Here is a 115343-nt window from a genome sequence, read left to right on the forward strand (position 1 = left end):
GGCTAACTCTCATCGCGTCAGCAAAAACTATTCTACCACAGCACTTATATTTTGTCAACACTTTTTTAAAAATTATTTAATATTAGATATCAATTAATTCTTTTTTGTTTTAACAAAACTGATACAGAAAATAGTATTAATAAAAATATGACGGAGAAAGAGGGATTTGAACCCTCGCGCCGCGCAAACGACCTACACCCTTAGCAGGGGCGCCTCTTCAGCCTCTTGAGTATTTCTCCATGATCTGAACTTCCATTCATCATATTTAATTATTAACATCTAACTTTTCTCGTCAGGTGCATTAGATAGTATAGCAAACGCTTTTTCATTTGTCAACAATTTTCTAAAACAATTTTTATATTTTTTTGATAATAGATTAAAATGCTGCTTTTTTGTTATATAGATATTGATTAGTCTACTTCTTACCATGAAAAATATTCGTTTTAGATTAATTAATCTATAAAATTTTCTTCTCTAAATTCTTTTTGAGCAGTTTCATATAGATTATTACCTAAACAATCTATCACAACTATTACCGGAAAATCCTCAACATACAATTCTCTTATGGCTTCCGTTCCTAAATCATCATATGCAATTACTGCAGACTTTTTTATCTTCTTTGATAACAAAGCACCGGCTCCCCCGACAGCAGCAAAATAAACTCCTTTATTTTTTATAATAGAATTAATTACCTCTATACTTCTTTTACCTTTTCCAATCATACCTTTTAATCCATGTTCAAGTAAAAGAGGAGTGTATTTATCCATACGGCTACTGGTTGTAGGTCCGGCTGATCCGATAACCTGATCCTCTCTTTCCGGTGTTGGACCTAAGTAGTAAATAATAGTGTCGTTAAAATCAAATGGTGCTTTCTCACCATTTAACATTCTTTCATATAATCTTTTATGTGCTGCATCTCTGGCTGTATATATGGTTCCTGTAATATATACATAATCCCCTGCTGTTAACTCTTTCGTTATTTCTTCAGTTAACGGAGTTTTTATATGTTTTTCCACGTACTGCCTCCTAATTTAGCAATTTATCCACAAATCAATGAGAGATATCTATTAATCCGTGGATAAAAAAATTTTTTTCAGCTTAATTTGTTACTATATCTTATTAATATCCTTCTTTTACATATTAACTGCCTTATCTTTTGAAAAAACCCTTCTTTTATCCTTTTTACCCTTTTCCATGATTATTTACCTTAGTATTCTGGTTATATGCCGGTTTACATGACAACAAATATTAATTGCTACCGGCAGTCCTGCTATATGTGTCGGATAGGTTTCAATATTAATACCTAATGCAGTAACCCTACCGCCGAGTCCTCCGGGTCCTATACCTAATTTGTTAATTTCACTTAATAATTCCATTTCTAGGTTTTTAATGTGATCTAATTTGGAATGTTCATTAATATTCCTGGTTAAAGCCTTTTTCGCTAATAATGTGCATTTTTCAAAACTGCCGCCAATACCCACGCCGACTACTATGGGCGGACAAGCGTTGGGTCCTGCTAAATTTACAGTCTCAATAACTGCCTTTTTAACTCCTTCTATCCCATCAGATGGTTTCAGCATATAAACCCGGCTCATATTCTCACTTCCAAAACCTTTTGGAGCTATTGTTATTTCCATAGTCTCTCCGGGTATAATCTCATAATGTATAATTCCTGGTGTATTATCTTTGGTATTAATTCTAAGGAGAGGATCCCCTACAATAGATTTTCTTAAAAATCCTTCCTCATATCCCTGCCTGATTCCTTCATTAATTGCATCTTCTAAATTAATTCCCTTAATGTGTACGTCCTGTCCTATTTTTATAAATACAATTGCCATTCCGGTATCCTGGCAAATTGGTATACTATCGTTTTTTGCTATCACTAAATTTTCATCTAATTGCTCTAATATCTGTTTGCCAATGGTGGAACATTCTTTAGAAATTGATTTTTTTACAGCCTCCCGTATATCCGGTGATAGATTATAATTAGCCTCTATGCACATTTCTTTTATATTTTTTATTATAATGTCGGTGTGTATCGTATTCATTTGGTCTCCTTTTTATTATTTTTATTTTTAGAATTGGAGTGTCAAAAGCCAAATTTCATTATGGTTCGCCAATTAGCATATTTTATATCCTGATTGTGTGATACGAAACATAATACTTCCGGGTACGCTCTTGCTTGGGTAAGTAGTAGTGGTACATTTTAAAAAATAAGCCTTATCCCTGTTATAATAAATTGTTCTATTTCCGATTATCTCAGAAATAATAGAAACTATTTGATACATAACAGGTTCAGGCTTATTTTTTATATTTTTTATCTGTTTAAAAATAACTTCTTTATCCGATTGATATTTTTGAAATCCTATTCCACATCCATACCATCATTGGATTGGATTTCAATTTCTGATTCAGCATCTTCATCATAACTTTCTTCATCATCTATAGAATTATCAACAGCCTGATTATCAGAATTTTCTTCTTTTAATTCCTTTTCCAGCTGTTTGATAACCTCTTCATCTGAAGTCTGAGTATTATTATCTCTTACTTTAGCAATACTTGCAACCGTAATATCTTTTTCTGTATCCATATCAATTAACTTAACACCGGATGTAATTCTTCCCAAGTTTGATATATCCTTTACTGCTAAACGGATAATTATACCCTCCGTCGTTATAATCATGATTTCATTTTCTTCATTTACTGCTTTAACACCTACAACATATCCCGTTTTTTCGGTAATTTTATAGCATTTGACACCTTTACCGCCCCTTCTCTGAACAGAGAACTCTTCCATACTGGTTCGTTTACCCATACCTTTTTCAGATACAAATAAAAGTGATTCTCCCTGGGTACTTAGCTGCATTCCGATAATCTCATCATTATCTTCCAGGTTCATACCTATTACACCCATAGAAGTACGGCCGGTTTTTCTGACATCTTTTTCATTAAACCGGATACATTGGCCATTTTGGGTAACTAAGATAATATCTTTTTTATTGTTGGTCGCTTTTACCTCTATTAAGTCATCATCTTCCCTGAGATTTATTGCCTGTAAACCGGATTTACGAATATTTTCATATTCTTTAATCGGTGTTTTCTTAACAATACCTTTTTTCGTCGCCATAAATAAATATTTATTATTCTGATATTCCTTAAGCGGAATAATGGCTGTAATTCTTTCCTCTGGCAATAACTGAAGAAGATTGATGATGGCGGTTCCTCTGGCCGTTCTGCCGGATTCCGGTATTTCGTAAGCTTTTAACCGGTAAACACGTCCTTTATTGGTAAAGAACATAATATAGTGATGGGTTGTAGTCATTAACAGATCTTCGATAAAATCCTCATCAATGGTCTGCATTCCTTTAATACCCTTACCGCCTCGGTGCTGACTCTTAAAGTTATCTACTGTCATTCTCTTTATGTATCCTAATCTGGTCATAGCGAGAACCGTATTTTCATTGGGGATTAAATCTTCCGTAGACAGATCATCTTCGTCAAAACCTATGGAAGTTCTCCTGTCATCCCCGTATTTATCACGAATAACCGTAATTTCATCTTTTATAACTGTAAGCAATTTTTTAGTATCACTAAGAATTGCTTTATATTCTGCAATTTTTTCCATTAATTCAGCATGTTCATTCTCAAGTCTTTCTCTTTCCAGACCTGTTAATGCACGAAGTCTCATGTCCACAATTGCCTGAGCTTGTACATCGGTTAAAGAGAATCTTTCAATTAATCGTTCTTTTGCTATATTAATATTTTTAGAAGAACGGATAATATTGATAACTTCATCAATATTATCCAAAGCAATTAATAATCCCTGTAAAATATGGGCTCGCTCTTCTGCTTTGTTTAAATCGTATTTTGTTCTTCTCGTAACAACTTCTTCCTGATGTATTAAATAATACTTCAGCATCTCGTGAAGATTTAATACACGGGGTTGATTATCTACTAAAGCTATCATGATAACCCCAAATGTATCTTGCATTTGGGTGTGCTTATACAGCTGGTTTAATAACACATTGGCATTGACATCACGTCTTAATTCAATACAAATTCTCATACCGGAACGGTCTGACTCATCTCTTAATTCCGTGATACCGTCAATTTTCTTATCTTTTACAAGTTCAGCTATTTTTTCTATCAATCTGGCTTTATTAACCATATAGGGAAGTTCGGTAACTACTATACGGTTTTTGCCATTTGCCATGGTTTCTATAGTAGATACCGCACGTACTCTAATCTTTCCGCGGCCGGTACGATAAGCTTCTTCAATTCCTCTGACACCTAATATACTTGCACCGGTAGGAAAATCGGGGCCTTTCACGATTTCCAATAATTCTTCCATGGAAGTATCTCTGTCTTCCAAAATGTTATTATCGATCATTTTAACTACGGCATTAATAACTTCTCTTAAGTTATGAGGCGGAATATTGGTTGCCATACCAACTGCTATTCCGGATGTTCCATTTACTAACAGATTAGGATATCTGGAAGGAAGAACCGTTGGTTCCTTTTCTGTTTCATCAAAGTTCGGGGAAAAATCAACCGTATCTTTGTTAATATCCGATATCATTTCCATGGAAATTTTACTTAAACGGGCCTCCGTATAACGCATTGCGGCTGCTCCGTCTCCATCCACAGAACCAAAATTACCATGGCCGTCTATTAATGGATATCTAGTTGAAAAATCCTGAGCCAGTTTTACCAATGCTTCATAGATAGAGCTGTCTCCGTGAGGATGATATTTACCCATGGTATCACCGACAATACGTGCACATTTACGGTGCGGTTTGTCAGGACCATTATTTAACTCTATCATAGCATATAATATTCTTCTTTGTACCGGCTTCAGACCATCTCTTACATCCGGAAGTGCACGGGCTGCTATTACAGACATGGCATAATCGATATATGATGTTTCCATTGTCTTTTTCAGATCAACCTCATGAACCTTATCAAAGATATTTTCGTCCATTTGTTCTCCTCCATCAATTCTATGTCAACGTAGTTTTCGAAAAATTCATAGAATAAAATCTCAAAAATTACATTTCAGTACAGATATTAAATATCTAAGTTTTTAACATATTTTGCATTGGTTTCGATAAATTCTCTTCTTGGTTCCACTTTATCTCCCATTAGGGTTGTAAAAGTTAAATCAATTTCAGAGGATTCTTCTTCATCAATGGTTACCCTTAACAGAACCCTTCTCTCCGGATCCATGGTTGTTTCCCAAAGCTGTTCCGCATCCATTTCCCCTAATCCTTTATACCGCTGGATTTTATTATTGGAATCACGTCCGATTTCCGTTAATATCTGGTTTAGTTCTTCATCGCTGTAAGCATATTTTACCAGCTTATTTTTTTCAACTTTATATAACGGCGGCTGAGCCATATAAACATGCCCGTCTTTGATTAGGTCAGGCATAAAACGGTAAAAAAATGTCAATAGTAAAGTACTGATATGGGCTCCGTCCACATCGGCATCCGTCATTATAATGATTTTATGATAACGTAATTTAGAAATATCAAAATCATCTGATATTCCTGTTCCAAAAGCCGTAATCATGGCTTTAATTTCGTTGTTAACTAATATTTTATCCAATCTCGACTTTTCAACATTTAATATTTTACCTCTTAAAGGCAGGATTGCCTGGGTCGCTCTGGACCTGGCAGTCTTAGCGGAACCACCCGCAGAATCACCCTCAACAATATAAATTTCGCAGTTTTTGGGATCCTTATCGGAACAATCTGCTAATTTACCCGGTAAACTCATGCCTTCTAAAGCGGTTTTTCTCCTTGTTAAATCCCTGGCTTTTCTTGCTGCATCTCTGGCCCTTTGGGCTAAAATTGCTTTTTCCAGAATTATTTTTGCAACACTGGGATTCTGCTCCAGAAAATAAGTCAGCTGCTCGCTGACAATACTGTCAACAGCACCTCTGGCCTCACTGTTACCTAATTTTTGCTTCGTCTGTCCTTCAAACTGAGGCTCCGGTATTTTTATGCTGATAATCGCCGTCAGGCCTTCTCGGATATCTTCACCGCTGAGACTAGGCTCATTATCTTTTAAATATTTTAGATTTCTGGCAAATTCATTAAAAGTTTTCGTTAATGCATTTTTAAATCCTGCCAGATGGGTTCCACCCTCAGGAGTAGTAATATTATTAACAAAGCTATAACAGCCTTCCGTATAGGAACTGTTATGCTGCATAGCTACCTCAACATATACATTATCCCTGTTGCCTTCACAGTAAACAATCTCAGGATATATCGGATCCTTATGCCTGTTAAGATATTCCACATATTCTTTAATACCGCCCGCATAATGGAATTCTCTTTCTACCTGAGGTTCTACCCTGTCATCTTTTAATATTATTTTTAAATTCTTGGTTAAAAATGCCATCTCACGAAGACGTTGTTTTAGAACTTCATAATCAAAGACCGTCTCTTCAAATATTTCCTTATCCGGTAAAAAAGTAACCGTTGTTCCTGTTCTGTCAGTTTCACCAATTACTTCTAAGGGTCTGGCAACCTTGCCTCTTTCATATCTTTGTTTATGGATTTTGCCATCCAAATATATCGTAACTTCAAGCCATTCCGATAAAGCATTAACAACGGAAGCACCAACACCATGCAAACCGCCTGATACCTTATATCCTCCGCCGCCGAATTTTCCTCCCGCATGGAGAATGGTAAATACCACTTCAACAGCAGGTATTCCCTTCTTATGATTGATTCCCACCGGTATTCCACGTCCATTATCAATTACGGTTACGGAATTATCTTTATTAATGATTACTTCTATCCTGTCACAAATTCCTGCCAAAGCTTCATCAACTGCATTATCAACAATCTCATAAACTAAATGATGTAGGCCCTTTGCTGAGGTACTGCCAATATACATACCAGGCCTTTTCCTGACTGCCTCTAAACCTTCCAGTATTTGGATTTGATCTGCACCGTATTCTGTACTCATAAATTGCCTCCTGTTTTTCTATGGATGATTTCCAATGTAGATGTATTCTCGTTAGTAACTGTGCCTTCGACAACCCTGTAAATATTATCACATTCCATCCTGTTTGTGATAAATTCCTCCAGGCCTGTACAAGTAATGATAGTCTGTATACCGTGAATACTATTCAGTAAATAATTCTGCCTTTTTCTATCTAACTCAGATAACACATCATCCAATAAAAGAATTGGTTTATCTTGGGTTATCTTTTTCACTAATTCAATTTCTGCAAGTTTTAATGATAAAGCCGAAGTTCGCTGCTGTCCCTGGGATCCAAATCTTCGGATATCGATATCACCGTTTAAAAAACTGATGTCATCCCTATGAGGACCCACATTTGTCATTTTTAAAGCAATATCTCTTTCCTGGGAATCGGCAAGTTTATTGCTAAAACTTTCAATACTTACGTTTGGTTCATATTTTATAACCAATTGCTCTTTGTCACCGGATAATTTTCTATGTATATCGTATACAATTTCATTAAGCTGCTCTATAAATAGATTTCTTCTTTGAATTATCTGAGTTCCATATTCTACCAATTGCATATCCCATATACTAAGTGTATCCAGTAATTTTTTATTAAAACTGATCTGTTTCAATAAATTATTTCTTTGGCTAATAATTTTATTATAATTGGTTAAATTATATAAGTAAACTTTATCCAGCTGGCATAATTCAAGATCGATAAACCTGCGTCTTTCGGAAGGACCATTTTTTATGATGCTTAAATCTTCCGGAGAAAAAAATACAATATTAACGATTCCAAATAATTCACTGGATTTTTTGATAGGCAACCCGTCAATCGCTACCCCTTTGGGTTTATTTTTCTTTAAATGCATATCCACTTTATGAGTTGCTTTATCACGGTCTAATAAAATCCTTATATGGGATTCGTCTTTATCCAGCTTGATAATTTCTTTATCTTTACTACCTTTATGAGATTTCGTAGTGCCGCAAATATAAATTGCTTCTAAAATATTGGTTTTTCCCTGGGCATTATCACCGTATAGAATATTAATACCATTATGAAATTCCATAAAAAGATTATCATAATTTCTGAAATCTTTTAGTTCAAGGGTTTTGATATACATTCCAGCACCACGATTCTAATTATTTTTCAATTTTTATAGTCTCATGATTAAATTCGACTATATCACCATCATATAATTTCTTACCTCTTTGTATTTCTGTGTTTCCATTTACTTTTACCAAGCCATCCTGTATTACAAGCTTAGCATCAACTCCGGATTCTACTAAACCGCCGGCTTTTAGGGCTTGGCCTAATTTAATGAAATCTTCTCTTAATTTAATTATTTGCATTTTAATACCCTAACCTTTCCAGACTGTTAGTTACCGTATAATTATAATATTAATCATACCAATAATCTATAATACGAACGACTTAGAGATTATTGATAAAATACTATTTATTGAACTGCGGAATTAAAATTTACAGGTAGTATTAAATAAATATATGATTCATCTTTATCTCTGATAAAACAAGGAGCTTTCGGATTAATCAGATAAATATCGATATCTTCATCATCAATTACTCTTAAGGCTTCAATAAAGAATTTAGGATTAAATCCTATGGTTATATCTTTGCCTTCTTTCGTAATGTCTATTTCTTCATCCATGGAACCTATGGTTGAATTTATTTTAAGCTCCATATTTCTATCATCAATTTTTACAATAATAGGTTTCTTTTCTGTTTCTTTGATTAACAGGGTAGCTCTGTCAATACAGTTTAATAATTCTTTTTTATTAATCGTAACTTTCGTTTCATAATCGCTGGATAACATTTGGTTAATTTTGTAATATTCACCTTCGATTAACCTGGATAAGACAATGGTATCATCAAATTCAAATAGAATATGTTTATCAGTAAAAAATAAACTAATTTCATCTGTAAATTCACCTGACAAAATTTTACTTACTTCAATTAAAGTTTTACCAGGAACAATTACTTTTATATCATTATATTCTTCTTTTAATGTTATTTTTCTGATTGAAATTCGGTGACCATCCAATGAAACTACTTTTAATTCACTTCCGTTAATCTCAAATAATTCACCGGTCATTATTTTATTGCTTTCATTATCGGATATGGAGAATACCGTCTGTCTGATTACTTCTTTTAGTGTAAATTGGGATAAAACAACTGCACTTTTCTTTTCTATATTAGGCAGGTACGGAAATTCTTCTCCGCTTTTTCCGGATATGGTAAATTTCGCTTTTTCACAGATTATAGTTAATAAGTAATTACTGTCTGTATCTATGGTTACATCATTATCAGGCAGCTTACGGATAATTTCAGAAAATACTTTTGCATTTACAGCTACCGTTCCGGGTTCAATAATTTCACCCTTCACTAAGGTTTCTATTCCTAATTCCATATCATTAGAAATTAATTTAATTCTATCATTTTTTACTTCAATTATTAAACATTCCAATATAGGCATCGTAGATTTAGCTGGAACCGCTTTTAAAACTATATTAACACGATTTAGTAATTCTGTTTTAGAACAAACGATCTTCATAATTGTGTATAACTCCCTTCGAGGTTTTCATGTAAATATATATAATTAAATTTTCTAGCAGTAGTAATAGAGGCTGTTAATTTGTGTATAAGTACTTTAAAGCTATAAAATTCATGGTTTTAAGAAAAGGATAACCATGTGAAAGAATCTAAAGCGAATTTGTATGAAAAAATCAGCTTAAAATTAATCCTTAAGTTATCCAAAGCAAATTCACATGAGAATAACAATCTACCAACAGCAGCGTGTGGAAAAAAATAAACCTTTTATTAAGGATTAATTTTTTTGGTTAATACTTCAATTGTATTTTGCATACTGGGATCTTTCTTTATATTGGATTCAACTTTATCAATACCATGCAGAACGGTGGTATGATCTCTGTTACCCATAATCTTTCCAATATCAGAAAGGGAAAAATCCGTTAATTTACGGCATAAATACATGGCAACTTGTCTTGGGTATGCTATGTTCCTACTCTTATTGACAGAATAGATATCAGTAGATGTAATATTAAAGTGTTCTGCAATAACATCAATGATTAAAGCCGGTGTTATCTGTTTTTTATCATCCGGAGAAATAAGGTCTTTTAATGCTTCTTCCGCAAGGGTTACATTAACTTCCTGTTTCTTTAAACGGGAAAGGGCTACTATTTTAGTTAGAGCTCCCTCTAATTCTCTGATATTTGATTTAACATTCGTTGCGATGTATTTCATAACTTCATTATCAATCTGCAGACCGTCCAGTTCTTCTTTTTTCTTAAGAATTGCCATTCTGGTTTCATAATCCGGCGGCTGAATATCAACGGTTAAGCCCCATTCAAAACGGGAACGAAGCCTTTCTTCCAAGGTTAATATATCTTTCGGCGGCTTATCGGAGGATATAATAATCTGTTTTTTCGATTCATGCAGAGTATTGAAAGTATGGAAGAATTCTTCCTGAGTACTTTCCTTACCAATAATAAACTGAATATCATCGATTAGCAAAACATCAATATTACGGTATTTTTCCCTGAACTCGGTCGGTGTAGTGTTTACATTACGTATGGATTCAATCAATTCATTGGTAAACTTTTCACTGGTTACATACATAACCTTACTGTTAGCATTTTGTTCTAATATATAATGAGCTATGGAATGCATTAAATGGGTTTTACCAAGTCCTACACCTCCATAGATAAATAGCGGATTATAAATTTCTGCCGGGGATTCGGCAACTGCTAAAGACGCAGCGTGTGCCAGATTATTATTGGCACCAACCACAAATGTATCAAAGGTATATCTTGGATTCAAAAAAGACAAACCGTTTTTCTGATTTTTATTAACTTCTGCGGAAGCTGTTGTACTTTTGGCTTTTGCAGGTTCTATTTGGCTTTCCAATATAAATTCCAAATCGAAATTTTGGTTCATGATTTCTGTAATAGCAACCTTTAATGGAATACCATACTTTCTGCTTATGAAATTTTTGCTGTCAGGGCCGATCATTTTATCATCTATAGATATAGTAATTAAATTATCTTTTACTGAATATACTTTTAAAGGAAGCAACCAGGTTTTAAAAGAAACATCAGTTACACAATGTTCGATTTTAAGATATTCCAGTATTTCGTCCCATTTATCTTGAATTTCATTCATTACATTAATCTCCCTAATATAAAATTTCGTACATACCTAACTTATATGATATAACAAAATTGTGGATATTTCAATGAAAATATGTAATTTAATCTCTTAAGAAGGCGGATATCCCCATAAAAATCAAGTTTAACAACAATTGTGTGAATAAATTATAAAAAGTATAAACATCAAAAAATTCCAGATTTCTTGGGAATTTAATTTACAATTGTTTTAAATATTCACACCAATTCACATAGTTATCCACAAATTATCAACAATTTGTGGATAACTATGTGTGAAATAATTGTTTTTAATTTTTTATTGTGATTTTCCGGTACTTCAGAAAAAAAAGAATGTAATTTAAGATGAGAAAAATGAAAAATAAAAAGCCCCGTATTCGAGGCTTTCTGAGAATGAAAAAGGAGCTATTTTTAAATATATATCAAAAAGGTAAAAGGATTAATACTTAATATAAAAGGATAAAAAGTATAATAAAGTATAAATCCAGTAGTCTATTATAATTTAGTATATCCATATCCATTCACAATGGCTTCTATTTTCTAGTTCGACTGACAAAAAGGACATTCAGTTATTTTGTAATTTTTATATTCGGGTAAATCTTTACTTCTAAATATGGAGTATACCGGAATACCTTCAATTTTATTTACCGCACTAAATATTGCATTAATACCTTGTATGATTCCACCGTAGTATTTTATACACTCGATGCATTTTCTAACCGTATTGCCGGTAGTAACCGATGCAACGAATAATAATATATGTTTGCCGTTTACGGACGGCAGATTATTATCTCTGAAAATCAATTGTCCGCTATTATATTCGGGAGATATGATATAAATTGTTTTGTGGGCATTCATGGATAATATACCGGCTTTGGACAGTTCTAATGCTAGAAAACCACCCATAACTTCGCACCCGTCCATGCAGACTATGGTATCCACAATAATATCATTACTATTAAATTTAGCTAACGTTTTAGATGCTTCCATAGCTTCGTTTAAGCGGGTCTTCAGAGAAGTCATATCAAGATATAAATTAATATGGGAGTACCCCGTTGCAAAATGACCAGGTATGATTTTTAGAGAAACTTTGTTATTCATAGGTGCTTGAATCTTCAATGCTCTGTTTTCCATATTCCATATCTCCTTTAAATTAGTTGAATACTGTAAATATTATACTATAATTACCAAATAATTTCAATTTATTATCATTACTTCATAATAATATAAATTCCATATGTAATTTAATTAAATTATTAATTTATTCGATTATACTTAAAAACTTATACTGAGAATTAATAAATAAAATGTATTATGTTAATTTTATAATTGAATAATTTAGTATTTATGAAAGATAATAGAAATAAACTGTCCGATATATGCTGATATTAATAAAATAACTACTTGACGTACAAGCAGTTAACGAATATAATAAAACATGATATTTTAAATTTAATTAAAATAGAACAAATACGCTTACCATATATATTTTGGTATATTTAGAAGGAGGTGCACAATAATGAAAATGACATTCCAACCGAAGAAAAGATCCAGAGCTAAAGTTCATGGATTCAGAGCAAGAATGAGTACTTCAAACGGAAGAAAAGTTTTAGCCAGCAGAAGAGCAAAAGGTAGACACAAATTATCAGCATAGGTCGCATTATTGTGGCCTTTTCTTCTCTTATAAAACTAATATTAACATAAGGGGTCTGCAATAGGCAGGCTAAAGTTGTTAATTTGAGGCGTTCGCTTAGGGCGGTCGTTTATTGTAAACATAAGATGTTCGTCAAAGCGGGCGTCTAAAGTTTAATCTGTTTTTGAGAAAGGGCCGTGGGATTTTGAAATCGTCAGAATCAATGAAAAGCAACACCAACTTTAAAAACGTATACCATAATGGCAAATCCTATGCAAATACGTATTTAATAATGTATGTTTTAAAGAATGAGACAGAAAAGAATAAGATTGGAATTTCTGTAAGTAAAAAAGTTGGTAACAGTGTGATAAGGCACAGATTAACAAGATTAATTCGTGAAAGTTACAGAATGAATGAAAATATGTTTAATAGTGGTTTAGACATAGTAGTGATTGCAAGAGCAGGTGCAAGAGGAAAGAGTTATAATGAAATTAATAGTGCATTAATTCATTTGGCAAAGATGCATAAAATTCTAAAAGAGATGATAAAGTCGTGATAAAGCGAGTTTTAATATTTTTAGTTAAATTATACAGAAGGTTTATTTCTCCTCTTAAAGGAAGGTCCAGTTGTATCTATACGCCTACCTGCTCTTTGTATGCACTACAGGCACTGGAAAAATATGGTGCAATTAAAGGAACGTATTTAGCTATTAGGAGAGTTTTAAGATGCCATCCTTTTGCAACAGGTGGTTATGATCCGGTTCCGTAAAGAGTTTGGTCAGGGAATATGGCACTTAAAGTGGTGTGTCCAAGGAGGAAATTAATTTGTTTAGTATATTTTTAACGCAGAGAGGCGGTATATTAGGTCCGATTGAATCATTATTAGGATGGATATTAAATGCTATTTATGAATTCTTAAGTTTATTCGGAATACAAAATGTAGCTATCGTTATTATTTTATTTACGTTTATCGTTAGGGGTTTTATGATTCCTTTAACCATAAAACAGCAAAAATTTTCCAAATTGTCATCTAAAATGAATCCGGAAATATCCAAGATTCAAGCTAAATACAAAGGAAAAAAAGATGAAGTGTCATTAAGAAAACAACAGGCTGAAACCCAGGCCGTTTATCAGAAATACGGAGCAAGTCCTACTGCAGGGTGTTTGCCATTATTAATAACTTTACCAATCATGTTTGCATTATACCGGGTAATATATAATATTCCTGCATATGTACACGATATAAATCAAATGTACAGCAATATTGCGGAAGCCATCAGAGGTACAAATGGTTATGTAGACATCATGACCAGTCTGGCAGAGAAGGTTAATGTTAAAGCGTCTTCCTTTAATGAAGTAACGGCTGATGGAATTATCTCCGTTAATCATGTAATTGACATTTTATCAAAATTTAAGTCAGATCAATGGGCGGAATTAAAGAATAATTTTCCATCCCTTTTAACAGTGATAGATCAGAATTATGCGAATATTTCCAGTGTTAACAGGTTTATTGGAGGTTTGAATATTATAGATGCTCCTGGATTTTCATTTCCGGGAATACTTATTCCAATATTAGCAGCCGGTTTACAGTTTATTCAGGGTAAACAGACTCAGGCATTAAATCCGACAGATAAAGATAATCCTATGAGTTCAACTATGAATACCATGAATACGGTTATGCCTATTATGTCAGGATTTTTCTGCTTTATGTTACCTATCGGTGTAGGTATCTACTGGGTAGCCGGCAGTTTATTTGCTATTATCCAACAGTTTATTATAAATAAACACATGGAAAAAGTAGATGTTGATGCCTTAATTGAAAAAAATGTAATGAAAGCTAATAAACGTAAAGCAAAATTAGGAATTGACCCCAATGCTTCCATGGAAGAATTAGCAAAGAAACAAACCAGATCAATTGAAGTACCGGTAGAAAATGTAAATACTTCAACATCAAATTATGCAAATGCTGTAAAAAAGAACTATGAACCATCCGATTATAAGAAGGGCGATGAATCTTATAAAGCCGGTAGTATATCTGCGTATGCGAACCTTCTTAATAATAGGAATAATAATAAGGGGGATAAGTAATTATGGAATGGTTAGAAATTACTGCTAAAACTGTAGATGAAGCGTTAACAGAAGCCTTAATTAAATTGCAAACAACCAGTGACCGGGTTGAATATGAGATTATTGAAAAAGAAAGCAGTGGTTTTTTAGGTTTATTTAATAAACCTGCCAAGATACGTGTAAAATTAAAAGACAGCGTGGATAATATTGCAAAAGACTTTTTAAGTAAAGTGTTTAAAGCCATGAATATTGATGCTAAATTAGAAGTTGTGTATGACGAAGAAGCATCCTCTATCGATATAAATATTGTTGGTGATGATATGGGTGTACTGATTGGTAAAAGAGGACAAACCTTAGATTCTCTTCAATATTTAGTGAGTCTTGTATTAAATAAAGAAAGTGATAATTATTTAAAAGTAAAACTGGATACTGAAAATTATCGTCAAAGAAGGAAAGAGACCCTTGAGAACCTGGGTAAAAACATAGCATTCAAAGTGAAGAGAACGAAAAAGCCCGTTTCTTTAGAACCTATGAATCCTTATGAGAGAAGAATTATCCATTCTGTTTTACAAAATGATAAATATGTGGAAACCCATAGTGAAGGGGAAGAACCTTATAGAAGGGTAGTTGTCACTCTGAAAAAAGGTGCGGTTAACAAAGATTATAAATATAATAATCATGGTAAATACGCACACAATAACAGCTCTAATAAAGAATATAACGGGAATATAAATAAGAACAGAGAGTTTAGTCAAAAGCATAGTGAAGTGGAATAGAAGTGAGGGTGTATTAAAGATAAATTTGCTTTGATACACTCTTTTCTAACATTATTCCAGGATTCATTCTTAAAGTTTGTGATGCCGTCAAAGGGCATCCTGTCTGAAGGCTGAGAGAAAATATTATCAATGAAAGGATGCCACAAGAAGATTCTTTCAACCTGTGAAATATGTTTCACAATTTATTATTGTGGCAGTATCGCAATCAGCCTTGCGATATGCAATGTGTGTAAAGATGAATAAAGATACGATTGCTGCTATTGCAACTGCAATGAATAATGCCGGAATCAGTATCATTCGTATAAGCGGCGATGATGCATTGTCAATTATGGATAAGATATATAAAAGTAAGAGCGGGGATAAAAAGATTTCTAAAATGCCCAGTCATACGATTCATTATGGATTTATTGTGGATGATGAAGTCATAATCGATGAAGTAATGATCCTGATAATGAAGGGTCCAAAGAGTTATACGAAAGAGGACGTTATAGAAATTGACTGCCATGGAGGAATCGTTGTTACGAAACGAATCTTAGAGGCGGTTATTAAAAATGGTGCAAGAATTGCAGAGCCAGGAGAATTTACGAAGCGTGCTTTTTTAAATGGAAGAATCGATTTATCCCAGGCTGAGGCAGTTAGTGACATTATTAATGCCAAAAACGAATTTGCGCTTAAAAATTCAATCAATCAATTACGTGGTAATGTATTAAATAAAATCAAAGTCATACGGGACGGTTTAATACATGATTTGGCATTTATTGAAGCTGCTTTAGATGATCCGGAGCATATTAGTTTGGAAGGTTTTGGCGATGAATTAAATTCTCATATAGATGATAATTTAAAAGAGCTGAAAATACTATTAAAATCATCTGAAAATGGACGTTTTTTAAAAGAAGGAATTAAAACAGTTATAATAGGTAAACCCAATGCCGGTAAATCTTCCTTATTAAATATATTAGTTGGAACTGACAGAGCAATTGTAACGGAAATAGCAGGAACAACCAGAGATACATTAGAAGAAACAATTCAATTAGGTAATATTACATTAAATATAATTGATACGGCAGGAATACGAACTACTGAAGATATTATTGAAAAAATCGGTGTGGATAAGGCTAAAAAATCTGCTTTGGACGCAGATTTAGTTATTTATGTTATTGATGCTTCAAGAAATTTGGATGAAAATGATAAAGAAATTATTAACCTTATAACGGATAAAAAGGCAGTAATATTATTTAACAAATCGGATCTTGATGTTATAATTAATCCCAAAGAGATTGAAACATTAACCGGTAAAGATGTTATTTCAATTTCAGCTAAGGAGAATCAGGGAATCGATTTACTTGAAAAATGGATTATCGATCAATTCTTCAGGGGCCAGTTGAATTTTAATGATGAAATATATATTACAAATATGAGACAAAAAGAAGCGATAGCCGGAAGTATTGAGAGTCTTGAGATGGTGAAAAAGAGTATCGAAGATCAAATGCCGGAGGACTTTTACTCCATTGATATAATGCATGCTTATGAACTGTTAGGAAGTATTATCGGTGAGGCGGTAGATGAAGACCTGGTAAATACAATCTTTAGAGAATTCTGCATGGGTAAATAAGGTTTTATATACTATGTATTTTCTTACTATGTTTTTTCTTATTAATCAATTACAGCTGTAAATTAAATCTTATTAAATTGTTTTTATTATAAAAGTAGTTAAGCAATAAAGTTTATAGTAAATTAAATTTAAATTGAAATATTATATTTTATGATGTATTTATAGAAATTTATAAATGGGACTTTATTATTTGGTGGGAATATAATCTAATGTCCTTGATTTGCTTAATATCACCTATCTGGCATTAAAAAGTAATATTAAGCTTAGATAACAGAGGAGGATATAATGTCATATACGTATGAAGCTTATGATGTTGTAGTAGTTGGTGCGGGCCATGCAGGATGTGAAGCAGCACTAGCATGTGCAAGATTATCTCTAAATACATTAATAGTTACAATCAGTATGGATAGTATTGCTTTAATGCCCTGCAACCCTAATATAGGAGGAACATCAAAAGGGCATTTAGTAAGAGAAATTGATGCATTAGGCGGTGAAATGGGTAAAAACATTGATAAGACCTTTATTCAGTCTAAAATGTTAAATATATCAAAAGGACCGGCAGTCCATTCCTTACGTGCACAGGCAGACAAGCAGGATTATAGCAGATCCATGAGAAAAATACTTGAAAATACTCCAAATTTAACATTAAAACAAGCAGAGGTAGCTGAAATACTTGTTGAAGAAGGAAAAATTGCGGGTATTAAGACTTTTTCAGGTGGAATTTATCCTTGTAAGGCCGTAGTTTTATGTACCGGTACTTATCTGAATGCAAGATGTGTTTATGGTGACGTAAGTAATTACACAGGACCAAATGGATTACAGGCCGCAAATCATTTAACAGATTCGTTAAAATCCCTTGGAATCGAAATGTATCGGTTTAAAACCGGAACACCGGCAAGAATTGATAAAAGATCCATAGATTTCAGTAAAATGGAAGAACAGTTTGGAGATGAAGAAATTGTACCTTTTTCTTTTACCAACACAGCAGAACAAATAAATAAAGAACAGGTATCCTGTTGGTTAACCTATACCAATGAAACGACTCATAATATAATCAGAGCCAATATTGATCGCTCTCCATTATATTCAGGAAATATAAAAGGTACCGGCCCCAGGTACTGTCCGTCTATTGAAGATAAAGTAGTTAAGTTTGCAGATAAAGACAGACATCAGGTATTTATTGAACCGGAGGGTAATTACACCAATGAGATGTATGTTGGCGGTATGTCCAGTTCTCTTCCGGAAGACGTTCAATATCAAATGTACCGAAGTGTGGCAGGTCTGGAAAATGCAAAAATTGTGCGTAACGCATATGCAATTGAATATGACTGTATTAATCCAATGCAGTTAAAACCTACATTGGAGTTTAAAAACATAGAAGGATTATTCAGCGGCGGACAATTTAACGGAAGTTCCGGTTATGAGGAGGCTGCAGCTCAAGGTTTAATGGCAGGTGTTAATGCAGCTATGAAACTTCTTGGCAAGAATCAAATCGTACTGGATCGCTCCGAGGCTTATATCGGTGTATTGATTGATGATCTGGTAACAAAAGAAACCCATGAACCATACCGTATGATGACATCCAGAGCTGAATACCGTTTATTATTAAGGCAGGATAATGCCGATTTAAGATTAACCAAGATAGGTTATCAGATTGGATTAATACCAGAAGAAAGATATCAAAAAGTTTTAACAAAAGAGAAACAGATAAAAGAGGAAATGATACGGTTAAATAATACTTTAATTGGGGCAAACCAGGAAGTACAGATTTTATTAGAGGAAAGTAACAGCAATACGTTAAAAACAGGAACTACCTTAGGTGAATTAATTCGCCGTCCTGAATTGTCTTATGAAATAATTGAATCTATTGATAAAAACAGAAAACCCTTACCGAAAGATATAATAGAACAGATAAATATAAATATTAAATATGAAGGATATATTCAAAGACAATTAAGACAGGTGGAACAGTTTAAAAAATTAGAAGGCAAACTCATACCGAAAGATTTGGATTATACCAATGTTCCAAGTTTAAGAATTGAAGCAAAACAGAAATTAATGCAGATCAAACCTGTATCAGTGGGACAAGCTTCCAGAATATCAGGTGTTTCTCCGGCTGATATTTCAGTACTTCTAATATATTTAGAACAATATAAAAGAAAAGCAAGTAATGAATAAAAGGAACATTTAAGTAAGAGAATAATTTATAAAATTTAAATATTACTATTGAGAAATTTACTCATAGATTAGAAGGATTAGAGCGATGGATAGGAAAGCAGCATTTTCCCTTTTGTTAAATGAATTAAATATAACATTATCGGATAAACAGGTGGATCAATTTTTAAAATATTATGAAATGTTAATAGAAAAAAATGAAGTTATGAATCTCACTGCAATAACTGAATATGAGGAAGTTTTAAAAAAGCATTTTATAGACAGCCTTTCTATAATTAAGGTATATAATATTAACCAGGCAATCAAGGTTCTGGATATGGGTACCGGAGCTGGTTTCCCTGGAATCCCTTTAAAAATTGCTTTTCCTTCTTTAGAAATAGTGTTATTAGATTCATTAAATAAAAGAGTTAATTTCTTAAATGATGTAATAAGGGAGCTGGGATTAAAAAATATTACAGCTGTGCACGGAAGAGCCGAAGATTTCGGGAAAGACAGGAATTATCGGGAAAAATTTGATCTTTGCGTATCCAGAGCAGTAGCAAAATTATCAACACTTTCGGAATATTGTATACCATATTTAAAAGTCCAAGGGTATTTCATCTCATATAAAGCAGGAAATATTCAAGCGGAATTAGAAGAATCAAAAAAGGCAATTGATATTTTAGGGGTTGCGTTGATAAGGTTGATAATTTTCAATTACCTGGTACGGATATGGAACGGACATTAATACTAATTAAAAAATTAAAAGCTACACCTAAATCATATCCAAGAAATGCCGGAAAACCTTCGAAAGAACCTATTATATAAGTATCTGCATAGATATTTTTAACTATTTTAATTATTACTTTTTCAATTTTTTTTCATTTATTTTTAGAAATTCATATATTTATTACTTTTTTTAATAAATATAACGAGGAATAATGTAATATGTTGACGAATAATGTAGAATATGGTATTTTATTAATAATGAGTTAATTATGCATATTAACAATACCTTAAAATTATAAGAATATTGGAGTGTCAGTTGTCTTTAGTGTATAAAATTATTTATTTAATATCTTTATGCATTCCATCATGAAAAGGCGATTGGCACTTTATTTAATATTTATAAAAAATTTACCATAATAGATAAATAAGTATTATAATATAAAAAGACAATTTAATTGTTACGGTAAAAAATAATCAGAGGTGAACATTTTGGTACAAGGAAAATATCTATATTATGGTGACGACTTATCAGAAGTTTTCAATATTAGAAGAAAAGTTTTTGTAGAAGAGCAAGGGGTATCAGAGGATGAGGAGTTTGATGAATATGATGATTTATCAATTCATGCTCTTGTATATGATAATAGTGAAAGTAAGAAACCTGTAGCAACCGGAAGAGTATACAATGATGGTATCAATTACAGAGTGGGAAGAATTGCTGTTTTAAAGGAAGAAAGAGGCAAGTACTACGGTGATTTTATAGTAAGGCTCTTGGTAAATAAAGCATTTTTGTCCGGAGCGAATGAAGTAATCATTAATGCACAGGTAAATGCAATTCCATTTTACGAAAAAATAGGTTTTAAAACTTATGGGGATGTTTTTCAAGAAGCTGGAATTGATCATATAGCTATGAAAGTTTTACTAAATTCCATCTGCAAGAAATGTGACAAAAAATAACTAATTTGGGACTTTTTAAGAAAAATTATTTTTTATTTTTCAATTTAGACTTTAAAAAAAGCTAATTATGTTATATTATATAGTTAAAAAATAGGGAGAGTTATATTATTATGATTCATCAAGATGATAATATGGGGTTTATGGAACAATTATGCGATGCGCTAAATTTTTTAACACAAAATGAAGAGCAGACCCAGAAAGAACTTGATCAAATTAATACTACAATTAAATGTTTAGAAGAAGAATTAAAAGAAATTAATAATAGTTTAGATGTTATTAATAAAAATAATTCTAATGCTGATTTATTTTCTCCGTCTATAAAAAATGATAAAGATAATAGGGTAAGCTTTTTAACTGCAGAGAAACAAAATATTGAATCAAAAATAAAAGATTCGGAAGAAAGTTTTCTCTTTTTAATTAAGCGTAAAAATAGCCTGGATAATTTGATAAATTGTTTTTATACAATGAAAAGCAATTGTATTGAAGAACCGGGAGCGGTTAACGAATCTGCAAATTACAGTACTGAAAATAAAATCAGCCTGGAAATGGGAATTAATGTATTAGAAACGCAAGAAAATGAACGAAAGTGTATAGCAAGAGACTTACATGATTCCACTGTACAAAACCTGACAAATATGATGCATAAAACTGAATTGTGTACAAGATTAATTGATGTTGATCCGATTCGTGCCAAGTTGGAATTGCAAACAATGATTAATACAATTAAAACTACCATTAATGATATGAGAAATATTATTTTTGGATTAAGGCCTATGTCTTTAGACGATTTAGGTCTAATAGCAACAATTGAGAGATATATCAGGGATTTCAAAAAGAATCATGAAATTGATATTAATTTAAAAGTTTTAAACGAAGAAAAAAGTATCTTACCGGTAATTAATTTAACCTTATTCCGAATAGTCCAAGAAGCATCCAATAACGCTATTAAACATGGTAAAGCGAATGAAATTATAATAGATTTAGATTACGAAGATGATTTTATATTATTATCAATATACGATAATGGTATTGGATTTAAAAAGGATTTTAATATCGAGACAAAAGAAAATATGGTTTCAGGGTATGGATTATCTATGATGAAAGAGAGAGTATTGCTTTTATCTGGAGATTTTAATATAGAATCAAAAGAAAACAAAGGAACAAAGATTTTAGTTAAGGTACCGCTAAACCATGCAAGGAGGACGTATAAATAATGGAACCGATTAAAATTGTTATCGCAGATGATCACCGTATGGTAAGGGAAGGATTAAAACAGCTTCTGGAATTAGATGGTGATATAGTAGTTATTGGAGAGGCAGGAGACGGGGTATCATGTCTTGAAATAATTAAAAATTTAAATCCAGATGTGGTTTTGCTGGATATTAATATGCCGCAGATGAATGGTCTTCAAGTTCTTCAAAAATTGAAGGAAAATAAGTGTAAGAGTAAAATTTTAATTTTAACTATCCATAATGAAATTGAGTACCTTATGAAAGCAGTTGATATAGGAGTGGATGGGTATGTATTAAAAGATTCAGAATGTGATGTATTAAGAAAAGCAATATTTTCTGTTTTCAACGGTGAGAATTATATTCAAAGTGAATTAGTATCTCTAATGAAAGAAAAATTAGAAAACTCTGAACAAGATGAATTAACAGAGGATAATTTACTTACCAAGAGGGAGATGGAAGTACTAAAACTATTAACAGAAGGTTTATTTAATAAAGAAATTGCTTATCAGTTATCCATTAGTGAAAAAACAGTTAAGAATCATGTATCTAATATATTTAAAAAGATAAGTGTTTCTGATCGTACACAAGCAGCTGTTTATGCAATAAAAAATAATATTGTAGAAATTCTATAATGAAGTAAATTATAATATATAATACTTTTAGCGTACAAATCAAAATGAGATTGTACGCTTTTTGTTTCACGTGAAACATTTTTGTAAACTATGTCGGAAAGTATAGATATATGTATGAATAAGTGTTATAATTAAGTGGTTAAAATTTAGAATTGTAAAGGGGGAATAAAATGGGACGTATTATAGCTGTGGCTAACCAAAAAGGTGGAGTCGGTAAGACAACGACCGCCATAAATCTATCCGCTTGCTTAGCTGAAAAAGGAAAGAAAGTTTTAACTATAGATATAGACCCACAAGGTAATACTTCCAGTGGATTAGGTATAGATAAAAACAATCTAGAGAATACAATATATGAATTAATGATAGGGGATTGTACCATTGAAGATTGCCTTTTGAATAATATCATTGATAACCTTTCTCTATTGCCCTCTAACGTAAATTTGGCTGGAGCTGAAATAGAGTTGATCGGAATCGAGGAAAAAGAATATATTTTAAAAAAAGAGATAAGTAAAATCAGAGATAATTATGATTATTTAATTATAGATTGTCCCCCTTCTCTAAATACATTAACTGTAAACGCAATGACAACAGCGGATACCGTGTTAGTTCCGATTCAATGTGAGTATTATGCTTTGGAAGGTTTATCTCAATTAATACATACAATCAATTTGGTAAAACAAAGACTAAATCCTAACTTGGAAATTGAAGGGGTGGTCTTTACTATGTATGATGCCAGAACAAACTTATCTTTACAGGTTGTTGAAAACGTAAAGATGAATTTAAAGCAGACGATTTATAAATCAATCATACCTCGAAATGTAAGATTAGCCGAAGCACCAAGCCATGGACTTCCAATTAATATATATGATCCAAAATCCGCTGGTGCAGAGGGATATAGAGATTTAGCAGATGAAGTTATAGAGAGAGATACTATTAATAATAATTGAAAATAACGAATAAATTATTAACTTATTGCTGGTATGTTTATATTTATTAAATGATGTAGATAGTTTTTGATATAAATAATGATAATTTTTAGAGAATAGGTTTTATAATGACTTAATACAAAAGTAAATATATATTTAATTCATTCTTAATTGTGAAAATATACATAAAAATTAATAAAAGTAATTGTAATGTGTAGATTTAAGACATTTTTAACTTAGGTTTTAATAGTTAAACTTTTTAGAAAGGAATATGAAAATGGCAACAGCAAAAAGAGGTCTAGGTAAGGGATTGGATTCTATGATACCAGAAAAGGTGGACAAGAGTGGCATTCAATCAGTAAAACAACCGGATGATAATGTTTCACGTGAAACATTAATAAACATAAATGAAATTGAACCGAATAAAGGACAACCTCGTAAAAATTTTGACGAAGATGCTATTCAGGAATTAGCAGATTCGATTAAACAATATGGAATAATACAACCTTTGATTCTGCAAAAGAAAGATAAATATTATGTTATTGTTGCAGGTGAAAGAAGATGGCGGGCTGCTAAGGTAGCCGGTTTAAAGAAAATTCCTGCGATTATAAAAGATTATTCTCCTCAAGAAATAATGGAAATTGCATTAATCGAAAATTTACAAAGAGAAGATTTAAATCCAATAGAAGAAGCAATGGCATTTCAGAATCTTATCAAGGAATTCAATTTGAAGCAGGATGAAGTGGCCGAAAGAGTATCAAAAAGCAGGGTTGCAGTCACTAATTCCATGAGATTGTTAAAACTGAATCCAAAAGTACAGCAAATGTTAATAGATGGAATGATATCGAGTGGGCATGCAAGAACTTTATTGGCTGTTGAAGATCTGGAGCTACAATATCAGGTAGCATTGAAAGTGTTTGATGAAAAATTAAGTGTAAGAGACACAGAAAAATTAGTTAAAAACTTAATGAATGCGAAGGATGAAGTTAAAAAAGAGACAGCTGTAACAAGAGAAGACTTATATATCTATCGGGATCTAGAAGAAAAAATGAAAAGAATAATTGGTACTAAGGTTTCTATAAAGAAAAAATCCAATAATAATGGAAAAATAGAAATTGATTACTATTCAACAGAAGAATTAGAACGTATTATTGAATTATTTGAATCTATTAATTAAAGGAGAATAAGTACAAATGCAGATTTTTGATACACTTGGAATTGATATGGGTTATGTTTTAATCGGTGTTTCCGGTTTTACCATCGTACTATTTATACTTGTTATTATATTAATGGCTAAACTAGGCAATGTTAATAAAAGGTATAAAAAATTTATGGTTGGAGCAGATGGTAAAAGTTTAGAAAATCAATTTATTACCAGATTTGCAGAAGTTGATGAATTAAAATTAGAAAGTAAAAAAATAAAAAACAAAATAAATAAAATCAGTGAAAATTTAATTCTTACTTATCAAAAAGTCGGTATTGTAAAATATGATGCTTTTAAAGAAATGGGCGGAAAGTTAAGTTTTGCATTAGCCATGTTAAATGATAACAATGATGGGTTTATTCTTAATTCAATGCATTCTAGCAGAGAAGGATGTTATACTTATGTTAAAGAAGTAATTAAAGGAGAAGCTTTTGTTGTCTTAGCAGAAGAAGAGCGATTGGCATTAGAAGAAGCTAAAAGGACTAGAGATTTTATGAGTTAAATTTTTAGATCTCTTAAGTAAAAGAATGAAAATAAAAGAATATAAAATATGAAATAGTAATATAAAATACGAAATAGTAATAAAAACTACGAGAAGTAATATAAAATACGAAATAGTAATATAAAATACGAAATAGTAATAAAAACTACGAGAAGTAATAAAAAAATATGAAAAGTAATAAAAAATAAGAAATAATAAAAAAAAATACGAAAAGTAATAAAAACAGGAATAGAAAAAATAGAAAATAAAAAAAACAGAACTTTAAAAATAAGAAATAGAAATAGAAAAATAAGAAATTGAAGATATAAGTAAAAGAAGAAGTCTCCCTGATCAAAATAATTGCATAGAGAAGACTTCTTTTCTATATGAACTTATTTGGGACCGTTTCAAATTTTGTGTTACAGATATTTTGGAGCTATAAAATTTTATTAAATCCATGAAACACCGTATAGGCTGGAATCTTTACCTTGACTGCTTTTCAAGGATTTTATGTAGTACTATTAAGACAATATGAGAAACTCTGTAAAATAAGTTTAGACGAAACGATAAACAGCCCGATCCCGGGGAATATCTAAGTCCATATCACCATAACTGGTATGCATGATTATCGTGTTGTAACCGTTTCTGCTGTTATCGATTTCTTTATTCCGATAATCATACTTAGAATAACCAAGTTCCTCATCCATTTCACCATCCAAGCTGCCTTTCAGGATAACAGACATCATTTCTCGCATAAGTGCATTAACATCCGTTCCATTCTTAACTGGATTTTCTTTCAGGTATCCGCTCATCATTTTACGTTGAGCTTGTCTTGCGGGAGACTCATCCCTTCTTTTTTTAGCCGTAAAAAAAACCTCCAAACTGAGTAATTTTATTTTACATCAATTTGAAGGTTTACACAAACTTTGGGATGCTCCCTTTATTTTTCTAAATATACAGTATTTCTTTTAACAGTTTAATGCGGTTTTACATTATAAATTTTAAAGTTAATAGTGAAACTAAGAATTAATAGTTTTGCGGTTAAGCAAAATACTTAATCTCTTTTATATACCAATTATTAAATACTTAACTAATACATCAATTATTTCTTAACAGGTACATTATCTTTTCCATAGTATGCAATCATATATAATTCTTCAAGTTCTGAAACAAGAGGAAGTCTGGGATTAGCAGTTGTACACTGATCACCGAATGCTAAATCTGCAAGTGAACCAACTTTGGATAAGAAATCTTTTTCGTTAATACCATATTCTTTTAAAGTTGCAGGTATTTCTAAGAAAGCATTTAACTTCTCAATTTCAGTTGCAAGAATTTCAACCGCATCATCATTATTTTTTGGTTTAAAACCAAGTTTATTCATCAAGGAAAAGATCTTATCACCAACAATGTAATTTTCATATTTTGGCCATGAAGTAAACTTAGTTGGGCAGGAGGTCCCATTATAACGAACTACATGTGGTAATAAAATTGCATTTGCACATCCATGAGGAACATGATATTCTCCGCCAAGTTTATGAGCTAAAGAGTGGTTGATACCAAGGAAAGCGTTAGTAAATGCCATACCGGCTATAGTGGATGCATTATGCATTTTTTCACGAGCTACCGGGTCATTAGCTCCAAATTCATAAGATTTCTTCAGATAATTAAATACCATTTCAATTGCATGAATAGCAAGTGCATCCGTATAGTCTGATGCTAGAATTGATATATAAGCTTCAATTGCATGAGTTAAAACATCCATTCCTGTCCAAGCAGTTGATTTTTTAGGAACGGACATTACGAAATCAGGATCGATGATTGCAACATCCGGTGTTAACTCGTAGTCTGCTAAAGGATATTTTTTGTTCTCAGTTTTATCTGATATAACAGCGAAAGAGGTAACTTCGGATCCTGTACCGGAAGTAGTAGGAATTGCTACTAATTTAGCCTTCTTTCCAAGCTGAGGGAATTTATAAGTTCTCTTTCTGATATCCAGGAATTTTAGTGACATATTCTTGAAATCAGCTTCCGGATTCTCATAAAATAACCACATACCTTTTGCAGCGTCAATAGCAGAACCGCCACCCAAAGCAATTATTACGTCCGGTTTGAACTTATTCATGGAATCTACACCTTTCATGATTGTTTCTAAAGATGGATCCGGTTCAACCTGATCGAAGATTTCGCAGTGTACATATTCTTCTCTTTTTCTTAATTGATATAATACTTTATTTACATATCCTAACTGAGTCATGGCAGGGTCTGTTACGATAAAAGCTTTGTTGATGTTGGGCATTTTTGATAAGTAAGCAGTTGATCCGGACTCAAAGTAAATTTTACTTGGAACTTTAAACCATTGCATATTATTTCTCCTCTTAGCTACTCGCTTAACGTTTACAAGATCTACAGCAGATACATTATGAGTAGTTGAATTACCGCCGTAAGAACCGCATCCAAGTGTCAGAGAAGGCATATTTGTATTATATAAGTCACCGATAGCACCATGAGTAGACGGAGAATTAATTATGATACGTCCGGTTTTCATTCGGTTAGAGAATTCTTCAATAACCTTTGAATCAGTGGAATGTAATACGGAAGAGTGTCCCATACCACCATTTGCAAGCATCTTTTCACATAATACTAATCCGTCTTCCACATCATTAGCTTTGGCAACAGCTAAGACCGGTGATAATTTTTCAATAGAAAGAGGGTAATCTTTGCCGACTCCATCTAATTCGGTACATAAAATTTTAGTATCTTTCGGGATTGTAAATCCAGCTAATGCTGCTATTTTTACCGGTGATTGACCAACTATATCAGGGTTAACGGATCTTTTCTCCAAATTAATAACAACAGGTTCCAGTTTCTTGATTTCTTCTTTTGTTGCAAAATAACAGCCGGCTTTTTTCATTAAGTCTATTACTTCTTTATATACAGGGGCTTCAATAATAGCAGCCTGTTCGGAAGCACATATCATACCATTATCAAAAGATTTGGATAATACTAAATCGTTAACGGCTCTTTTTAATACAGCTGTTTTTTCAATAAAGCAAGGAACATTACCAGGTCCTACACCAAGAGCAGGTTTTCCTGATGAATATGCCGCCTTAACCATTCCAGGGCCACCGGTAGCTAAGATGCAAGCAACACCAGGATGATTCATAAGAACAGAAGTAGCCTCTACAGATGGGTATTCAATCCATTGAATACAATTTTTAGGAGCACCGGCATTTATTGCCGCATCTAATAATGTTTGAGCAGCTGCTTTGGAACACTGCTGTGCACTTGGATGAAAGCCAAAAATAATGGGATTACGTGTCTTAATACAAGAGATGATTTTAAACATAGTGGTAGAAGTAGGATTAGTAACAGGTGTAACACCGGCAACGATACCGATTGGTTCAGCAACCATCATATAATCTTCTTCTTCGTTATCTTCAATAATACCAACAGTTTTTTGGTATTTAATAGAATGCCAGATATATTCAGTAGCAAATATATTTTTGGTTATCTTATCTTCATAAATACCTCTTCCTGTTTCTTCAACTGCCATCTTAGCTAAGACCTGTTGTTTAGCGAGTCCGGCTAAAGCCATTTCATGTACAATGTTATCAATAGTTGCCTGATCATAATTCATGAATTCTTTTAAAGCTACTTGCGCATTTTTAACCAGTAAATCAACATGTTCCTGAGGTGTTGGTTGTTGTTTTTTTTCACTCATAATTTAAAATCCTCCTATAATGAATAATCAAATATATGTTAATTTATTAACAATGTGCTGTAAATATTTATTACACTTTGAATATATCAAAGAATACGAATTTTGTCAAATAAAATCTTATAAATAATCAACAAAACAATGTAAAAAAAATAAAATAGAAACCGATATAAATATACATATTCACCAAAACATAGATAACATATATATATAATATACAAACAGATATTAAGAAATAAAGCAATATGTTAAAATTATAACAATTTTAATAAATTTTTAATTAATCATAATATTGACATTAATTGTTTTATTGGATATTGTATTATATAGGTGGATAAATAAAGCCTCGGGAAATTATATTACAATTACGCTAAATGCTCATTATCCGCAAATGTTCATATTACGAGGTGTTTCATATGAGAAGAATGTTACTTGATTCTATCAAGGGACATGAATTGCTTGCCAGAGATATCATAAGTAACAGTGGAATTGTAATCATGTCGGCAGGGTCGGTTATTAAAAAGGAATATGCTAGAAGGCTAACAGAATTGGATATATTTTATGTCTATGTTGAAGATGAATTATCCAAGGGGATTGCTGACGAGGATAATACAGAAGAAAAGATAAAAGAACAGTGCCAGGACATAGTAAAAAATATAATCGATAAGTATTCTTACCAAGGATATGGAGAATTGGAAAATATTCAAGAAGTCGCCGAGCAAATTATCGGAGATATGATTCAACAGCCTGAAGTTCTTTTTAATATATCTGGAGTAAGAAGGAAAAGTGAAAGCACCTATTCACATTCCATAAACGTTTGTGCCTTATCAGTATTACTGGCCTTAAGAATGAAACTACCAAAAGTGAAGGTCCGAGAGATAGCTGTTGGAAGTCTTTTACATGATATAGGGTACAATTCCATGCAGTTTGATTTTATGAATAATAATTATAATGATTTTAATAAATTAGAGCAGAAAGAATTAATGAAGCATGTTATTTATGGATATTCCTCCGTAATTAAAGAAGACTGGTTAACGTTATCTGCCAAAGATATTATATTATGTCATCATGAAAAATTAGATGGGTCCGGTTATCCGTTTCATAAAAAAGCTGATAAAATAAAAATAGGAAGTAAAATAGTTGCCGTATGTGATGTTTTTGATAGTATTGTGTATGGGTTTCTTTGCCCTAAAATGAAAGTACATCATGCAATTGACTATATAGTAAGTCAGGCTGGAGTAAAGTTTGACTTTGATATTGTAAATTGTTTTATTGAATCGGTTGCAGCATATCCTAACGGCACAGTAGTAATTACAAACACCGGTGAAAAAGGAATAGTAATAAGGCAAAACGTAAAAAGTCCGACACGACCAGTTCTACATATGATCTCAGATGTAAATGGCAATAAATATACAACCTGGGTAGAAAAAGACCTAAATAAGGAATTAACTATAATAATTGAGGATACAATTGAACTATGATAGTTAAGCTGAAATTCTTTCATCTCATAGCATCTTTTTGGATGGAAGAATTTTTTGTTTTTATGAAATGAGAGTAAAATAGATGCATTGTTTCATTTGATTCTTACAAATAGGAATAAATCTTGCAGATAACGTAAAAATATGATATAAGTAATAGATAAATATTATTTGTTTAAATTTTAAAATAATGGTTATGATAAATAAGCTGGACTCCATATAATGAGGTAATACCCATTAAATAAAAAGTTAGGTGGTGGATGATTGTGCATAGTTATTTAAGAGCAATAGGATTTAGTGAAGTGACAGATAGGATAGAATTAGAAAAATTGTTGGGCATAATCATAGATCAGCCAACAGAGAAAAAAGTATATAATATGCCAAATAATAAAGTATTTACAGAAATAACCAAACTGTTTTCTAAACAAATGGGAATAACCTTACGAGGCGAAATTGATTCAAACGGTAAGTTTTATATGGAACATTATTTTCCGTTTTATAAAAGCCAGTATATGAGTACAAAAGAAGAGACATCTATTATAAAAAGAGTTGACGCGGAAGCTTATACCGGTATGTGTGATGATGTGAGACTTGGAGTGTCATTAATATTTTATTTGCAAAATGTTGTAGATTATTTTATGGAAGGAAAAAATAAAACAGACAGACCATTCCCGATTTATTTATCAGCTTTGTCTATTTCCGGTAAAATTATTCTTCCTATGGAGTTAGATGAGAAATTGGCTAAAAATAATAGTGCGGATGTACAGTATCGAAGGCAGTTAATAGCTGAAGCAAAGAAGGGTAATCAGGAAGCAATTGACAGTTTAACCATTGATGATATCGATATGTATGCTATGATATCACGAAGAGCCAAAGTTGAAGATATATATACAATTGTGGAGACAACTTTTACCCCATATGGTTCAGAATCAGATAACTATACTGTTTTAGGAACCATAACAGATATGGATACCCTTATTAATGAAATAACCGGAGAAGAAGTTTATAGTCTTATGATATCTTGTAATGATGTTATATTTCAAGTGGTTATCAATAAGAAAGACCTTCTCGGAGAACCTGTTGTGGGCAGAAGATTTAAGGGAAATATATGGTTACAGGGAAATATTGATTTTAATTCAGAGAAATGTTTGAATTAAGGTTGACTAAATTCAAATAAAATAGTAGAATGGTTTTGCTGCCACATGGTAGTGAATGCATCTATAGCTCAGTAGGATAGAGCGACCGCCTCCTAAGCGGTAGGCCGCTGGTTCGAATCCAGTTAGGTGCATGATAAAGGAAAGGGCTGTCGCACTAAATGGGCGCCCTTTTTCATTAGAGATGTTTATCACATTTTAGGGTATCGAAATAGCGTGTGATTATTATCCAACAGAGACACGTTCTCACTCGGTTGCCGCACATAGCGGTACATAAGGTCGTGGCAGATAAGTGATTCTGCCACAACCTAAGTACCGATGGCGGCAAACGGTCTCTTAATGGATTAATAATCACACGCTATTCTTTTTACAAATCTATGTGATAAACATTCAAGATTGCTGAGGCGCCGTCCTACTTTTTTCGACAACAAAATAAATCCTAAACTTCGAAAAGTAAGGGATTTATGGTAAAATATTTATTTTTAGACAAAGGGGAAAGAGGTCTCGCGACCTCTGACCTGCTCTACAAGTTCTTCCTATATGACTTAAGTGACACAGGTATCTTGGTCAGATTAGAACTATATTACTGATGAAACCTGCCCCAGGTGGAACTCACAAGGGGACCCTCTGTTGTATTGTTATTATTGTATCTGTCTATACTGCAAAAACCTCTTAATAATACATGGTTGTGTTTACTAACAAGTATTATTAGGAGGTTTTATTAATCAGAAATCTACATAATCTTTTTTATTGTAATGTTTTTTCCGGCCTTTTTTTTCAAGGTAAGAATTTCTTCTTTTACGGAAAGGTATTTCAACAAATACTATATATAAAGTGAAACCTATTAAAATACATCCAACGATAATAGCAATGATAATTGGCTTTAAATTACTGGAATCATCAAACCGGTTAATTGCCTGGCTGTTACCGGAATCAGGCGATGCCGTTGGGGTTGGAATATAGGAACCTTTCAAAATGTTTTGGGAAGGCACATTATTATAAATTATATCGGCTGATCCAACAAAAGTATCTCCATATGTGTATTGAATGGAGCCAATTACATTTTCGCCATCTGCAATTTTGTCTGTGGGTTTTAGCACAATTTCTTTTTTGGCATCTTTATAGTCTGCGTTATTAGGCAGCACAATATTTCCTTTTGAGCTGATTTGGAGACGGGAAGTATTTCTGCTAAATAACGGGCTGTATTTTGTAAATAAAGGAGTTGTTTCTTCCGTATCCGGATTCTCCTTATCGGTAATATTATATATTTTGAAATTATCAAAACCGTAATTTAACAAATTAGCGGTATCTGAATATTCATGTTCTATACTGTCACAGTGCATAATTACGCTGATTAAAGTCATTCCATCCCGTTCTGCAAATGTTACTAAGGTATATAAAGCTTTGGAAGTGTATCCGGTTTTACCGCCGATAACTCCATCATAATCCAGATCACCTTTTATAAATTTATGGTGGTTAGCCAGATACCTTGTCTCATTTTGAACGTTAGTCGGAGGAATGGCATAGGTTCTTGTGCCGGTTATTTTCCTGAACACATCATTGTTAATAGCTGCTTTTGAGATTAAAGCCATATCATAAGCAGAGGTATAATGATTTGGATCGGGTAAACCATGGGGATTTACAAAATGGGTATCGGTACAACCAAGCTCGGCAGCTTTTTTATTCATAAGTTCAGCAAAAGAAGCTATGTTACCGGAAATATGTTCAGCAATGGCATAAGATACTTCATTGGCAGATTCCAACATAATTCCGTAAAGACACTGCTCTATGGTAAGTTTTTCGCCAACATCAATACCAATACGGCTGCTGTCTAAATCAACATCATAGATTGCATCTTTCGAAAAAGTTACGGTTTCTCCAAGCGATGAATTTTCAATGGCTAATAAAGCCGTCATTATTTTAGTGATACTTGCCGGGTAATAGGATTTATGGATATTTTTAGAATATAAAACAGCTCCGGTGGATGCTTCCATAACAATTGCCGCTTCCGAATTAACATGGGGTTTGTTATCCGGCCATTTTAACTTAGTACTCTTTGATTCGTTAATTTTACCGGTTGAAACAGCATTAGAAACAGGTTGGGCATAACAGGTAGATATATTAACAAATAATAAGCATAGAATGCCTATTATGGCTATTGACTTTTTCATAGTAACTCCTTTATAGAAAACCGAATGGTATTTTTTTTGATACATCAAATGTATATACTTGTTCTCAAGGTTATAACTTATATATATATTTATTTAAATTTATAAAAATAATTTTATTTCATTCATTTGTACAACTAACATCAAATCATAGTATATGAAAATAATACATATATTATAGATTATTTCATGATTTGTATCAAGAAAAAATAAGATATTTAATAAAAATTCAGAATTCATAATTCGGCAAATTTTGGAGATTCAGTTTGTAGACCGGTTACAGGGTACTAACTGTATTTTCCAAAAAAAAAAGGAACCTCAAAAGTTCATAAATTAACTTTTGAAGTTCCTTTCTCTATTCATAACTAATCAGAACTGCGAAGGTGTTTTCTGCCCATAATAAGCATTTTTACCGTGTTTCCGTAAGTAATGTTTATCCAGAAGCTCTTGCTGCATAGGCGGTATTGAACCGCCGGAAAGAACAAGATTATGCCATGCCATAAATGCTACCTCTTCCAGAACAACAGCATTATGAACAGCGTTATGAGGATCATTTCCCCAGGTAAACGGTCCATGGCTGTATACAACCACTCCCGGGACATCCTCCGGTTTAATATTACCTTGCTGAAACCGTTCAATAATTACAGTACCGGTTTCCTTTTCATAAGCAGAATTAATTTCTTCCGGAGTCATTTTACGGGTACAGGGAATTTCTCCGTAAAAGTAGTCTGCATGAGTAGTGCCCAGAGCAGGTATTCCCTGTCCGGCCTGAGCAAAGGTAGTTGCCCAGCGGGAATGAGTATGTACGATTCCGCCGATACCAGGAAATGCTTTATACAACTCTATATGAGTAGCCGTATCGGAGGAGGGATTTAAATTTCCTTCTATGCGGTTGCCGTTTAAATCGACTACAACCATGTCTTCTGCTTTCATAACGTCATATTCCACACCGGAAGGCTTAATTACGATATAACCGGATTCTCTGTCTATTCCGGATACATTCCCCCAGGTAAATGTAATCAATCCATATTTGGGTAATAACATGTTTGCTTCAAATACTTGTTTTTTTAAATTCTCTAACATAAGTAATTCCCTTTCAAATTTATACTAATTTAGGATTAGAGTGTCAGAAGGTCAATTTTGTATTCAGAATCTATGTACATGTATTTTTAAAAATACATGTACATAGAGTATTTAACACTGGAATCAATTTAGGCAATTTTTAAACAAATTATTCTATTAAAATATAAAATCAATTAACCCAATTTCAGAGCGGAATACGTTATTTTAATTTCCAGGCAATATCCTGTAAAAATAACAGCTGTTTTAGCCCTTCTATAGTAGTATCTTTACCGATATGAACGTATTCAATACCCATAATTTCGGCAAAGTCCTGCATATGTTCTGCCGTTAAGGAATAGGAAAATACCGTATGGTGGGCGCCTCCGGCCAAGATCCAGCATTCGGCACCGGTTTTAAGATCCGGCATAGCTTTCCACATAACACGGGCAACCGGAAGATTTGGCATTTCATAGATAGGTTTTACGGCTTCTACATCCTGTACAATTAGTCGGAAGCGGCCGCCCATATCCACTAAGGAGGCAACAATTGCTTTACCGGGATGGCCTTCAAATACCAGACGGGCAGGATCGGCTTTTCCTCCGATACCAAGTGGATGTACCTCAATTCTTGGCTTATCCGCTGCAAGGGTAGGGCATACTTCCAGCATATGCGCACCTAAGGATAATTCATTCCCCTTAGTTAAATCATAAGTGTAATCTTCCATAAATGCAGTTCCGCCATCCAGTCCATCCGCCATCTGTTTCATAATATGGGTCATGGCCGATACTTTCCAGTCACCTTCACCGCCGTATCCGTATCCGGCTTCCATTAATCTCTGACTGGCAAGTCCGGGTAATTGTTCCATGCCGTGCAAATCTTCAAAAGTATTGGTATATGCGCTGCAGCCGGCTTCCTGCAGCATTTTTTTCATTGCAATTTCTGCTTTGGCCTGATAACGGACTGCTTCCATATTATCGGTTGCAATAATGTATTTTTCCTTATATTCCTTTATTAAAGAATCCACCTGTTCTTCCGTTACGGCGTTAATTTCCTGTACCAAATCACCAACTGCGGTGGTATTTACCTGCCAGCCCAATTTAATCTGTGCTTCCACCTTATCGCCTTCTGTTACGGCAACCTGCCGCATATTATCTCCGAAACGCATTACTTTAAGGTTTTTACTTACAAGAACGCCGACAGCAGAACGCATCCAGTTTCCGATTTTTATCTGAACGTCGTCATCTTCCCAGTAACCTGCTACAACTTTTCTAGGTATCCGCATTCTGGTCCCGATAAAACCATGTTCCCTGTCTCCATGAGCGGACTGGTTTAAATTCATAAAATCCATATCAATTCCTTCATTGGGAATGGTACGGTTAAACTGGGTATGAAAGTGGCAATACGGTTTTTCTAAAATGGATAATCCGTTAATCCACATTTTAGAAGGGGAAAAAGTGTGCATCCAGGTAATGATACCGGCGCATTTTTCATCATAGTTTGCTTCTTTGATTACTTTCGTAATCTCATCCGGAGTGGTAACAATGGGTTTATAAATTACGGAACAAGGTATAACACCGGAATCATTTAAACCTTCTGCAATTACCTGGGAGTGGGAAGCTACCGCTTTCAGAGTCTCCGGGCCGTAAAGATGCTGGGAACCTGTAATAAACCAGAATTCATAACGTTTCATTGCTGACATAAATCAAACCTCCTTAATCGCGTTTTTTACGCATTATTTATGTAATAGTTTAGTACTTACATTTCAGGATGCCATATAAGATTATTAACATAAAACCGGTTAAACATGGGGTATGTTTATCCGGTTTTATATTATTTAAATACTCTGTTGTTTTTTAATCTCTTTTAACCGTTTCATTACATCATTTTCTCCACGGCCGAAATAATCATGTAATTTGGAATACTCAGCGTATAATAAATCGTAAACTTTAGCATTCTCCGGAATTGGAGTATAAATGGTATCGCGAAGTTTACCCATTACACTGCCTGCTTTAAAGACATCATCATATCCGCCTTTTTCCGAACCGGCTGCAACAGCACCGAAGATTGCGCTGCCAAGAGCAGGACCCTGGGTTGTTCCGCCAATTTTAATAGGTATCTGGATAATATCGGCATAAATCTGCATCGCCATAGGATTTTTAAGGGAAATTCCGCCGGATGCGTAAAATTCATCTACCGGTACACCATTTGCACGGAATGTCTCTATAATTTTTCTGGTTCCATATGCAGTTGCTTCAATTAAAGCGCGGTACATTTCCTCCGGTTTCGTCTGAAGAGTCATACCTAAAATCATACCGGTTAAATCCACGTCAACTAATACGGAACGGTTGCCATTCCACCAATCAAGTGCAACTAAGCCGCTTTGTCCTGGCTTTAATTGTTCTGCTTTTTGGGTCAAATACTGATGAATATTAAGGCCTTCCTCTTTAGCCGCATCATAATATTCTTTACTTACACAATTTTCAACGAACCAGGCGAAATGGTCACCTACGCAGGACTGACCTGCTTCATAACCAAAGAAACCAGGGCATACGCCGTCTTCTACAACACCGCACATACCAGGAACGTTATGTTCTTCATTACTTAATAAGATGTGGCAGGTAGAGGTACCCATAATAGCCAGTAATTTTCCGGGGCCGTCTATTGTAACGGCTGGTACGGTAACATGAGCATCTACATTGGCAACGGCTACTGCAGTACCAACTTTTAATCCGGTAAGCTTTGCCGCTTTTTCCGTAATTTCTCCGGCTTTTGAACCAAGCGGAGTAATCGGACAGTTCAATTTATCTTCAACTACATTTTCCAGTCTGGGATCCAAAGCTTTAAAAAATGATTTATCCGGATAACCATTTTGCTTATGCCACATTGCTTTATAACCTGCGGTACAGGAGTTTCTTGTCTGTACACCGGTTAATTGCCAGATAACCCAATCGGCTGCTTCCATAAAGAAGTCAGCTTCTTCATAGATATAAGGGGCTTCGTCTAAAATCTGCCAGATTTTTGGAAACATCCATTCCGAAGAAATCTTTCCGCCATATCTGGCTAACCAATCCTGTTCCATATCGGTTGCAATCTGATTTAACTTATTTGCTTTATCCTGTGCGGCATGATGTTTCCATAATTTTATATAGGCATGAGGGTCACCTTTGTATTTATCCAGCAGGCAAAGTGGGGTTCCGTCAGCCTTAACCGGAAGAATGGTACAAGCAGTGAAATCAATACCAACACCGATAATATCTTCCGCTGATACACCGGATTGTTTTAATACGGCAGGTATGGTAACCCCAAATACATCCAGATAATCGGCAGGATGCTGAAGTGCCCAGTCAGGAGGCAGCTTCCTGCCATCCGGTAATGTTTCATCCATTACTCCATGGGATATTCGTAGGTTGCATCCGCTAATTCTTCCCCAGTTTCCACATTAACCAGTAATGCCCGCCCGGATAATGTTCCAAAATCTACACCAATTGAATACTTTGGCATATATAATTACCTCCTAAATAAAATAAATATTGTTTTTTAAGGAGTTATGAAGCTCCTTGTAAATAAAGTCACAGAGTACGCAGGTAAAGATGTACGTACAAGTTAATGTATTTTAATTGTATATGAAAACACCTGAAAAAGCAAGTAATATAAATTACAATTTTTTAACGGAATCCCGGATTTTTAAAATAGGTTCAAATACCACATGTTCCGGTTTTTTCGATACATTTAGCTGCTGCAATATAATTTGTGCGGCTTTCTTTCCCACTTTTTTTGCAGGGTAAACAATAGAGGTTAGATTAAAAACCATTTGTTTGGATAAAAAAGAGTCATCAAAACTAACCACGGAGATATCCTCAGGAACATTTTTGCCGTTGCGCTTTAAGAGACGTATTAAGGAGGCAGCAACCAGATCATTATAACAAACTACGGAAGTAACCTCAGAAAGCCGGTTCAAAATAATATGATCCATCGTTCCTTCAAAGTAATATTTATAGTCTTCTGTGGTATACCATATAATAGAAGTATCATTTATGGTAAGATTATTCTTTTTCAGCGCTTTTAATAAGCCTTCATAACGCCTGATTCCCTGAAAGTCGTCTGATTTGTAAAAACCTCCTATATATTTATGGCCGTTTTGAATTAAAACATCTGCTACCATTTCACCGGCTTTTACATCATCCAATATAATATAAGAATCATTATAACCGGTGTAGTAACCGTTAATAAATACGGTAGGAATATTTTTTTCTTTTATCTGCTCGTAAAGACGTTTATTGAAGTTTGGAAGGGCTGATTTCGTACCTTCTACGATGAAAGCATCCACTCCGCTCTGCATCATCTGAATCAGGCAATTTTCCTCATCCGAGGGTTTATTGTGTGTTATTCCAAGAGACATGGTATAACCGCCGTCTGTTAAGACTTCTTCAATTCCGTGGATAATGCTTGGAAAAACATAATCATCCAAATAGGTAGTAATAACACCAATTCTTTTGGTTTTATCAGCAGGTTCTTTTTTACCCGGAAAATTAACATAAGTTCCTCTTCCGTGTTCCCTGATGAGGATACCCTCAGCTACCAGTGTACCAATTGCCTGTCTGACTGTCTGACGGCTGATCATAAACCGGGAAGCCAGTTCATTCTCAGACGGAATTTTATCTCCTATTTTAAAGGTATTATCAGCGATATTCTCTTTAATCCATAAACTAAGTACCGCATGTTTGGAAAGCTCATTATTATTCATATATGCACCGTATTCTTCTCTGGTATAAGTAATTTATTCTTTTCATTTTACTATAAAATTACCAGGTTGTAAATACAACTGCAGCTCTGAAAGGTAAATTTGTTTGTATCTCCCCTGACTGGGTTATTTTCAGATATTATGTTTGCATACTGGTAATTATAGTAGCATTAACTTGTCATACGTCTATGTTTTATTACTTTTAATCTGGTAAATTCCTCCCTTTCCCGTTCCTCTAATGAGTTTTGAATATCTCTGGCTAATTCAGTAAAATATGGAATGGTTATATTTTTCAATGCATTAGCCCGCTTTTGGGTTTTCTTTATATTAGCAGCCAGCCGATAAGCAGAATTCTCTATCATAGCCAGCCGTAAAGTCAGCTCTTTCACTTTGATAAAATGACTGGTAGCTTCATCTAAAGATATCCTGGTATTATAGAAAGAATAAGTCGGTTTATTATCTGGTTTATTAAACTCCACCAAAGGAATATCGGTTCCCATAATACTCCGCTGCTTAATGAGAATGGAAGTCTCCTCAGGTATAGTGCTGCTTAAATCTTCTACATTACGTATACCCATTTCAATATTAGCCCGCTGCAGTGCCTGGTAAGCAGCGTTAAAAGTAATATCAATTTCCGATTGTATATTCTTGGCCTTATCAATTAATTCCAATAATTCGCGGATTAATATATTACGTTTCTTATCCATCAGTTCATAACCTTGTTTTGCCAGAGATAAGGAGTTTTTAGCTAATATTAAGTTACCCTTGGTAGGAAAATTATTAGGATCCATAGAAATCTCCTTTAAATATCTTGTTTCGCAATTATCTTGTTATTCATTTTCTGACAATACTTCCGCAGAAAGATGATAATATTGATCTAAAATCTTTGTATCAACACGGTCTAATTCTTCTCTTGGCAAAATGGATAACAGCTTCCAGCCTTTATTTAAGGTATCAAGGATAGAACGGTCTTCATCCCGGCTCTGGGCAATAAATTCCTGTTCCAGGTCGGCACCGAATTTAAGATATTTTTTATCAACGGGAGATAGTTCATCTTCGCCGATAACGCTTGCCAAATTTCTGGCTTCTCCAACCCGGGCATAGGAAGAAAACAGCTGATTGGCCAGATCCTGATGGTCTTCCCTTGTATATCCTTGCCCTATGCCGTCTTTCATTAGACGGGATAGAGAGGGGAGAATACTAATGGGAGGGTATACAGCTTTTTGATGTAAGGTACGGTCCAAAACAATTTGTCCTTCGGTGATGTACCCGGTAAGGTCAGGAATGGGGTGTGTTATATCATCATTTGGCATGGTGAGAATGGGTATCTGAGTAACGGAGCCCTTAGAACCCCTGACAATTCCGGCACGTTCATACAGAGTAGCAAGTTCGCTGTATAAATAACCGGGGTAACCCTTTCTGCTGGGGATCTCTCCTTTGGAAGAAGATACCTCGCGCATAGCCTCTGCAAAGGAGGTAACGTCCGTTAAAATAACCAGGATATGTTTTCCTTTTTCGAAGGCCAGATATTCTGCGGCCGTTAAAGCCACTCTGGGAGTAATTAAACGTTCTATCACCGGATCATTGGCAAGATTTAAATACATGACCACATGGGAACTTGCTCCGCTTTCTTCAAAAGTACGGCGGAAAAAATCTGCCACATCATGCTTAACACCCATTGCTGCAAAAACAATAGCAAATTCCTCATCACTGCTTCCGCCAAGGGAAGCCTGCCTGACTATCTGGGCTGCAAGCTGGTCGTGGGGAAGGCCATTACCTGAAAAAATGGGGAGTTTTTGTCCACGGATTAAAGTTGTAAGGCAATCTATGGCAGATATACCTGTTTTAATATAGTTTCGTGGATATTCTCTGGCACAGGGATTTAGAGGCTGGCCGTTTACATCACGCTTTAGCTCGGAGATGATATTACCCAGACCGTCAATCGGCTGGCCAACCCCGTTAAAAATACGGCCTAAAATATCCTCCGAAAGAGACAACTCCATTGGATGTCCGGTTAATTTTGTATGAGTATTATTTAAGGACATATCCTCCGTTCCCTGAAACACCTGTATTACGGCTTTATCTTCATATACTTCTATAATTCTGCCTATTTTTTTCTTACCTTCTACGGATAATTCTACGATTTCATCATAGGATGCATCCCGAATCCCCTCCAAGGCAATTAAGGGACCGTTAATTTCACTAAGTCCCAGATATTCAATTGACATAGGAGTCCTCCTTACGCATTTTTAAGTAAGACTTGTTGATAAAATTCATCAATCATAACTCTGTAATGATCAAATTTATCCAACTCATCATTTGCCACATCATATTTGATCGAAATAATCTTTTCGAAAATATCCTCCTGTTTTAAAACGGACATAGGCATATTCATAGCAATTAGCTGTTTCGTTTTCGTATACAAATATAATATGGTCTGCATCATTTTAAGCTGTTTTGTTAAAGGTACAAAGGTATCGGAAGGGTGATAAGCGTTCTGCTGTACAAAACCTAAACGAATGACTCTTGCAATTTCCAATATGAGTTTCTGGTCATCCGGTAGTACGTCGCTGCCGATTAATTTAACGATTTCATTCAGCTGGCTTTCCTGGGTTAAGATACTTAACAGCTGATTTCTGCAGTCTACAAAGTCACTTCCTACATTTGCCGTATACCAGGGGGAAAGATCGGATAAATATTCACTGTAACTGGTAAGCCACTGAATTGCCGGAAAATGTCTGGCATATGCCAAAGATTTATCAAGTGCCCAGAAACAACGGACAAACCGCTTGGTATTCTGGGTAACCGGTTCCGAAAAATCACCACCTTGGGGAGATACGGCGCCTATAATGGAGACACTGCCCTCCGTTCCGTTTAAATTCTCCATAAAACCTGCCCTTTCATAAAAACCGGATAAACGGGAGGCTAAATAAGCCGGAAATCCTTCTTCCGCGGGCATCTCTTCCAAGCGGCCGGATAATTCCCTCAAGGCCTCAGCCCAGCGGGAGGTGGAATCAGCCATGATTGCTACATGATAACCCATGTCACGGTAATATTCAGCCAGAGTAATACCGGTATAGATACTGGCTTCCCGCGCGGCGACAGGCATATTGGAGGTATTGGCGATGAGGGTGGTCCGGTCAAGGAGAGGATTACCTGATTTGGGATCGACAAGCTTTGAGAAATCTTCCAAAACTTCAGTCATTTCATTACCACGCTCTCCGCATCCAATGTATATAATAATATCCGCATCAGACCATTTGGCCAGTTGGTGCTGTGTCATGGTTTTTCCCGTGCCAAATCCGCCCGGTATGGCAGCGGTTCCCCCTTTTGCTATGGGAAACAAGGTATCCAGAATACGCTGACCAGTTATTAAAGGCCTGTCAGATGAAAAACGCTTATTTACGGGCCTTGGAATACGGATTGGCCATTTTTGTGCCAAAGTTAATACCCTTTCCTCTCCTGAGAAATCTTTTAATGTAATAATAGGATCGTTAATGGTGTATTTGCCATCCGATACAACATTTGTAACAATACCCGATATTCCCGGAGGAACCATGGATTTATGCAGTATCGCGGGAGTTTCAGGCACTTCTGCTATAATACTGCCTCCATACAGCTCATCTCCTGATTTAACGGTAATATGGACATCCCACAGTTTATTGATATCCAGGGGTTCCACACTGATTCCACGTGTTATATAAGCGCCGGAGCGTGATTGAATTTCCTTTAAAGGGCGTTCTATACCATCAAAGATATTACTGATAATTCCCGGGGCAAGGGTTACGGATACGGCGGCGCCGGTAGAGGTCACTTCCTCTCCAGGTTTTAATCCTGAGGTTTCTTCATATACCTGAATGGTTGTTTCTTTTTTCGTAAGCCCAATTACTTCACCCACTAATTTTTGCTTACCTACCAGAACCATTTCCCCCATTTTAAAGCCCTGATTCCCAGCTACATATATAATTGGACCGTTTATACCGAATATTATGCCCGTATTAATCATAAATGGAAAATCTCCTTTCCTTATTAGGTTTACTTAGCTAATTGCGAAACACCATTATTGCATCTATTTACCATGCAATTAATACAATTTCAGAGCTGAATTTTGCCCATAGGCAACTGAAGCTCTGAAATTCGTATAAATTGTATGGTATATTCAGAAAACTAGATAATTTCGCAATTACATATTTGGCTTAATTAGGCAATTACGAATAAGTGCCAATTATTGAATTATATATGAGCTTTTCAGTTCTTCTAATTTAGTTAAAAATGAATTGTCAATTAATATATTTCTACCATGGATGACGGCCCTGATACCTCCCATAAAATCTCTGGTGCTGATTGTTAAGGAGGTTTTCGTTTTTTCCTCTAAGGAAGCTTTTAAACCCTCATCCGAGGGATTAATATAAATAGTCATATCTTCTCCATTGGCATAATCCACGGCTCCCATTATCTGATTGCAAAGAAGAATAAAATAATCGGGGGAAGTTATGAAACTTTTTAGTTTCTCAGACGCTTCCATAAACAATTTTTCCGATAGTTCAGCAGATTTGTCACTGATTTTTCGTTTCAGCTTTATAGCTTCCGTTGAAAGCGTACGGTTTTTCTCCTGCAGCAGCTTTTCGGATTCACCCCGGTAAAGAGCGTCGGCTTTTCTTTCAGCTTCTTTTTTATATTCATCATAGATTTCCTGAAGTGATTTCTTATATTCTTCAACTATCTGAATATTTTGATTTGTAGCGCTTTCAATAGCGGCATGATAGAACTGGTCCAGTTTTTCATCTAAAGTCATATGAACCCACCTCACTTAAATTTTTACTTAGGTTGTTTCAGCGGCCTTTGGGGTCAGATATTTTTATGCCTATAGCTTCATTAACGTAAGATGTAATGAAATCGGGTTTCCTGCCGGTTCCGTGCCGGTCTGGTATCTCAACGATCAACGGCAGTTTACGATTTAATTTTACATCGTTAATGATATCCGGAAACTCCGCACTTAGCTTTTCCGTAATTAATACAACTCCGATGGTCTTATCTGCTAAAACAGTATCCAGCTGCTGTTTTAAATGATCTCTTGAATGTATTACTACACCGTTCACGCCGGCAAGGCGCATTCCGGTATAGGTATCCACATTATCACTGATGAGAAACATACGCATTGGATTCCCTCCTTAAGGCCTAACCTAAAATGGTAAAAGAAACAATTAATCCGTAAAGAGCAATTCCTTCCGCCAATGCAACAAAGATCAGGGCTTTACCCATAATACTGGAATCCTCACTCATCGCCCCTAAGGCAGCAGAAGCAGCAGAAGCAACAGCGATACCGCCGCCGATACAGGATAAACCTGTGGCAAGTGCAGCAGCCATATATCTCCATCCCTCAGAGGAAGCAGAAGTAACCGCTCCGGAATCCGCGGCTAAAACCTGACCGTTCCATAATAAAATATCAGCGATTATTAATGAGCCAAAGAAGAATAAGGCATTGCAGGCAAGTGCCGCTTTTAAATTACCCTTTTTCTTTTCACCAAGTAAAAATGCTCCGAACGGAATCAGAATGCTTAAAATCAGAGCTGCAATTAAAGTTATTTTTAGCAACATAATAAACTCCTCCTGTAATAGTTGTATGGTAAATTATATTTAATAATGAATTGAAATGGATACGCTTGTATTCATTTGAAACAATAAAATGGCCTTTTGATACTCAATTCCCAATTATTTATTTTTATATGGTTTAAAAACCTTGCCGTTTCCGTTATAAAAACGGCTGAACATTTCATAATATTCCAGACGCAGAACCTGGATTCCAACAATCAGGCCTTCCATTCCGGCTACAAAAGCATTGCCTAATACTAAAACAAAAATATTCGGATTGGCAGATTCGGCATTTGCTAATAACATAACCACCCCATCATAGCCGCATGGCTTAAAGCAAATGCACCTACCCTAAGGAAAGAAATAGAGTTAGTTACATAACTTAATAGTATTTCAAATAATTCAAATAAGGATTCTACAAAAAACATGACCTTATTATCCGGAAATATTTTCGTTTTCTTTTCAATAATATGGGATAGGGGTTCCCTGAAAAAGATAAGCAGTAACGGTATGGCAAAAAACAGAATTAAAATAATGGCCGCGGGGAGGGTTTTGCCGGTAAATAATAGAAGGGCACAGGTTATGGCCGCACCGTAAAATACAAGGCCCGCAACACCATTGGTATCGAAGAATATTTTTTCGGTATCTTTTGCTTTTATGCCGTTTATTATATTCAGTATCATTGAAATTAAGATTAAAACTACCCCAAAACCAACGGCAGCCATCAGGACGGTCATAACGTTATCCATTGGATTTAACCAAAGGTGGGGAATAACATCTTCAAAACCAAAAATACTTCCATACAAAAAACCCATAATAGTAGAAAAAATTCCGGCGGTGGCTATAATCGCCGCCAGGTTCATTTTCTTAATTTTATAAATGAGCGTTCCGCCGATAACAAGACAAAGTCCTTGTCCCACGTCCCCGAACATAATGCCAAAAAGCAGGGAATAGGTAATAGCTACGAAAGAAGTAGGGTCAATTTCGTTATAAGCAGGTAAGCCATACATTTGAATAAACATTTCAAAAGGTTTGAAAAGCCGGTGGTTCTTTAGCTTTGTGGGAGGTTTAGTCGTCATGCTTTCATGATTATCTTCCGACAGGCAATAAACGCTGGGATCATTTTCAATTTCTTTTAAGAAAGAACTGGTGTTATCCTCCGTCATCCAGCCGCACAAGATAAAATAAAATAAGTCACTGTCGGAGGATTTGGTGCAGGCGGCTAATTTCCTTACATCAAAATTCTTTGAAAAAGTACTTAAGGTATCATATGCCAAAAGGATATCATTTGATTGATTCACCAGCTTTTCTTTTTCCTGTGCGGATATTTCTTTAATCTTATCAAGAACCGTATCCAGCTTATTTGATATTAATTTATAAGCTTCTTCCGGCGTTCCCTCGTATTCGGCCGGAAGATAAATTCTCTCAAAATGCAGAGAGGAATAGATGGCATCTATCTTAACGGAATAGGCAGCAGGAACAAAATATACTCCCCATATGTATTCTGCGTCGCTGTCACATTCAAAAAAAAGGGTAGTTAAATTATCATATACATACCTGGAGAACTTATTAAAATATTCGTGGGAAATTCTGCCGAAACGGAATTTCGTAAATTTAAAATTCAGAATTTTATTTATCTCATAATCCAGGTGCCGGAAAGGGATTATCTTCGACAGCAAATCCCTAAGATGTTCCCTTTCCTCCTTTAATTCATTTTTCCTTTTTTCCAGCTCCTCCAGTTCAGCCGTAAGGGAATAAATTAAATCAGAGGCGGCACCGGGTGATAAATTGTTAACGGAAGCGGAAGCTTTTTTATCTAATTTATCTACAAGATCTTCTGCTTTAAGAAGTACATCCTTATAAGGATTTATCTCAATAAAAGGTTTTAAGTCATGAACAGATTTGAGCTCGGATAAAGCATTCTCCAAATGAATTTCATATTTACCCAGATAAACATTTACCACTCGGTCAAAATCACTTTTTGGCCCGGTAATGCTTAAAAATTTCATTTTTTCAACCATTCTCTTACCTCCTTAAAACTAAGCCAGAACATATTTTAATATATCCTGAGGGCCGAGCTTATACCGGATACATTCCAGTGCGGTAATCAGCCGGCGGACTTCCATTTGCTTCAGATGTAAGTAATAATGAACCGGTGACATGGAAGCAGGGTACAGGGACGTATTATCTTTATATATTTTAGTTATCAACTTCTGGCAGGTATTTTCGATAGAACCATCTTCCAGGGATGATATAAGATGTTCATAATATGTTGTTTTAATTACTGCGATAAATTCATCGATAGACGCTGATTCCGTAAGCTGTACTAATTTTTCTTTGGTAAGTTTATATGTTATTGGTATAACATAGGCATAAGAGTCGGCAGAGCGAACATTAAAATACTTTTTAGAACGATATAACCACAGGATGTTAAGCAGGTCAATTTCAGAGCCCAGCCGTTGAGTAAATGCCAAACGGTTATCACCGTTTAGTCGTTTATCTTTTAATTGCCATACTTTTTTATAATAATAGATATCCAGCTGCATCTGATAATCGAAAGGGGTTGCAGCAGAGGCATTGGATAAGTTATATAGCAGAGAATAATACGGAGTAGCTCTTAAATGATTTATATATTCATCTATGGTTTGGGAGGAAGCCAAAGCTTTAACATCTATACTGGAATGTCGGTTAAAAAAGGGAGCAAATATATCTAAATTGTAATCATTCACTTTCGTATAGATCATTTGCATACAGGATTTTAATACATCAACCTCATAACGAAAGAAAATAAAATTTAAATCATTTCTTTGTTCCGGATCTGCAAACTCATATATTTTAGAAAAATCCTGATATAAACCATTAATAAAAACCTTTTCTGCCTGTCCACGGTGTAACACATGTTCATCATAATGATAAAATATTTCCCGGTATCCGGGATGGTTCTTAAGAAATGCAATAAATTCCGAAGTCGATTCCAAATCGGCAATTGCCTGATAATCCTCGGAACTTATAAGGTTTGCCTGCATTGCCCTAATTTTGGTAACAATTCCGCTGTAAGATAATAAATTACCCATCAGATACCTCCTGACTTTATGAACTGATAATTTCCTTAACTATTTTATCTGTAAGTTCGGTGTGATTCTTTTGATAATTTTCTTCCATAAGAGTGATATGTTTCAAACAATCGCCGGTTAAGGACTGCATTTCCTGATTTAATTCTTTTCCTGCCTGGATTTTTAATATTTCCAGCTTCAGGGTATTATCATCAGCTAATTTTTTATCCAGTGCTTCCATATCTTTTTGCAGTTTTTCATGTAATTTTGATTTTTCTTCATTAGCCCGTTTGACGATTTGATTAGCTTTTTCTTCAATATCATATAATAGATTAATTACTTTTTCCATATTTGTCACCCATCACACAGATCGCAGGCCTGCCTGTGATACTGCTAAAAAATAAAAAAGAGTGAGTGAAAGAATTCACATGGGAATCTTCCTTTTTCAAATATTCCTTCACTCTTACTCCTATTAAGTCTAAAGTAAGTAAAACATTCAAAATATAACAATTTTATAGATATGTATATATATTACTATATTTCCTTGAAATTACCATAGCCAAATTGCACAAATTAATATTTTAATTGTTTTTCTCCAACTCTATGTTATAATGTAAAACGGTATTTCATCTTTCATTTTAGGGTAAAAGCAGTTTTTATCCCTTTATAATAGAATTTTTAGGTAATTAGGAAATTATAGTTTTCCGAATATATCATGCAATTGATACCTGTTTATAGTATCAGTTGCCCTATAGTACAGATTTGGATCTGAAATTGCAGTAACGGTATGGTATATAGAAGCAATAATAATGTTTCGTGATTGTCTAAATAGAATTCGAGTGTCAAAAGCCCTTTAATTATAGGTATAATGAATATAGATACGCTCGTATTCATTTAAAATACTAAATTGGGCGTTTGACCCTCGAATCCTAAATACAATTTTAATTGAAAGGTATGGGAATTTTATGAGATTAAGGAATGTAACCGGTTCCAGGGAAGTAATAGCATCCAATGAATATGTGGTGCATGATCCTGAAAATTTAAAGGGTAAATGGAATGAATTTTTCGGTAATGATAACCCTATTCATATAGAAATTGGTATGGGTAAAGGAAAATTTCTAGTTCAGCTGGCACTTGCTAACCCGGATATTAATTATATCGGTATTGAAAAATACTCCAGTGTTTTAATCCGTGCCGTTGAAAAAAGGAAAGAAATGGAATTCAATAATCTATGGCTGATACGATTTGATGCAGAATATATTAACGATATATTTGATGAAAACGAGATAGATAGAATCTACTTAAACTTTTCCGATCCCTGGCCGAAAGACCGTCATGCAAAGAGAAGACTTACTTCAAAAGAATTTTTAGCCAGATACGATAAATTCTTAAAATCAGACGGAGAAGTTATTTTTAAGACGGATAACCGCGTTTTATTTGATTTTTCCCTGGAACAGGTGGAAATAGCGGGCTGGAAATTACGTAATTATACCTATGATTTACACCATAGTGAATATGCTATAGGTAACGTTAAAACCGAATATGAAGAAAAGTTCTCATCCATGGGAAATCCCATTCACAGATTGGTAGCATACCGATAAGTCAGAAAGAAGTAGAGGAATACTATGCCATTTCATATAATGATTATAACAAAAGGAAGATTCGGGTGAGATGGCATGAAAAATTCATTTAAAACGCAGCTTTCGAAAGCTTTGGGCGGTAATGTTGAACTGAATAAAAAAGCGATACGTATAAAACGTTCCTGGGATGAAGTAGCAGGTTTAATTACCAAAGGTAAACAGAAACCTAAAAAATGATAAATTTAGCCATGATATCATGGTGCATATTCTGGTTTGCCTGAGGCATTCTATATAACAGGAAGAGTTAAAATAAATCAGATTGTTAATCAAAGGAGGAAAGACAATGGAATTAAAATTTACAGATGAAAACTTCGAATCAGAGGTACTTAAATCAGAAATGCCGGTATTAGTAGATTTTTATGCAGACTGGTGCGGACCATGCAAGATGATGGCGCCGATTATTGAAGAAATAGCAAATGAGTATGAGGGCAAAGTTAAAGTCGGCAAGCTTAATGTGGATGAGGCTCAGGGTACCAGCAGCAAGTACAGGGTTATGTCCATACCGACCTTATTAATTCTAAAAAATGGTGAAGTAGTGGATACCATAGTTGGCGCCGTACCAAAATCAAAAGTTGTTGAGAAACTGGATCAATATAAATAAAGTTTTAGTGAGATCAATTGACATAGGATCGGTAAAACGAAACTATGTCAATTGAGTTTAGCAACACAATATTTGCCTATAAAAAATAGGTAAGGAAGGAAAGATAGGAAGACGTAACATGGCCTTTCTTGCAGCGGTTTATAGACACTAATTTAAGAATAATACCTTGTATTTTCATAAAGTATTATAAGGTATGCAGTAGAAAAACGTCATAATTTTTATAATTCATAAAAAAATCTTAAAAAAAACTAAAAATATGCTTGCAATTTAATAAACTATCAAGTATAATGATTTTTGCGTTCAAAACATAACGTAAGCGCTTCTAGCTCAGTTGGTAGAGCACCTGACTCTTAATCAGGGTGTCCAGGGTTCGAGCCCCTGGAGGCGCACTGTAAAGTCCTTGTTTGGCAGACGTAGGAGCTGCTGGGTAGGGGCTTTTTTGTGTGGAAAAATTCGGCCCCGGCTTCCGCCAAACAAAGTAAAATGGAGTTGATGTAAGCCGGAGGGCCGTATGAGTTATAAAGAAATGAAAAGTAAATAGAAAAGGTGAGAAGCAGATACCGGTTTTGGGGATTATATAAATCGGTTATCTGCTTTTAATTTGTTAAAATGAAAATAAAAATATAATGTAATTATAGACAAAAAAGTTTGATTTTTTGCTCCACACAATATCCAGTATTTCAAACCAAATGAAGCACTTACTTGAGCAGCTAAATACCCATTTTAACGGTAATTTTTAGCTTATAAGAATCAAGCTTGTTGATTGGGAAAAAAATTGCTATAATAGAAACATAAAAATCGAACATATCTTTGCAGGGAGAAACATAGCTAAAAGGAAGATATATACTCATTAAAAACAACAAGGATAAAAACTTGAATAAAGAGGTAATTAGAATGATAGCAAATAATACGTTAACATACATAAGCTTATTTTCATCTGCAGGGGTAGGCTGCTATGGGTTTAAGCAGGCAGGTTTTGAGTGTATAGCGACAAATGAACTCATTCATCGGAGATTAAATATTCAAAAGCTTAATCAGAAATGTAAAAACCCAGGCGGTTATATTGAAGGGGATATTACAAAAGAAGAAACCAAGGAATTAATCTTTGCCGAGATTAAGAAATGGGAATCCGAGGGTAATGACAAAGTTGATGTAGTTATTGCGACACCTCCCTGCCAGGGTATGTCTGTTGCCAATCATAAAAAAGCGGAAAATGAAATCGTAAGAAACAGTTTAGTGGTTGAAAGTGTGGAAATCATTAAAAAAATTAAACCCCGTTTCTTTCTATTTGAAAATGTAGCAGCGTTCTGGAAAACAGGGTGTACGGCACCGGACGGCAGTATTAAAGCCATAGGGCAGGTTATAACGGAAGAGTTAGGAACGGACTATATCATTATGAACCAAATTCTAAACTTTAAGAATTATGGCTCCAACTCCTCCAGGACAAGGACCGTAGTAATCGGAGTTGAAAAACATTTGGCAGAATTTATCGCCCCGGTCGAACTGTTCCCAACTTACAAGCAAGAAAAAGTATTAAAGGACGTCATCGGTCATTTACCAAAATTAAAATGGGGACAATTTGCACCGAAAGATTTCTATCATCAGTTCAGGACTTATCCGGAAGAAATGAGGCAGTGGATTCATGATTTAAAAGAAGGAGAAAGTGCCTTTGATAATGAAGAGCTTGAGAAACGGCCTCATAAAGTGATTGATAATACCATCGTTCAGAATCAAAGAAAAAACGGAGATAAATACACCAGGCAGGTGTGGAGTAAAGTTGCGCCCTGTATACACACCAGAAACGATCAGTTAGCAAGCCAGAATACGGTACATCCGGAAGAGGACCGGGTATTTACTATACGGGAATTAATGGAGCTGATGACGATTCCCTATGAATTTAAGTGGTGTGACATGGAGCTTAAGGAACTAAACAAACTATCCATTGATGAGAAATTGACATTGCTTAAGAAAGAAGAAATCAATATCAGGCAAAGTATCGGGGAAGCAGTGCCTACCACAATATTCCATCAGATTGCCTGCAATATTAAGAAATTTATCACACAAAACCATTTATCGGCTCAGGAAATCAATAAGATTATATTAAACTATGACCTAAAAGATATAAACAATTTAAAGAAATTTATCAGGCAGAATGAATTAAATTTAGGAAATGCTACCTTAGCCAGAATCGCTGAGTTAGTTAATTCAAAAAGGGAAAATAATTCGGCTTATTTTACCAATAAATTTATCGTAAATGAGATATTTAAAGAATTACCGGATTTTGAAAAGGAAGAAATCAATGTGATTGAGCCATCGGTAGGTGTGGGAAATTTCCTCCCGTTTATTTTTAAAAAATATGAAAGTATCCACAAAGTTAATATTGATGTGGTGGACATTGATAAAGATGCTTTGGAGATTCTTAAATTATTATTGGAGAAGATGGAAATCCCTGAGAATATTCACTTAAAGTTTATCAATACGGATTCTCTTAAATACCGGGAGAAACATTATGATTTGACCATCGGAAATCCGCCGTTTACGAAGATGAAAGCAACTGACGTAAAAGATTATATTGAGTTTAATGTCAATAAGGTAACGACTAATTTATTTGAATTTTTTCTGGAAAAGGCAATCCAGACAAGTGATTTCGTTGCTATGATTACACCCAAGGCGCTACTTAACACCCCTGAATTTGAAGCTACAAGAAAAATGCTGGAGCAGCTAAGAGTCGATTGTATTATAGATTTCGGAGAAAATGGATTTAAAGGGGTTTTGGTGGAAACCATCTGTATCCTGGTTAATACGCGGAATAAACCGCATAAGACGAAAATTAAATCGTTGACCTTAAATCTTGAACTGGAACAAAAGCAAAACTATATTTTTGATAATAGATTTCCTTACTGGATTATTTACAGGAATGCCTTTTTTGATAAAATAGCAAAGAAAATGGAATTTGATATATTCACCGTATTCCGGGACAGGCAGATTACCAATACCAACAGTACCTTAGAAAAACAAAAGGATATGATACGGATCTTAAAATCCAGAAATATCAGTGACGATGGGACGGAAATCCTCGATATAGAAGGATATGATGCTTATATGGACAAAACAGAGGCAGAAAAACTGGCGGTCTATAAATATTTTAATGATTTGAGTGTATACTTAACACCTAATATGACCTATAAACCCAGAGTTACCAAAATGAAACCGGATATCATTGTAAACGGTTCCGTGGCCGTATTAATTCCAAAAAAACCGGTTGAATTAACGGAGTGCCAAATGAAATATTTTTCCACCGGGGAATACAGGGAATTTTATAAAATAGCAAGAAATTATCAAACCAGATCATTAAATGTGGATAGTAACAGCTGCTTCTGGTTCGGAAGGCTTGCTAAGGAGGAAGACATAAATTGAGTGAAGAGTTAATAAAAGACTTTTTGAATCAGTATGATTATGATATACGGAAAAGTCATGATGCAAGATGGATTGACCAAAAATGTACCATGGATGTAATATCCTTAATCGCTGACTGTATACTGGAACATACCAAGTCGGATTATAAGAAAGAATTTGCGGTAGGAGACATTTGGCACAGTCCGTATACCATAGATAATGTCCAGGAGATCTTTCGTAAACCAAACCCGGAACATGCGGCCCAGAATGAATATGACAAATGGTTCGGACAACCGATAAAACTCCTTGGTTATAGTAAGATTTTAAACTGCGAAACCAGAAGCGGCAGAAATTATTATACCGTAGGGAACCGGGAAGTGCTGGAATACATCAGCATACGGGAAAGAAATGCCTTTTTATTTCTATGTTTGTATATAGAGAAAGTTCTTAGAGACAGTGACATTTATTATTTATTTGAAGCTTTCTTTGATGCACCGGGTAAGAATACATTTTTAAGTATGAAAAAGGGATTTTCTGATTTTACCATAAAATATACACCCATTAACGGGGAAGTGGAATGTAACCGGATATTTATAAAAGTTCTAAATCCCTTGGCATGTAAATACCGGAAATTTGGTACAGTAAAAGGCTCCATGTCAAAAGACATTATCACCCAGGATATGCTCATGTATAATCAGAAAAACTGGAGAGACCTTTATTCAGAAAAACCCAAAGAAAAAACCAGGGAAGAATATGAAGCGACATTAAAGCCGGATAATAAAATGGCTGATTATAAAATACAAAAAGCCAAAAAGATTGTCAGGCAATACAATGATGTGTACAGGGACGGTAAAAGTGAGGTTTATGAGGAACGCCATATGTTGGATCTGGCCAGTCAAATACATCACATCTTCCCGGTTTCCGAACATCCGGAAATCGCGGATTATTTAGAAAATCTAATTGCCTTGACACCCACCCAGCATTTCGTCTATGCCCATCCGGAAAATAATACGAAATACATTAATAAAGAATATCAATATCAATGTCTGATTGCCAAGGCCGGAACGATTAAAGAAAATCTGACCGATGAGAAGCTTAATCCTATTTATAATTTCGAGGATTTTATGAATGTATTAAATACAGGTTTAAATACGGATAAATTTAAGGATATCACATTCATGGATTTTAATACGGTACTACAGACGATTGAGTGTTTTTATTAATATGTTAATTATAGGTAATTGGTGTCAAAAGCCATACAAATAGTTACATTCGTTAATTTGCACAGCTGCACCCTTATATCAGCGTGATATTCTGTAACACGTAATCAAAAAATAAAACGGTGCAGCTTGACGAACCATAATTTAAAAGGGGCTTTTGACACTCGAATCCTAATATAAATTTAATATATGGGGGAAAAAAATATGGACAGGCCTATCAGGAATTCAGCCAAAGCGCTGATAATTAAAGATGGTAAAATATTAGTAAGTAAAATTGATGATAACGGGGAAATCTATTATGTTATGCCGGGAGGCGGGCAGGAATCGGAAGAATTATTAACGGAAGCGGTAAAAAGGGAGGTTGCCGAAGAAGCAGGTATTCTGATAGAACCCAAATCTCTGAAATTTGTTGTGGAAGGGCTTGATGGAGAACCCTTTCACAGAGTGGACCTGGTATTTTTATGTGAATACATAGGCGAGATTAAAAATATTAAAATCCAAGGGGACCGGAACCAGGTAGGACTTGAGTGGATAGCTATTGACAATCTTAAAACTGTACTTTTTTACCCTTCTAAATTGCGTGAGCCGATTATACGCTTTTATCATAACGAGGAGACGGAAGTCTATCTATCTTAACAATGAAAATATGCAAACGTGTGAAAAATAATATACTCATATAACAATAATTTAAAGCAAAGGGAAATATCTTAATAAAATTAAGATTGTTTTGTCTTTGCTTTTTAAAAGAAAGGAATTTCAATATGCTTCGTTTAAGACCGTTTAAAATAAGTGATATACCATATTTATTAGATTGGGCCAAAGAGGAACGTATCTTTACCATGTGGTGTGCCAATCAATTTTCCTATCCCCTTACCGCTGAACAGTTAATGGAATATAGAGAAACTTATGATAAAGAAGAAAATGCCTGGAGCTTTACAGCCATTGATGAGACTGGTACACCGGCAGGGCATTTACTAATGAGAAATGCGGATTATGAGAAAGATAGTATTCATTTTGGGTTTATTATTATGAATCCCGATATCAGGGGAAAAGGTTACGGAAAAGAGATGGTTGGGCTTGCAGTAAACTATGCATTTGAAATCTTAAAAGTTAAAAAAGTGACCCTTGTTGTATTTGCTCCCAATACAGCAGCCCATAGTTGTTATAAAGCAGTTGGCTTCACAGATGTCAGGCTCCGGGAAGAACCGTTTCTTTATAAAGAGGAAACCTGGCATCTTTATGATATGGAAATCCAAAATAAGGCATAACGAGGAAAGGGAACAATATGAAACTTGGATCTTACTGCATGTATTGCATGATAAAAAGGCAAATGGAAAATGTGGAAAAATATGAGGATGAAGCTAAAAAAGCAGAATACATGAAAAATGTTTTAAAAATTATCTTAGACGCCGATGACCTTGCGGCGCCTGTAATTACCGCCAGGATTAACAGGCTTCATCTGGAATTTTTTAAAACCTCTTACAGCTTTGATGAGTTAAAAGAAAAGTATAATAACCTTATGTTACAGAAAGAACTGGCTATAAACGAAAAAATTGCCGCTTCTGGGGACAGGCTGTTAGAAGCGATTAAATATGCAAGAGTTGGAAATTACATAGATTTTGGAGCAATGGGGAGTGTAGATAATAATAAATTAGAGACACTGCTTGATACGGCTTATAAAGAAGACATAAATGCAACAGAGTATGAAGCTTTTTTAAAGGATATGAGTAAGGCAAAAGAGTTGGTTTATTTAACTGATAACTGCGGTGAAATAGTTCTGGATAAACTGCTTATAAAAATTATTAAAGAACTATATCCAAAGCTTAATATAACCGTAATCGTGCGGGGAAAACCAATATTAAATGATGCCACAATAGAAGATGCTAAATTGATTAAACTGGATGAGCTTGTACCGGTTATGGGCAGCGGCTTGGATGTACCGGGTACTTATTTGGAGGAAATGGAGGAATCGGCACGGGGAAAACTGGAAAGCGCAGATTTGATCATCTCAAAAGGACAGGGGAATTTTGAAACCTTAAACGGCTGCGGGTTAAATATATATTATATATTTTTATGTAAATGCGACTGGTTTTTAAGGCGTTTTCAGTTAGAAAAGTTTAAAGGTGTTTTTCTCAATGAAAAAAATCTGGTGGATACGATGAAACAGTTAAATTAAAATTTACAAGTGTAATTAAATATATGGTTATGATTCGAGCGTTAAAAGCCATACAGATAAATTTTATTCGTCAATTTGCTCTGCACTTCATCCAAAGCGATAGCGTGTTATGAAGAAACTTGTGTTTGCATCATATGGTTAAAATATAAATGGTGCAAATTAACGGAACTGTAATTAAAAATTGGTTTTTGAGACTCAATCATGGTGATAAATTAAATACAGAAAAACATTTTGTATTTTTAATGAATCTGCTATAATAAAAGGTAACTAAGAATTCATAGCAACTGTTTTGGAAAGCGCTTTTAATAAATGATATAGGTATTATTTGTACCGTACTGTATCTGCATATTTTGAAATCAAACAACCCGAATAACTTAAATTTCCAGGGATTCCTGAATAGTTGCAATTCATATATCATGATATAACCAACATAAAACGTTTACCGGAGGAAAAGGTAGTATGATTAAAAATGAAGACTTAACAAGTCAAAAACTAAGAAAAATTGCACCGGAGCTGGACCCTTTACGCAGAGGAATGGGATGGAGTGTAGAGGATTTATCCAAACCACAGATTATGATTGAAAGCACCTTTGGTGACAGCCATCCCGGAAGTGCCCATTTATTAAAATTTGTGGACAGCGCGGTAAAAGGTGTTAATGAAATGGGGGCAAAAGCCGCAAGATATTTTACAACAGATATTTGTGACGGTATGTCCCAGGGACATGATGGTATAAATTATTCTTTAGTTTCCAGAGATATGATTGCCAATATGATTGAAATACATGGAGGTGCCACACCTTTTGACGGCGGTATTTTTGTTGCCAGCTGTGATAAAGGGGTACCGGCGCACTTAATGGGAATCGGCAGAGTTAATATTCCCTCTATTATGATAACCGGAGGTGTTATGGACGCAGGTCCTGACCTCCTTACCTTAGAGCAGATCGGCACTTACAGCGCCATGTACCAGCGCGGTGAAATTACGGAAGAGAAATTAACTTTCTATAAGCATAATGCCTGTCCCTCCTGCGGAGCCTGCTCTTTTATGGGAACGGCCTCCAGTATGCAGATTATGGCGGAATCCTTGGGGCTTATGCTTCCCGGAAGTGCCTTAATGCCTGCCATGTGTGAAGATCTGAATACATATGCCATAGAAGCCGGAAGACAGGTTGTAAACCTTGCTAAATTAGGGTTAAAACCAAGAGATATGGTTACTATGAAATCCTTTGAAAACGCGGTAATGGTTCATGCGGCTATCTCCGGTTCCACCAATTGTCTGCTCCATATGCCGTCCATCGCCAGAGAATTTGGATTAGAACTGGACAGTGAAAGCTTTGACCGCCTTCACAGGGGCGCCCATTATCTGCTTGATATCCGCCCTGCAGGAAAGTGGCCTGCTCAGTATTTCTATTATGCCGGCGGTGTTCCTGCAATAATGGAAGAAATTAAAGATAAACTTCACTTGGACGTTATGACGGTAACCGGTAAAACCTTAGGTGAAAATCTGGAAGATTTAAAGAAAAACGGATACTACGACAAATGCTATTCCTACCTTAAGAAAGTAGGACGTAAAAAAGAAGATATTATCAGGTCATTTCATAATCCCATCGGTACGGATGGAACAATTGCTGTCTTAAAGGGTAATTTAGCACCGGAGGGCTCTGTTGTTAAGCATTCTGCAGTACCTAAGGAGATGCATAAAGCAATTTTAAGGGCAAGACCGTTTAATTGTGAAGAGGATGCCATATCTGCTATCTTAAATAAACAGATTAAACCGGGTGATGCGGTACTGATCCGTTATGAAGGACCAAAAGGCAGCGGTATGCCGGAGATGTTTTATACAACAGAGGCTATTTCCTCAGATCCGGAACTGGGCAAATCCATAGCGTTAATAACGGACGGACGTTTTTCGGGTGCTTCCAAAGGTCCCGCGATAGGTCATGTTTCTCCTGAGGCAGCAGAGGGCGGGCCAATCGGATTGGTTATGGAAAACGATATAATTGAGATCGATATTGAAAACCGTATCTTACAGATTGTAGGTATCGGCGGGAAACGCTGTTCCCTGAAAGAAGTGGATAAAGTATTACAGGAACGTAAACATCAATGGACTCCGATGGAAGAGAAGTACAAATCCGGAGTATTGAATATATTTGCCAAACATGCGGTATCGCCGATGAAGGGCGGATACATGAAATAAGCGTTTTATTTCAAAATATGATCCGAGTGTCAAAAGCCAATTTTAAATTACGGCTTCGTCAATTTCCACAATTTTATTTCTTGATTGCTTGATACAAACACGAATTCACTCGTAACACGCTTTCGCAGTTACTCATTGAACTATATTCGGTATCATGCTAACGTTAGGTACCGAAGTGCAAATTGACGTATGGAGTTTCTTTGTATGGCTTTTGACACTCCAATCAAATATAACTATGTATAAATATTCAAAGTATTTTTAATACTGAAATTATATACTAAAATTATATATTTAAATCGTAGTAAATGAACAATCGCAATTTACTACGATTTGTTTTCAAACTATGGAGAGTTTACAATATGATTATTTATTTAGCATTATTAAGAGGTATTAACGTAGGCGGAAAAAATATTATTAAGATGGCAGATTTGAAACGAGTATTTGAAGCAATTGGGCTTTGTGATGTAAAAACATATATTCAAAGCGGAAATGTTCTATTTAAATCAGATGAAAAGGAGGAAGTCCTGTCAGATAAAATTGAACATGAGATAGAGGCGGTTTTCGGAATTCCTGCTAAAGTTATTCTAAGGACATCTAAAGAGTTTAAGCAAATTATTTTGAATTGCCCCTTCTCCCAGGATGAAATAGCAGAAGCAGAGAACTTATCCGAAGCAGAGAGTCTCTATGTTGCACTTTTGGCACGTACCCCTTAAAAGAAAATACCGGGTGTTTAGATGCTTACAGAAGTGAAAGTGATAAATATTATATTGCAGGCAGAGAGATATACCTATTATTCCAAAACAGTATTCGGAATTCAAAACTTGCTAATAATCTTCATAGACTGGATGTGCCGGCAACTGTACGTAATTGGAAAACATTAAGTAAACTTGCTGAATTAACAAAAACCATGGAAGTTTGAGATGTAATCAACAGTAATCTCCTAGTGAAATCATAATATATAAACTTTATAAGCCTTAATAAGTCCGGAACTTATTTGATAAAATTTTTTTAAACATTATAATTATTGAACATTTCATTCATAATAACTATGATTCGTATAAAATAAACAGCTTGGTTAGTAAATGATTCAGGTAATTAAAATTGTAAACGAGGTAATAATATGCGTCCGGATAAAATATATTTTGAACCCGAGGTTTTAAATTTTCCCCTCGGTAAACAGCTTAAAGAACAATTGAAAGATATAGAATGGAACCCAATTGAAAATCATAACAATATTGAGGAATTAAGAAAAAAAGAAAATGCGGAATTTGCTAAAATGAAGCAATTGCTCATAATAGGCATACGTAAGACACATAAGTATACGGAAAATTATAAAGTTTCGGATTATCTGATACCCTACACTTCTTCAGGATGTACCGCAATGTGCCTGTATTGTTATCTGGTTTGTAACTATAATAAATGCTCTTATTTAAGGCTTTTTGTAAACCGGGAACAGATGCTGGACAGGTTGATCCGTTTCTCCAATAAAAGCGAAAAGGAACTTACCTTTGAAATCGGCAGTAACAGTGATCTTGTACTGGAAAATACCATTACCGGAAACCTGCCTTGGACTATAGAAAATTTCCTAAAAAATAAAAAGGGAAAGTTAACCTTTCCAACAAAATTTAATATGGTGGAACCTTTACTTCCTCTTTCCCATCAGGGGCGGGTTATTTTTCGAATGTCGGTGAATCCCCAATATATTATAAGTAATGCAGAAGTTGGCACCGCATCCTTAAAACATCGCATAGAAGCTATTAATAAAATGGCGGAAGCCGATTATAAAGTAGGTATATTGATTGCCCCTGTCATTCTGTTAGACAACTGGAAAGAGTTATATCTGGAACTGTTAGACCAATTAAAAGACGGGTTATCCGAGAAAATGCAGAAGCAGATGTTTATAGAAATTATTTTTATGACATATAGTTTTATTCATAGAAAGATAAATAATGAAGCCTTTCCGGAAGCAATGGAATTATATGATAAAGAGCGTATGAAAGGCAGAGGTATGGGTAAATATTGTTATAAAACAGAATGCAGGGATGAAGGGGAAGAGTGGCTTTTGAACGAGATTGACAGAAGATTTGGAAAAGATAAAATATTGTATTTTAGTTAAAATTAATAGTTAATTAGAAAATACAAGAGGGGCTGTTGCATAATAAACTTATCGAGATTGGGCCTGGAATTTCTCCCAAGGAAGATAAATTTTGAATTTGCAACAGTCTCTTTCTTGTAAGTCTTATCAAACCCCTCTATTGCAGGAGTACACATGGATTAAAGTTAGCGAATGAAATTTGTAGCTACTCTTTCTTCTCTTTCAGGGAGTGAAATTCCGGCTTCTTTACCGGCTTTGATACATTTTAAAAGCCAAGCCATATTCTTGCCTATGGTTCTCATAGTCTGCATACCCTCTAAATCTTTCTTAACCTCTTCCGGTGTATTGCCGTGAACCATATTCCAGTATTGAGAGGAAACCACAGGCATACTGGAGATTGTTAAATATTTATTCAGTTGTTCAAAAGCAGCAGTGGAACCGCCGCGGCGGCAGCTGACAATCACTGCACCGGGTTTGTACTGGTAACCGTCTCCGGCATAAAAAAATCGGTCTAAGAAGGAAGTCATCTGTCCGGAAGCTGCGGCATAATGAACCGGTGACCCAAAGATAAAGCCATCTGCTTCTTTTGCTTTTTCTAATGCTATATTTACGGTGTCGTCATTGTAAATACATTTACCGGAACCGTCATAACAACCACCGCAGGCCATACAGCCCCTGATCGGTTTATTTCCGATATGAAAAATTTCTGTTTCGATGTTCTCTTTCTCTAATTCCTTTACAATTTCCTGTAAAGCAGTATAAGTACATCCGTGAATTTTAGGACTTCCATTGATAAGTAAAACTTTCATATTTACACCTATTGCATATCACAGGCCTGCCTGAGATATAGCCACAATATAAAAATGTGAAAGAATTCATATGTGGCATCCTTTCTTTTTAAAATTTTCTTTCACTTTTACCTTAAACCCGACGTTTTAATTTTTACGCAAATGAAGTTTGCCGGGAATTATGCGGGTTTAAAATTTTTTAGGTTGAAAACGTGCAGCATCCTAAGTAAATAAAATTGATCATTTTTATTAACAGTATAAAACATAAATATAAAAAAGGGAAGAACTTACTATTTGGTGCCATACTATAGAAAAGGTAAGTGTAAGGTTAAATAAAAGATTGAATAAACAGACTTTACCATGTAAAATAAAAATAGTTCTTAAGGAGGAGCTTTGGAGTGGTTAATAAAACCATAAAAAGTACCGAATAATAAAGAAAGGCAAGTCATTGCATATGAATTTATACGATAAATTATTAGAATACAGTGAGTCGGATTACTATCCCATGCATATGCCCGGACATAAAAGAAATAAGGAACTTCTTACCATGGTCAATCCATATTCCATCGATATTACTGAGATTGAGGGTTTTGATAATCTGCACCAAACTGAGGGAATCCTCTTAAAAGGAATGGAGCGGGCGGCTGCTCTTTATAACTCCCGGTTTACCGGTTATCTGGTAGGCGGCAGTACGGCTGGAATATTAACCGGTATATCAGCCTGCACACAGAAAGGCGATAAGATTTTGGTGGCGAGAAACTCCCATAAGTCGGTATATCATGGGATTTATTTAAATGAATTGGAACCGATTTATATTTATCCACAGACAGAGCCCCAATTTGGGATCAGTGGTGGAATTCTTCCTGAAAAAATAGAAGAGATGTTGATAAAACATCCGGATATTAAGCTGGTAGTTTTGACTTCACCTACTTATGAAGGAATACTATCGGATATAAAATCGATAGCAGAAATAACGCATAAATACGGTGTGCCTCTTATGGTGGACGAAGCCCATGGAGCTCATTTAGGCTTCCATCCCGGATTTCCCCAAGGTTCCGTCGGACTGGGGGCTGATATAGTTATCCACAGCATTCATAAAACATTGCCCGCCTTTACTCAGTCTGCATTAATCCATGTTAACAGTAATCTGGTAAATATTGAAGAAATCAAAAGATACCTTGCTATATTTCAGAGTTCCAGTCCATCCTATCTATTAATGGCTGGAATTGAACAATGTATCACTTTACTTGAGGAAAAAAGGGAAGAATTGTTTGAAGAATATTATAATCAGCTTGCCCTATTTTATGATCGTATGACAGGATTGAAATATATGAGAATACTAACCGGTGATATGGTTAAAAGTTCGGGCTTTTTTGCATTTGATCCATCTAAAATTATTATTTCTGTAAAGGGTTTGGATAAAAATGGAAATGATTTATATAACTGCCTGTTAGAGCAATATCATATACAGATGGAGATGGTATCTAAGGATTATGTTCTGGGTATGACTAGCATCGGAGATACCCGTGAGGGTTTTAAGCGGTTAGGAGATGCATTATTAGAAATAGATAGCCAACATAAAGAATATTGTTTGGTGGAAGATAATCTAGCTGCTGATGATACAGATAAATACATATATCCGGAAAGAATAATATCATCCAATGATGCATATAAGAGGCCTAGTGAAGTTATTCTGTTATCAGACAGCATTGGAAGAATTACAGCAGAATATATTAACCTTTATCCACCGGGGATACCTTTGCTTGTACCCGGGGAGAAGATCAGCAGAGAACTTCTTTTAAAAATAATCGGTTATCAAAAGAACGGACTATCGATTCAGGGGTTGGACGATACCGGCAAGTTTGTAAAAGTTATTTTAAATTAAGAGAGTTATAAATGAAACATAAGCTACGGGAAAGGAATATAGTATGTCCAAATTATTTGTTGTTATGGGGAAAAGTGCTACCGGAAAAGATAGTATTTTCAAAAAATTAAAAGAGACCGCAGCACTGGGTTTAAAATCCGTAATAGGTTATACAACCCGTCCTATTCGAAACGGTGAGACGGAGGGAATAGAATATTATTTTGTTAATGAAGAGAAATTAAATGAGTTAAAACGAAACAATAAAGTTATTGAACACAGGGCGTATCATACCATTCATGGAATCTGGAATTACTTTACTGCCGACGACGGACAGATTGACCTGAGCCGTTCCAACTATATTATGATCGGTACCTTGGTAACCTATGAGCAGATAAGGAATTATTTCGGAGAGAAGTCCGTAGTCCCTATCTATATTGAAGTGGAAGACGGGCTGCGTTTAGAGAGGGCATTACATAGGGAACAAAGCCAGGAAAACCCAAAGTATGCAGAAATGTGCAGGCGGTATTTAGCCGATGAGGAGGACTTCTCAGAAGAGAATTTAAATAAATTAAATATCACAAAACGTTATGAAAATAAGGACATTGAAATTTGTCTTAACAAGATAATTAAGGACATAAAACAGGCCTGCGGAGAAGAATAAACACCCATAAAATTTTTCTATTTATTATAATTAATCTATGATATAATGAAAGCGTAGTGAGGAATTGCAAGCTTGCTTGCAATACCGAGCGGAGTAACAAGAACATGAACATGCTTTTTGTTCATGTTATAATGAAAGCGTAGTGAGGAAAGGAAACTTGTTTCCTTTCGGAGCGGAGTAACAAGATCATAAACACGATTTTTGTTTATGATATAATGAAAGCGTAGTGAGAAGCTGCGAACTTGTTCGCAATTACCTAATTTGATTGGGATGTCATAGAATACTAATCGAAAAACCAAAATAAAGTGAGGCGGTGATTCATATGGATATTAAGGTAAACCAGACACCAATTGTAAATCAAGTAGAACAAAAGGCGCCCCTTCCGGAAACAGACGGGTCTTTTAAATTTACCCTCATTAGCAATATTGAGGAACAGGAATTACAGGCGAGGCTAAACCTTATGATGGAGGATATTACCCAGCAGGGAAAACGTTTATCCAAACATATGGATGTCCGGGATATGAGACGGTATCGTCAGTTAATTAAAAATTTTATGAATGAAATCGTAAACCGCTCTCACAAATTCAGCAGGGAGAATTTCCTGGATCGCAGAGGACGTCACCGTGTATACGGAATGATTAAACTCATTGACCAGAACCTGGATGAATTGGCCATGGAACTTATAAAGGAGGAAAAAGATAATATTACTATTTTAAATAAAATAGATGAAATAAGAGGTATGCTGTTAGATCTTATTGCGTAGTGGAAGAGAGGTGCTGTTAATGATAGATTTTAAACATATCGTTGGACATGAGCAGATAATACAGCATTTAAAAGATGCAATTAAGTCAGGGAAAGTATCTCACGCTTATATTTTCGTTGGAGAAGACAATGCGGGCAAGAATCTGCTTGCTAACGCTTTTGCAATGAATCTGCAGTGCGAAGACAGGGAAGACAAGTCAGATGCCTGCGGTAAATGCAAATCCTGCATACAGGCAGCATCAAATAATCATCCGGATATAATACGAATCACTCACGAAAAGGCCAGCATTGGTGTTGACGATGTCAGAATTCAGGTTAACAATGACATTCAGATTAAACCATATAGCAGCCCTTATAAAATATATATCATAGATGAAGCAGAAAAGCTGACTGAAGCAGCGCAGAATGCTCTGCTTAAAACGATTGAAGAGCCGCCGGTCTATGCGGTAATACTATTACTTACCAATAATTTAAATGCATTGCTGCCCACCATTTTATCCAGGTGTGTTACCCTTAAATGTAAGGCGGTTGACAAGGAATTAATAAAGAAATTACTTATGGAAGAATATAAAATACCGGATTATCAGGCAGAATTAAGTGCCGTATTTGCACAGGGCAATGTGGGTAAAGCTGTTAAATATGCTTCTTCCGATGAATTTATTGAAATAAAAAACGATGTTCTTCATCTTTTGAAATATATTGATGACATGGAACTATATGAAATTATTGATGGTTTGAAAAGGATTTCTGAGAATAAAGGCAATATAAACGATTACTTGGATTTAATGATTCTTTGGTACAGGGACGTATTAATGTATAAAGTAACCAAGAACCTGAATCTGTTAACATATAAAGAAGAATATTTGGATATAACCAAACAGGCAAATATAAAAAGTTATGAAGGAATTGAGAAAATCATAACAGCCATAGAAAAAGCTAAAATACGATTAAATGCAAATGTTAATTTTGATATAGCAATAGAATTAATGTTATTTACTATAAAGGAGAACGGTAATGATTAATGTGATTGGCGTAAGATTTCGAAGGGCAGGTAAGATATATTTCTTTGATCCTGCCGGTTATGAAATAAAGCAAGGCGATAATGTTATTGTTGAAACAGCCAGGGGGGTTGAGTACGGACGTGTTGTAATAGGTCCCAGGGATGTGGAAGAAAGCAGGATTATACAGCCTTTAAAACCGGTTATACGGACTGCAACACCTGAGGATGATGAAATAGAAAATAAAAATAAAATTAAAGAGAAAGAAGCCTTTGCCATCTGCCTTGAAAAAATCCAAAAACATGGGCTTGAGATGAAATTAATTGATTCGGAATATACCTTTGATAATAATAAAGTATTATTCTATTTTACAGCTGACGGAAGAATCGATTTCAGGGAATTGGTAAAAGACCTGGCTTCCGTATTTAAAACCCGTATCGAACTGCGGCAGATCGGTGTAAGGGATGAAACCAAGGTAGTCGGTGGTATTGGTATCTGCGGAAGAGCCTTATGCTGCCATACCCATTTATCCGAGTTTGCACCTGTCTCCATTAAAATGGCAAAAGAACAGAACCTGTCCTTAAATCCTACCAAGATTTCCGGTGTATGCGGACGTTTAATGTGCTGTCTAAAGAACGAAGAAGAGGCATATGAAGAGCTAAACAGTACCTTGCCCAATGTAGGAGACTTTGTTACTACAAACGATGGGTTAAAAGGTGAAGTACAAAGCGTAACGGTATTAAAACAGTTAGTTAAGGTTATAGTTACCCTGGAAAACGACGAAAAGGAAGTAAGGGAATATAAAACCACTGATTTAAAATTCAAACCGAGAAAACGAAAAGAAAAGATAGCGATAGATGAGGAATTAAGGGCGTTGGAAATGCTTGAAATGAAAGAAGTAAAATCTCATCTGGATGATGAATAATAAACAATACAGGTTATAATTAGTAAGGGCTGTTGCAATTTCAAGTTTGTATTACTTATAATAGTTAAAAAGTGCAACTTTATAAGTAATATAACCGGTGAGTTTGAGAACAGCCCTATATGTATGTAGCAGGTAATTGTAATGCTATTAATTTTTGAATATACAAACAAATAATACGAATTTCATAGCTTTATTGCCCTCCTGGCAAAATTCAACTCTGAAATTACATTATTTGAGATGCCGAATTACATCATTTTCATTGGGAGTGTAAATATGCAGGATAATCTAAAAGCAGACGAAAGAATTGATGAACTTCATAGAAATGGTTATAAAATTATTCAGAATATGAATAAGTTTTGTTTTGGAATGGATGCTGTTTTATTATCCGGTTATGCTAAAGTAAAGCAGAATGAAACTGCATTGGATTTAGGAACCGGAACCGGTATTATTCCTATTCTGTTAGAAGCCAAAACAGAAGGAAAACATTTTACCGGCCTGGAAATTCAGGAAGAAAGTGCGGATATGGCAAGAAGAAGTGTTGCTATGAACCGGCTTAATTCAAAAATAGATATTATTACAGGCGATATAAAGGAGGCATCCGGGATATTTGGTTTAGCCTCCTTTGATGTGGTAACCAGTAATCCCCCTTATATGAACGATAATCATGGTATTACCAATCCGGATTTGCCAAAAGCCATCGCCAGGCATGAATTATTGTGTACACTGGAAGATGTGGTAAGAGAGGCTTCGAAGGTTTTAAGACCCGGAGGGAGATTTTATATGGTACACCGCCCTTTTCGGCTGGTGGAGATTATAAATACCTTATCCGCTTATAAGCTGGAACCTAAGCGGATGAAACTGGTACATCCCTTTGTTCATAAGGAACCCAATATGGTACTGTTAGAGTGTATTAAGGGCGGCGGTTCCATGATTAAAGTGGAGGCACCTTTGATTGTATATAAAGAACAGAATGTGTATACGGATGAAATTTACGATATTTATGGATATTAACTTATTTTAAGAAACGAGGCATAGTCAAATGGAAGGGAAATTATTTTTGTGCGCCACTCCCATTGGTAACCTGGAGGATATAACCTATCGTGTTGTACGTACTTTACAGGAAGCAGATCTGATTGCAGCAGAGGATACAAGACACAGTATTAAGTTATTAAATCATTTTGAAATAAATACACCCATGACCAGTTATCATGAATTTAACAAAATAGAAAAGGGAAAGTATCTTATTGAACAGCTGAGGGCAGGTTTAAATATAGCACTTATAACCGATGCAGGGACGCCGGGTATATCCGATCCCGGAGAAGAATTGGTTAAGATGGCATATGAGGCTGGAATTGAAGTGTCATCGCTTCCCGGACCTTCAGCCTGTATTACGGCACTTACCCTATCCGGGTTATCTACCAGGCGGTTTGCTTTTGAAGCTTTTCTGCCAATGGATAAAAAAGAAAAGCAGCTGATTTTAAAGGAATTACAAAATGAGACAAGAACCATAATCTTATATGAAGCGCCTCACAGGCTGGTTAAAACTTTAAAGGAATTACTGGAAGCCTTAGGTGATAGAAAAATGACTTTAGTCAGGGAACTGACCAAAAAATACGAAACTGCTTTTCAAACAACCTTATCAGGAGCAATCCAGTACTATAACGAACAGGAACCCAAAGGAGAATGTGTAATTGTTATAGAAGGAAAATTGCAAAAAGAGATCGAAAAAGAAGGTCAGGATAAGTGGATGGCCTTATCGATACAGGAACACATGGATATATACTTGAATAAAGGAATGGATAAGAAAGAAGCCATGAAAGCCGTATCCGTTGACAGAGGAGTCCCCAAGAGAGAAATATATCAGATGCTGTTAGATAATAAGGAATAAAAACGGAAAGTTAAAGGGCCTGTCCTTTTGGACAGGCCCTTTCCTTGAGCTTATGTTATTCAATAATACCTGCTAATTTAGCAAGTTCTAAGATAGATTCTTTCGAAATCTTCTTACCGCAATAATCATAAAGATTATCTTTTGAACCGTTGAAGATATCGGTAGGTTCATATTTTTTTAATATGATTCTATCCTCATCAACAAAAATTTCAAGAGGATCTCTTTCGCTTACGCCTAAAGTCCTTCTTAGCTCAATAGGGAGAGTAATTCTTCCCAATTCATCCAATTTTCTTACTATTCCTGTGCTTTTCATATATGTACCTCCTACAATACTTTAATAAAATAGCATACAAGAATTGATAAGTCAATAAATTAATTATGATATTTTAGCAATTATTTAGTATTTTATAGGAAATATTGTAAAAAGAGTATTAAAAAGTAAAAAAAATAGTGGTAGGCAGATTTGATTTACTTAGTTGTAATGTATTTTATTAAGTTAGAATATAGTAATTAATAAGAAAAGGTGAAAGGACTTACTTATGTTAAATTATTTATGGGGTTTCATGATTGTAATAGGAATTATTGTGGGCGTTTTAAACGGGAAAATTGATGATGTAAGCACAGCCTCCATAAATTCAGCCAAAGAAGCCATAACATTATGTATTACCATGTTGGGAATTATGTCGTTGTGGACCGGTATTATGCAGGTAGCAAAAGCTACGGGAATTATGGATGCCTTAACGAAAGCCCTAAATCCAATACTGCGCTTATTATTTCCGGATATCCCTAAGGATCATCCGGCCAATGAGTATATAGCTTCCAATATGATTGCAAATATATTAGGGTTGGGCTGGGCGGCAACCCCCATGGGGCTAAAAGCCATGGGAGAATTGCAAAAATTAAATAAAAACGGCGAAACTGCCAGTTGTGACATGTGTACCTTTCTCATAATAAACATATCCTCTCTTCAATTAATACCTGTCAATATAATTGCTTACCGAAGCCAGTATGGGTCTATCAGCCCTACGGAAATATTAGGTTCGGCGCTTGTTGCTACAACCATATCTACCATTGCCGGTATTATTTTTTCCGTTGCAGCCAGAAAATTAAGTAAGTCTAAGTAAGTGGGCAGAATGAGAGGTAAACATGAAATTTCTACTTTATATCTCGGATTATATTATACCGTTTGTCATTTTTTATATTGTTGGTTTTGGATTACTAATGAAAGCTCCCGTATTTCATGAATTTACAAAAGGAGCGGAAGATGGCTTTAAGGTAGTATTGAATATTATGCCTACATTGATTGGGTTAATGGTGGCTATTGGGATATTAAGGGCTTCCGGTACCCTTGATATCTTAGCAAATATTATGAAGCCAGCAACGGATTTTCTTAAATTCCCATCTGAACTTGTACCGCTAGTTACGGTAAAACTTTTCTCTTCCTCGGCGGCAACCAGCCTGTTACTTGACATTTTTAAGGAATACGGTCCGGATTCTTTCCTGGGAAGGCTTTCTTCTATTATTATGAGCTGTACGGAAACAGTTTTTTATACCATGAGTGTATACTTTATGACAGCTAAAGTTAAGAAAACCAGATATACCCTTGCAGGTGCGTTGTTAACCAATTTAATTGGCGTTATAGCCAGCCTCATACTTACCAATTTCATATTCAAATAGTTATCCGGACATAAAAAGTACACGGAGGGAATTACTTCTCTTCCCTGAAAATTTAGCACAGAAATGATACAAAAATTGACAATGAAAATTTTTTATCGACAAATACATAACAAACTATTGAAAAATATGTCATAATATGGTAATATAATTTGGTCTTTTGCCCACCATATAAAAGATAAAATGTCAAAAGACTGAACTGAATAAAACAGCCAGTCCCAATTTGATGTTATGAAAAATGTAAAATTGATGCGCAATGATATATTCTGTACCTGGGCACTTGGAGTATATATAGCAAGTAGTGCAACCGGCAATTTTATCAATTTTTCATTTAAAACCGCATAAATACTGTAATGTTAAGTTTAGTTGACAGAATTCCAAGTCATAATGGTAGACTTTCTCTGCATCCGGTATTATAGTAATATCAGTTGGAGACGTTTCAGTGTGAAAATGAAAAGCAATTTTCACTTTCTATTTGGGCAGTCTTGCAAGAAAACTAGCGAAATGCATGGGGTGTAATATGGAATTTAAAGACAGGTTAATGGAATTGAGAAAAAGCAAGGGATGGTCCCAGGAAGACTTAGGATATCAATTGGATGTAACCAGACAGACAGTATCTAAATGGGAACTTGGCCAAACCACTCCGGAGATGAGTAAACTAGTAATTTTAAGCGAATTGTTTGATGTCAGTTTGGATGAGTTAATAACCGGAAGTGAACATCCAGGTAATACTTATACCGGAAATGAACAAGTCATCAAATATGAAGATATATATATCGAAAAAAAACGTCACTACGAATATAAGAGTAATACAAATTTTATGGGGATACCTCTCATCCATATTAACCTGGGATATGGATTATATCGGGCGAAGGGTATCATTTCAATTGGTAATATTGCTACGGGAGTAATTGCTTTGGGAATTATTTCTTTTGGTATTATATCCTTTGGAGCAGTTGCATTAGGATTATTTGCTCTGGCAGGCCTGGCATCAGGTCTATTTGCTATAGGCGGTGTTGCAGCGGGGGGATTAGCGGCTGGCGGTGTAGCAATCGGTTACCTCGCAGCAGGGGGATTAGCGATTGGTGTCTACTCCATCGGAGGCTGTGCTATAGCTGATAAAATAGCTTTAGGCGGTTATGCGAGAGGAACGATAGCAGTGGGAGATAAAGTAAAAGGTACTGTTACATTTCTTATGAACAATTACCATAATGTAAATGCAGAGGATCTTAAAAACGAGATCTTGGATCAATATCCGAACATATGGAAAGTAATTTTAAAACTATTTACATCTATCGTTTCTTAAATACTATATTTAATTAAAATGTTATATCTTAAAATACTAATTGGTATTTAGATACCAAAATTATATACAATTAATCATTCAAAATGTATAGGGTGGTTACAAAATTTTTAGATTAATAAACATCCCGGAGATATTCCGGGAACAAGTTAAATAAACTAAAGATTTTGCAACAGCCCTATTTTTGCAGACACTTACTTGGAATAACCTATACAATAATTGCCATACCGGGTGGATGTATAGGACGCCCGTAGGCAGATTTCTACTAAAGTTAACAATAATCAAGGTATGCTAATACAATATAGCAGGGGATTCTATTTAGCTGATTATAATTTTTCATGATAGCTGGAAAGGAGAATATTATGATTAAAATAGAATTTTTATTAGATGAGATTAACTATGGTGAAATTGCGGATACGCTAATTCCAGTAATAATAGGCAGGTTATCGGAACGAGAAGACTCTGGAAAACTCATACAGATTTTAAATAGTTTAGACAAACTCCCCGGGGCTATTGCTAAAACAGCCTTAAATACCTTACCTGAAAGCGTAAAAGAAGAAGCCGCCGTATACTTTTTAGAAAAATATAAGGATAAAATGATGGAATTTATTAATACTTTTGCAGAAGAAAATCAGATTCAGGCAGAAGTAAGCGGTATTAGAATAACAAAGGAAGCAAAGGATTTCTATAACAGATAATCAAAAATTGAGAAATAAGATTAATATATCGATATATCATACTAATCATACAATTTCAGAGCTGATCCGGTTACAGGCTGAAGCCAATCAGCTCTGAAATTAGCATTTACGATGTCTGGCTCATGATTATAGACTATCTTACAAATTCAATATGATAGGTTCCGGATCCCGTAAGGGCTTTCCTATCATTCTGTGCTTTTTCAAATTGTAAGCCGTCAGCCTGCAAAACATCTTTCGCACCGTCTAAAAGGATGGTTGCTGATGTGTTATGGGGAACGGTTACTTCTAATATGCATTTATCATCCTTTTGTTCCCAATGAACGGACAGGTTACCATATACGGACTTATAACCTGCATTGACATAGGACAAACCACCTCCGAAACGTGGATGTATTATGGAATGTTTATAACCCGGATTGGTTTCATCTATTTCTATACCGGCAACTACCCGGTACAGCCACTCACCGATAGCGCCATAGGCGTAATGATTGAAAGAATTCATATCCGGGCTCCACATGGTTCCGTCAGGTTTTAAACCGTCCCAGTGTTCCCAGACCGTAGTGGCACCTTTCTTAACCTGATACAGCCAGGAAGGGAAATCGTCCTTAAGCAACAAATCATAAGCTTCCTTAATATGTCCGTTCTGACTTAAAGCATGGCAGATATAAGGGGTTCCCACAAAACCCGTAACCAGATGGCCGTTTTCTTTTTCCACTAAACGGACTAAAGCTTCCGCAGTTTTTTGACGGTATTTTTCAGGAACCAGGTTAAAATACAGGGCTACCACATGGGCAGTCTGGGTATTAGCGGTCATATTTCCATCTTCATCGAAGAAATGCTCTTGAAATGCTTTTTTTATCTGCTCAAACAAAGCCCGATAGGTTTCATAATCCTTGGTGTTACCGATGTAGTTTGCCATCCTGGCAAATAGTCCGGTGGAGTAAGCATAATAAGCAGTACAGGTTAAATCGTTGGGTGTTGCTCCGAAATAACTTCCTTCTTCGGCATCCAGGGCTACCCAGTCCCCGAACTGCAGTTTATAATTCCATATATTATCTACCGAATGGGTCTGCATGAAATTAATCCAGGCTTTCATACTCTCATATTGTTCTTTAATGATTTCTTTATCCCCAAAGGTTAAATATAAAGTCCAGGGATTTATAACGGCTACATCGGCCCAGGCTGCAGCGGAATGGGTACCCTGGCTTAAAAGCCAGTCATCCGCCTCTTTGCCGGAAAGGAGATCGGGAACCACATGGGGAACACCGCCCTCGGGAGTCTGGTCTGCGGCAACGTCTTTTAACCATTTGTGAAAGAAAGTATAAGTATTCATTAAATAGCTGGCTGTGCGGCAGAAAATCTGGGCATCTCCGGTCCAGCCAAGACGTTCGTTTCTCTGCGGACAATCCGTAGGAATGTCTAAAAAGTTTCCTTTTAAGCCCCATAAGATATTATGCTGAAGCTGATTTATATCCTGATTGGAACAGTCAAAGGTTCCGGTTGGTTCCATATCCGAGTGGACTGCGTAGGCAGTAAAGTCCGAAAGCTCTGTATTTCCGGGATAAGCGGCTATCTTAGCAAACTGGAAGCCCTGGAAAGTAAAATTAGGTTCGTATTCCTCTTCCCCGCCCTTGCAGGTAAAATCCAAGGTCTCTTTTGCTTTTCTTAAATTATCAAAATATACATTTCCCTCAGAATCCAATACTTCAAAGCAATTTAGGATAACTTTATCACCGGCTTTGCCGTTTACCCTAAAATGAATCCACCCGGTCATGTTCTGTCCGAAATCAATTACCGTATCTCCTTTTGGAGTGGTAAAAATACGCTTTGCACTTACTTCTTCGACTTTTTTGACTCTGGTACCGGATTGTGCGGTTAAGATTTCTTTGTTAAAATCTACGATAGAAACAGCTTTCCAGTCCTTATCTTCAAAACCTGGAGTATTCCATCCGGGCTGTTCTAATCTGGCATCATATATTTCTCCGTCATAAATCTCGGAAAATAATACGGGGCTGTCGGAACCTTTCCATGTCTCATCCGAGCCGATAATATCCGTTGTGCCGTCCTCATAACGGATATGGATCTGGCTTAAAAAGGCTGTCTGATCGCCATAGTTATTTCTTGCCCCGATAAATCCCATTGTCCCCTTATACCAGCCTGCCCCTACTAAAGCTCCGGCTGCATTTTTACCTGTATTAAGCAGGTCCGTAATATCATAAGTCTGATATAATAAGCGTTTGTTATAGGAAGTCCAGCCCGGAGTCATTTCATCCGTTCCTACCTTTTTACCGTTAATATAAAACTTATATAACCCTAAGGCAGTAGTAAAAGCATAGGCTTCTTTTACTTTATTTTTTACAGTAAACTCTGTACGCAAATAAGTACCTTTCGAATTAGAGGCATCCTCTTTTGTTTCCGCTGAAATAAATGCAGCCCTCCATTCTATATTACTGATCAGAGCGGTTACAAAATAAGTACTATCACTCCATTTACTTATCTCCCCGGTATTGCTTTTTATCCTTACATGGACAAAATATTTAGATGCCGATTTCAGGGCTGGCTTATCTGGTATAACGTGGGCTGAATCCTCGCTTTCAACTAATCCGCTGTCATATATGGCATTGTTAAAATCAGGATTGTCTGCAATCTGCAGCTGATAAGCGGTCTGGATAATATTCCTTTGGTCACTGTCTATCATCCAGCCAAATTGCGGTAACTTGGTAACACCAACCGGCTGCTTTAAATAGTCCAGCCGTAATTCCGATATTCTGATCATATTGTATTCCTCTCTTTCTAAGTATACACTTAAAATCCTCTATAGCTAATTGGGAAATAAAGATACAGTATCTGTGAAACGTATAATTAATACAATTTTAGAGCTGTATCCGTGCAATTACGTATAAGTGGTTACATGAATTCCGGGATTTTTATATACTTAGAATAATAGAAAAAAAACCGTATGGCTATAACGGTTTTTCATAAATCTATCAACCAAATGTCAGCTTTCTCTAACGACTTATAAACATCCTTTCACGGTACTCTGCAGGTGTACAGTTTTCCGAATTCCTGAATTTTTTATAAAAGAAATTTGTGTTATTATAACCGCAAAGAGTAATTATTTCCGTAATAGGAAGATTTGTATTCATTAGCAGCAGTTTTGCCCGGTTTAGTTTCTGTTCCTGAAGGTGTTCGACAAAACTTCTGCCGGTTCTTCTTTTTAATAGCATGGTCAGATATTTCTCATTAAATCCAAAGTACTGTGCAACAGAGGAAAGAGTACAGTTTTCATAATGATTCTCAATATATTCAAGAATATCAAACAGTTTATGGTCTGATTTCAGGGGTTCTTCATTGTGTGCAGGGGTTTCACGGTAAGTTCGTAATAACTCTGCAAAGAGGATTATAATATAACTTTCCATTACTTCTCTTTTACCAAAGCCATTACTGTAATACTCACATAAGATATCTTTCATTAAACCGCAGAATTTGTCATTGCTCTGTGTTTTAAACATTAAATACTGCTTGGTTTCTTGACCTTTTGTCATTGCGTTGATCAGGAATTCAGCCAGGATTCCCTGCTTTGTCATTCGATTAAAAAAGGCAGCGGCAAAAAATTCTTTCCGGATAAGGATGTTTACGATAATGTCGTTCTCACCGGTTTCCTCAACAGAATGAATGGTGTTGGTATCCAGTATGCATAAATCACCCCGTACAAACTTAAGTTTTTTACCATTAATTATCTGGGTGCAGGCTCCGTACCATACATAAATTATTTCTATATAATTATGCCTGTGAGGTACAATGGAAGTAAATCGGTCCTGTTTATTTATGCCGATATTTTCATAGGAGGACAGGAAATAATCGTCTTCAAAAATATAGGTTTTAAAACTGGTTCCGTTATCCTGACCTGTTATTTCATATTTCTCAAACACCAGGTCTTTATCGTTTTGGTTACCGGATAAAAAATATAACTCTTTATCGGTATACTGTCTTAAAAACGGTTCTAATTCTTCCGGTTTCATTTGTACCCTGCCTTTCCGGAGATATCATGGTTTCTAATCTCCTTTTATTCTTAGTTTACTTTTTAGGCAATTAGGTTTACTTAATAGGCAATTGCGAAACTATATAGTTTTGTGAATATACCATACAATTGATACCTGTTTCTAGCTTCAGTTGCCTATTGGACAAGATTTGGATCTGAAATTATTTATTGTATGGTATATAAATATATTTTTCTTGTTTCGCAATTACCTGTTCCCTGATTTTAAGTATAACAACGAAATGGGTTATATTCAATGCATTTATGACAAAACAAAAGTAATCCGAAATCTGTTTCTTAAGGCTGGACTTAAATTCTTATTGATTGTTTTTACCTTTATGATTATGATGGAATTAGAATGTTCTTTTGATATCGCTTAGAAAATATACCTGGAGGTTTAATATGTACAGCCTGCTGTTAGTAGATGATGAAAAACTGGAATTGGAAACCTTAAGAGATTATGTTGACTGGAATGAACTTGGTATCGGTACGATATATACAGCCTTAAACGGTAAAGAAGCTTACAGTAAAGTAATGGAATATCAGCCCGATATTATGATAACTGATATACATATGCCTGTAATGAACGGAGTAGAACTGGTTAAGAAACTTTATGAAGAACAGGTTACAACGAAAATTATATTTTTAACCGGATATGATGATTTTGAATTTATCAAAGTAGCTTTTTCCGTAGAAGCAATTGATTATATTTTAAAACCTTTTACCATTGAAGTTATAAATAGTGCAATTGGGAAAGTCATTCAGGTACTGGATAAAGAGCAAGTCCTGAATCAATCGGTTAAAGTACTGGAGAAAAAACTCCTGCAATCTGTTATAAGTTGTGAAGAGGAGGTACGTAACCCTGCTTTGGAACAATTTAAGAAACTGAAGAAAGATCAGCCGGAGCTGCTTCAGTATGGTTTGGTGCAAGCGGTGGGAAATACGGAGAGTATTGATACGGAATCTCTGGAAAATAAATTTGCAGAAATAGCGTATGCCGTTAAAGAAGAGGGAAGAATTACTTTTTTCATTCTTTATTTTGTTAATTTTTTAGATTCGGCCAAACGTATTGAGAAATATTATGAAACGGCAGAAATACCAGCCTTATTTCTTTATAGTGCACAGAAACACAAAATTGAGGATTTATATCTGGAATATGAAAAATTTATTACGTGTAACAACCTGTTATTTTATGAAGATACTTATGCAATAAAGGAAGTATCCCGGTTATTAAATCCGGATACCCAGGAAAACTTACCGGTAGAGCCGCAGAATACGATACTGCATAAAGAGTACTATAAAAAACTAAAAGATATTTTACAGAAACCCAGAGCCGATTCTAATCTGGAAAGAATCCTTGAGTTATCCAAAGAGTATTTTAAGGAAATCAAGGTAAACAGGCAGGAACGGAATTTTGTAATGGAGGAGGCAGCATTTTTGTTAACCCATATCTATGATACCTATGTGGAAGATAATATAGCTTTAAAGGAGGGGTTGCCGTTAAGGGGTCAGATTATAAACAGTATCTACCAGGTTATTAATGAAGAAGAACTGGAATCCATCTTTTTTAATTACCTAGATTATATTCTGGAATACCAGGGAAGAAACAGCAGGGATTATAAAGATAAAAATGAATACATTGTTCAATGTGTTAAGAACTATATAATTACGAATTACGCCAATATTATTACCATAGAATCTATTGCAGAAGAAATCGGTCTATCCCCTAACTACGTAAGAAATATTTTTAAAGAGAAAACGGGTATTACCTTAACAGAATGGATAACCGATTACAGGCTGGAGGAGGCATGTAACCTTCTAAAGGATGACAAATTGAAAATAAAACAGATTAGTTTCATGGTAGGTTATGAAAATATATCTTATTTCTGCTCCGTTTTTGCTAAAAAATACGGGCTTTCTCCAAATGAATACCGGAATCGATATATTCATTAAAAAGTATATCCTTGTTGCCTGAGACCGGGTGATAAGGATATTTTTTACCGGATGAAATCTAACTGATCATTGAATTCTCGTGAAAATGAGATATTCATATAGATAAATAGTCAATTGCATAAATGCAGATAAATATTGGGAGGTTTACATGAAAAAAATATCACAAAAATTATTGGACCTGAAGTTAAAGTGGAAGTTTTTTTATAGTTTCCTGATAGCCGCATTAATACCCATATCTTTTTTCAGCTATTACGCTTATGAGAATACGAAAAATATAATGCTCCAGCAAAGTTACCGTAACATGGAAACAAGTCTGGCACAGGCAAATAAAAACATCCAGACGAAATTAAATGTGTATAAAGATGCTTCATCCTTAATCTATATGAATAAAACCATACAGGATTATCTGTATATGGACTATTTTGTAAACGGACATGAAGATTTGTATTATTATCTCAGACGTTATGTGAATGAAATACTTACCATAAATCCTGAGATATTAAAGTTCTCCATTTATACCACCAATCTTTCCGTACCCCAGGATTACTATTATATCTACCGGGCGGATGATGAGGTGGTAAAAGAGGAATGGTACCAGACTGCCTTGGATAAGAAGGGGAAAGCTTTCTTTTTAAGCACTGATTATAATTCAGACGGAAAGCTGGTATATTACCTGGTGCGTCACCTCAATTATTACAGTTATGGGGTTATGCGTAATGTACTTAAAATGGAAATTGAAGAAGAATCCCTTTATTCCCTGATTTCAGAAACCAGCCATAGTGATCAGTTTATGATTATCGACGGGGATAACAAAGTCGTTTCCTGTAAAGATAAATCCTTAATTGGAACATCTATTTATGATGTTTTGAAAGAGTATAAGGGCAATTTTGAGAATAACCTTAAGGAACGTACTGTTTATGACGGCGAGGAAATGCTAATCAGCTGTCTTTCCACTAATATGGGATGGAAAACAATCTCTTTAGCTTCCCTGTCAGAAATTAATGCAAATGCAAAACGTTCTGCAATGAACCTGATCCTGGTGGCGCTTTTGGCCGTATTTACCGCAGGCAGCCTGTCCACTCTTATGTCATACATATTATCAAAGCGGATTAATAAGCTGATGGTTGCCGTACAAACTATGAAAGCAGGAGTCTTCGGCCTTGAAATTAAGGACAAAGGAAAAGATGAAGTGGGGCTGTTGGCAGAAGCATTTTCGGAAATGAGTATAAAGGTAGATTACTTAATTAAAGAAATATATGAAAAAGAATTAATTAAGAAAAGCGTAGAGCTGAATTTATTACAGGAGCAGGTGAATCCACACTTTCTGTATAATGCTCTGTCTTCCATTACATCCTTTGCAATCAGAAGCGGAGATAAGCAAATAATTGAAATGGTGCAGCATTTAGCTGATTTTTACAGGATATCTTTAAATAATGGCAGAAACATCTTATCTATCCGGGATGAAATTAATCTGTTAAAAAGCTATTTATCTATACAGCAGATACGTTTTGGTGATATGGTATTGGTGAATTTTGATCTGCAGGAAAGTCTGCTTGATTGTAAAACGATCAAACTCATATTGCAGCCTTTGGTGGAAAATTCCATACATCATGCCATTGGGGAAGATCAGGGGACGCTTCAAATTACAGTTAAATTGTATGAGGATGACAAGGGGATTGTATTTGAGATAACCGATAATGGCAAAGGTATGGAGGAAAAAATGGTCACTGAATTAAATACGGAAATCCAATCTGCCATAAGGGGTTATGGGCTTAAAAATGTATCCATCCGGATACAGCTGCAATATGGTAAAGACTACGGAGTCCAGGTTTTCAGTGAACTTAATGTTGGTACAAGAGTAGTAATCCATATACCGAAAGTGGAAAGGTAGTACGACAACATACTAACAAGAACTAACTTGTACAAATGGATGGAACCAGAATTTTAAATTGATTTTTGTCGGGTGGACTATAATTAAACAAATTAGGAAGTTTCATCATTAAAATAATTAAATATTGATATAAATTGTTAAATATTTATATTCTTCTTACGACTTTTGAAAACTACTGTGCAAAATTGATACAAATTGTTAAATAGTGATGTACTCTGTTGTACGAAATGCGGATATAATTGACTTGTAACAAGAACTAATTGGTTAATATAGATAGTAAAGGAGAGGGATTTATGAAAAAAGTAATATCATTACTTATGGCATTAGTTCTAACAGCTGCGCTGCTTAGTGCATGCGGAAAAACTGAAAAAGAAACCAGCAACACCTCCGGTTCTAAGGAAGCAACGAAAGAGAGTACCGGCAGTAACGAGGGAACAGTAGAAGCAGATGGGGCTGCATCCGGGGAAACAGTAACCATTTCCTTTTTTGATCCAAATTCCGGTTCCAGAACCTGGAATGACAGAATTGCAGCAGAAGTAACAAAACGTACGGGTGTTAATGTAGAAATACAAAACCCTACCGGTGACCCGGCAGAAAAATTAGCTCTTATGTTAGCCGGGCAGGAATATCCGGATATTGTTATGATGTCCCGGTCCAGTGATATCGTAAATAAATATATTGAAGCAGGTGCCTTGCTTCCTTTAGATGATTTATTAAAAGAAAAAGGCCAAAACGTAATAAAAATGTATGGGGATACTTTAAATAAAACAAAATATCAGGATGGTAAAAATTATTATTTATCCAACTGGTACGGACCTGACCCTGATCCGGTTGCCGGATTTATTATGAGATATGATTATATGGTTGAAATAGCAGGTAAGGAAAGAGCCGACAGTACAAAACCTTTTACCCAGGATGAAATGATTGATATCTTAAAGAAATTCAAAGAAAAATATCCATCTATTGCAGGCAGTGATTCCATCGGTCTTACCATGAACGGGGAACAGGCTAATTATTTTAACACCATCAAAGGTATGTATGGTATGAAAACCTATTATGATAATAACGGTACCCTTTCTTATGATGTAAGGGACCCCAAATATATAGAAATGCTTAAATTTATGAATCAGCTTTATACCGAAGGGCTTCTGGATAAAGAATGGGTTGTTAATAATACACAATTATTTACCCAGAAACTTTCAGCAGGTAATGTAATGGGCGCCCTCTGCGCTTACTGGGATGTAGGCGATGCCAATACAAGCTTAAAGGCTACGGATGGAGAAGATGCTATTTTTGTAGGATATAAAGTACTTGGTAATGGAATCGGTGAAAAGGAAACTACTTATGGCGGAAGAAGCTCTTTAGGCTGGGATGCGATTGGTATTACAAATAATTGTAAGAATGTAGATGCAGCCATGAAATTAATTGATTATCTGGCAAGCCAGGAGGGGCAGGATCTGTTATTATGGGGAATTGAAGGCGAAGACTGGACCATGAAAGATGGCGTTCATGTGCCAAATGATGAAGTAGTAACTGCATTAAAAACTGATTATACCAAGGCAGTTGAGGATACGGGTATTTTAAAATGGACCTGGTTTGTTAAAAATTCAAATCATGAAGACGGAACACCCAGCAGAATTTCTATGACGAAATTGGATAAAGCGGCAGAAATTGCTTGGAAAAATCTTACCGATACCTATTGGGATACGGCTCAATATGATAACCTTGCACCTACCGGTAATTCCGTAGTAGCACTGCAATATCAGAAAGTGCAGGATATATTTAAACAGAGTTTTCCTAAAATTGTAAACGCTTCTTCGGCAGATGAAGTAGATACCTTATATAATAAATTAATCACAGATATGGAAGCAGCCGGATTAAAAGATGTGGAAGCAGAGATTAATAAAAACTATGAAGCCCGTAAAGAGCTTTGGGGTATTAAATATTAATTGTTAACAGGAGTTAGCGTGACTTTCAGGGTTGTTGCAAAAGAATAAAATTTTATCGGGCATGGGTCTAATCCCAAGCAAGTTAGATTTTGAATTTTGCAGCAACCCCTGTTAATAAGGGCGGTTACCCGTTTAAAGGAGGAATTTAAGAATGGCAAAAACACCCCTAAACCATAAAAGCAAAAAAGCATTGACCAGAAGGTTATGGGATCAGAGATATTTATATTTACTTCTGCTGCCAGCGCTAATCTGGGTTATATTAATCTGTTATGCACCTATGACCGGACTATACATGGCATTTACCAATTATGCACCGACAACGAAAGGCTATTTTCACGATTTATTAGGGGCACCGTTTGTCGGAATGGATTGGTTTACGTATTTTTTTCAAAATGATTTTGCCAAAATCATGCGAAATACACTGATGACCAGTTTCCTGACGTTATTAATATCATTTCCGGCACCTATTCTTATTGCAATATTCTTAAATGAAGTACAAAACGCTAAAATGAAGAAGTTCATTCAGACGGCATCTTATCTGCCTTATTTTATATCCTGGGTTATCGCAGCCAATATCTTTTTAACTATGTTAGCATCCGGCGGAGTGGTGAATGACATCTTAAGATTCTTACATATAACCAAGGAGGATGTACTCTTCTTTCAGCACGGAAAATATTTTTGGTGGATCATAGCATTTGCCAACACCTGGAAAGGAATGGGTTATAATGCTATTATTTATCTTGCGGCTATCGCAGGAATTGACCAGGAACAATATGAAGCTGCCGAGGTGGATGGTGCCAGCCGCGTTCAGAAGATATTTTATATTACCTTGCCGGCTATAAGGCCTACGATCTGTATCTTACTGATACTGGCAATCGGAGGCATATTAAATACGGGATTCGAACAGCAGTTATTAATGCAAAATGATTCTATTCTGGACTTTTCTGATGTTTTAGATACTTATGCATATCGTTATGGTATGAAAAATGGTATGTACTCTTACGGTACTGCGGTTGGTTTATTCAAATCTGCCGTATCCTTTATTTTGGTAATGAGTGCGAATAGTATTACGAAAAAAATAAATAATCAGGGATTATTCTAGAAGGGGGTTAATAATGACTGGCAGTCGCATTACACATAAACGTAAAAATAGCAAGGAAGATATAATTTTGGATATAATCAAAGTTGTATTTTTAGCATTGGTTACCATAGTAACTTTATATCCTTTCTGGAATATTTTTGCTATTTCTTTAAATGATGCAACCGATGCTATTCGGGGAAATATTTATTTCTGGCCCAGAATATTCAGCATAGAAAGTTATAAGAATATTCTTACCAGGGCAGATTTTTTGAATTCCATTAAAGTAACCGTAGCCAGAACTGCAATTGGTACGCCTCTGGCGGTAATTGTTACTTCTATGTTGGCATATGTCCTATCCAGAAAAGAACTGGTGGGAAAGAAGTTTATAACCATTATATTTATCTTCACCATGTATTTCGGAGGAGGATTAGTACCTTATTACATGGTATTAAAAAATGTACATCTGACGAATAATTTCCTGGTATTTATTATCCCTTCTCTGGTCAGCGTCTATAATATGATCCTGGTAAAAGCTTATATCGAATCCATGCCGGAGGAAATATTTGAAGCAGCCAAAATAGACGGAGCGAACGATTTAAAAATTTATGCTAAAATGATCATTCCTTTATCCAAACCGATTCTTATGACAATCGGGCTTTTTGTAGCCGTAGGTCAATGGAATTCCTGGTTTGATGCTTATCTCTATACTTCAGACCAGAACTTAAAAACGATGCAATCCATACTGGTTGAAATCTTAAACCAGTATCAGATGGGGATACCACCTCGGAACAGATGTCCAATGCAGCAGCCGGAATGGTTGTAACCCCGGACAGTATCCGTATGGCAGCCACTATGGTAGCAACCATACCAATTATCTTAATATATCCATTCATCCAGAAATATTTTGTAAAGGGCATTATGCTGGGAGCAGTGAAGAGTTAGTGAATATCTATTAATGAATACAAATAAGAGGAGGAAAGGATATGAACTTATTTTCTATTAGTAACTATAAAGCTAAATTTGAAATCGACATTAATACAGGGATCTATTCCCTTGATTTTATAGACGGTGTCAGGTTTTTAAACCTGACCTGCGCTATAAGAAAAAAAGGTGAAGATATAGTATTAGGTTCTGATATGAAATTCCATGAGGTGGATATAGCAGAACAGGAAGATATACTGGGTAAAGGAAACAGACTAACGGTTCAACATTATAATACCAGGGATTTTATATTGGAACAGACCGTAACCTGTTATGACAGCGGTTATATGACCGTTAAGCTGAAAGTGATATCGGAGGATAGAGTGAGTACTAACTATATGGCACCTCTCTGGGGTGAATCCAGCGAGCCGGTATTTATAAGCAAAAAGAAGGAAATTAGATTCTTAGCTGCACCTTTTGATAATGATAAATGGGCCAAATTTGTAGATTACCCGGTACAGTATGCACCTATAAGTTATGAATTCACTGCGATACATAGTATAGAAGAAAAAGCCGGATTAGTAATCGGCTCCCTGGATCATGATAATTGGAAAACCGGAATTAAAATGAAAGCAGAAGCTAAGGGTGAACTCATTAACGGTTTTCGTGTATTTGCAGGAGTAGCTACGGAGGAGACCAGAGATCTAGACGGCATTAATCACGGATATCTTTCGGGAAAAACCATTGAATCACCGAGGATTTTTTTGTCTTTCTATGATTCTTATCAGGAGGGTTTCAAAGAATTCGGAAAATGCAATGCCTTGATCAAACCGCCCTTACCTTGGAATGGTCCGGTGCTGTTTGGATGGAACAGCTGGGCTGCCCTTATGGGTAGATTAACATTTGAAAAGTATAAGGAAGCTTCTGATTTCATGAAGAAAATAAAACATTCTTATTGTGATGAGAATGGAACACAATATATTAATTTTGATGCTTTCTGGAATAGTTTTATAACCAAAATGAGGGATTCCGTAGACTACGTAAATAATAACGGCCAGTTACCAGGAACCTATGTGGCTCCGTTTATTACCTCACCTCCGTTTAATAAGGAAGTGTCCGGTACGGATGGTAATTATTTATTTGAAGATTTGTTACTCCGGGATGAATCTGGTGAAATCTTACCCCCGGTTGACGGGTTATATTCTTTAGACCCTACCCATCCTGGGACTTTGGCTCATATACAGTATGAGACCAGCCGTATTATTAAATGGGGATTTCGCAGTATTAAGGCAGACTTTTTAGGACACGCCTGCAGAGAGGGCTCATTTTATAATAAAGAAATCACTACAGGTATACAGGCTTATAATTATGGTATGAAATTTTTTACTGATTGTGTATCGGAGGATCGTGTGGGATATCCTATCTTTATCAGCTTATCCATCGATCCAATCTTCCCCCATGGATACGGTCATGCAAGAAGAATCTCCTGTGATGCTTTTGGATCTATTGACCAGTCTGCTTATTTAAATAATTGCATTACTTATTTGTGGTGGATGAATGACTGCCTTTATCGGTTTAATGACCCGGACCACATTGTACTTTACAGAACTCATGACAAAGTCTCCACTGCCTTTGAAGAAGGGCGTACCCGCTTCCATACCGGTGTGATCTGCGGAAGTTTAATGATAACCAGTGATGATTATGAACTGGAAGAAGCCAGAAGACGGGCAGAGATACTCTTAACCAATGATGAAATCAATGAAATAGCCAGAAAAGGGCAGTCCTTTCAGCCGGTTTCCGGTAATTACGGAGAAGTTGCGGCGGATGTATTTATGAGAAAAGATAAGGATGCCACCGTAGTTGCGGTATTTAATTATAGTTTGTCCGAGCCAAAAACTGTGAAAGTACCTCTGACAGATCTGGGCCTGAATAAGGAGGATACATATTCATATAAAGATTTATGGACCAAAGAAATAAAACCCTGTCATGAGCTATTAGAGGTTGAATTAGGACCTACCCAATCAGCTATGATTAAAATATTTAATTACAATTAATATAAAGGTTTAATGTAGAAACTCAAATTTAGTGTTTTGGAATAAATACTGGCGTATATTCATGTGGAAATATTCTGCACCCTTAGTGTCGGTTATTTTACTTATTATCGCTGCTTTTATATGGATTAGAGGAGTACATAAATATTCCGGATCCGGCAATTAACCTTTTTCGGCAAAGTTTAAATATTTAAACTTATTTAATTTCTATGAAAAAACAAGCCCTGCGCCAATAAACCGTAATGCAGGCTTTAAGAACAAACCAAATTTTTTACAGTACCGTTTTATTTTTTATATACTTCCGAATACGTCCCCCAAACTCTGCTGTATTAGAAGATCAGCCTGAGAATCGTAAGGAGTTGCGGACTTATTAATCAATACCAGGCGGTTTCCGGTGTAATAGTCTATGAAACCTGCTGCAGGATATACCGAAAGTGACGTCCCTCCCACAATTAACATATCGGCAGAAGATATGGCATGTATGGCACGAGTCATTACTTCTTCGTCCAAGGGTTCTTCATAGAGAACCACATCCGGTTTTATCACCCCGGTACATTCACAGCGGGGGATTCCGTTGCTTTTAATAATGGAATCCATATCATAAAACTTTCCACATTTCATACAATGATTTCTTAAAACACTTCCGTGAAGTTCCAATACATTTTTACTGCCGGCTTTCTGGTGGAGGCCGTCAATATTTTGTGTGATCACAGCGGATAATTTCCCAAGGCTTTCTAGTTCAGCAAGTTTTGTATGGGTAATATTGGGTTTCGCGTTGGTGTACAGCATTTTATCCCGGTAAAATTGATAGAAATATTCAGGTTTTTTTAGAAAAAAGCTATGGCTTAGAATCTGCTCCGGCGGATAATCATATTTTTGATGGTACAATCCGTCCACACTTCTAAAATCCGGAATACCACTCTCCGTAGAGACTCCCGCACCGCCAAAAAACACGATTCTGTTGCTTTTCTCGATCCATTCTTTAAATTGTAAAATTTCATCCATAATAAAAACCTCCTATCACAGTTTGCATTCATTATAAGAGTTTATAAGGAAAGGTGCAATAGGAGGTTATGGAGCTTGTTAAATTTTTGCATTGTATTTTATTTATTTCATTTAGTTAATTGAAATTCTGCATAAAAGGTTTGACCGTTTATGGTTTTTACCAGCCTGTAATTTCCTGCATCCAGGCTTGGGTTTAACTTACTTAGATCTACGGTAAATTCCTGACTGGCAGCAGGAGCTACGGAGTAAGCAATCTCAATAAAAGCTAAATCCTTTACTCCAGGCACTGTTTTCCAGCTGCTACCGTTTAGTTTTTCTATACTAAAATCTGCGCCATAAAAAATATCTACTGTACCGGTATTTTCAATATTTATTTTAAGCTCTTTAGAGCCAACCGGAAGGGAGGATTCTTTTAAGGTAAGATTTATACTTGTATCAGCAGCAGTATCATCGCTAGTTGCAGTTTCCGCAGCGGGATCGGTAACCGGCATGGTATTCCAGAAAGCATTAAAAGCAGCATCATCTACCTTAAAGAAACCTACCTGGGAATCGTATACGTAACCGCCCTTAAAAAGCCTTAAAGAAGTAATTAAATGGTCTTTTGTTTTAATATCAACAAATTTTTGACTGTCATAATCCGTATTTTCCGTTAACATATCAATATTCTCACCGATGGGTACAGAAGTATAAAGACTGTCTAAGAAAGTGTTGAAAACATCACTGGTATCTTCCTCATTTACCTCATTCATTCCGTTATTCCAGCTGTTGTAACTTTCCCACTGGTAGGAAAGAACATTTCCTTTTAAGTTTAACAGGTTAAAATAATCTGCACCGCTGTTTAAAGTCATACCGCCGTAGCTGTCATATAATTCACAGCCAAAGCCGCCGTCCTGATATTCATAATAAACCATTAATCTATGATCGGGATTGTAACCTTTTACCGTATATACATCGCCCTCTCCGATGGTGGAAGCAAATTCTTTTGCATAGTCCGCCTGACTGCTCCATTCGTCAATACTTCCTTTTGTTTTCCCTAAATAATCACCTCGTAAGCTTAAAACTTCATCTTTATTTAAAGTCATACCGTCGGGTGTTTCAAAAGATGTGGCACTTTGTACATAGATATGTCCTTTGTAAACAAAAAGAGGAAGCATTCTTGCTTTTACCTGGGTATTCTGAGCCGGTATCTCTACAACAGGAACGGTGATACCCTGGGACTTGGCACTTTCCGTAGTTACCGTATTCTCTGCGATATAAGCTCCGGTTCCGCCATTTCCAGAAAAGTTATTGGAGTTATTTGTTAAATTCATTGCTGCCGTACCTGCGGCAATAATAACTGCCACACTGGCTGCAGATAGGACATATTTCTTAAGGTTGGGGTATTTTTTGCCCGTTTGTTCTCTTAGGGCTGCTTTCATTTTTAATGCGGTTCTATTGTTAAAATCTTCAGATATTTTTAAACTATCCATGGATTTGTTATATCTATTTTCATTCATATTCAAAACCTCCGACTAATTTTGATTTTAATAAGTTACGGCCTCTTGCCAGCCAGGTTCCTATGGTTGCCGGTTTTTTTCTTAAAATTACGGCGATTTCCTTAATAGAGTAGTTTTCGTAATAATGTAAATGAATTACCGTACGGTATTTGGACGGCAAATCTAAAACCATAGCCAAGACATCGCTGTCTTCTTTTGGCATATAGCTGATATCCTCTTCTAATGGAACTTTTAACTTGTTCCAGGAAGATCTTAATTGATTTTTGCAGTTATTTATTGTAACTCTTATAAGCCAGGCTTTTTCGTGTTCCTCATTTTCAAAACTGATTCCTCTCTTAATTAAACTGACAAAGACATCCTGTGTTATATCTTCCGCATCTGCTATATTTTTTACATAGGTAAAAGCTAGTTTAATCAACATTTTAGAATATTTCTCTAACACATATTGTATATATTCATCGGTACCAAATGAATAATCCATCCGTTTCAACTCCTTTCACTTATAATACAATCCGGAAAGCAAAAATTTTTCATTATAAGATACAAAATAAAATTTTTAATTTTAGAAAACCAATATATTTATACATTAAAAAGTATCATCACAATCATCTTAGTCCTAAACCAAAGTATATTTATATAAGTTTCTTAGTTTTATCCAAAACATAATTATAATAAGTTTCTTAGTTTTAAACTAAAGTATAATTATAGTAAGTTTTTATTCAACAAAAGTATAATGTAACCAGTTTCTTTGTTTAGTCGTAGGTCTGCCTGGTATTTAATTATTTTCTTTCTTTAAAATACAGGTTTTTAATTGATATAAAAAAGGAACTTTACTAAATAACAAATAAATTAAATAATTACCACAAATTTACCACAAATTAACAATATAATCGAAAAGCAGTTTTGATTTTTTTATAACTTAATAAAATCCTTCTCAAAACTGGAAATTAATTTTACCACGGTTTTCCTGGCAAAATCCAGGAGAACATTACACTTGGCAAGATATTTCGAAACAATAAATCCATTTAAGGCAAGTTAACACATTTTTGACTGACTGAAAGAAGTCAACCTATATTGCTTTAACTGCCCGCTGATGGATTAAGGATTTCAAAAAAATATTACTACCAGGAGGCAAAAAATGATTGTAGTGGATCACATGAACAAGACCTTTAAGGTCGCAAGGCGTAATTCAGGTATTTCAGAAGCATTTAAAGCGCTTTTTCACAAGGAATACGAATACGTCAGGGCTCTTAACGATATCTCTTTTACCATTGCAGATGGTGAAATGGTAGGTTACATCGGGCCTAATGGTGCGGGTAAAAGCAGCACCATAAAAGTATTAAGCGGAATTTTAACACCGGATAGCGGAGAATGTTCGATTAACGGGCGTACCCCCTGGAAAAACAGGATAGAACATGTCCGTGATATCGGTGTGGTGTTTGGGCAGAGGTCCCAGTTATGGTGGGATGTACCTGTCATTGATTCTTTTGAACTGCTGCGGGATATTTATAAAATACCGGAGGTCAGGTATAAGCAGAATTTAGAAGAATTAGTCACTCTGTTAAACTTGCAGATGATAATTAAGACGCCAACAAGGCAACTCTCTCTGGGACAAAGGATGCGGTGTGAAATTGCAGCTTCCCTTTTACATAGTCCCAGCATTTTATTTTTAGACGAACCGACGATTGGACTGGATGCAGTCTCTAAAATCGCAGTCCGTAATTTTATATTAGATATTAATAAAAGACATAAAACAACTGTAATTCTCACCACTCATGATATGCAGGATATAGAAGCTTTAACAAAGCGTATCATTCTAATCGGCAAAGGTAAGATATTAATGGACGGAGAACTGGGTGATATGAAAAAGCAATTTGGCGGATACAAGAAACTAAGCATTGAGTATTCCGGTAAAAGGCTTGAGTTATGCGAGGGTATGAAACTAATATCCCATGATTTCTCCGGAGATGATAAAGAATCAATAGTTACCGGACATGCCGTTATTGAAATTAACACGGATGTAATTCCTGTTTCCGAAGTTATATCCGTATTATCAGCCCGGATAGATTTAAAGGATATATCTGTTTCAGGTTCTTCTATTGACGAAGTGGTAGTGGAACTTTATAAACAGTATAAGATATAGGGGGTGGTTTGATGAATAAGTATTTATCTTTTTTCCGCCTCAGGTTTCTATACGGACTTCAATACCGGGCTGCAGCCCTTGCAGGAATCGCTACCCAGTTTACCTGGGGTGCCTTGGAAATATTAATGTTCCGGTCTTTCTATGCCGCCGATCCAGGCGGATTTCCCATGACATTTTCAGCACTTACCAGTTATATATGGATGCAGCAGGCATTTTTAGCATTATACATGACCTGGTTTATGGAAAATGATATATTTGAAACCATAAGAAACGGCAATCTTGCTTATGAATTGTGCAGGCCTATTGATATTTATAATATGTGGTTTACAAGAAGTATGGCTACACGGATTTCAAGGGCGGTGCTTAGATGTTTGCCAATCTTGCTCTTTGCTGCTTTTCTACCGGCTCCTTATGGGCTTTCGTTACCCCGGGACGGAGGGGCTTTTATTTGGTTTCTCCTAACCATGGTTTTGGCATTTATTGTAGTAATCGCTTTTTGTATGCTGGTTTATATTATAACTTTTTATACCATATCTCCCTTGGGTGTACGTATGGTAGCGGTAGCTATGGTGGAGTTTTTCTCGGGTGCAGTCATCCCTCTGCCTTTTCTTCCGGGGAATATACAGCGGATTTTTGAGTTACTCCCCTTTGCTTCCATGCAAAACGTGCCTCTCAGAGTTTATACCGGAGATATAGCCGGACCAGCCCTGTATAAAGCGGTACTGCTTCAGATCATCTGGGTCTTTTTGTTAATCGCAACCGGTAAAATGCTCATGGCAAAAGCTATGAAAAAAGTAGTAATACAAGGCGGTTGAATAGGACTGCTGTGATATGCAGGGAGGTGTAAGTATGCAATTATATTTAAAATATTTTTCCATTCATTTAAAAAGTGCAGTTCAATACAAAATATCCTTTCTCCTAACCGCCGTAGGACAATTTCTGGTTTCCTTTAATGTATTTTTAGGGGTCTATTTTATGTTTCAAAGGTTTCATAAAGTAGAAGGTTTTACCTACAGCGATGTTTTGTTATGTTTTTCTATTGTTTTACTTGAATTTTCTTTAGCGGAGTGTTTTGCAAGAGGATTTGATACTTTTGCTACCACCATTGGCAACGGAGAATTTGACAGGATTATGGTAAGGCCGCGGAATGAAATGTTTCAGGTATTGGGAAGTAAAATTGAATTTACCAGAATCGGGCGTATGTTTCAGGCCATTATTATGTTTGTTTACGGAGTTCATAACAGTGATGTAACCTGGAGTCCGGATAAGGTTTTGACCGTATTGTTTATGTTTGTTGGCGGAACGGCAGTGTTTACAGGTATTTTCATTATCTATGCAGCTTTTTGTTTTTTTACCATTGAGGGATTGGAATTTATGAATATATTTATTGACGGGGCCAGAGAATATGGTAAATATCCAATCAGCATCTACGGGAAAAGAGTATTGCAGATATGTACGGTTCTGGTGCCCTATGCCCTGATTCAATATTATCCTCTCCTTTATCTTCTGGGGAAAAGCAGGAATCCGGGGTACATCTTTTTACCGTTACTGGCATGTTTCTTTTTAATTCCCTGTTATTTATTCTGGAAATTTGGTATCGGACATTATAAATCAACCGGATCATGATTTAAATGCACATGATTTAAAATGGGTATTAACCGGAATAAACTGGATTAATTTTTAAAGAAATAATAAAAGTTCCCTGCATCGAAATATCCGTGAGGTAGTTGATACAGGGAACTTTTATTTTTTATTTTTCAGCTTTCTTTACGGTTTTAACCCAATTATCCATACGGCCTGCAATAATGTCAAACTGTGCGGGGCCAATATCCAGCAAAAACTTATGGAAATCTTTTAATGCAAATTTATCTCCGAGAGCATTTTCGGCATTATTCTTTAAATCCATAAATTCCAAGTAACCAATACCGTATTCAGGATAAAGAGCAGGTTCTTCAATCATGGTATTATATAACAGCTTAATGGTAGAGGAGTCTGTTATATAATTTTTTAGGTAAGCAGCCGTATCGGCAAGGCTCCAGCCGTCATAATGAATGCCCATATCCAGGCGGCAGTACAGAGCCATATTGGCAGCCATATTTGCTTCCAGAAAATCTGCCACGTCTTCGCTGAATCCTGCAAGATGATAGGAGTAATATTCCACATAAGTTGCCCAGCCCTCCGCATAACCGCCAAAACTAAGAAGATTTCTTATAGCAGCCGGTTTCTTGCTTCTAAAATATACGGATTGATATAAATGTCCGGGATAACCCTCGTGTGCAATGGTAGTAAAAATCTGTGATAAATCGTAATCCGGATTTTTATTAATATAAATAATATTATTATCATAACTGTCTAATGGCGGTATTAAGTACATTGCAGGGCTTAAATGATCCTGCAGAGATTTATCCACATATTTTATGGAGCATTTTACATTGGGTATGGGAGGAAAATCTTTCTTTATGGCACCTTTTAAGTAATTAATTATTTCAGAGGGATCTGTCAGGGAATAGGATAAGGACTTAACCGTATCATAAACCTCCGGATTTTTTCTCATTATGGTGTTGAGCTTTAGCATATTGGTACTTAAGGAGGTGTCAAGCATCTTCTTTAATTCCGGAATGGGGCGGGAAGAGCCGGTATTTACCTTAATTAAATACTCATAATATTCTTTACCCTTTTCATAATGACATAAACCTTCTTGATTTGTACCGGTTCCTTTTAAATCCGTCAGAGTTTCCATTAGTAATTCATAGGCAGGTATTACGGAGTTAAGAACCGCATCTTTATTTGAGGTTTCATAGGCTTTTATTTCTTCCTGTGTTAAGCCTTCAATATCAGTTAATTTATCATTGAATATATCAATTAAATAATTATTTTTTTTATCATTAACGAACTCTTTACACTGATCTATGATACTGTCGGCCACTTCATCGTTCATAAATAAACCGGCTGCGGATTTATTTCTTTCAAAATCGCAGATTTCTTTAAAATAGTCGTATACCTGAGGCAGCATTTTTAAATAAGTGTCAATATCTTCTTTCTTATAAAAGTTATATTCAGCAAGAAGCACCGGAAGTTGTGCCTGTATACCGGTAGTCGGTCCAAGGCCTTCGCTGTACTCTATAAAATCGCCCAAAGATGTTTCTAATTCCAGGTCTTCTTTTAATATATCATAAGAAAGCTGCTGATCCTCAGTTAAGGAATTGTAATCATATTTTTTAAGGGTTGCCAGGTAATTTTCCGAAGCTACCAGAGATTCCTTTATATAATCTACAGTATAGTGTCCAATGGTAACTTCCGGATTTTTAATACCATAATTTTCAGGATTAGCCAAAGAATAATTCAGAGTAAGAGTATCCTTTTGTACTTCGGTTGCAAATACACGGTCTAAAAAGGTATCAAAATCTTCGGTAGGAGTATTATCCTTTCCATTTGCGGAACAGCCGAGAATGTTAAATAACATTAAAAACAGCATTAGGGCAAATATCAGGTATTTCTTTTTCTTGTTCATAATTAAACCAGACCTTTCTTTTAAGCAGAACACTTGCTGAATGTTTAGCGAATAAAAATAACACTAGAATCTGGCAAACCAGACTCTTACTTATAATACATTTCATTCGTAATATTATGAGGAAAGGCAGGTATATATTCTTACATTAATTTAAGAATATTCCTAAAACCCACATTAATATAAAACTTATGATAATAGTTAAATTAGTTAATGTTCCGACCAGTTTCTTATCAAGGTCAAACTCAACAGAATACGTAGTGGTAGACATGCTGACCGGTAATATTAAACCGATTAAAACCGTATTACGAAATAAAGGTTCAAAGGGAAGTACAAAGTATAATATGATACCCACAGTAAGCCCTGCTCCATAACGGAGAAGTAAGGATTTTAATATACTAACCCAGTGGCTTTTTTCAAGATTGAAACTTAAAAAAATTCCCAATACTAACAAGGATAAAGGCATATTTGCCTTAGAGAGTGCACCTGCAAGATCCAAAACGAAACTGGGATAGTTAAGATGGAAAAAGTTTAATAACAGGGTCAGAATATAAGTTAACATGGGAACGGAACGGCACATTTTCTTTAGGAGTTCTTTCGGATTAATCTTTCCGTTGTTTGAAGTATAGAAACTACCCAGAAAATAACATAATCCATATATAATCAGGGCATTTCCCATATCCAGCATTCCAAAGTATTTTAATCCCTCTTTACCCCAGAGTGCTTCTACCAGGGGGTAAGCAAATAAACCTATATTAAAACCAACGGTGGTCATGGAAAGGGCACCTTTATTTCGTGGAGTTTCATTTCGAAATACAAAGTTCCCCAAAAATGCTACAAAACAACTAAAAACTATTACAATGACCGGCAAAATAACCAGAGAATGAGTTACTTTAATTGTACTGAAAGTAGTTATAATGAGTGCGGGTAAGGTAATATTAAAAATAATTCTGGAAATTCCGTCCCCATCTTCTTCTTTTACTAAATGAAATTTTTTGCTGAAATAACCAATGATAATAATGGTTAAGGACAGTAGAAATTGTGTATTTATACTAGTCAATGAATTGTCCTCCCTAATTTGGATAAGAATAAAATTCATTATATCATAATAACAGGAATCTGCAATAAAATAACTTCCTATAAAAGTAATTTATTATACCATATAAAATCGAGCTGCCACGGCAAACGTTTGAAAGAAATTATTTTCAGGATCAAATGCGGTTATCCAAGTTGGGTGAATATTCATCCATTATAGGCGATTACCAAGCTGAAAAAACGCTTTTTTAAATATTTGCCGTGATTAACTCCCAGGTATCAGTTGACAAATTAAATAGCACGTGCTATTCTAAATTTTAGAAAAAATGGGTAAACTAGTGTATAAGTAACTATAATTGAATAAGTAAAAGCTATGAAAAGAAGAGTAAACAAGGATACCATGTACAGAGAGCCCTGTAAAGCTGAAAGAGGGTCATAGGTGAATTGCTGAAGATGGTCTTGGAGCTGTGCACTGAGAGGAATGAATATTTCTTTAGGCTGCGACGGGTGCAACCGTTATATTGATATGCTGTTGTAAGGCAGCAGATAAGGATCTGATTGTGAAATCAGGTTAAATTAAAGTGGTACCGCGGGATTTAAGCTCTCGTCTTTAGATTGATTAAAGGCGTGAGCTTTTTTAATTCAAGGTAAGTTCCAGGAACTTACCTGTAAATTAAAAAGACCACCGGGCAGGATGCACATATACACGCAAAAGGTTATTATCCTTTGGATGGTGTCACTGAAGTGACAGCGAGCCGGCGCCAGAGGCTTTCTTACCGCATTATTTAGGAGGGTTAAAATGAATAAAAAACCATATTATATTACAACCGCAATTGCATACACATCGGGAAAACCGCATATTGGAAACAGCTATGAAATCGTATTGGCTGACAGTATAGCAAGATTCAAAAGACAGCAGGGATATGAGGTATTCTTCCAGACCGGTACGGACGAACATGGTCAGAAGATTGAAAACAAGGCTTCTGATGCGGGTATTACACCAAAAGAATTTGTAGATAAAGTAGCCGGTGAAATTAAGGACATCTGGGATATGATGAATACTTCCTATGATAAATTTATTCGTACTACGGATACTTATCATGAAAAGCAGATTCAGAAAATATTTAAAAAATTATATGAAAAAGGAGACATTTACAAGGGTTATTATGAAGGAATGTATTGTACCCCTTGTGAGTCTTTCTTTACCTCTTCCCAGTTAGTGGACGGAAAATGCCCGGACTGCGGCAGGGAAGTTCAGCCGGCCAAGGAAGAAGCTTATTTTCTTAAATTAAGCAATTACACAGACAGGCTGATCGAGCATATTAAAACACACCCGGAATTTATCCAGCCTGAGTCCAGGAAAAATGAAATGATGAATAACTTCCTGTTACCTGGGCTTCAGGATCTTTGTGTATCCCGAACTTCATTTAAATGGGGTATTCCGGTAGACTTTGATGATAAGCATGTAGTATACGTTTGGCTGGATGCTTTAAGTAACTATATCACAGGCCTTGGTTATGATGCGGACGGTAATCATGGGGAATTATTTAAAAAATTCTGGCCTGCAGACCTGCACCTAATCGGTAAGGACATTTTAAGGTTCCATACCATTTATTGGCCTATTATGCTTATGGCTCTGGATATTCCGCTGCCTAAGCAGGTATTTGGTCATCCCTGGTTATTACAGGGTGAGGGTAAGATGAGTAAATCCAAAGGTAATGTATTATATGCGGATGAGCTTATCGATTTCTTCGGTGTGGATGCGGTTCGTTATTTTGTACTTCACGAAATGCCATTTGACAATGACGGTGTTATAACCTGGGAACTTATGGTTGAGAGAATGAATTCAGATCTTGCCAACACGTTGGGTAACCTGGTTAACAGAACCATCTCCATGTCCAATAAATATTTTGGCGGTATTGTAAATAATGCCGGGGTAAAAGAGGAAGTGGATGAAGAGTTGATTACTCTTGCCCTGGAGACGCCGAAAAAAGTAGTGGCAAAAATGGAGCAGTTAAGAGTAGCAGATGGGATTACGGAAATATTCACTTTATTTAAGCGGTGCAACAAATATATTGATGAAACTATGCCTTGGGTATTGGCAAAAGAGGAAGAAAAACACAAAAGGCTGGAAACGGTATTATATAATTTGGTTGAAAGTATTTGTATCGGCGCAAGCCTGTTAGAATCCTTTATGCCGGATACCTCTGCAAAAATATTACAGCAGTTAAACGCCAAGGTAAGAACCATTGATGAATTAAACCAATATGGTGTTTATGTTTCCGGTACCAAAGTAACGGAAACACCGGAAATTTTATTTGCCCGCCTGGATTTAAAAGAAGTATTGGAAAAGGTGGAAGCAAAGAAAGCAGTCGAAGTGAAAGAAGTTAACACCGACAGCGAAAAGGCTGAAGATACGCAAGCACAAGCAGTTATTGATATTCCTGCAAAAGAGGAAATCACCTATGATGACTTTATGAAGCTGCAATTCCAGGTTGGCGAAATTATTGCCTGTGAAGCAGTACAAAAGTCCAAAAAGCTTCTTTGTTCCCAGGTAAAAATCGGCAGCCAGGTAAAACAGATTGTATCCGGTATTAAAGCACACTATTCACCGGAAGAGATGGTTGGCAAAAAAGTCATGGTATTAGTTAACCTAAAACCGGCTAAATTAGCAGGTGTTTTATCCGAGGGTATGCTTTTATGTGCAGAGGATGAAAACGGGGAACTGGCTCTTATGGTTCCTGAGAAGAAAATGCCTGCCGGTGCGGAAATCTGCTAATTAATTTAATGCTACTATAAGGTTATAAAATAAACTATAATATTTAATTATAAAAGACCTGCAATACAATTAATATCCGTTTCCTTAAGTTTATCAAGGAGTAAGGTATTAATCTGTATGGCAGGTTTTATTTAAGTATTTTAGCTGCTAATTAATTGATACTTCCACTTATTTTATTCCCAACGGAAAAAACGAATTGAGATGCTTATGCAAATTACGGCAATTGCAATCATGATAATAATTGGAATCGCGATACTGTTTACCGGTAATCCCAGGGAAGCAGCTTTCAATAACTTTATCCCTTGAGTCAGGGGTAAAACATCGGATGCTTTTTGCAGCGCTGTCGGCATAATCTCATAGGGCAGGGTAGTACCTGAGAATATAAGCATAGGAAAATAAAGTACATTGCATACCAGATTAACGGTTTTTGTATTTGGTGCAATACCGCCCACCATCATACCAAGGCTGTACATAGACAATATTACTAAAAAATATGCTCCGATAAAATGAAGCCAGGAGCCTTTCATCTGATACCCAAAAAAGATAGCGGCAGCCGAATAAACAAGCAGCAAAGATATTAATGCATAAAACATATTTACCGCAACTTGAACCAATAAAATTAAGGAAGGGTTGATAGGTGTTACTTTAAATCTTTTTAGAATTTTTTTATTCCTGTAATCAGAAACGACCAATGGAAGGCCCATCATACCGGCAGCACATATTGCAATTGATGACACCGCACCAAATGATTGTTCCATAAAGGTGTAATCTGCACCCTCGAAAGCAGGTTTATTTCCAAATAGGATTCCGAGTATAACGGTAATAACAAGGGGCATGGCAAGTGCAAATATCACCATATCCAAACCTCTAAGGGATAGTTTTAATTCTGTTTTAAACATTGTGCTAAATCGTTTCATTCTTATCTTCCTCCTCATCGGTGTACCAAAGATAGGCATCCTCGAATTTTTTATACGGACTGGATTCAATTGCATCTTTAACGGTTCCGCTAAAAATCATCTTACCCTTTTTTAGAATACAGATATTATCACATAATGCTTCCACCTCGTCCATAAAATGAGAAGTTAGAAGAATTGTTATTCCTTTCTCCTTCAGACGGAGAAGCCCACTCCAGACAGTTTTTCTTGCTTTTACATCAAGCCCGGTGGTAAGCTCATCTAAAAATACAACTTCGGGATCCGGAATTAATGCAAGAATAATGAAAAGCCGTTGTTTTTGTCCTCCGGAGAGCTCACTAATGGGACTATTTAATTTCTCTAACAGACCATATTGACTTAATAACTCGTTGTAATCAGCGGGACTTTTGTATAACGACTGGGTAACATTACATAATTCTTTCACTGTTATTTTATCCTGGTAATTCGCTTCCTGAAATTGAACCCCCACCTTTTCGTATAATTTCTTCCGGTCTGTCTGAGGGTTGAGATTTAAAATGGATGCGATTCCGCTGTCCTGTTTTTTCGTACCTAATATGCATTCTAGAGTAGTACTTTTACCCGCTCCGTTTGCACCAAGCAGACCGAATACTTCACCTTTTCCGACTTTAAATTCCAGATTCTCAATAGCCGGGATACCTGCGTAGGATTTACATAATTTTTCTACTTTTATTATTGGTTCCAAAGTTAATTTTCCTCCTGTTTCTGGTAGATTTTCTTGTACAAATCACACTCTGTTTATTAATGTCTGATCAAGTTACAAGACGATTCAGATTTTACATATAAAGAATAACACCAGAAAAAAGTCTGGTGTTAAAGTGGAGGGTTACTATTTATTGTTTTTTTCATATACACCAGTTGTTTCCTCATAACCAATGCATTAGCCTGTGCTTTACCTAATGATGTAAGCAGTTTATCACAAACGGATATAATATCATCATTATCTGACGGGGTATCAATGATTGTTCTTATATCGGCGTTGGGATTTTCGGACAGGGTATTCAGAAGACGTAATATTGCAGTAAGCGAATAATTGGCGCAGCGGAGAGAACGAATTATTTTTAATTGATTAATTTCATTTTCAGAATATATCCGATAGCCGTTTTGTTTTCGTTTAATTGTCACCAAACCATTCATTTCCCAATTTCTTAGCGTATCAATTGAAATATGCAGATAATCAGCAGTTTCTTTTCTGGACAATAATAGTCCAACTTCTTTTTTATTGTTGCCGCGCAAAAGCTCTTTTACAATCTTTATAGCTTCTTCCGCATTATTTTGTTCCGTTCTTATTTGCTTTATGTAATTATCGGTAAGTGTTATTGCATTATCAAAATCTCCTGCAGCGGATAGCTTAATTATGGAGATTGCATTTTTTCGTAATCCGTTCTGTAAAACTTCTATCTGTAAAGCAATCCTTACAAGCTTAATTTGTTCTAAATGAAATTCTGTAAAAATGCGATAACCATTCGGCTGCCTTATTGGTTTGGGTATAAAGCCAAGCTCCTCATAGAGTCTAACTGTATTTGGATGTATGCCTATTATCCGTGCAATTTCGGACGTTTTATATGTATTCGTGGTACCACCTCCAATATAAAAATACAATAATTATTTTTATTTAAATATATAATACAACTGTATACTGTACATAATCTGATTAGGTTTTTATTGGATGAATCTTATAATTATTTTACCATATATTATAAGTCTGGTGATATAATGGAAGGTTTTATTATAATACTCTTCATACGATCAATTTATGGTTTCAGTTAAAAGAAATTAAAGTATTAAAACCGGAAGATATACTTTGAAATAATAAAACCTGTCATATAAATTCTCCTGGGAAAATTTTCATGACAGGTTCTTTATGAGTTTATTTCATTAAAGGTTTATCCAGTTCCGTATTAACAGCATAAAAGTTTTTGGAATCTAATCGTTCCTGCACTCTGATTAAAGCTTCGCCAAAACGTTGATAATGAACTACTTCACGTTCCCGTAAAAAACGGATGGGATCAATAATTTCCGGGTCCGTTATTAGGCGGAGAATATTATCATAAGTGGTACGTGCTTTCTGTTCGGCCGCCAAATCTTCATGCAAATCTGTTAATGCATCTCCTTTTGACTGGAAAAAGCAGGAGTTAAAAGGGATACCGCCGGCTGCCTGCGGCCAAAGGGCAGTAGTGTGATCAATATAATAGGCATCAAAGCCACCGGTTTTGATTTCGTCCAGACTTAAATTTTTAGTTAATTGAAATATAATAGCACTGATAATTTCCATATGAGCCAATTCCTCTGTGCCAATATCTGTTAATAATCCGGCAACCTCTTTATAAGGCATAGAGTATCTCTGTGAGAGATACCGCATGGATGCGGCCAATTCTCCATCCGGTCCGCCAAACTGACTGATAATCAGCTGTGCCATCTTAGGATTCGGATTGGTAATTTTGACCGGAAATTGAAGTCTTCTTTCATAGGTCCACATATTTTACAACTCTCCTTCCCAAGGCCAGGGGCTTTCAACCCAAGTCCATTGATTTTCTTGTTTTACATTATAAGCCAGAATTGGACCGAAGTTTTGTTCATATTCCTGCAATATCTGTTTCCGTTGATTTTTATATTGTTCATAATTTGATATTGCTTCTTTTTCATAAGGATGGGTATCTAAGAATAATCTAAGGTCGTCCAATGCAAAGCAGACAGCCTGGACATTTTTCATCGCATCGCATTTATCTTGATTCATAGAAGTGTTCCTCCTATTCCGTAAAATGGTAGATCCAGCTCTTTAAACAGGGTACCAGCCTGTAAGGCATAATTAATATCATATAGATCACGAAACTGCTGCACAGGAACATAAGCCATTGCTAAAGACGGTGAAGCCAAAGTACTGTTGTCACCGCTGTCACAAGGAAGTTTGGGAATACCTGAGATGGAACAATCTTTTGGAGCTATCTTAAGATCAGCCTGTATTAAATCCATATTCATACTTAAAACTCCTTTCCGTTTCAAACTTGGGAAATTAAAAAAATTTTATAATTCCTCAAAATTTAGTTTGTCTTTAAATGAATGAGAAAATACTAGGAATTATAAGTATGAAATCCATAAATTATATAAAGTAAGATTTTCTTTTCACTTAAAAATAACCACTTCAATATAGAAATAACCATTACAAATAAAAATAGTCATTACAAGTAAAAATAGCCATTATAAACAAAAATAACCATTTTTTAGTAAATATTTTTAATAAGAGCTTTTGTTTTGTATCTAACTCAATCTTCCGTTACAGAATAAAGTAAAAAGAAGAATAATTAGTACCAAGCTTGTTTTAGCCAGAAAAGAAGAAAACATAGACAAAATATAAGAAAATCACTATAATACAATAGGAACTTCATTTAAAGAAAATTTGAAATAAGAAAGGTATTACAGTAATACGTCTGTCCGCAGGTGTGTTATGCATAGGTATAAAAATGATTTTTGAGACACACGCTCATTATGATGATGAAGCTTTTGATGATGATAGAGACAGTTTATTAAAAAGCCTGTATTCGGAGGGAATAGAATATGTGGTTAATGTGGGAGCCAGTATCACGACTACGGTAAAAACCCTGGAATTAATGAAGCAATATCCATTTGTCTATGGTGCGGTGGGTGTTCACCCAAGTGAAACGGCAGAATTAAATGAAGAAAATTTTAAATGGTTAGGTGAGACTGCCTTGCTTCCCAAAGTAGTTGCAATCGGTGAAATCGGTTTGGATTATTACTGGGATACGCCTGAACGCTCCATTCAAAAGGAATGGTTCAGCCGTCAGATGGAACTTGCCAAGGAATTAAAACTCCCGGCTATCATACACAGCAGGGATGCGGCTGCAGATACCCTGGATATGATACAAAGTGCTGACTTAAAACAAACCGGCGGAGTGATTCATTGTTTTTCCTATGGAAAAGAAATGGCGAAAAGTTATCTGGATATGGGATTTTACTTAGGAATCGGCGGAGTAGTAACATTTAAGAATGCCAAAAAACTAAAAGAAGTAGTGGAGTATGCGCCAATGGAACAGTTAGTCTTAGAAACTGACTGCCCTTATCTTGCACCGGAACCGAACAGGGGTAAGAGAAACTCATCCCTGAATTTAATTTATGTTGCTCAGGAGATAGCAAAATTAAAGGGAATTTCCTGTGAAGAAGTTATAACAATTACAGAAAATAATGCAAAAAAAATGTATGGCTTTCCCCGTTTTGAGTGAAATGCCGCATTACGTTATCAAAACCGTAAGTGTAAAATGGAAGAAGAAAAGAGGTTATACATGGCTACACTAGGTAATCCGAAAGAAACTATAGAAATTTTGAATAAATATCATTTTATTTTTCAAAAAAAGTTTGGTCAGAACTTTTTAATCGATAACCATGTCTTAGACAAAATTATTAAGGCAGCCGGCGTAACCAGGGAAGATATGGTTTTGGAAATAGGGCCCGGTATCGGCACTTTAACCCAGTATTTATGTGAATCAGCACGGGAAGTTATAGCTGTAGAGATTGATAAAACATTAATTCCTATACTCGATGACACTTTATCTGCTTATGATAATGTAACTGTAATAAACGAAGATATTTTAAAATTAGATATAAACAAGCTGGTGCAGGAAAAAAACAACGGAAAACCTGTAAAAATTGTTGCAAATCTTCCCTATTACATTACAACACCCATAATTATGGGATTATTTGAAGCCCATGTGCCGGTAGATAATATAACGGTCATGGTTCAAAAGGAAGTAGCTGACCGAATGCAGTCTGGCCCTGGAAGTAAGGATTACGGAGCACTTTCACTGGCTGTGCAATATTACGCGGACCCCTATATCGCTGCCAATGTACCTCCGAATTGTTTTATGCCGAGACCTAATGTAGGATCTGCAGTGATACGCCTTACTTTACATGGTGATAAACCCGTCAAAGTAAAGGACGAAAAACTCATGTTTAAAATCATCCGTGCCTCTTTTAATCAGCGAAGGAAAACTCTGGTTAATGGATTAAATAATGGAACGGAGATCGATCTGCCTAAAGAAACAATCGCAGAAGCCATCAGCGAACTAATGGTATCTCCAACCATCCGGGGTGAAGCATTAACTTTGGAACAGTTTGCAAGACTCAGCGATATTATTTACGATAAAATTCATTGTTAAAAAACAATTAGAAAGCTGTTGCATTATTATTAGTGAAAACCTGCGTTACAGGATGCAGGCACTAAAATTTGCAGCAGTTTTTTTTACGGAATTAAAGCACATCAACGCTGGAGTTTGGCGCCCCGACGCTAGCTTAATATTAGTTTAGTAACTAGAATAATTTCAAGAAGCCTCTAATGTATTGACATAAGATAATTGTAATGCTATTGTGTACTAGCGCAGAGAAAAGTTACTTTAGATTAATCTAAAATATTAAAGAGACTTATAATTACATTCCTGGAATGTCAGAATTGTACGGAGGGTAAAAGATGATAGGTAATGTCCTGGTTGGTCAATCTGGAGGACCTACGGCAGTAATAAATTCCAGCCTGGCTGGAGTGTATAAAACAGCGAAAGACCAAGGAGCAGTAAAAGTCTATGGGATGCTTTATGGAATACAGGGACTATTAGAAGAGAAATATTTGGATTTAGATGAACATATTCATAGTGATTTGGAGATTGAATTATTAAAAAGGACGCCTTCGTCCTATTTAGGTTCCTGCCGCTATAAACTACCTGATTTTAAAGAGGACTCTGAAACATATGAGAAAATATTTAACATACTGAATGAATTAGATATTCAATATTTTTTCTATATCGGTGGAAATGATTCCATGGATACTATCAAGAAATTATCTGATTACGCACATACCATTCGAAGTAATATTAATTTTATCGGTGTACCAAAAACCATTGATAATGATTTGGAAATTACCGATCATACACCGGGTTATGGAAGTGCTGCTAAGTTTATAGCGGCAACCGCCAAAGAAATAATCAGGGACAGTCTGGTATACGACCAAAAAAATGTAACTATAATTGAAATCATGGGCCGCAATGTTGGATGGCTTACGGGCGCTGCCGCTTTAGCAGGCGGTATGGACTGTGAGGGGCCGGATTTATTATATCTTCCGGAAATGGATTTTAATTTAGATGAATTTATCAAAAAGGTGGAAGAGCTTCAGAAAACCAAAAAAGCTTTGGTAATAGCCGTATCGGAAGGAATACGCCTGTCAGACGGAACATATGTCTGTGAACTGGTAGACAATGTCAAATTTACTGATCAGTTTGGACATTCTTTACTAAGCGGTTCTGGCAAATACTTATCCAATAAAATTTCCACGGAATTAGGATGTAAATCCCGGGGAATTGAATTAAATACGCTGCAAAGATGTGCTTCCCACATGGCATCCTTAATCGATATAACCGAAGCCTATCAGGTAGGAGCGGCGGCTGTAAACGCTGCTTTAGACGGAAAAACAGGTGAGATGATTGTTATCAACCGTATTTCCAATCAACCTTATCAATGTAACACCGGTACTTACGATATTCATAAAATAGCCAACATCGAGAAAAAGGTCCCCCTAAACTGGATTAAGGAAGACAATACCGGTATGTCGGAAGAATTTATGGAGTATGTAAAACCTTTAATACAGGAGGAAGTAACCCCTATTATGATCGGAGGGCTTCCGTCGCATATTAATTATAATAAGTTTTAATATAACATATTAAATTGGGCTAAGAGGTAAAGAAATGCAAGTAGTATATAACCTGCTGCTATATTACAACTTAGCCCGTTTTTTAAATTCCGAACATAAATCCTTTTAATTCGGATACATGAATCGAATTTATACGGATGAAAGCGATTAAGCTTTATTTAAATTGTTCCATATATGCCGAAGGGGTAGTACCGGTGTACTTTTTGAAAATCTGACTGAAATACCTTGGGTTATTTCCGCAGCCAACCCTATCGGCAACGAGAGCAATAGCAGCATCCTGCTTCAGTAAAAGGATTTTTGCAGTCTCAATTCTTCTGCGGTTTAGATAGTGGGAAAATTTTTCACCATTTTCCTTAGCAAATATTCTGCTCAGGTAATCCACATTCATATGGATTTGCTCTCTGGCTATTTTTTTTAAGGAAATATCAGGATTGGAAAGGTTTTCTTCTACATAGCTTTTCACCTGGGACACAATGGAGTTTTTTTCTCTGCTGTCTGAAAGCAAGAGTAATATCTGTTCTGTAAGTATCTCCCGATAAGCCTTCATATCCTCACATACGGATAATTTCTCTAATAGATCATGGTATACCGATTTATGAAATGAATTTTCTGGTAATTTCCGAATTAATTGGGACAAAAGATGAACTCCGTAATTATGGAGAAGATCAATGTCTTCAATCGGCATAAAAAAGTTATTTAAGAGTTTTTCTATTTTATCTTCTTCCGTTGTCCTGTCTTTTAAATTCAATAACTGGTTCGTCAGATATTGTATTTTTTCAAAGGATAAACATGCATTATATATTTCTCTTACTTGACGGATGTTCTTTTTACGGAATATTTGCTAAGGTAATACTGCCGCTTATTGTACCGGCATTGATTACTTCCGCTATTTTTGCATTTATGTGGAAATGGGACGATTTTCTCGCTTCCCTGCTTTACCTTAATAATCCCAGTAATTATACCGTTTCTCTTGCTCTTAAAATGTTCTCGGATCCTTCTGCACAGTCTGACTGGGGGGCAATGTTCGCCATGGCGACACTCTCCATTTTACCGATTATGCTGATCTTTATCTTTTGCCAGAAATATCTGGTGGAGGGAATCAGTACGGAAGGATTAAAGGGATAATACTCTATTTCTCATTATAAAGACAAAAGGGTTAAGAAAGTTAAACTTACATATTCTCACATCTCCATCCTGTCCGGTGATCTTTTTAATGAAATAAAAAAGCCTCCTTTGGTATCTCTTGTTTGAAAGTGATACCAAGGGAGGATTTACTATTTAAATCTAAGCTTCAGTGGTTAAATCTTTACGCATGAGATAGTCTGTCTGTTCTTCCTGTCCCATAAAGAAAGAATGTTCCCCCATTTTATAAAAGCCGTTCTTTTGATAGAAGGAAAGTGCATTATCATTTTTTTCCCAGACACCAAGCCAAATATATGATTTGCTTTTATTTGCTGCAACTTCAATTGACTTCTTAAGCAGCAGCTTACCAAAACCACGGCCGTGGAACTTCTTTTTTATATAAATCCGTTCAATTTCAAGGGACTGGGGATCGTTAATATCTGTCTGCACCTTATAGTCATTTAATTTCAGGTAACCGGCCAGCTCTTCCCCAATATATAGAAAATAAAATACGGAATAACTGTTTGATAATTCCTTACGCAGCTTACGAGTATCAAAGGCCTGTTCCAGATAGGCATTCATACTGGAGGATGAATTTTTATCCCGGAATGTATCATCATAGGTCTGATATGATATTTCCCGGAGTACAGGAAGGTCATCTTTGGTACATTCTCTGATTGAATATTCCATAACGTTTTTACCTCCTTATAGGTATAAAAATGGTATTACACAATTATCTAACAAGACCCGGGTAACCTTTCTTCACCCGAATCTTAACAATGATATTATTTATCAGGCCGATTATTCTATATTTTGGATTAGCATAAGTTTATTGTGGGATAAGGATTTTTTCACATCGATCACATTCTGGTTGCTGCTGCCCTTCCAGTGGAGCTGGTTATTTAAAAGCTCTATTTGAAATTTGCCGTCCACGATAACATCTACAAAAGGTATAAAGATAAGTGTACGTATATCCTCCCAGGAGAATCCGGTATAAAGCCAGATATTTTTGTTGGGAAATGTTGCCTTAATTTCTTCGATGAGTGCTCCGATTTCAGTCCGGTTAGCAGGATGAAGAGGGTCTCCTCCGCTTAAGGTAATCCCTTCGATATAATCTTTTTTCAGTTCTGCAAAGATTTCTTCTTTTGCAGAAGAATCAAAAGGTAATCCATCATTAATATCCCAGGTAATTGGATTCTGACAGCCTTTACAGCCGTGAGTACAGCCGGATACCCATAATACCACACGGAGTCCGGTCCCATTCAGCATATCATCCTTGGTTATATTATGGTATCTCATTACATACTTTTCCTTTCCTTAATCTCTGCCATCTTTGCATCATTTAAACGGGTATCGCCTTTTACCCTGGAATAGGATAGATAGCCGTTCATACGGTCTATTTTAGTCAGGTTACTGCTTCCGCATTTCGGACATACATCCATCTCCAGTTCCTGGTGGCCGCAGTCATCGCAATAGGCCAAAGATAAGTTGACTCCTTCATAGAAGCCCATATCCATTGCCCGCCTTACCAGAGCTTTTATTGCACTCAAATTATAATTAATCGGATATTTAACATATTGAATCTTTCCGCCGTTGGATAGATCCCAGAAACGGTATTCCAAATCCTGCTTTTGTATCGGAGTAATATCTTCCGTTACATGGCAATGGAAACTGTTACTTACATATTCACGGTCGGATACATTTTCAATGATTCCGTATTTTTTCCTGAATTGCTGTACCTGAAGACCGCACAGGCTTTCCGCGGGAGTTCCGTAGATGGCATAAAGATGTCCGTCTTCCTCTTTAAACTCCGTTATCTTTTGATTGATATACCGTAAAACTTCTAATGCAAATTCCCCGTCTTCTGCCAGGGATTTCTTATTGTACAATTGCTGAAGTTCATTTAAGGCGGTAATTCCAAAGGATGCGGTGGCCGATTTTAAAACAGGTTTTATTTTATCATGAATTCCAAGGTATCCGCCGTAAAAACCGCCTTCGCAATATGCGAGAGGATTGGTGGAGGCTCTCATTTCTCCCAGATATTCATAAGTTCTGATATGTAAATTGCGGATCAGGTTCAGGTAATAATCTAATACCTCGTAAAAATCCCTGCTTTCCTGTCTTGCTTTTGCTAAAATCATTGGAAGGTGTAAACTGACGGCACCGATGTTAAAACGTCCGGTGAATACTGGGATATCGTGTTCATTTGCCGGTTTTAAACCGCCTTCTTTGTACCAGGGCGACAAAAAGGCACGGCAGCCCATGGGACTGATGATTTCACCGTATTTTTTGTACATACTTGCAACGTAACCCTCACCGGTTAAACTAAGCCAGTCCGGATACATGGTTTTACTGGAGCAGTGGATACCGGCCTCAAATACATCTTCCAGCTCACAGCCCTTTCCGTGGAGGTTTTTATCATAGAGGAATACAATTTTCGGGAATAATACCGGCTTTTTACATTCTTTTTTACCCTGCCCCATACGTCTTACATCAAGGAGAGCAATAGAAGCCATTTTGGCAAATCTGCCCGTTCCGGTACCGGTTGTAACTGTAATAAACGGATAATCGCCCCGGCTGCTGGCTACAGTGTTAAACTTATATTCCCAACCCTGAAAGCCTTTTTCAAAGTCTTCTTTAACATCTTTTAGTGCCTCAGCTTCCGCACGCTCCGGTGAAATACCCAGATTCGTATACTTTTCATAAAATAAAGCATAAGATTTCTCGGCGTAGGGCTCCAGTAAAAGATCTACACTTGGCACCGTAAAACCGCCGTACTGCTGACTGGCCGCACTAAGTACGATATCTCCGATTACGTCAAATGCAACATTTAAAGTTTTCGGTTCGTTGTACCAAAGATTACCCATCTCAAATCCGCCTTTTAAAACCTGTTTTACGTCAAATAAACAGCAGTTCATGGTATCTCTTCTTGCAGACATATCATGTATGTAAATGTAACCGTCTCTGGCAGCCTGGAGCTCTTCGGTAGTTAAAAAGAATTTCTGGTATAATTCCTTATTCAGCTGGTTAAAAATCAAGCTTCTTTTTGTTGAAACCAATGCACTGTCCGTATTGCTGTTTTCTTTGTCACCTATATACATAATGGACTGGCTCTTTTTATAAACCTCATCTAACATATGTACAAAATCCTGTTTATAATTGCGGTAATCCCGGTAACTCTTAGCCACCAGGGGATTTGTTTGTTCTAAGGCGCTTTCTACCACATTATGCATCTCACTGATGTAAATCTCATTTTTATTCATTTCTTTTACTTTGTTTTCTACAAAATGACAAATGAACTCATGCTCTTTCGGTGTGAATTTAATGAGAGCCCGCTGCGCTGATTTATCAACGGCATGAATAACTTTCTGAACATTAAATTCCTCTTTGGTATTATCCTTTTTTACCACTTTTATCATTGATAATTCCTTCTTTCTTGTATACTGCTTTCAATCTATCACCCGTTCGATGATAAAACCTTAATCGTAATCATTACTATATGCAGTGGTATTATAACATATCCGTACTAGATATAGTAGTCCTTTTCTGAAAAAAAATAAAAAAATTTTTTTTGAAAGAACCAAAATAAGAAAATGTGGTATAATAGCCTTAAATATGGTATTCTTTATAAACACAGAATTTTTACCGTACAGGAACTAGTACTGTGATTAATCCAAGTTTTAACGCATCAGCACACTGTAAGGAGTTATTGTCATGAATTTGTTAAATGTAGAAAAAATGAGCAAAAGCTTTACCGATAAAATTTTATTTGATCATGTAACCCTGGGAATTAATGAAGGAGATAAGATAGGTGTAATTGGTATTAACGGAACCGGGAAATCAACTTTGTTAAAAGTTATTGCAGGTTTGGAGGAGCCGGATGAGGGAGGGTTATAAAAGGTAAAAATATACGGGTGGAATACCTGGCACAGGCCCCCGTATTTAACCAGAACCTTACTATATTAGAGAATGTTGTACATGGTAAAAAAGCGGCTGAAGAGTACCGTAACTTAGAGGGGGAAGCAAAAACCATGCTGCAAAAATTAGGAATAGAAGACTATGACGGAAGAGTGGATAACTTATCCGGAGGTCAGAAAAAGAGAGTAGCATTGGTAAGGACCCTGTTAACACCGGCAGAAATCCTGGTTTTGGACGAGCCTACCAACCATTTGGACAATGAAATGGCAGAGTGGCTGGAGGATTATCTGAATAAATACCAGGGTGCTTTTATTATGGTAACCCATGACCGTTATTTTCTGGATAAAGTAACAAATAAAATTGTTGAAATAGATAAGGGAAATATTTATACTTATATAGCGAATTATACCAAATTCCTTCAGTTAAAGGCAGAACGGGAAGACATGGAAATGGCTACCGAACGAAAGAAGAAAAGTCTGTACCGCATGGACTTGGAATGGATGAAACGTGGTGCCAAAGCGAGATCTACCAAACAGAAGGCGCATATACAACGTTTTGAAGAATTAAGGGACCGTAAGGTAATAGAAATGGATAAAAACGTGGAGTTAAATTCCCTTTCTTCCAGACTGGGCAAGAAAACCGTTGAAATCAGCCATATAAGTAAAGCATATGGGGACAGGCAGTTAATTAAAGATTTTAACTATATCATGTTAAAAAATGACCGGTTAGGTGTTGTCGGTCCTAACGGCAGCGGAAAAACAACACTGTTAAAAATGATTACCGGGAATGTAGAGCCGGATGAGGGTTATGTAGAAATGGGAACAACCGTTAAAATCGGTTATTTTTCTCAGGAAAATGAATACATGGATGAAAGCCTCAAGGTGATTGAATATATCCGGAATGTGGCAGAATATATAGAAACCAGTGAGGGAAGCGCCAGTGCATCCCAGATGCTTGAACGTTTTTTGTTTACGGGAGCCATGCAGTATTCCCTGATCAGTAAGTTATCCGGCGGTGAGAAAAGGAGACTATATCTATTAAAAGTTTTAATGGAAGCTCCCAATATTTTGATTTTGGACGAGCCTACCAACGACCTGGATATTCAGACCCTTACCATACTGGAGGATTATCTGGACAGCTTTGACGGTATTGTATTAACCGTATCCCATGACCGGTATTTCTTAGACCGTATTGTAAACCGTATTTTTGCATTTGAGGGAAATGGACTCATTAGACAATATGAAGGTGGTTTTTCGGATTATAAGGATGCCGTAAGTGATAGGGAAAGATCCGAGGGAAAAGAAAGCGATAGTAAGAGTAATAATACCGGTAATGCATCCCCTGCTGGTAAACAAAAACCCAAGGAAATTAAATTAAAGTTCACCTACAATGAGCAAAAAGAGTTTGATGAAATTGATACCGTTATAGCAGGGCTTGAAAAAGCTGTTAATGATACAGAAGCCATGATGGCGAAAGAGTCCAGTAATTATGCAAAGTTAAGTGAATTAATGGAGCAAAAAAATGTGTTAGAAAAGCAGCTGGAAGAAAAAATGGACCGTTGGATGTATTTAAATGATTTAGCGGAACAAATTGAAAACGCAAAAAATAAATAAATATATATCAGGAGGTATTATTATGACTAAAATTGAACTTGTAAGAGCAGAGATGGTTAAAGCTATGAAAGCCGGTGATAAAGGAAGAAAGGATGCCCTTTCGGCCCTTTTGACTGCGCTCAAAAACGTAGCCATTGATAAGAGAGCCGATTTAACGGAAGAGGAAGAAAATGCGGTTGTATTAAAAGAAATCAAGCAGTTAAAAGAAACGCTGGAATCCGCACCGGCAGACAGAACGGATATCATCGAGGAATGTAATATGAGAATCACCGTATTAAATGAATTTGCACCTCAATTTATGACGGAAGAGGAGATTAAAAAAGTAATCAGTGAAGTTTTGGCCGGCCTGTCCATAACAGAACCAACGGCTAAAGATAAAGGAAAAATCATGAAAGAACTAATGCCAAGAGTAAAAGGTAAGGCAGACGGTAAGCTGGTAAATGACATGGTTGCAGCCTTGTTTTAATATTTAAATTTAGTATTACAAAAGTAACGATGGGATGTATCATCCCTGCAGATCGGTATTCACTGGATAATTAGTATCGAAAGAATACAATTCTAAAGCCTGAAAAGGAAAAGAATTAATCTGCAGGGATGATACATCCCATCTTGATTTACAATAATATGATTCTAGTATAGAAAAGCCCCATTTGTGTTCTATATGATTGCCGGATTGTGCAGATTCATAACAAATACGTTGGCGGACTTGTCCGCTTTATTCTATAAGAATAGCATCTCCCGCTTAATTGAATTTACTCCTATGTTTTTTGTAAATTCCCGGTATTTTCCGCTAACCCTCGGTATATTCTCGGATATATCCGCTAAGAATAAAGAAAAATTATAATGGGAAAGGCTTAATCTATGCATTACATAATATTTGATCTGGAATTCAATCAGGATATACCATCTATTCGGGAGCCGTTTAATAGTGACTGGCTGCCTAAAATGCCTGATACGGATAACAGAGAAATACCTGAATTTCCTTATGAGATCATACAGATTGGTGCATTAAAACTGGATGAAGAGTATCGGACCATAGGAACTTTTAATTCTTTTATAAAACCTTTCCTGTATTCTGCTGTAAATCCCGTTATTACCGAACTTACCGGTATCACAACTGAAAAACTTAAACAGGGAGAACCCTTTCCGAAAGCGTATAAATCCTTTCTGAAATTCATGAATGATTCCCAATCCATATTATGTGTATGGGGAATGTCTGATTTAAAAGTATTATATAAAAATGCCGAATATCATAAACTTGATGTAAAATCCATACCACGTATGTATATTAATATTCAGCCTTTTGTACCGCAATATCTGAATCTGGCCGATAAGAAACTGCTTCGGCTTAAGACTGCAGCAGAATTACTGAACATTCCTTTAACACACGAATTCCATAACGCTCTTTATGATTCTTATTATACCGCAGAGATATTTAAAAAATTAAATAACAGTACCATAACCCCCAAAATTTATGACCCGGCTTTTGTTACGATCCGGCCTAAACGGCCGAAAAGAACCATTAATTTTCCCGGATTGATTGCCCAAATTGAAAAAATGTATGACAGATCAATGACAGAGGAGGAACAGGAAATAATTAAGCTTGCCTATAAAATGGGAAGGACAAATCAGTTCGTGGATTGATTTATTTGTTTTGCGGTCTTTATTTCCCAATACGATCCAAGCTTTGTCATATATTTTAAGGAACAGAATATAATTAATATAAGTATATTAGTGCGATGATTG

General features: G+C 35.6%; 96 protein-coding genes, 3 tRNA genes, 4 pseudogenes, 1 riboswitch and 1 other annotated feature. Of the genes and pseudogenes, 58 read left to right on the top strand and 45 right to left on the bottom strand.

Annotation, left to right across the window (positions count from 1 at the left end; translation table 11 throughout):
* Positions 1-151: 151 nt before the first annotated feature.
* The 10 genes from Ana3638_RS05380 to Ana3638_RS05425 all read right to left on the bottom strand — a co-directional run bounded on the left by Ana3638_RS05380 (position 152) and on the right by Ana3638_RS05425 (position 12318).
* Positions 152-239: transfer RNA gene (locus Ana3638_RS05380), tRNA-Ser, on the bottom strand.
* Between the two features lie 213 nt (positions 240-452).
* Positions 453-1016, bottom strand: a complete 564-nt coding sequence (locus tag Ana3638_RS05385; protein ID WP_161837111.1) for a Fe-S-containing hydro-lyase — start codon at positions 1014-1016, stop codon at positions 453-455.
* A 186-nt stretch (positions 1017-1202) separates the two neighbouring features.
* Positions 1203-2048, bottom strand: a complete 846-nt coding sequence (locus Ana3638_RS05390) for a fumarate hydratase (RefSeq protein WP_161837112.1) — start codon at positions 2046-2048, stop codon at positions 1203-1205.
* Between the two features lie 317 nt (positions 2049-2365).
* Positions 2366-4981: a DNA gyrase subunit A gene (gyrA, locus tag Ana3638_RS05395; RefSeq protein ID WP_161837113.1), complete on the bottom strand. Its 2616-nt coding sequence runs from the start codon at positions 4979-4981 to the stop codon at positions 2366-2368.
* Between the two features lie 86 nt (positions 4982-5067).
* Positions 5068-6978, bottom strand: a complete 1911-nt coding sequence (gene gyrB, locus Ana3638_RS05400) for a DNA topoisomerase (ATP-hydrolyzing) subunit B (RefSeq protein ID WP_161837114.1) — start codon at positions 6976-6978, stop codon at positions 5068-5070.
* Entirely contained in the window at positions 6975-8105 is a 1131-nt protein-coding gene (gene recF, locus Ana3638_RS05405; protein WP_161837115.1) for a DNA replication/repair protein RecF, read from the bottom strand. Before recF ends, gyrB begins: the two co-directional genes overlap by 4 nt.
* 19 nt (positions 8106-8124) lie before the next feature.
* Positions 8125-8334: an RNA-binding S4 domain-containing protein gene (locus tag Ana3638_RS05410; RefSeq protein ID WP_161837116.1), complete on the bottom strand. Its 210-nt coding sequence runs from the start codon at positions 8332-8334 to the stop codon at positions 8125-8127.
* Positions 8335-8441: 107 nt separating this feature from the next.
* A complete protein-coding gene (gene dnaN, locus Ana3638_RS05415; protein WP_161837117.1) occupies positions 8442-9554 on the bottom strand; it encodes a DNA polymerase III subunit beta in 1113 nt (370 codons plus the stop codon).
* A gap of 266 nt (positions 9555-9820) precedes the next feature.
* The gene (dnaA, locus tag Ana3638_RS05420; protein ID WP_161837118.1) at positions 9821-11182 is read right to left on the bottom strand and encodes a chromosomal replication initiator protein DnaA; all 1362 of its coding nucleotides are present in this window, start codon (positions 11180-11182) and stop codon (positions 9821-9823) included.
* 542 nt (positions 11183-11724) lie between these two features.
* The gene (locus Ana3638_RS05425) at positions 11725-12318 is read right to left on the bottom strand and encodes a phosphoribosyltransferase (RefSeq protein ID WP_161837119.1); all 594 of its coding nucleotides are present in this window, start codon (positions 12316-12318) and stop codon (positions 11725-11727) included.
* A 385-nt stretch (positions 12319-12703) separates the two neighbouring features.
* On the opposite strand from Ana3638_RS05425, the gene rpmH reads away from it, so the two are divergent.
* From rpmH to Ana3638_RS05495, 14 genes and pseudogenes are all read left to right on the top strand, one after another.
* Positions 12704-12838, top strand: coding sequence for a 50S ribosomal protein L34 (rpmH, locus tag Ana3638_RS05430; RefSeq protein ID WP_161837120.1), 135 nt, complete (start codon positions 12704-12706; stop codon positions 12836-12838).
* A 184-nt stretch (positions 12839-13022) separates the two neighbouring features.
* Positions 13023-13373, top strand: a complete 351-nt coding sequence (gene rnpA / locus Ana3638_RS05435; RefSeq protein ID WP_161837121.1) for a ribonuclease P protein component — start codon at positions 13023-13025, stop codon at positions 13371-13373.
* The gene (yidD, locus tag Ana3638_RS05440) at positions 13373-13585 is read left to right on the top strand and encodes a membrane protein insertion efficiency factor YidD (protein WP_161840454.1); all 213 of its coding nucleotides are present in this window, start codon (positions 13373-13375) and stop codon (positions 13583-13585) included. Before rnpA ends, yidD begins: the two co-directional genes overlap by 1 nt.
* Before the next feature lie 56 nt (positions 13586-13641).
* A complete protein-coding gene (locus tag Ana3638_RS05445) occupies positions 13642-14904 on the top strand; it encodes a YidC/Oxa1 family membrane protein insertase (RefSeq protein ID WP_161837122.1) in 1263 nt (420 codons plus the stop codon).
* Between the two features lie 2 nt (positions 14905-14906).
* Positions 14907-15659, top strand: coding sequence for an RNA-binding cell elongation regulator Jag/EloR (jag, locus tag Ana3638_RS05450; protein WP_161837123.1), 753 nt, complete (start codon positions 14907-14909; stop codon positions 15657-15659).
* A gap of 235 nt (positions 15660-15894) precedes the next feature.
* Positions 15895-17271, top strand: coding sequence for a tRNA uridine-5-carboxymethylaminomethyl(34) synthesis GTPase MnmE (gene mnmE, locus Ana3638_RS05455; RefSeq protein WP_161837124.1), 1377 nt, complete (start codon positions 15895-15897; stop codon positions 17269-17271).
* Positions 17272-17556: 285 nt separating this feature from the next.
* Positions 17557-19449, top strand: a complete 1893-nt coding sequence (mnmG, locus tag Ana3638_RS05460; RefSeq protein WP_161837125.1) for a tRNA uridine-5-carboxymethylaminomethyl(34) synthesis enzyme MnmG — start codon at positions 17557-17559, stop codon at positions 19447-19449.
* An 85-nt stretch (positions 19450-19534) separates the two neighbouring features.
* Positions 19535-20253 (top strand): annotated as a pseudogene (gene rsmG, locus Ana3638_RS05465) (16S rRNA (guanine(527)-N(7))-methyltransferase RsmG).
* Between the two features lie 390 nt (positions 20254-20643).
* Entirely contained in the window at positions 20644-21108 is a 465-nt protein-coding gene (locus tag Ana3638_RS05470; RefSeq protein WP_161837126.1) for a GNAT family N-acetyltransferase, read from the top strand.
* 110 nt (positions 21109-21218) lie between these two features.
* The gene (locus Ana3638_RS05475; RefSeq protein WP_161837127.1) at positions 21219-22322 is read left to right on the top strand and encodes a sensor histidine kinase; all 1104 of its coding nucleotides are present in this window, start codon (positions 21219-21221) and stop codon (positions 22320-22322) included.
* The gene (locus Ana3638_RS05480; RefSeq protein ID WP_161837128.1) at positions 22322-22972 is read left to right on the top strand and encodes a response regulator; all 651 of its coding nucleotides are present in this window, start codon (positions 22322-22324) and stop codon (positions 22970-22972) included. Before Ana3638_RS05475 ends, Ana3638_RS05480 begins: the two co-directional genes overlap by 1 nt.
* Before the next feature lie 170 nt (positions 22973-23142).
* Positions 23143-23919 (top strand): ParA family protein, encoded by a 777-nt coding sequence (locus tag Ana3638_RS05485; protein ID WP_161837129.1) that lies wholly within the window; start codon positions 23143-23145, stop codon positions 23917-23919.
* A 256-nt stretch (positions 23920-24175) separates the two neighbouring features.
* On the top strand, positions 24176-25075 hold the full coding sequence (locus tag Ana3638_RS05490; RefSeq protein ID WP_161837130.1) for a ParB/RepB/Spo0J family partition protein: 900 nt from the start codon (positions 24176-24178) through the stop codon (positions 25073-25075).
* 16 nt (positions 25076-25091) lie between these two features.
* The gene (locus Ana3638_RS05495) at positions 25092-25604 is read left to right on the top strand and encodes a DUF4446 family protein (protein ID WP_161837131.1); all 513 of its coding nucleotides are present in this window, start codon (positions 25092-25094) and stop codon (positions 25602-25604) included.
* Between the two features lie 554 nt (positions 25605-26158).
* Here Ana3638_RS05495 and Ana3638_RS05500 read toward each other — a convergent pair.
* A pseudogene (locus tag Ana3638_RS05500) lies at positions 26159-26398 on the bottom strand (transposase); the annotation flags it as partial.
* 287 nt (positions 26399-26685) lie between these two features.
* Positions 26686-29304, bottom strand: coding sequence for a bifunctional acetaldehyde-CoA/alcohol dehydrogenase (adhE, locus tag Ana3638_RS05505; protein ID WP_161837133.1), 2619 nt, complete (start codon positions 29302-29304; stop codon positions 26686-26688).
* A gap of 413 nt (positions 29305-29717) precedes the next feature.
* Here adhE and Ana3638_RS05510 point away from each other — a divergent pair, with 413 nt between their 5' ends.
* The 3 genes from Ana3638_RS05510 to Ana3638_RS05520 all read left to right on the top strand — a co-directional run bounded on the left by Ana3638_RS05510 (position 29718) and on the right by Ana3638_RS05520 (position 32067).
* Positions 29718-30782: an HD-GYP domain-containing protein gene (locus tag Ana3638_RS05510; RefSeq protein WP_161837134.1), complete on the top strand. Its 1065-nt coding sequence runs from the start codon at positions 29718-29720 to the stop codon at positions 30780-30782.
* Positions 30783-31045: 263 nt separating this feature from the next.
* On the top strand, positions 31046-31936 hold the full coding sequence (locus Ana3638_RS05515) for a DUF3881 family protein (protein ID WP_161837135.1): 891 nt from the start codon (positions 31046-31048) through the stop codon (positions 31934-31936).
* 57 nt (positions 31937-31993) lie between these two features.
* Positions 31994-32067: transfer RNA gene (locus tag Ana3638_RS05520), tRNA-Arg, on the top strand.
* A gap of 591 nt (positions 32068-32658) precedes the next feature.
* Here the strand turns inward: Ana3638_RS05520 and Ana3638_RS05525 are convergent.
* The 14 genes and pseudogenes from Ana3638_RS05525 to Ana3638_RS05590 form a co-directional block, all read right to left on the bottom strand.
* Positions 32659-34104, bottom strand: coding sequence for a D-alanyl-D-alanine carboxypeptidase family protein (locus tag Ana3638_RS05525; protein WP_161837136.1), 1446 nt, complete (start codon positions 34102-34104; stop codon positions 32659-32661).
* A gap of 366 nt (positions 34105-34470) precedes the next feature.
* Positions 34471-35184, bottom strand: coding sequence for an L-ribulose-5-phosphate 4-epimerase (gene araD / locus Ana3638_RS05530; protein WP_161837137.1), 714 nt, complete (start codon positions 35182-35184; stop codon positions 34471-34473).
* A 199-nt stretch (positions 35185-35383) separates the two neighbouring features.
* Positions 35384-36862, bottom strand: a complete 1479-nt coding sequence (gene araA, locus Ana3638_RS05535; protein WP_330587874.1) for an L-arabinose isomerase — start codon at positions 36860-36862, stop codon at positions 35384-35386.
* Between the two features lie 135 nt (positions 36863-36997).
* Entirely contained in the window at positions 36998-38548 is a 1551-nt protein-coding gene (gene araB, locus Ana3638_RS05540) for a ribulokinase (protein ID WP_330587875.1), read from the bottom strand.
* Between the two features lie 270 nt (positions 38549-38818).
* Positions 38819-39907 carry a GntR family transcriptional regulator gene (locus Ana3638_RS05545; RefSeq protein WP_161837138.1) on the bottom strand — a complete coding sequence of 363 codons (1089 nt, stop codon included), beginning with the start codon at positions 39905-39907 and terminating at the stop codon, positions 38819-38821.
* Between the two features lie 167 nt (positions 39908-40074).
* Positions 40075-40695, bottom strand: a complete 621-nt coding sequence (locus tag Ana3638_RS05550) for a V-type ATP synthase subunit D (protein ID WP_161837139.1) — start codon at positions 40693-40695, stop codon at positions 40075-40077.
* A 39-nt stretch (positions 40696-40734) separates the two neighbouring features.
* Positions 40735-42132 carry a V-type ATP synthase subunit B gene (locus Ana3638_RS05555; protein WP_161837140.1) on the bottom strand — a complete coding sequence of 466 codons (1398 nt, stop codon included), beginning with the start codon at positions 42130-42132 and terminating at the stop codon, positions 40735-40737.
* Between the two features lie 11 nt (positions 42133-42143).
* The gene (locus Ana3638_RS05560) at positions 42144-43910 is read right to left on the bottom strand and encodes a V-type ATP synthase subunit A (protein WP_161837141.1); all 1767 of its coding nucleotides are present in this window, start codon (positions 43908-43910) and stop codon (positions 42144-42146) included.
* 219 nt (positions 43911-44129) lie between these two features.
* On the bottom strand, positions 44130-44699 hold the full coding sequence (locus Ana3638_RS05565) for a V-type ATP synthase subunit E (protein WP_161837142.1): 570 nt from the start codon (positions 44697-44699) through the stop codon (positions 44130-44132).
* Between the two features lie 37 nt (positions 44700-44736).
* Complete coding sequence (locus Ana3638_RS05570; protein ID WP_161837143.1) at positions 44737-45063, bottom strand: V-type ATP synthase subunit F; 327 nt, start codon at positions 45061-45063, stop codon at positions 44737-44739.
* A 19-nt stretch (positions 45064-45082) separates the two neighbouring features.
* Positions 45083-45502: an ATP synthase subunit C gene (locus tag Ana3638_RS05575; protein WP_161837144.1), complete on the bottom strand. Its 420-nt coding sequence runs from the start codon at positions 45500-45502 to the stop codon at positions 45083-45085.
* Positions 45503-45616: 114 nt separating this feature from the next.
* Positions 45617-47517 (bottom strand): annotated as a pseudogene (locus tag Ana3638_RS05580) (V-type ATP synthase subunit I).
* Positions 47518-47535: 18 nt separating this feature from the next.
* The gene (locus tag Ana3638_RS05585; protein ID WP_161837145.1) at positions 47536-48570 is read right to left on the bottom strand and encodes a V0D/AC39 family V-type ATPase subunit; all 1035 of its coding nucleotides are present in this window, start codon (positions 48568-48570) and stop codon (positions 47536-47538) included.
* 16 nt (positions 48571-48586) lie between these two features.
* On the bottom strand, positions 48587-48898 hold the full coding sequence (locus Ana3638_RS05590; protein WP_161837146.1) for a hypothetical protein: 312 nt from the start codon (positions 48896-48898) through the stop codon (positions 48587-48589).
* A 616-nt stretch (positions 48899-49514) separates the two neighbouring features.
* Between Ana3638_RS05590 and trmB the strand changes: the two genes are divergently transcribed.
* The 12 genes from trmB to Ana3638_RS05650 all read left to right on the top strand — a co-directional run bounded on the left by trmB (position 49515) and on the right by Ana3638_RS05650 (position 61891).
* Complete coding sequence (gene trmB, locus Ana3638_RS05595) at positions 49515-50150, top strand: tRNA (guanosine(46)-N7)-methyltransferase TrmB (RefSeq protein ID WP_161837147.1); 636 nt, start codon at positions 49515-49517, stop codon at positions 50148-50150.
* 75 nt (positions 50151-50225) lie between these two features.
* Entirely contained in the window at positions 50226-50366 is a 141-nt protein-coding gene (locus Ana3638_RS05600; protein ID WP_161837148.1) for a hypothetical protein, read from the top strand.
* 106 nt (positions 50367-50472) lie between these two features.
* Positions 50473-50790: a thioredoxin gene (trxA, locus tag Ana3638_RS05605; protein WP_161837149.1), complete on the top strand. Its 318-nt coding sequence runs from the start codon at positions 50473-50475 to the stop codon at positions 50788-50790.
* Between the two features lie 316 nt (positions 50791-51106).
* A tRNA-Lys gene (locus tag Ana3638_RS05610) sits at positions 51107-51179 on the top strand.
* Positions 51180-51684: 505 nt separating this feature from the next.
* Positions 51685-54207, top strand: coding sequence for a DNA (cytosine-5-)-methyltransferase (gene dcm, locus Ana3638_RS05615; protein ID WP_161837150.1), 2523 nt, complete (start codon positions 51685-51687; stop codon positions 54205-54207).
* Positions 54204-55409, top strand: a complete 1206-nt coding sequence (locus Ana3638_RS05620; protein ID WP_161837151.1) for a restriction endonuclease — start codon at positions 54204-54206, stop codon at positions 55407-55409. The genes dcm and Ana3638_RS05620 overlap by 4 nt, the downstream gene beginning before the upstream one ends.
* Positions 55410-55610: 201 nt before the next feature.
* Entirely contained in the window at positions 55611-56042 is a 432-nt protein-coding gene (locus Ana3638_RS05625; RefSeq protein WP_161837152.1) for an NUDIX domain-containing protein, read from the top strand.
* Positions 56043-56167: 125 nt separating this feature from the next.
* On the top strand, positions 56168-56674 hold the full coding sequence (locus Ana3638_RS05630; protein WP_161837153.1) for a GNAT family N-acetyltransferase: 507 nt from the start codon (positions 56168-56170) through the stop codon (positions 56672-56674).
* A gap of 17 nt (positions 56675-56691) precedes the next feature.
* On the top strand, positions 56692-57582 hold the full coding sequence (locus Ana3638_RS05635) for a damage-control phosphatase ARMT1 family protein (RefSeq protein WP_246240810.1): 891 nt from the start codon (positions 56692-56694) through the stop codon (positions 57580-57582).
* A gap of 459 nt (positions 57583-58041) precedes the next feature.
* Entirely contained in the window at positions 58042-59775 is a 1734-nt protein-coding gene (gene ilvD, locus Ana3638_RS05640; RefSeq protein WP_161837154.1) for a dihydroxy-acid dehydratase, read from the top strand.
* A gap of 359 nt (positions 59776-60134) precedes the next feature.
* Positions 60135-60488 carry a DUF1697 domain-containing protein gene (locus Ana3638_RS26035; RefSeq protein ID WP_330587884.1) on the top strand — a complete coding sequence of 118 codons (354 nt, stop codon included), beginning with the start codon at positions 60135-60137 and terminating at the stop codon, positions 60486-60488.
* Positions 60489-60895: 407 nt separating this feature from the next.
* A complete protein-coding gene (locus Ana3638_RS05650) occupies positions 60896-61891 on the top strand; it encodes an SPL family radical SAM protein (RefSeq protein ID WP_161837155.1) in 996 nt (331 codons plus the stop codon).
* A gap of 164 nt (positions 61892-62055) precedes the next feature.
* Here the strand turns inward: Ana3638_RS05650 and Ana3638_RS05655 are convergent, their stop codons facing one another.
* Positions 62056-62679: a flavodoxin family protein gene (locus tag Ana3638_RS05655; protein ID WP_161837156.1), complete on the bottom strand. Its 624-nt coding sequence runs from the start codon at positions 62677-62679 to the stop codon at positions 62056-62058.
* A gap of 433 nt (positions 62680-63112) precedes the next feature.
* On the opposite strand from Ana3638_RS05655, the gene Ana3638_RS05660 reads away from it, so the two are divergent.
* The 7 genes from Ana3638_RS05660 to rsmI all read left to right on the top strand — a co-directional run bounded on the left by Ana3638_RS05660 (position 63113) and on the right by rsmI (position 69756).
* On the top strand, positions 63113-64543 hold the full coding sequence (locus tag Ana3638_RS05660; protein ID WP_161837157.1) for an aminotransferase class I/II-fold pyridoxal phosphate-dependent enzyme: 1431 nt from the start codon (positions 63113-63115) through the stop codon (positions 64541-64543).
* A 43-nt stretch (positions 64544-64586) separates the two neighbouring features.
* Positions 64587-65183, top strand: a complete 597-nt coding sequence (locus Ana3638_RS05665) for a guanylate kinase (RefSeq protein ID WP_161837158.1) — start codon at positions 64587-64589, stop codon at positions 65181-65183.
* A gap of 322 nt (positions 65184-65505) precedes the next feature.
* The gene (locus Ana3638_RS05670) at positions 65506-65946 is read left to right on the top strand and encodes a YaaR family protein (RefSeq protein ID WP_161837159.1); all 441 of its coding nucleotides are present in this window, start codon (positions 65506-65508) and stop codon (positions 65944-65946) included.
* A 19-nt stretch (positions 65947-65965) separates the two neighbouring features.
* On the top strand, positions 65966-66967 hold the full coding sequence (holB, locus tag Ana3638_RS05675) for a DNA polymerase III subunit delta' (protein WP_161837160.1): 1002 nt from the start codon (positions 65966-65968) through the stop codon (positions 66965-66967).
* Complete coding sequence (locus Ana3638_RS05680) at positions 66960-67868, top strand: PSP1 domain-containing protein (RefSeq protein ID WP_161837161.1); 909 nt, start codon at positions 66960-66962, stop codon at positions 67866-67868. The genes holB and Ana3638_RS05680 overlap by 8 nt, the downstream gene beginning before the upstream one ends.
* A 273-nt stretch (positions 67869-68141) precedes the next feature.
* On the top strand, positions 68142-68879 hold the full coding sequence (locus Ana3638_RS05685) for a tRNA1(Val) (adenine(37)-N6)-methyltransferase (protein WP_161837162.1): 738 nt from the start codon (positions 68142-68144) through the stop codon (positions 68877-68879).
* Between the two features lie 28 nt (positions 68880-68907).
* The gene (gene rsmI / locus Ana3638_RS05690) at positions 68908-69756 is read left to right on the top strand and encodes a 16S rRNA (cytidine(1402)-2'-O)-methyltransferase (RefSeq protein WP_161837163.1); all 849 of its coding nucleotides are present in this window, start codon (positions 68908-68910) and stop codon (positions 69754-69756) included.
* 55 nt (positions 69757-69811) lie between these two features.
* Here rsmI and Ana3638_RS05695 read toward each other — a convergent pair whose 3' ends face one another.
* Complete coding sequence (locus Ana3638_RS05695) at positions 69812-70069, bottom strand: AbrB/MazE/SpoVT family DNA-binding domain-containing protein (protein ID WP_161837164.1); 258 nt, start codon at positions 70067-70069, stop codon at positions 69812-69814.
* A 226-nt stretch (positions 70070-70295) separates the two neighbouring features.
* Between Ana3638_RS05695 and Ana3638_RS05700 the strand changes: the two genes are divergently transcribed.
* The 4 genes from Ana3638_RS05700 to Ana3638_RS05715 all read left to right on the top strand — a co-directional run bounded on the left by Ana3638_RS05700 (position 70296) and on the right by Ana3638_RS05715 (position 73431).
* On the top strand, positions 70296-70880 hold the full coding sequence (locus tag Ana3638_RS05700) for a nucleoside recognition domain-containing protein (protein WP_161837165.1): 585 nt from the start codon (positions 70296-70298) through the stop codon (positions 70878-70880).
* Between the two features lie 22 nt (positions 70881-70902).
* Entirely contained in the window at positions 70903-71433 is a 531-nt protein-coding gene (locus Ana3638_RS05705) for a spore maturation protein (protein WP_161837166.1), read from the top strand.
* A 235-nt stretch (positions 71434-71668) separates the two neighbouring features.
* Positions 71669-71752, top strand: a riboswitch (cyclic di-GMP riboswitch).
* A 198-nt stretch (positions 71753-71950) separates the two neighbouring features.
* On the top strand, positions 71951-72736 hold the full coding sequence (locus Ana3638_RS05710; protein ID WP_161837167.1) for a helix-turn-helix domain-containing protein: 786 nt from the start codon (positions 71951-71953) through the stop codon (positions 72734-72736).
* Between the two features lie 359 nt (positions 72737-73095).
* On the top strand, positions 73096-73431 hold the full coding sequence (locus Ana3638_RS05715; protein ID WP_161837168.1) for a hypothetical protein: 336 nt from the start codon (positions 73096-73098) through the stop codon (positions 73429-73431).
* Positions 73432-73564: 133 nt separating this feature from the next.
* On the opposite strand, the gene Ana3638_RS05720 is transcribed toward Ana3638_RS05715, so the two are convergent.
* A complete protein-coding gene (locus tag Ana3638_RS05720; protein WP_161837169.1) occupies positions 73565-76207 on the bottom strand; it encodes an alpha-L-rhamnosidase in 2643 nt (880 codons plus the stop codon).
* 232 nt (positions 76208-76439) lie between these two features.
* Entirely contained in the window at positions 76440-77453 is a 1014-nt protein-coding gene (locus Ana3638_RS05725) for an AraC family transcriptional regulator (RefSeq protein WP_161837170.1), read from the bottom strand.
* 419 nt (positions 77454-77872) lie between these two features.
* On the opposite strand from Ana3638_RS05725, the gene Ana3638_RS05730 reads away from it, so the two are divergent.
* The 7 genes from Ana3638_RS05730 (at position 77873) to Ana3638_RS05755 (ending at position 87319) form a co-directional block, all read left to right on the top strand.
* On the top strand, positions 77873-79423 hold the full coding sequence (locus Ana3638_RS05730) for a response regulator transcription factor (protein ID WP_161837171.1): 1551 nt from the start codon (positions 77873-77875) through the stop codon (positions 79421-79423).
* Between the two features lie 148 nt (positions 79424-79571).
* Positions 79572-81314 carry a sensor histidine kinase gene (locus Ana3638_RS05735; RefSeq protein WP_161837172.1) on the top strand — a complete coding sequence of 581 codons (1743 nt, stop codon included), beginning with the start codon at positions 79572-79574 and terminating at the stop codon, positions 81312-81314.
* A gap of 293 nt (positions 81315-81607) precedes the next feature.
* Entirely contained in the window at positions 81608-83263 is a 1656-nt protein-coding gene (locus Ana3638_RS05740; protein WP_161837173.1) for an extracellular solute-binding protein, read from the top strand.
* A gap of 151 nt (positions 83264-83414) precedes the next feature.
* Positions 83415-84365 carry an ABC transporter permease gene (locus Ana3638_RS05745; RefSeq protein WP_161837174.1) on the top strand — a complete coding sequence of 317 codons (951 nt, stop codon included), beginning with the start codon at positions 83415-83417 and terminating at the stop codon, positions 84363-84365.
* Positions 84366-84432: 67 nt separating this feature from the next.
* Positions 84433-85167, top strand: a complete 735-nt coding sequence (locus Ana3638_RS05750; RefSeq protein WP_202621570.1) for a carbohydrate ABC transporter permease — start codon at positions 84433-84435, stop codon at positions 85165-85167.
* Entirely contained in the window at positions 85158-85286 is a 129-nt protein-coding gene (locus Ana3638_RS25665; protein WP_281352885.1) for a hypothetical protein, read from the top strand. Before Ana3638_RS05750 ends, Ana3638_RS25665 begins: the two co-directional genes overlap by 10 nt.
* A gap of 41 nt (positions 85287-85327) precedes the next feature.
* Positions 85328-87319, top strand: coding sequence for an alpha-galactosidase (locus Ana3638_RS05755; RefSeq protein ID WP_161837175.1), 1992 nt, complete (start codon positions 85328-85330; stop codon positions 87317-87319).
* Positions 87320-87607: 288 nt separating this feature from the next.
* Here the strand turns inward: Ana3638_RS05755 and Ana3638_RS05760 are convergent, their stop codons facing one another.
* The 3 genes from Ana3638_RS05760 to Ana3638_RS05770 all read right to left on the bottom strand — a co-directional run bounded on the left by Ana3638_RS05760 (position 87608) and on the right by Ana3638_RS05770 (position 90298).
* Positions 87608-88324 (bottom strand): NAD-dependent protein deacylase, encoded by a 717-nt coding sequence (locus tag Ana3638_RS05760; RefSeq protein ID WP_281352936.1) that lies wholly within the window; start codon positions 88322-88324, stop codon positions 87608-87610.
* Positions 88325-88428: 104 nt separating this feature from the next.
* A complete protein-coding gene (locus Ana3638_RS05765) occupies positions 88429-89817 on the bottom strand; it encodes an immunoglobulin-like domain-containing protein (protein WP_161837177.1) in 1389 nt (462 codons plus the stop codon).
* The gene (locus Ana3638_RS05770; protein ID WP_161837178.1) at positions 89810-90298 is read right to left on the bottom strand and encodes a sigma-70 family RNA polymerase sigma factor; all 489 of its coding nucleotides are present in this window, start codon (positions 90296-90298) and stop codon (positions 89810-89812) included. The genes Ana3638_RS05765 and Ana3638_RS05770 overlap by 8 nt, the downstream gene beginning before the upstream one ends.
* Before the next feature lie 657 nt (positions 90299-90955).
* Here Ana3638_RS05770 and Ana3638_RS05775 point away from each other — a divergent pair.
* The 3 genes from Ana3638_RS05775 to Ana3638_RS05785 are packed head-to-tail and all read left to right on the top strand — an operon-like array spanning position 90956 to position 93586.
* Entirely contained in the window at positions 90956-91960 is a 1005-nt protein-coding gene (locus Ana3638_RS05775; protein ID WP_161837179.1) for an ABC transporter ATP-binding protein, read from the top strand.
* An 11-nt stretch (positions 91961-91971) separates the two neighbouring features.
* Positions 91972-92775 carry an ABC transporter permease gene (locus Ana3638_RS05780; protein ID WP_161837180.1) on the top strand — a complete coding sequence of 268 codons (804 nt, stop codon included), beginning with the start codon at positions 91972-91974 and terminating at the stop codon, positions 92773-92775.
* Between the two features lie 34 nt (positions 92776-92809).
* Positions 92810-93586 (top strand): ABC transporter permease, encoded by a 777-nt coding sequence (locus tag Ana3638_RS05785; protein WP_161837181.1) that lies wholly within the window; start codon positions 92810-92812, stop codon positions 93584-93586.
* 124 nt (positions 93587-93710) lie between these two features.
* Here the strand turns inward: Ana3638_RS05785 and Ana3638_RS05790 are convergent, their stop codons facing one another.
* Both Ana3638_RS05790 and Ana3638_RS05795 read right to left on the bottom strand, forming a co-directional pair.
* The gene (locus Ana3638_RS05790; RefSeq protein ID WP_161837182.1) at positions 93711-95471 is read right to left on the bottom strand and encodes a DUF885 domain-containing protein; all 1761 of its coding nucleotides are present in this window, start codon (positions 95469-95471) and stop codon (positions 93711-93713) included.
* A 145-nt stretch (positions 95472-95616) separates the two neighbouring features.
* A complete protein-coding gene (locus Ana3638_RS05795) occupies positions 95617-96528 on the bottom strand; it encodes an AEC family transporter (protein WP_161837183.1) in 912 nt (303 codons plus the stop codon).
* A gap of 339 nt (positions 96529-96867) precedes the next feature.
* Positions 96868-97118 (top strand) — a binding site (T-box leader).
* A gap of 184 nt (positions 97119-97302) precedes the next feature.
* Between Ana3638_RS05795 and metG the strand changes: the two genes are divergently transcribed.
* Entirely contained in the window at positions 97303-99282 is a 1980-nt protein-coding gene (metG, locus tag Ana3638_RS05800) for a methionine--tRNA ligase (RefSeq protein WP_161837184.1), read from the top strand.
* Positions 99283-99455: 173 nt separating this feature from the next.
* Here metG and Ana3638_RS05805 read toward each other — a convergent pair whose 3' ends face one another.
* The 6 genes from Ana3638_RS05805 to Ana3638_RS05830 all read right to left on the bottom strand — a co-directional run bounded on the left by Ana3638_RS05805 (position 99456) and on the right by Ana3638_RS05830 (position 103214).
* Complete coding sequence (locus Ana3638_RS05805) at positions 99456-100199, bottom strand: ABC transporter permease (RefSeq protein WP_161837185.1); 744 nt, start codon at positions 100197-100199, stop codon at positions 99456-99458.
* A complete protein-coding gene (locus tag Ana3638_RS05810) occupies positions 100186-100920 on the bottom strand; it encodes an ABC transporter ATP-binding protein (RefSeq protein WP_161837186.1) in 735 nt (244 codons plus the stop codon). The genes Ana3638_RS05805 and Ana3638_RS05810 overlap by 14 nt, the downstream gene beginning before the upstream one ends.
* A 128-nt stretch (positions 100921-101048) precedes the next feature.
* Positions 101049-101837 carry a MerR family transcriptional regulator gene (locus tag Ana3638_RS05815; protein ID WP_246240813.1) on the bottom strand — a complete coding sequence of 263 codons (789 nt, stop codon included), beginning with the start codon at positions 101835-101837 and terminating at the stop codon, positions 101049-101051.
* 268 nt (positions 101838-102105) lie between these two features.
* Entirely contained in the window at positions 102106-102714 is a 609-nt protein-coding gene (locus Ana3638_RS05820) for a manganese catalase family protein (protein WP_161837187.1), read from the bottom strand.
* Between the two features lie 3 nt (positions 102715-102717).
* Positions 102718-102972 (bottom strand): spore coat protein CotJB, encoded by a 255-nt coding sequence (locus tag Ana3638_RS05825; RefSeq protein WP_246240814.1) that lies wholly within the window; start codon positions 102970-102972, stop codon positions 102718-102720.
* Entirely contained in the window at positions 102969-103214 is a 246-nt protein-coding gene (locus tag Ana3638_RS05830; protein ID WP_246240816.1) for a spore coat associated protein CotJA, read from the bottom strand. Before Ana3638_RS05830 ends, Ana3638_RS05825 begins: the two co-directional genes overlap by 4 nt.
* A 482-nt stretch (positions 103215-103696) precedes the next feature.
* Between Ana3638_RS05830 and Ana3638_RS05835 the strand changes: the two genes are divergently transcribed.
* From Ana3638_RS05835 to Ana3638_RS05845, 3 genes are all read left to right on the top strand, one after another.
* The gene (locus tag Ana3638_RS05835; protein WP_161837188.1) at positions 103697-104473 is read left to right on the top strand and encodes a TatD family hydrolase; all 777 of its coding nucleotides are present in this window, start codon (positions 103697-103699) and stop codon (positions 104471-104473) included.
* Between the two features lie 60 nt (positions 104474-104533).
* A complete protein-coding gene (rsmA, locus tag Ana3638_RS05840) occupies positions 104534-105406 on the top strand; it encodes a 16S rRNA (adenine(1518)-N(6)/adenine(1519)-N(6))-dimethyltransferase RsmA (RefSeq protein WP_161837189.1) in 873 nt (290 codons plus the stop codon).
* Positions 105407-105714: 308 nt separating this feature from the next.
* A complete protein-coding gene (locus tag Ana3638_RS05845; RefSeq protein WP_161837190.1) occupies positions 105715-106944 on the top strand; it encodes a 6-phosphofructokinase in 1230 nt (409 codons plus the stop codon).
* Positions 106945-107098: 154 nt separating this feature from the next.
* Here the strand turns inward: Ana3638_RS05845 and Ana3638_RS05850 are convergent, their stop codons facing one another.
* On the bottom strand, positions 107099-107692 hold the full coding sequence (locus Ana3638_RS05850; protein WP_161837191.1) for a helix-turn-helix transcriptional regulator: 594 nt from the start codon (positions 107690-107692) through the stop codon (positions 107099-107101).
* Between the two features lie 41 nt (positions 107693-107733).
* Between Ana3638_RS05850 and Ana3638_RS05855 the strand changes: the two genes are divergently transcribed.
* Complete coding sequence (locus Ana3638_RS05855; RefSeq protein ID WP_161837192.1) at positions 107734-108069, top strand: carbohydrate ABC transporter permease; 336 nt, start codon at positions 107734-107736, stop codon at positions 108067-108069.
* Between the two features lie 159 nt (positions 108070-108228).
* Here Ana3638_RS05855 and Ana3638_RS05860 read toward each other — a convergent pair whose 3' ends face one another.
* From Ana3638_RS05860 to nrdD, 3 genes are all read right to left on the bottom strand, one after another.
* Complete coding sequence (locus tag Ana3638_RS05860; RefSeq protein WP_161837193.1) at positions 108229-108756, bottom strand: GNAT family N-acetyltransferase; 528 nt, start codon at positions 108754-108756, stop codon at positions 108229-108231.
* 111 nt (positions 108757-108867) lie between these two features.
* Entirely contained in the window at positions 108868-109365 is a 498-nt protein-coding gene (gene nrdG / locus Ana3638_RS05865; protein ID WP_161837194.1) for an anaerobic ribonucleoside-triphosphate reductase activating protein, read from the bottom strand.
* The gene (gene nrdD, locus Ana3638_RS05870; RefSeq protein ID WP_161837195.1) at positions 109365-111485 is read right to left on the bottom strand and encodes an anaerobic ribonucleoside-triphosphate reductase; all 2121 of its coding nucleotides are present in this window, start codon (positions 111483-111485) and stop codon (positions 109365-109367) included. The genes nrdG and nrdD overlap by 1 nt, the downstream gene beginning before the upstream one ends.
* A gap of 295 nt (positions 111486-111780) precedes the next feature.
* Between nrdD and Ana3638_RS05875 the strand changes: the two are divergent.
* The 3 genes and pseudogenes from Ana3638_RS05875 to Ana3638_RS05885 all read left to right on the top strand — a co-directional run bounded on the left by Ana3638_RS05875 (position 111781) and on the right by Ana3638_RS05885 (position 115241).
* A pseudogene (locus Ana3638_RS05875) lies at positions 111781-113597 on the top strand (ABC-F family ATP-binding cassette domain-containing protein).
* Positions 113598-113619: 22 nt separating this feature from the next.
* Positions 113620-114063 (top strand): GatB/YqeY domain-containing protein, encoded by a 444-nt coding sequence (locus Ana3638_RS05880; protein ID WP_161837196.1) that lies wholly within the window; start codon positions 113620-113622, stop codon positions 114061-114063.
* A gap of 395 nt (positions 114064-114458) precedes the next feature.
* Complete coding sequence (locus Ana3638_RS05885; protein WP_161837197.1) at positions 114459-115241, top strand: 3'-5' exonuclease; 783 nt, start codon at positions 114459-114461, stop codon at positions 115239-115241.
* Positions 115242-115343 lie beyond the last annotated feature (102 nt).

It is taken from the genome of Anaerocolumna sedimenticola (assembly GCF_009931695.1).
GTDB lineage: Bacteria > Bacillota > Clostridia > Lachnospirales > Lachnospiraceae > Anaerocolumna > Anaerocolumna sedimenticola.

Excerpts from the sequence above, each read along its gene's own strand:
- Ana3638_RS05390 (WP_161837112.1), bottom strand. The coding sequence starts at position 2,048 with ATGAATACGATACACACCGACATTATAATAAAAAATATAAAAGAAATG.
- gyrA (WP_161837113.1), bottom strand. The coding sequence starts at position 4,981 with ATGGACGAAAATATCTTTGATAAGGTTCATGAGGTTGATCTGAAAAAG.
- gyrB (WP_161837114.1), bottom strand. The coding sequence starts at position 6,978 with ATGAGTACAGAATACGGTGCAGATCAAATCCAAATACTGGAAGGTTTA.
- recF (WP_161837115.1), bottom strand. The coding sequence starts at position 8,105 with ATGTATATCAAAACCCTTGAACTAAAAGATTTCAGAAATTATGATAAT.
- Ana3638_RS05410 (WP_161837116.1), bottom strand. The coding sequence starts at position 8,334 with ATGCAAATAATTAAATTAAGAGAAGATTTCATTAAATTAGGCCAAGCC.
- dnaN (WP_161837117.1), bottom strand. The coding sequence starts at position 9,554 with ATGAAGATCGTTTGTTCTAAAACAGAATTACTAAATCGTGTTAATATA.
- dnaA (WP_161837118.1), bottom strand. The coding sequence starts at position 11,182 with ATGAATGAAATTCAAGATAAATGGGACGAAATACTGGAATATCTTAAA.
- Ana3638_RS05425 (WP_161837119.1), bottom strand. The coding sequence starts at position 12,318 with ATGGAAAACAGAGCATTGAAGATTCAAGCACCTATGAATAACAAAGTT.
- rpmH (WP_161837120.1), top strand. The coding sequence starts at position 12,704 with ATGAAAATGACATTCCAACCGAAGAAAAGATCCAGAGCTAAAGTTCAT.
- jag (WP_161837123.1), top strand. The coding sequence starts at position 14,907 with ATGGAATGGTTAGAAATTACTGCTAAAACTGTAGATGAAGCGTTAACA.
- mnmE (WP_161837124.1), top strand. The coding sequence starts at position 15,895 with ATGAATAAAGATACGATTGCTGCTATTGCAACTGCAATGAATAATGCC.
- mnmG (WP_161837125.1), top strand. The coding sequence starts at position 17,557 with ATGTCATATACGTATGAAGCTTATGATGTTGTAGTAGTTGGTGCGGGC.
- Ana3638_RS05475 (WP_161837127.1), top strand. The coding sequence starts at position 21,219 with ATGATTCATCAAGATGATAATATGGGGTTTATGGAACAATTATGCGAT.
- Ana3638_RS05480 (WP_161837128.1), top strand. The coding sequence starts at position 22,322 with ATGGAACCGATTAAAATTGTTATCGCAGATGATCACCGTATGGTAAGG.
- Ana3638_RS05485 (WP_161837129.1), top strand. The coding sequence starts at position 23,143 with ATGGGACGTATTATAGCTGTGGCTAACCAAAAAGGTGGAGTCGGTAAG.
- Ana3638_RS05490 (WP_161837130.1), top strand. The coding sequence starts at position 24,176 with ATGGCAACAGCAAAAAGAGGTCTAGGTAAGGGATTGGATTCTATGATA.
- Ana3638_RS05495 (WP_161837131.1), top strand. The coding sequence starts at position 25,092 with ATGCAGATTTTTGATACACTTGGAATTGATATGGGTTATGTTTTAATC.
- adhE (WP_161837133.1), bottom strand. The coding sequence starts at position 29,304 with ATGAGTGAAAAAAAACAACAACCAACACCTCAGGAACATGTTGATTTA.
- Ana3638_RS05510 (WP_161837134.1), top strand. The coding sequence starts at position 29,718 with ATGAGAAGAATGTTACTTGATTCTATCAAGGGACATGAATTGCTTGCC.
- Ana3638_RS05525 (WP_161837136.1), bottom strand. The coding sequence starts at position 34,104 with ATGAAAAAGTCAATAGCCATAATAGGCATTCTATGCTTATTATTTGTT.
- araD (WP_161837137.1), bottom strand. The coding sequence starts at position 35,184 with ATGTTAGAGAATTTAAAAAAACAAGTATTTGAAGCAAACATGTTATTA.
- araA (WP_330587874.1), bottom strand. The coding sequence starts at position 36,862 with ATGTCAGCAATGAAACGTTATGAATTCTGGTTTATTACAGGTTCCCAG.
- araB (WP_330587875.1), bottom strand. The coding sequence starts at position 38,548 with ATGGATGAAACATTACCGGATGGCAGGAAGCTGCCTCCTGACTGGGCA.
- Ana3638_RS05545 (WP_161837138.1), bottom strand. The coding sequence starts at position 39,907 with ATGAATAATAATGAGCTTTCCAAACATGCGGTACTTAGTTTATGGATT.
- Ana3638_RS05550 (WP_161837139.1), bottom strand. The coding sequence starts at position 40,695 with ATGGATCCTAATAATTTTCCTACCAAGGGTAACTTAATATTAGCTAAA.
- Ana3638_RS05555 (WP_161837140.1), bottom strand. The coding sequence starts at position 42,132 with ATGTCAATTGAATATCTGGGACTTAGTGAAATTAACGGTCCCTTAATT.
- Ana3638_RS05560 (WP_161837141.1), bottom strand. The coding sequence starts at position 43,910 with ATGATTAATACGGGCATAATATTCGGTATAAACGGTCCAATTATATAT.
- Ana3638_RS05565 (WP_161837142.1), bottom strand. The coding sequence starts at position 44,699 with ATGACTTTAGATGAAAAACTGGACCAGTTCTATCATGCCGCTATTGAA.
- Ana3638_RS05570 (WP_161837143.1), bottom strand. The coding sequence starts at position 45,063 with ATGCGTATGTTTCTCATCAGTGATAATGTGGATACCTATACCGGAATG.
- Ana3638_RS05575 (WP_161837144.1), bottom strand. The coding sequence starts at position 45,502 with ATGTTGCTAAAAATAACTTTAATTGCAGCTCTGATTTTAAGCATTCTG.
- Ana3638_RS05585 (WP_161837145.1), bottom strand. The coding sequence starts at position 48,570 with ATGGGTAATTTATTATCTTACAGCGGAATTGTTACCAAAATTAGGGCA.
- Ana3638_RS05590 (WP_161837146.1), bottom strand. The coding sequence starts at position 48,898 with ATGGAAAAAGTAATTAATCTATTATATGATATTGAAGAAAAAGCTAAT.
- trmB (WP_161837147.1), top strand. The coding sequence starts at position 49,515 with ATGAGATTAAGGAATGTAACCGGTTCCAGGGAAGTAATAGCATCCAAT.
- Ana3638_RS05600 (WP_161837148.1), top strand. The coding sequence starts at position 50,226 with ATGAAAAATTCATTTAAAACGCAGCTTTCGAAAGCTTTGGGCGGTAAT.
- trxA (WP_161837149.1), top strand. The coding sequence starts at position 50,473 with ATGGAATTAAAATTTACAGATGAAAACTTCGAATCAGAGGTACTTAAA.
- dcm (WP_161837150.1), top strand. The coding sequence starts at position 51,685 with ATGATAGCAAATAATACGTTAACATACATAAGCTTATTTTCATCTGCA.
- Ana3638_RS05625 (WP_161837152.1), top strand. The coding sequence starts at position 55,611 with ATGGACAGGCCTATCAGGAATTCAGCCAAAGCGCTGATAATTAAAGAT.
- Ana3638_RS05630 (WP_161837153.1), top strand. The coding sequence starts at position 56,168 with ATGCTTCGTTTAAGACCGTTTAAAATAAGTGATATACCATATTTATTA.
- Ana3638_RS05635 (WP_246240810.1), top strand. The coding sequence starts at position 56,692 with ATGAAACTTGGATCTTACTGCATGTATTGCATGATAAAAAGGCAAATG.
- ilvD (WP_161837154.1), top strand. The coding sequence starts at position 58,042 with ATGATTAAAAATGAAGACTTAACAAGTCAAAAACTAAGAAAAATTGCA.
- Ana3638_RS26035 (WP_330587884.1), top strand. The coding sequence starts at position 60,135 with ATGATTATTTATTTAGCATTATTAAGAGGTATTAACGTAGGCGGAAAA.
- Ana3638_RS05650 (WP_161837155.1), top strand. The coding sequence starts at position 60,896 with ATGCGTCCGGATAAAATATATTTTGAACCCGAGGTTTTAAATTTTCCC.
- Ana3638_RS05655 (WP_161837156.1), bottom strand. The coding sequence starts at position 62,679 with ATGAAAGTTTTACTTATCAATGGAAGTCCTAAAATTCACGGATGTACT.
- Ana3638_RS05660 (WP_161837157.1), top strand. The coding sequence starts at position 63,113 with ATGAATTTATACGATAAATTATTAGAATACAGTGAGTCGGATTACTAT.
- Ana3638_RS05665 (WP_161837158.1), top strand. The coding sequence starts at position 64,587 with ATGTCCAAATTATTTGTTGTTATGGGGAAAAGTGCTACCGGAAAAGAT.
- Ana3638_RS05670 (WP_161837159.1), top strand. The coding sequence starts at position 65,506 with ATGGATATTAAGGTAAACCAGACACCAATTGTAAATCAAGTAGAACAA.
- holB (WP_161837160.1), top strand. The coding sequence starts at position 65,966 with ATGATAGATTTTAAACATATCGTTGGACATGAGCAGATAATACAGCAT.
- Ana3638_RS05680 (WP_161837161.1), top strand. The coding sequence starts at position 66,960 with ATGATTAATGTGATTGGCGTAAGATTTCGAAGGGCAGGTAAGATATAT.
- Ana3638_RS05685 (WP_161837162.1), top strand. The coding sequence starts at position 68,142 with ATGCAGGATAATCTAAAAGCAGACGAAAGAATTGATGAACTTCATAGA.
- rsmI (WP_161837163.1), top strand. The coding sequence starts at position 68,908 with ATGGAAGGGAAATTATTTTTGTGCGCCACTCCCATTGGTAACCTGGAG.
- Ana3638_RS05695 (WP_161837164.1), bottom strand. The coding sequence starts at position 70,069 with ATGAAAAGCACAGGAATAGTAAGAAAATTGGATGAATTGGGAAGAATT.
- Ana3638_RS05700 (WP_161837165.1), top strand. The coding sequence starts at position 70,296 with ATGTTAAATTATTTATGGGGTTTCATGATTGTAATAGGAATTATTGTG.
- Ana3638_RS05705 (WP_161837166.1), top strand. The coding sequence starts at position 70,903 with ATGAAATTTCTACTTTATATCTCGGATTATATTATACCGTTTGTCATT.
- Ana3638_RS05710 (WP_161837167.1), top strand. The coding sequence starts at position 71,951 with ATGGAATTTAAAGACAGGTTAATGGAATTGAGAAAAAGCAAGGGATGG.
- Ana3638_RS05715 (WP_161837168.1), top strand. The coding sequence starts at position 73,096 with ATGATTAAAATAGAATTTTTATTAGATGAGATTAACTATGGTGAAATT.
- Ana3638_RS05720 (WP_161837169.1), bottom strand. The coding sequence starts at position 76,207 with ATGATCAGAATATCGGAATTACGGCTGGACTATTTAAAGCAGCCGGTT.
- Ana3638_RS05725 (WP_161837170.1), bottom strand. The coding sequence starts at position 77,453 with ATGAAACCGGAAGAATTAGAACCGTTTTTAAGACAGTATACCGATAAA.
- Ana3638_RS05730 (WP_161837171.1), top strand. The coding sequence starts at position 77,873 with ATGTACAGCCTGCTGTTAGTAGATGATGAAAAACTGGAATTGGAAACC.
- Ana3638_RS05735 (WP_161837172.1), top strand. The coding sequence starts at position 79,572 with ATGAAAAAAATATCACAAAAATTATTGGACCTGAAGTTAAAGTGGAAG.
- Ana3638_RS05740 (WP_161837173.1), top strand. The coding sequence starts at position 81,608 with ATGAAAAAAGTAATATCATTACTTATGGCATTAGTTCTAACAGCTGCG.
- Ana3638_RS05745 (WP_161837174.1), top strand. The coding sequence starts at position 83,415 with ATGGCAAAAACACCCCTAAACCATAAAAGCAAAAAAGCATTGACCAGA.
- Ana3638_RS25665 (WP_281352885.1), top strand. The coding sequence starts at position 85,158 with ATGGTTGTAACCCCGGACAGTATCCGTATGGCAGCCACTATGGTAGCA.
- Ana3638_RS05755 (WP_161837175.1), top strand. The coding sequence starts at position 85,328 with ATGAACTTATTTTCTATTAGTAACTATAAAGCTAAATTTGAAATCGAC.
- Ana3638_RS05765 (WP_161837177.1), bottom strand. The coding sequence starts at position 89,817 with ATGAATGAAAATAGATATAACAAATCCATGGATAGTTTAAAAATATCT.
- Ana3638_RS05770 (WP_161837178.1), bottom strand. The coding sequence starts at position 90,298 with ATGGATTATTCATTTGGTACCGATGAATATATACAATATGTGTTAGAG.
- Ana3638_RS05775 (WP_161837179.1), top strand. The coding sequence starts at position 90,956 with ATGATTGTAGTGGATCACATGAACAAGACCTTTAAGGTCGCAAGGCGT.
- Ana3638_RS05780 (WP_161837180.1), top strand. The coding sequence starts at position 91,972 with ATGAATAAGTATTTATCTTTTTTCCGCCTCAGGTTTCTATACGGACTT.
- Ana3638_RS05785 (WP_161837181.1), top strand. The coding sequence starts at position 92,810 with ATGCAATTATATTTAAAATATTTTTCCATTCATTTAAAAAGTGCAGTT.
- Ana3638_RS05790 (WP_161837182.1), bottom strand. The coding sequence starts at position 95,471 with ATGAACAAGAAAAAGAAATACCTGATATTTGCCCTAATGCTGTTTTTA.
- metG (WP_161837184.1), top strand. The coding sequence starts at position 97,303 with ATGAATAAAAAACCATATTATATTACAACCGCAATTGCATACACATCG.
- Ana3638_RS05805 (WP_161837185.1), bottom strand. The coding sequence starts at position 100,199 with ATGAAACGATTTAGCACAATGTTTAAAACAGAATTAAAACTATCCCTT.
- Ana3638_RS05820 (WP_161837187.1), bottom strand. The coding sequence starts at position 102,714 with ATGTGGACCTATGAAAGAAGACTTCAATTTCCGGTCAAAATTACCAAT.
- Ana3638_RS05825 (WP_246240814.1), bottom strand. The coding sequence starts at position 102,972 with ATGAATCAAGATAAATGCGATGCGATGAAAAATGTCCAGGCTGTCTGC.
- Ana3638_RS05830 (WP_246240816.1), bottom strand. The coding sequence starts at position 103,214 with ATGAATATGGATTTAATACAGGCTGATCTTAAGATAGCTCCAAAAGAT.
- Ana3638_RS05835 (WP_161837188.1), top strand. The coding sequence starts at position 103,697 with ATGATTTTTGAGACACACGCTCATTATGATGATGAAGCTTTTGATGAT.
- rsmA (WP_161837189.1), top strand. The coding sequence starts at position 104,534 with ATGGCTACACTAGGTAATCCGAAAGAAACTATAGAAATTTTGAATAAA.
- Ana3638_RS05845 (WP_161837190.1), top strand. The coding sequence starts at position 105,715 with ATGATAGGTAATGTCCTGGTTGGTCAATCTGGAGGACCTACGGCAGTA.
- Ana3638_RS05855 (WP_161837192.1), top strand. The coding sequence starts at position 107,734 with ATGCATTATATATTTCTCTTACTTGACGGATGTTCTTTTTACGGAATA.
- Ana3638_RS05860 (WP_161837193.1), bottom strand. The coding sequence starts at position 108,756 with ATGGAATATTCAATCAGAGAATGTACCAAAGATGACCTTCCTGTACTC.
- nrdG (WP_161837194.1), bottom strand. The coding sequence starts at position 109,365 with ATGAGATACCATAATATAACCAAGGATGATATGCTGAATGGGACCGGA.
- nrdD (WP_161837195.1), bottom strand. The coding sequence starts at position 111,485 with ATGATAAAAGTGGTAAAAAAGGATAATACCAAAGAGGAATTTAATGTT.
- Ana3638_RS05880 (WP_161837196.1), top strand. The coding sequence starts at position 113,620 with ATGACTAAAATTGAACTTGTAAGAGCAGAGATGGTTAAAGCTATGAAA.
- Ana3638_RS05885 (WP_161837197.1), top strand. The coding sequence starts at position 114,459 with ATGCATTACATAATATTTGATCTGGAATTCAATCAGGATATACCATCT.